We start from the raw sequence: 115,343 nt of genomic DNA on the forward strand, positions 1-115,343 counted from the left end.
TGGCTGGATTCACTGGACTGCCTGAAACGCCACGGGTTAATGGTCAGCTTTGGCAATGCATCCGGGCCAGTTACCGGTGTCGATTTAGGGATTTTAAATCAGAAAGGCTCGCTGTTTGTTACCCGCCCCTCTATCGCTGGCTATATTTCAACTCGCGAAGAGTTAGATGAGGCGAGTAAAGAACTGTTTGATCTGATTGCCAGCGGCAAAATTAATGTGGATGTACCAGAAAATCAGAAGTTCCCGTTAAGTAAGGCGACAAGAGCACACCAGATTCTGGAAAGCCGAGCAACGCAAGGATCAAGTTTACTGATCCCTTAACAGTAAAATGAGCGGGTTATTAACTAAGCCATCAAGCCTAATACCTTAATATGCTGTAATTACCTGTACGAATAACTTTAAGCTAGAGAGTAGCCTTGGCCGAATATATAGGAGATAGAACAGAGCAATACCCCTCTTGGTAGGGGTATCACACCTCAGATATTAAAATAAAAATCAACTTATTAAATCAAACGGAGTTCTATACTACCCTGCATTTTACTTCCATTCGGTAACATGAAAATGTTCTGAATGCTCTACTGATATCTAAAAAAGAGCATCTAAACTTTCATCAGAGTAAGATTTTTTAAATGAAACAGGAAGAAATTGTGGTGGTGTATTACAAATCGTATTGAGATCATTGCCCCAGATAGGTATTTCGCGTACCTCCCCGCCAATCATGCTATCTCCTGAAAGGTTTTCTTTACAATAAATATCACCTTGAGCATCAACCCCAACCATATATATATCGTTTGGTTTCACAGGCTCTAGCTTACCCACTCCATTAATTTCAAAAAATGCTTTAGTAAGAAGTAAAGAACCACTAGCTCCCCATAATTTAGTCGGCTCGTTATTATCCCTTCCAATCCAAGAAAGCACTACTTTTTCTCCGTCAATCCCAGTAAACCAGCTATCGCGCAAGCCACTGGAAGATCCCGTTTTCCCTGCAAGAGCATATTTTTTAAATCCAGCCCCTAATCTTTTTGATGTGCCTGAGCGAACAGACTCCTGCATAGCATAAAGCGTGAGCCAAGCAGCTTCTTCTGGAACGACTTGTGCTAGAGCCTCGGTTCTATGGTAAATTTCTTTCCCATATTTGTCTTGAATTGAAATTAACGTGTAAACACCCGTATGCTTTCCAAGATTAGATATCGTCTGAATCCCTTCAACAAGTTCTACTGGCGCCATATCAAGTGTGCCTAACAGAATAGATGGAACCATTACTATTCTATCAGAAGGAATTCCTATTGATTTTAGTGTTTTTGCGACATTATCAATTCCTACAGACATACCCAAATTTACTGTAGCTACATTAATAGAATGAGCAAGAGCATCTAAAAGCATTACTCGCCCCCTGTACGTTCTTGTAGGGTTTTTTGGCGACCACGAGTTTTTTTCACCAACATCTATACTGAGAGGTTCATCCTCAATCCAAGTATTTAAATTAAAACGGTAAGGAGAAGTTAGTGCAGACAGGTAGACTGCCGGCTTAATCAGTGAACCGACTTGTCTTTTAGTATCTGAAGCTCTGTTGAACCCGTTATAGTCTACATTTCTATCTCCCACAATAGCCAATAGCGCCCCCGATTTTCTATCAACAACTAAAATTACAGATTGCAAATCTTTTAAACCTGTTTTCTTATCTAACATTGGCATGGTTTTTTTTACTGCATTCTCTGCATCTTCTTGTGACACAGGATCAAAAGTGGAAAACACTCTTGCTCCGGACAAATCATTAAGGACAATATTTTTATTATTCCTAATCTCTTTTTTTAACATGCTAATGAAAGAAGGATGTTTAGTGAAAACAGAACCTTTTTCCTGGACATTGAGACCTTCTTTCATTGAAGATAAGTAGTCGTCTTTATTAATAACTCCACTCTCCGATGACAACTTTAAAACGAGATTACGTCTCTCCATAGCTACTGTCGGTTTAGTCCACGGGTTATACAATGAAGCTCCTTTAGCCATCCCTATTAATAATGCTTGCTGCTCTAAAGATATTTCATTGATTGGCCTACCAAAGTAATAAATGCTAGCAAGTGGAAACCCATAAATCCCGAACGAACTGTTCTGTCCCAGATAGATTTCATTCAGATAAAGCTCAAGAATTTTATCCTTGTTAAACTTAAACTCCAAGACCAAAGACATAATAGCCTCAGTCAACTTACGACTCATTGTCCTATCCCGGGACAAGAACATATTTTTCACAACCTGCTGTGTTATCGTACTTCCACCCTGAATTCGCTTTCCAGCTTTAATATTTTTGTACAAGGCTCTGGCTATAGAATAAGGATTAAGACCATGATGATTATAAAACTCTCGATCCTCTGTGGAAATCAACATATTAATCATATCATTAGGGAAGTTTTCCAACGGCATGAATATCCGTTGCTCATCACCGGGTGAATATATAATTTCCACTAACCTCGGTTCAATGAGTATGTTATTAACAGCCAGTCCTAAATCTAAATCCACTATCTTTTTAATTATATTTTTGTCAAACTCAACTTCCACTTTAACTGACTTAGATAAATGGTCTGGATAAGAGAACTCCCGTAAGTAAATAAAAACCTTATCTCTATCTTCATGAAAGTCGCCAGGACTTCTTATCGAGTCAACGTGATGGTATCTGGCGCCATTTAATATCTTTATTACATTTCCTTTGTTTTTATACTCCCCAAGCTTCAACGTATATGTCTTGCCATAAACCTGAGCTGGCATATCCCAGAATCCATTACTTACTCTCTCATTTATCATAGTATCGATTCTTTCTGCCAGATTATATATGTAGAGAAATGCAAAACAGAACACTAAAAATAAAACGGCTAATATAATCTTAAAAAGGAAACTTAATTTTATCTTTTTATTTTTTTTCTTCTTTCTTCTTCCTAAAGGTTCCGTTGCATTAATTTCTTTCATATAAACCAACCCGTAATGTATACTCAAAGGCAACTTCAATGTTACGTCTTAACACTCTTGATTACTGCATATAAATCCACTTGAAGAAATCATTAATCGCTAAAACATAGCTAGAATATTATTTTAAATATAATAACCAATCACACTCTAATAAGATAAAACTCAATATTAAAAATTTTCATAACGCGCAGATTTCAGTATTCAACGATTAAGATGGAACAGGTTACCTAACACAAGCACTATTAATCAATCTTGTTATTAATATAACTAAAATAAATCGTATTTATATCAGAAATCCACACCATCTTGTTATTGATTCGCTACACGTAACTCTCACGATTTATTCGAAGCAAGATAGCCAATTTTATGCCCATAAAAATATTTTCAACAACGAAATGACTATATACCCTATGGATTTCAAGATGTATCGCGACGGCAAGGGAGCGAATCCCCGGGAGCATAGCGAACCATGTGACCGGGGTGAGTGAGTGCAGCCAACAAAGAGGCAATTTGAAAGATAACGAGCCTGTAGCATTCATACCAATGCTCATGACAAAAAACCGGGTGTTTGACATATCTTCACTATAATAGATTTTAATTCATGCAGAACTTTATCATGTCTGCTCCCCACCCGTGTGCCTATTTCGAGTTCATAGGGTGGCATGCTAACGGGGCATGGGAATATTTGTAGCGATGTGTTCTTCTCCATTGCTCGTGCTGCATGTGATGGCACCGTAGTGATTAAATCAGTTTCAATCAGCAAAAATGGCACTGCCGCAAAATGTGTAGTAGAAACCTTGACACTGCGTTTATAGCCAACAGCATTTAATGCTTCATCTACCACACCTACGAACCCACCTGAGGAAACTAATAAATGAGGGCGTTGTGCGTAGTCATCCACCGTTACCGGCACCGAAGTATTTTTGTCGGCTATGCACAAGTAATTCCCCTTTCCTAAACGGTGACTTTTAACTAAGTGAGATGATAAACCACCAGCGGTGATAGCAAGGTCAATTTGATGACGCATCAACATATCCTGAGCCAAGCCACTATGAGTTTGCCGAAAAATGATATGCAAACCAGGGAGATGCTCGTCAACTTTTTTCAGTATCTTTTGCCCTAAAGCAATTTCACTGTCATCTGATAAACCCACAGTCACCGTGCGACCCTTTATTTCTTTTCCAGCAGTGGTTAAAGCTAGTGCCTGTCGGCATTGCGTCAGTGCCTCTTCGACGAGAGGTGCTAACTCATTAGCTCTAACCGTAGGACGTAGCCCGCGCCCCGTCCGTTCGAACAGCGGGTCGGAGTATACGCGTCTTAAACGCCCAAGAGCTGCGCTTACCGCGGGTTGCGTTAATCCAAGCCGAATAGCGGCACGACTCGCCCCACCTTCCTCGATCAAAGCCTCAAACACCCTGAGCAAATTGAGGTCAATATTCTCAATATCAATATAATTCATAACAGATAGTCCTTTTCAAATATTGATTGATATTAGACGTATCTACACTATTACGCATCAGAAACATCTTGAGAAGAAGGAAACACCTATGAGCAAGATATCAGTTGCTGCGCTTCCGATCGGTACATCTCCTGAATGGAAAGTCGCCAAATTACCTCATATCATTGATTTTAAAAATAAAAAAATCAACAACAGAGCACAATTAGTTGCTATGCCCGAGTCTCCGTTAGGCGGGTATCCTAGAGGCAATTTTTTCGGTAATTATATGGGATATAGACAACTAGAGGGGAGGCAAGAGTTTGCTAACTGTTATAATAATGCTGTCGATCTTAAGGGGCCGGAAGTAAAGGCGCTAGCCGCGCTGTCCAGACGAACAAAAGCATCACACGATATCAAAATCCCTATATTTTCTTAAAAAACAAATCATATGGACAAAAACATTATGAAATATATCGTTATTTTATTTATTTTCAGATCATGTCCAGTTAACGCTATGAAGCAGTATACTTTAAACTGTCAAGGCCGTAGTGAAATGACCGTCATGCATACAAATTATAGGATAACGACTTTGAAGTGGGATGATGATTTTATTGTATCACCATCTCCCACTAAACTATTTAATAAGAACGGAAAGAAACTTGTATATCAGTTTATGAATGGAGATATGATGATTGTAAATTCTGAAAATGAAAAACATTATTTTATTTACAATCAAAAGAAAGCGGTTGAATGTCACAAAGGGCCAGATAAAAATGTTTTCCCTGTTATTTTAGGTATAACACATTAGTTTTTATTAAAACGTATAAATAACTTTTCACAATTCTGCTACACATTCCCCCATTCAACCCATTGTTATATATAGAGTTATGAGTGGTATAAGATGTAGCGCTATTTTGGAATCTTATTTATATTCACGGAGGGATATGCTTAAACTATCCGATGCAGGGCAAATACAGTAATGATCTCGAAAATAAGTTATTGGCACTTTATAACGATAACATCATATACTTTAATCTAAATAGCAGTTCAATAAAATAAATCTACTTAGGTAAATAGAATTCATGGGTAGATTCATATCCGGTAGTTTTTGGCTATAAGGAATAAACCAAGAAATGGAATAGACGTGCCGTGTTTGAATTTCCAGAGTTTCAGGACTAAACGTTTTCTAAAGTTCAAATAAAATAGATTGGCTTAATAATTTTATAATAGACATTTGGTTTTTTTATGAAAGATATCACCTTTTTTACATGGAAAGTCCAGTTTGTGGCTACATTTTTACTGTTTCTCAATGCTCCATTAATTCAAGCTGAAGAAGCTCTAGCTACTCCACAAGTGGACTCACAAGCTTGGATCTTAATGGACTACAACAGTGGAAAAGTTCTGGCAGAAGGTAATGCGGATGAAAAGATAGATCCGGCGAGCTTAACTAAACTCATGACCAGTTATGTTGTAGGACAAGCAATTAAGTTAGGTACAATTCATCTGACCGATACTGTAACCATTGATAAAAATGCTTGGGCTACAGGCAATCCCGTTCTACGCGGGTCTTCTGTCATGTTTCTTAAACCTAGGGACAGGGTTTCAGTGGAAGACCTTAACAAAGGAATTGTTATTCAATCCAGTAATGATGCCTGTGTTGCACTAGCTGATTATATAGCTGGCAGTCAGGACGCATTCATAAGTCTTATGAACGGCTATGGACAAAAAATGGGGCTTAACAATACAACGTTTAAAACAGTGCATGGTTTAGATGCTCCTGGGCAATTTAGTACAGCACGAGACATGGCATTGTTAGCTCGCTCCCTCATTCATGATGTCCCGGATGAATATGCAATTCATAAAGAGAAAGAATTCACATTTAATAAGATTCGTCAATACAATCGTAACCGACTGTTATGGAACAGCAACCTCAATATAGATGGCATGAAAACCGGAACTACCTCTGAGGCCGGTTATAACTTAGTTGCATCAGCAACCTTGGGTGATATGCGCTTAATTTCTATTATTCTGGGCGCAAAGACGGATTCTGTTCGTTTCCAGGAATCAGAAAAACTTCTGACATGGGGATTTCGCTTCTTTGAAACAGTGACACCTATTAAATCTGAAGATACTTTTATTACTCAACGTATATGGTTTGGAAATAAAAAAGAAGTCAAACTCAATGTGGGTAAACAAGGTTCTATTACCATACCTCGTGACCAACTTAAAAAATTAAAAACCAGCTATATTCTTAATACCCCTCAGATTACTGCCCCAATAAAGAAAGACCAAGTAGTCGGCACCATAACTTTTAAGATTGGCAGTAAAACCATTGAGGAAAGACCACTTATTGTAATGGAAACGATTGAAGAAGGTGGATTCATTAGCCGTATGTGGGATTTCGTCTTGATGAAAATATACCAATGGTCTGGCATTTGCTTCCCTTGCTCCATAAATAGCTAATGCTTTTTTTGAATTTACATCAATGCATTACGTTTCTTAGCTTAAAATTTTTTCGATGGCTATTTAAGATCATCATTATCTTAAATACCTCAAGCCTGTTATTTAATATTTAATCACATATGTAAGGCCCGGTATGAGATCTAAAGAATATTTTTAAACTTCAGGTCTCAACCATTTTACTTTCCATAATGATACAATGGAAAAAATAATTGGTATCTTAGGTGACATTGGGCCAGGAGCTGTAAGTGCCACGGATAGAATTCTTATAGCAGTAAAACGAGCGGATATTACATCCGCTCAGTCACCATAGCTAACGCCTGTTCCACAACAGAAATATCCGCTCCCGATTTGTGTGCATTCTCACTAAGATGACGACGCCACTGACGCGCCCCCGGAATCCCTTGAAAAATACCTAAAATATGGCGGGTAATATGACCCAGATATGTTCCTTTTGATAGTTCTTGCTCTATATAAGGATAAAGTGCTTTGACCACCGCAACAGTATCAACCACCGGCATTGAAGCATCAAATAATTCATGATCAACCTGTGCCAGAATAGACGGGTTTTGATAAGCCTCACGCCCAATCATAATTCCATCTACATGTTGTAGATGCTGTTTCGCTTCTTCCAACGATTTAACACCGCCATTAATAGCAATCGTCAATTGAGGGAAATCTTTTTTCAATTGATAAACTCGTGGGTAATCCAACGGTGGAATCTCACGGTTTTCTTTTGGACTCAAACCAGAAAGCCACGCTTTACGAGCATGAATGGTAAATATATTGCAACCACTACGTCGCACAACGGTATCAATAAAATCACACAGGAATTGGTAACTGTCTTGTTCATCAATACCGATACGGGTTTTAACTGTCACCGGCACATTAACCACATCCTGCATGGCTTTGACGCAATCAGCGACCAGTTCCGCTTCTCCCATCAAGCAAGCGCCAAAACGACCATTTTGTACCCGGTCAGAAGGGCAACCGACATTTAGGTTAATTTCATCATAACCACGTTCTTGAGCAATCTTCGCACAATGCGCCAACGCTTGCGGATCACTGCCACCCAGTTGTAATGCTATCGGATGTTCTTCTTCGCTATATGCCAGATAATCGCCTTTACCATGAATAATCGCCCCGGTTGTCACCATTTCGGTATATAACAGCGTTTGCTGACTTAATAAACGATGGAAATAACGGCAGTGACGATCTGTCCAGTCCAACATCGGGGCGACGGAGAAACGGTTAAGGCTATATTTAACCGTTTCTTTATCTTTTTCATTGAATTTAAAAGTTTTTTCAATTTCTTTACTTTGGTGCATTGCTATACTTTTTAGATTATTTTGACATTCTCAGTACCCCATAAATAGGGGGCCTAACACAGAGAATAATATTAAATTATGGCCTACTATAGCATAGAGAAACGTCTCCGTACTGATGGCAGTATCAAGTATCGTTGACAATTGACGCAAAGAAGTATCGCAGGTGATTTATACCCTTCATCTTTCAAGCTGCTGCTTTGTTGGCTGCTTTCACTCACCCCAGTCACATCGTTATCTATGCTCCTGGGGATTCGTTCACTTGCCGCCGCGCTGCAACTCGAAATCTATTGGGTATAATGTAGAACCGTACAGTTTGCTATCAGGAATATTTTGGGGAAAGCGCGGAGTACGTTTACTACTTTAGTATAATTATTTCGGCTTTAAGGGATAAACGGGACCAAAGTCCCATGCCTTTTACTGATATTGAACGTTGAAGTTAATAACCGCGCCACACGCTGCTGCATAACGTTCCAAAGTCTTCATACTTGCGCCAAGAGGATTTTTTTCAAGCCTATTGATACCTGATGGTTTGATACCAATTTTCTCTGCCAGCTCAGTCTTTGACATGCCAGAACGTTCACGCATCTCAAATAATATCTGTATCAGTTCCAACTCCTTGTCGGCTTCCTTATACGCAGCGATAGACTCCGCGTCATTCAACATCAACTCCTTCAATTCGTTCAGTGATACTGGTTTCATTTGAACTCCTTAAGCCTCATATGGGCTGTCTTGATGGCTGCTGCCGGGGTTTTCTCAGTCTTCTTCACGAATGCATGTAGTAGATAGATCTTCTGACCTCTCGCAAATGCATACAGTGACCGGGCAATGTCTTTATCTCCTACCCTTAGTTCAAATATACCACCGCCGATAACTCGGCTATGTGGCATCCTGAGAGCATTGCCTTCAATTGCCAGACGTTCTATTAACCTAAACATCCTACCACGTATCTGAGATGGCAATGTGGCAAGTTCAGTAGCAGCGGCTTCATGAGTAAGTATAGTATACATTTATTTTCCTCCATTAAGGAAATTATATTATAAAAGAAATAATATTTAAAAAATAAAAATTACTCTAAAAGAGAAATAAAAGAGTGGGGGCGTATAGACAACAGAATTACTGCCTGTTCCAATAAAACAACAGACTAAAGGAATATAATCATGACCATACAGACAGCAAAAACCAAGCTGATGACTGACACCTGATGTTCAGGACATTTTCGGTTATGCCCTACATGTTGCACAGACTGGGGGAAAACATTCTCAGGCCAAGCCATTGAAAGGATTTGGTGGTGCTGGTGTACTAGAAGTCGTAGAAGACTACATTGGCGACACTTACCGGGAGGTATATACCGTTAAATTTGGAACTGCTATCTATGTTCTACATGTATTTCAGAAAAAATCATCGACAGAGATAGCAACACCTAAGCCAGATATGGATAAAATTCGCGAACGATTGAAAATCGCAGAAGACCATGCCAGAGGAAGATAATATGAACCACAATATCGAAGTCAGTAGCGGTAACATTTATACCGATCTCGGTATGGAGGATGCCGAAGAAATGCAAGTCAAAGCACAACTTGCTACTACTATTATCGGCAATATCATTAAAAGCCGTCGCCTAACACAAGAAAAAGCCGCTCAATTGTTAGGCATGACTCAACCCCGTTTATCTAACATGCTACGTGGGCAATTCCGAGGTATCAGCGAGGCAAAAATGTTAGATTGCCTGAATCGACTAGGGCGTGACGTTCAGATTGTGATCGGGAAACCGCGCCGGACACCCGGTAGCCTTAAAGTCGTTTTTTCTTAATACAACTTTCACAATAGCCCAATCTTCTGGGCTATTTTTTACCTGCTGTAAAAAAACTTAAACCTGACTCTTATCAACAGCTCCAGCTAATGCGGAACTGTGAGACCTTTATTCTAGCCAGTAGATCGGCAAATAATTATTAAGTACTACCTAATCAGTGCCAATATCATCATGCCCTTCTTCAAATTCCCATTGAATATTATATTTGTCTATAAAATAAAAATATCTGATCTTACCTATAATCTCACAAGTTTCTTGTTTTAAAACAGCGTTTTTTTCATCCTCTTCGTTAAAAAAGATAAATTCATCACTGGTGATTTCATCTATTTTGTATGGCTTATATAATGGCGATGAATTTATTAATTTTACATCAGGCGAGTTTTTTATATGCTCGAATACACTATCTATGTTTTGTACTCTAAGACAAATATGACCAATACCACCAATATCATTGCCTTCTTTTATTTCAATCCTTTTTGTTCCAGTTGGATTGTGATATTCCATTAATTCAATAAAAACCCTAGCTCCAGGAATTTCCAGAAATGCTATTGATACATCTACCTGCTCAGGGTTATCGATAAAACCTGCTGATTTTGCAAAACCCTTATTTTTAAAATGAGGAAAGAGTTGCCTAGGTATTGCACCAAATAGATTTCTATAAAAATCTATTGCCGACATCACATCATCTACAACAATATTAATATGACCTAATCCTTTAAAGTTTATCATTATCTTTCTCCATCAATTTATATAGAGTATAATCTCATCCAAAATAATAGAATAATTGTTACATAAAATTATCAATCAAATTTAAATGATTTAATCAATTGAGAAATAATCAACAATTAAGATTTAAGTTTAAATCCTGATATTTCCCCAAAAATCAAACAGATCAATTTTTGGGGTAAATTAAATAAATTGCGTCTATTTATCTCTCTGGTTTTTCAGGCCAATCAATATCTATTGCCTGTGAAACATCTATCCGATTAAGTATTACCCTGTATTCTTTCCATGCCAATAAAGCCATTTTCTCTTCCTCAATCGCAATACCTAAATCAACAGCGTCTTGCAGTGGCGCAATTTGATTTGTTGCCTCAGCGATGAGTTGTTGTTTTTGGAATTCAGCATATTGCCGTAATGCATCTTCCGCTGGCGGGGGAATATCTGCCCACTCCGGCAAACCTTTTTTATTGGCTACACGGTGTTTTCCTTCTGGCGCATGATTAGCAGCATATTCCTGATAAATATCATTACTGACTTCTATAATATCATCCGGCAATGAACCAGCAGTAATATAATTTTGTTTCAATTCTACCGGGTAGAAAGCATTCGTTTTTGCACTGTAATAATACATAATTAATATCCTATCGCTATCCAAAAGAATGGGCTATCCCATTTGGCATTTACCCAAGAATTTAATAAATCGAAAGATGAGTGATCAATTACATTTACATAGCCAACAGATGCCCCCATAAAACCCATTTTACTTTGAATAGAATTAATATTGACGGCATAATGCGTATTGGAAAAACTAATTGGCAATTGAATACGTTCTATACGGCCAGCATCAATGACCTTAGTACGCCCCCATTGATAGATAACGCCGGTATCTCCACATTTCCACCAACCATTAATCGCTTTACTGGCAGAATTTTTATTACCTTTAGCATTAACTTGGTTATCTACTTCTTCTTTTGTGTATACCCCAATATCCACGGCATCCAGATCAATATTCTCAGATAATTCCTTACCATTTACTTGCCGAATATTGGGCACTCTGCCATTAATATTTTCACTCAACGAATTTACTATTCCTTGAGCAAGCTTTTGCGTAACAGCTAACATGTCACTATCACCAAGTACATCTGTAAGTTGAATAACACCTTTTTGTGTTAATGAAGCACTTGGAATTTCTATTAAAGCTTTTTTCTCTAAAGCGGTATTTAATTGGGTAGTGAGCTTATCTATATCGCCATCATCCAAAACATCATCACTACATTGTGTAGAGATAAAATTAGCTACCACCGATGACATAGTTGACGATTGACGCAAGACCTTATTTAATAAATCAATGGAAATAACATTGGGAAGAATCCCTATATTCAGTTCCTGACTTTCTTCATATTCTTCCTGAGAAACAATATTAGCATCCGGGCTAATAGAAAAGGCTTTAAAATCATTCTTATTACTCATGAGTTCTCCTTAAAGAAAAAACTTATGCTTTCATTAAATAAGACTTTGAGTTAATGAAAATTTAAATATCCACCTGTTCATCGCATATAATTTTAGATCGCATTTCAATAATAGCCTTTTTCTGATAAGTAATGATGAAATATTTTTATAACTTAGTAAAATTAACTATTTTTTTATAATTGATGCAGATAATAATTCAATATTTGAAACCAAATTTATAGCCAATTTTCTCATTTATATTCAACATCCAAAGCCTCTCGGTTTGAACTGTTCCCCAAAAACTCAGGTAAGCGAATAAAATAAGCTAACATATCTTAATCTGAATTTTGTGATGTTGCTCTCACAACAAAGAATCTCCAGTTCCAATAGGCTTTGCCAGCTTATAAAAACATTCTTAAGGATTTATTAGCTTGAATTATCCAGAATCGGTCTATTCTTAATATGTGGACAAATTCTATTGTCAATACTTATTAAACCTACTAAGTAAGGGAAAATTATATGCCATCAAGAAGAGACGTCATAGTTGGAGGATTAAGTCTTGCTGCTGCCGGTACGCTATCCGCTGTATCCTCAGCCAACGCCGCAACTGCTAACATAAAGCTGACAGGAGCCTACAAAACAAATAGTGCAGAAAAATCCCTTGATATTATTAATCTTTACGACCTGGAAGAAGAAGCGCGTAAATTGATTCCTGCCCCTCAATTCGGCTATATCAGCGGCGGTTCAGGCGATGAATGGACTTTACGTGAAAACACCAGAGCGTTTGACGATTTTCAAATTATTCCCCGCTATCTCGCAGGAATAAAAGAGCCTGACACAACAACCGAATTGCTCGGCAGTAAAGTGGATATGCCTATTTTCATTCCCCCAATGGCAGCACATGGGCTATCTCATACTACCGCTGAATTGGGAACGGCAAGAGGCGCTGCCGCTGCCGGCACACTGTTTACCGCGCAAACTCTAGCTAATTCACCTCTTGAAGAAATAGCAAAGGTGAGTAATGGCCCCAAATGGTTCCAAATTTATTTTACCAAAGATATGGGCATTAACCGCGAAATGATACGTCGAGCCAAAGCTATGGGGGCAACCGCAATCGTCTTTACCGTCGATTTAGAGTGGAGTGGTAATAGAGAAACCGATAAACGTAATAAATTTGTTTTCCCACATTCATTACCATTTCCTAATATTCCAGGCGTTCCCGCAGGAGCAAGCTTATCAGAGATTACAGCGCTATTTAAACGGGATCTTGATTTTAATGACCTGGAGTTTCTCGCCAAAGAATCAGGTCTTCCAATCATCGTAAAAGGGATTCAATCCGCCGAAAATGCTAAAGAATGTGTTGAACACGGCGCCGCAGCGATTCAAGTTTCTAATCACGGCGGCCGTCAGTTAGATACTGTCCCGGCAGCAATCGCTTCATTACCGCACATTGTTGAAGCGGTTGGATCTAAAATTCCAGTCTATCTGGATGGAGGCATCCGCCGCGGCACCCACGTGTTTAAAGCTCTCGCATTAGGCGCCAAAGCTGTCGCTATCGGTAGGCCCATTTTGTATGCGCTGGCATTGGGTGGGGCGCCAGGCGTCACTTCCGTTTTAAACCTACTTAAGGATGAGTTGAAACTTAGCATGAAACTGGCAGGATGTGCGGCCATTAAAGATATAGAGAGAAAATTTATTAACTTGATTTAACCCATTAACTAATAAAGTAAATATTGGCCCCGTTTCATTTGAAACAGGTGATTTCAGGAAACGGGGTAAATTATGTTACTTTTTAATAAATCCGAATATTGAAAGCAGAAACTTGTGGTAGAGATTTACAAACTCCAATAGACCATCTTCAATGGGGAATGAATTTCGTAGTGACAGACAATATCAGCAAACAAGTCGAACTTTACATTCAAGTTGAAACCACAAAAAAATAATTAAGCCACTATTTTCTATATTAATTACTTATTTCCCCTTGAAATGTTCTTCAAGGGGAAACATTTCATGTAAATATTAATGAAGTACACGAGACGCTGACAGCTCAGTAATATCAAATTCATAACTTTGTTGTTCTTCCATGTTACTACGTACAACATCTTCTACTAATGCAGAAAAACCTGTCATCATCTGCCTTTCCATGATAACGCCTTTTGGTTCAGGCCACGGTAAACTAGCAATTGGCCAGTCACAATGTGACTTATAATAATTAAATTGTTCCAGCCGTTCTTTAGACCGGTTAAAATCATTACTCCAGTAAGCATTTCCTAGCCGGAAATTTGTATAAAACTCATCAAAATTACCGAAGATTTCATAAACATAATCCGCGGTTTTCAACATATCTTTCCATGCCATTTCTTCACTAATATAACCGGCACAAAAACAGTTACGACTTAAAACAATTGCAAGCCACAAATCAAACCCCCACACTAATGCAGGAGGGCGTTCATTAATAGGTTTGGAGCATTTATGAATATAGTCAGGCGTTACTTCAACTAATTTAGCAAGCACTTTAAACATTTTCCCATCACTAAGAGCAACATCAATAGCAAAATGTTTTGAATGTACCCCTTCCCACAAACCCGTTAGCATTTTCATATACCCGTCTTCATCAATAATTCCCCAGTCGCTATATAATTGGGATTGATGTTCCTGAGTCAGAGATAATGGGAGCAGGCAGTAACGATAGTTATCATGGGCAACTCGTGACTGTAAAGGATAATGCTCTAGAGTTTCACTCCAAAAACCTAGCCAATAGTCACTAACAATATTTAACCGTAATGCCTGGCGCTTCTCTTCTGGTAAAAGAGATAAACCTGCTTGTTGATAATAACGCCGTTGCTCCCATTCAGGACGCTTAACAATGCGATAAATAATAACAGAGAGTAACATTACACCCAATAATGCTATACCTCCTACTTGTGCCAGAAGTAAATAGTCGGTATCAGGGACAGATACATTACCTATTATAAATAAAACAATTGCTACAGATAATACAATACCCATACATACCGCAATTACAAATAAAATATTAATCAACGCATATAATGCTCTTAGAAAAGGTAACTTTCTTTTTTCACAGATAATATGCTTCATTACCTGATAGCCTTTGACAGGGAACTGTCTATAATGAGGCTGATTTTGTAAAAGCTCTTTCATCATAAATGCTTCCTTTCCGAAAATTATCTGTCATATACGATAATTCTTGTCTGTATTATCATAAACTTCAAGAAAACATTATTTTTGCTATTGAGTACCAATTTAGCCAAATTAACTCCATCAAGGGACAATCACAATGAACTTTACTGGATAATATTTTCTATTGAAGAAACATGATAACATCACAATATTATTATCGTACTGGTTGTAAGGGGCGCAATGAAATTGATTAATCAAAAAAAGTTACTGGAACAGGCCGAAGTCATTTGCCAGGCTCGTGGAGTCCGTTTTACTCCGCAGCGGCTTGAAGTTTTGCGTCTAATTTCAGCGCAACCCGGAGCAATCAGCGCTTATGATTTACTAGATTTGTTACGGGAAGCAGAACCGCAGGCCAAACCGCCTACCGTATATCGGGCGCTGGAATTTCTGTTGGAACAGGGGTTTATTCATAAAATAGAATCCACCAACAGTTATGTCCTATGTCACCATATTGAACAACCAAGCCACACCTCAGCGATGTTTATTTGCGACCGTTGTGGTTCTGTTACGGAACGAGACGGTGGAACCGTTGAATCCGCCATTCAACAGTTAGCAAAAACAGCCAGGTTCAGTTTACGCCATACCGTCATCGAGGCGCATGGCTTATGCTCACCCTGTGAAGAGATCGAATCCTGTACTAAACGAGGTGAATGCCAGCACGACCACAGCATTGAAGTAAAAAAGAAGTAGATGGTAATAAATGCTTACCTTTGGTATAGAGCCAGACTGAAAATAAACAACCGCAGAATCACGTTTAAGATAATCACAACGATAAATTCAACAACATGATTCTGCCGGAATATTGCAATTCTTTAACAATCTCAAAAACAACAATTTGATATTTTACTATCAAGACCAGTTGCCGTTACGAATCACCCCAACCGCCAATCCTTCAATTGTCAGACTCTGGTCACGCAAATCCACCACAATTGGCTTAAATTCTGGGTTTTCTGCCAACAATTCAACTCTATTTCCAGTCTGTTTAAAACGTTTTACTGTCACTTCATCTTCAATGCGGGCGACAATAATCTGCCCATTATGAACATCTTGGGTTTTATGCACAGCCAACAGATCGCCATCCATAATCCCAACGTCTTTCATAGACATGCCGCTGACCCGCAACAGGAAATCCGCACTTGGCTTAAACAGTGCAGGATCAACCTGATAATGACTTTCAATATGCTCCTGCGCCAACAGTGGTTCACCTGCGGCTACACGGCCAATTAACGGTAAACCAGATTCTTCAAACAACAAACGGATACCTCTAGATGCCCCAGCGACAATCTCTATCACCCCTTTACGAGCCAATGCTTTCAAATGCTCTTCAGCCGCGTTAGGTGAACGAAAGCCAAGACGTGCTGCAATTTCAGCACGCGTTGGCGGCATCCCCGTTTGCGAAATATGGTCACGCACCAAGTCATAAACTTGCTGCTGCCTTGCGGTAAGTGCTTTCATTTCGTCCCCTGTTTGTTTATACAGTCAATATGTGAGTATATACAGCTAAATAACGATTGGGAACCTGCCAGGGTAGAAAATTAGCCAATTATAATATAATACCTAACTATTAAACTAAATCAGGCCATAAAATAGCGCCAAAGGATGGTCCCCCAGACAATTAATGACAACATCATGGTCAGAAAGACAGCCGCCGATCCCATATCTTTCGCGCGACCGGAAAGTTCGTGGAACTCACTGCCAATACGGTCAACCACTGCTTCAATAGCACTATTCAGGATTTCCACAATCAGTACCAGCATCACTGAACCAATCAGTAAAATGCGTTCAATGGCGCCGATATCCAGATAAAATGCAACTATCATAGCCAATATCGCTAAAACTATTTCCTGACGGAAAGCCGCTTCATTTTGCCATGTCGCCTTAATACCTTTCATAGAATATAAAATTGCGTTAATGATACGGGTCAAGCCCTTGGATTGATTAGCCATAAATTATTCACACCAAATATGAGGTTATTTGACACTTTTCCCTTTTATTATTGTCTTAACACAACAGATCTCAACACCCGTTTCTGGTATGCTGGCAACGTGTTGCTAACAAGAGGCTTCAAGATATTTATGTCAAGTTGGCGTAAAATATATTATAAATTATTGAATTTACCACTAAAAATACTGGTAAAGAGCAAACTTATCCCCACAGATCCTATTACTGAATTGCGGCTCGATACAACACGCCCGATTCTGTACGTGCTGCCGTATCATTCCAAAGCAGACTTACTGGCATTACGTCAGCAATGTCTTGAGCAGGATCTGCCGGACCCATTAAATTCACTGGAGATCGGTGACGCTGAACTTCCCAGCTATGTATTTATCGATAATGGTCCACGTGTATTCCGCTATTGTGCGCCAAAGCAGGAATCCGTAAAAATTTTCCATGCTTATCTAGATCTACATCGCAATAATCCAAATTTGGATATTCAAATGCTGCCGGTTTCTGTCATGTTCGGTCGTTCCCCCGGACGCGAAGGGCAGAGCGCTCCACATTTGCGGCTACTCAATGGTATCCAAAAATTCTTCGCCATTCTCTGGCTAGGCCGAGATAGTTTTGTGCGCTTTTCAAACACAGTATCTCTACGCTATATGGCAACTGAGCATGGCACGGACAAGACTATTGCCCATAAACTGGCTCGTGTGGCGCGAATGCACTACTCGCGCCAACGCCTGGCAGCCGTTGGGCCACGCCTACCGGTTCGTCAGGATCTGTTTAACAAGTTACTGGCATCGAAAGCGATAGAAAAGGCGGTCTCTGATGAGGCCCGCACCAAGAAAATCTCACATGAGAAAGCCCGACAGAATGCCATTAACATGATGGAAGAGATTGCGGCGAATTTCTCTTATGAAACGGTACGGCTGTCAGGCCGTGTACTAGGTTGGACCTGGAACCGCCTGTATCAAGGGATCAATGTTCACAATGCTGAACGCATCCGTCGTCTAGCACAGGATGGTCACGAACTGGTTTATGCGCCCTGCCACCGTAGCCACATGGATTATTTGCTGCTCTCCTACGTGCTCTATCATCAAGGCTTGGTACCGCCCCATATCGCCGCTGGCATCAACCTGAATTTTTGGCCGGCAGGGCCAATATTCCGCCGTCTTGGCGCATTTTTCATCCGCCGCACGTTCAAGGGCAATAAACTCTACGCCACGATATTCCGGGAATATCTAGGTGAGTTGTTTGCCCGAGGCTATTCTGTTGAATACTTTATGGAAGGCGGTCGCTCCAGGACAGGTCGTTTACTCGATCCCAAAACGGGTACGCTGTCCATGACATTACAGGCGCTGTTGAGAGGCGAATCACGCCCCATTACCATTATTCCAATTTATATCGGCTACGAACATGTGATGGAAGTTGCCACCTATGCTAAAGAACTGCGTGGCGCAACCAAAGAGAAAGAGGGCTTTTTCCAGATGATACGCGGTTTGCGTAAACTTCGTAATCTGGGCCAAGGCTACGTCAACTTTGGCGAACCCATCCCGTTGATCCAATACCTTAACAACCATGTTCCTAGCTGGCGCGATTCTATTGATCCAATAGAATTCCATCGCCCCGAATGGTTCAATCCGACAGTCAGTCAACTGTCTGAGAAGATTATGGTAAACATCAACAACACCGCGGCGGCTAACGCCATCAACTTGTGTTCAACTGCCCTGCTTTCGTCGCGTCAGAGAGCACTGACTCGTGAACAACTGCTTGAGCAACTGGATTGCTATATACAGCTCATGCACAATGCGCCCTACGCTGCTGATGTCACTGTACCAAAGAAAACTGCGGAGGAGTTGTTAGAGCACGCTCTGCAAATGGATAAGTTCGAGGTAGACAAAGACAGTATGGGTGACATTATCATTCTGCCACGTGAGCGTGCAGTTTTGATGACCTACTACCGCAACAATATTCAACATCTATTAGTATTGCCATCACTGATTGCCTGCATCGTTATTCATCATCGCCGCATCAGCCGCGAAGCGTTGTTAAACCAAGTCGCAATCATTTATCCACTCCTTAAAGCCGAGCTGTTTATGCGTTATAGCAAAACAGAGTTGCCAGAAGTGGTTAATACGCTGATCAACGAACTGACCCGCCAGTGCCTTATCTGCAACAAGGAGCATGGCCTGCTGGTGCTTAATCCAGCACGTATCCGCCCCCTGCAATTGCTGGCAGCCGGCATCCGTGAAACACTGCAACGTTATGCCATCACACTCTCTTTACTCAACGCCAACCCAGTAATCAGCCGGGGAGTGCTGGAAAAAGAGAGTCGAATGTTAGCGCAACGTCTGTCGGTATTGCATGGCATCAACGCACCTGAATTCTTTGATAAGGCGGTATTTACTACATCGGTAAATACGCTGCGCGAAGAGGGTTATATCAGTGACAGTGGTAATGCGATTACAGCAAATACCCAGGAGCTGTATCAGGTATTAGGTGAATTGATGTCACCTGAGATTCGTCTAACTATCGAGAGTGTCAGTTTGCCGCCAGAGCATAACGATACCGAAGAGAGTACCAAGGAAGAATAATCTTCTTAAATATACTGGTGATAATGGTTATTCACATTATCACCAGATATTTCAGACATAGCTGAAAAAGATGCCAAGGAATAGCACCAAACCTACATAGTTATTATTGAGGAATGCCTGGAAACAAAGTGTTCTTTCCCGGTCGGCGATCAATTTTTGCTGATAAATAAATAGCGTGCCCGCAAGTAACAGCGACCAATAGTAGATACCACCGAGATTCATCATATAACCCACCAGCGCCAGCACCAGTAACATAGCAAGTTGCAATAATCCAATAATCAACTTGTCGAAACGACCAAACAGAATAGCGGTGGACTTCACGCCAATTTTTAGATCATCGTTTCGATCGACCATCGCATACTGTGTATCATAAATAACCGACCAGAAGATATTAGCCAGGAATAACAACCAGCACTCTGGTGGTAAGGATTCACTAACCGCAGCAAATCCCATAGGAATAGCCCAACCGTAAGCAGCCCCCAGTACAAACTGAGGAAGATGACTAAACCGTTTAACAAAGGGGTAAAGCCAAGCCAGAGCCAACCCAACGACTGACAACCCGATCGCCATTTTATTCAGGGTTAGAACCAGTCCGAAAGAAATCAGCGCCAATACGACAAACAAGATTTTGCTCTCTTTTCCACTAATAGCGCCGCTCGGCAGGGGACGTGTTTTTGTGCGTTCAACATAACCATCAAATTTTCTGTCAGCAAAATCATTGATTGCACATCCTGCTGCACGCATCAGAAACACACCGGCAGTGAAAATTAATAATATGTGCATATCTGGAATGCCTTTACCGGCCATCCATAAAGCCCAGAAAGTCGGCCACAACAACAATAATGCACCTATAGGTTTATTAATACGCACTAAACGGCAATAGGCCAGCCATTTACTTTGCGCCATACTTCCCGCCACTTCTGTTTCCCCCTTTTAAATCTTATCTTTGTATACAGGTGACTCAGGTAAAAAGACTTCCGTCAATAATAACGGCTTGCCTGATAATCTCAGCAATGATCGTCTCGCCCAACGGTTCCCCTGCTGCCCCACATGAATATAGTCGCGCGTTAATTTATTACCACTAAAAAGATAGCGCCCCAGTGGGACTGTTCCTAAATCAACCAAACTTTCATCAGGGCCGGTCAATGTTGCTTCAGGGATTAACGTCCGCCCCAATAGCCAAGGGATATTGTCACCACACAATACAATCTCACGCAGCCAATATCTTTGGCTAGTTAGCAAACGCTCACTTTCATCAGAAAGCTGTTCCGCGGTAATAAAACATTCTCTGAATGGTATGATACGAACACAATTGCAGTATTGCTCAAAACGGCGGGTCATGGAGCCTAATTCCATCAACCAATCTGAAACCTCATCAGGTAAAGTGGGCGAATCCACCGAAAGCCAATGAATCGGCACCGTTGTTAATATTGAGTCAGCTAACATGTGATTTTCCATTAAGACAAATTTCTTCTATCCGAGGGCACAATTGATAGCCACCGAGAATACCACGTTATAGGTATGAAGAATAAAAAGTTATAACGGATTCTATAAACAACATTTACCAAATATGGGCGAATTATGCTAAATATAATTCGCCCATATCAATTAAATTTCCAATTCAGAATAAATGACTAACGCCATGCTTTAAAACGGTTAATCAGCCCATTTGTCGAGCTATCGTGGCTGACAACCCTATTATCATCCTTAAGTTCCGGCAAAATACGATTAGCCAATTGCTTACCCAATTCAACTCCCCACTGATCAAAAGTAAAGATGTTGAGAACTGCCCCTTGCACAAATATTTTATGTTCATACATGGCAGTCAACGCCCCCAAGCTAAACGGGGTAATTTCACGTAACAGAATAGAATTCGTCGGGCGATTTCCTTCAAACACTTTAAATGGCGCAACATGTTCAACTTCAACCATACTTTTACCACTGGCGACAAATTCAGCATCCACCTGCTCACGAGATTTACCAAAGGCTAATGCTTCTGTCTGAGCAAAAAAGTTAGATAACAATTTGCTGTGATGGTCACTCAATGGATTGTGGCTGATGGCTGGCGCAATAAAATCGCAGGGGATCAGTTTAGTTCCCTGATGAATAAGCTGATAAAACGCGTGCTGACCATTGGTGCCAGGCTCTCCCCAGATGATTGGGCCAGTTTGGTAATCCACTGGATGACCATTACGATCGATATATTTACCATTGGATTCCATATTGCCTTGCTGAAAATAGGCAGCAAAGCGGTGCATGTACTGATCGTATGGCAGAATCGCTTCAGTTTCTGCGCCAAAGAAATTGTTGTACCAAATACCAATTAACGCCAGCAATACAGGAATATTCTGCTCAAATGGGGTACTAGAAAAATGCTGATCCATTGCGTACGCACCACGAAGCAATTGTTCAAAATTTTCAAACCCAACAGAGAGTGCAATAGACAAACCAATCGCTGACCACAACGAATAACGGCCGCCAACCCAATCCCAAAACTCAAACATATTTTTGGTATCAATACCAAATTGCTTAACTTCCTGTTCATTGGTGGAAAGCGCCGCAAAATGCTTCGCAATATATCCTTCATCACCCGCGCTTTTTAGGAACCAATCACGAGCAGAGTGAGCATTAGTCATTGTTTCCTGAGTCGTGAACGTCTTGGAAGCAACGAGAAACAGCGTCGTTTCCGGGTTAAGTGATTTCAAGGTCTCCGCAATATGAGTTCCATCCACATTAGAAACAAAATGCATATTCAAGTGATTCTTATAAGGTTTCAGCGCTTCTGTCACCATATAAGGGCCAAGATCTGAACCACCGATACCGATATTCACAACATCAGTCATCACCTTACCGGTATAACCTTTCCACTCGCCATTAATCACGCGTTCACTGAAATCTTTCATTTTTGCCAACACAGCGTTGACCTGCGGCATAACATCTTCCCCGTCAACCCTAATTGGGGCGTTGCTGCGATTACGTAGAGCAATATGCAGGACAGCGCGATTTTCAGTACAGTTAATTTTCTCACCCGAAAACATACTGCGAATAGCCCCGGCAACATCCGTCTCTTTAGCAAGTGCCTGTAACTTTTCTAATGTCTCAGTTGTAATGCGATTTTTTGAAAAATCCACCAAAATCTGGTCATCGAACGTCGCGGAGAACTTAGCAAAACGATTTGGCTCCTGTCCAAACAACTCACGTAGGTGAATATCCTTTATCTGCGCAAAATGCCGTTCTAACGCTTTCCAAGCTGAGGTTTGACTAGGATTGATATTTTTCATAGCTATGCTCTCTATCAACTGACTGTAATTAATTGGGAGTAAAGAAAGATTGTAACCTGTAATTCTATGATTCGAGCCTCTTTTCCTTTAATCGCTGATATTGGTCAAAACGATTAAATTTTTCTAGTTCTATTTGTTGAGGTGTATAAAAAATAATTGCCTCTCTCTACTATCCTCAGTTTTTTTTATGATTCTCATCGTGTCATGAAAGATATTGATGTAGCTCTTCACTCCGTTGACTCAAAACGGTTAACCCGATATTTCTAAAAAGACTATCCAGTTAACAGAAGGTTATCGCAATGAGTGCTGTTTCATCCCAATGCCCAGAAATTGGCGGGCATGTAGTCGCAAAATTTGGTGGTACCAGTGTGGCAAATTTCGATGCCATGAATAGCAGTGCAGATATCGTACTGGCAAATAAAGCAGTACGTGTGGTTGTACTGTCTGCTTCTGCCGGTATAACCAACTTATTAATTGCATTAGCGGAAGGCTGCGATGCAGATAAGCGGGTTGACTACTTGAAACAGATCCACACCATTCAATACGCAATTATTGATCGCTTGCATAAATCCGATACCATTCGTCAAGAGATTAATCATCTACTGGAAAACATTAAAACCCTTGCTGAAACTGCATCTCTGGCAACCTCTGCGGTTCTGACAGATGAATTAGTCAGCCACGGTGAACTGATGTCCACACGATTGTTTACCGAATTGCTTCGCCAGCGCGGTAAAGATGTCGAATGGTTTGATATACGCAAAGTGATGTATACCGACGATCATTTTGGTCATGCAGAACCAAATCGTGGACAACTTCAATCGTTGGCAACAGAACATCTCTTACCACATCTGAAAAATACTCTGGTTGTCACCCAAGGTTTCATTGGTCGTGAAGAGAAGGGTCGTACTACTACACTGGGGCGTGGCGGCAGCGATTATACTGCGGCGCTCCTGGGAGAAGCCCTTGGCCTAAAGCGCGTTGATATCTGGACAGATGTGCCGGGCATTTACACCACTGACCCACGAGTTGTTCCGGCCGCACAACGAATTGATAAGATTGCCTTTGATGAAGCGGCGGAGATGGCAACATTTGGCGCCAAAATCTTACATCCGGCAACGTTGTTTCCCGCTATTCGCTGTGGCATTCCGGTCTTTGTCGGTTCCAGTAAAAACCCACAGGCCGGCGGTACGTTGGTTTGCGATACTACAGAAGCCGCACCACAGTTTCGCGCTATTACCCTGCGACAGAAACAGACGTTACTGACGCTACACAGCTTGAAAATGCTGCACGCACAGGGATTTCTGGCTGAGATATTTACCATTCTGTCACGTCATAATATCTCAGTGGATTTGATCACCACCTCTGAAGTCAATGTGGCATTAACACTCGACACCACAGGCTCCACTAGCACAAATGGCAGCCTGCTGACCAATGCGCTTATGACGGAGCTTTCGACGCTATGCCGGGTTGAAGTGGAAGAAGATCTGGCGCTGGTGGCAATTATTGGTAATCAGCTTTCTCAAACCAGTGGATTAGGAAAAAAAGTTTTTAGTGTGCTGGAAAGATTCAATCTCCGTATGATCAGTCATGGCGCCAGTAACCATAACCTGTGCTTGCTTGTTCAAGGCAAAGATGCAGAACAAATTGTTCAAACGCTTCATCAGCGTTTGTTTGAATAAGTATAGTTTTCCAAGTATTTAATATCCCGCCCAGTCTTTTGACTGAGCGGGATATGACAATAAATCCATCATTTCACTCCCAAATAATTTATTGTGTAGGAATCTCAGTACTGACTTCCATGTTAAAAGAGCAATTAACATCTTCTCAAGTAAATAGAAACACCCTATCTCCAAATAGATCTTCATAATAGTGACATTCCCTCTTTCTTCACTCTCTTTAGTATGAAAATTCATATTCATCGGCAAGATGATGAAAAACTTATTTTAATTTTTCTATTTATTTTTAAATAGCTTTCCGTTACAAATTCAAATGTGAATTAGTTAGCATTTTCATTTACACATTTAATTATATTGAGGGATAGCAAATCATAGGATATTTTAAAAAAAATATTATTTTCTCATTTATTAGAAAATTGTGCGTAAAACAATCATATTATCTTGATCAAAAAAGGACTATCAATTAGTATGCATCACGATTAAAACTGAGGTATTGATATCCCATATTGTTTAATAACATATGTAAAATCAATCAAATAAACTGAAGGAATAACAGTTATATTAGCAAGCAAATATACTTTAGCTTGTGCGGTAGCTATTATAAATATCGATAAATCATACAAATACAATCTTGGTATAAAAGGATAATATATGGAACTTGAACAGCAAGTATTATCGATAGTCAGCAAAATTGCCAAAAAAAATGTTGAATTAGGTGATGAACTTTTGAAGAAAAACTTAATAGATTCAATCACTACAGTCGATCTCATCCTGGAATTACAAGAGGAATTCGATTGCTACATATCAGCAACTGATGCTGAATCCATTATCGAAACCCCTAAGTCAATTATCAACTATTTAAACAACTTAAAATGATGTTAAAAAAGATATCTATTAATATTACAGCATTATTATTCGCAGTAATTATTTTTTCATCTATTATAGCACCTATTAATAGTTTCCACTCGAAAATAGTAGAATACAAATATATTGAAGACGATAGTAAATCGACCAACTATATACCTACCATTACAGATCAACACAATGCCATTGATTTCTCAAAAGAAAAGTCGCTTGAATATGGATTTAAAAATAATCATGTCATTTTATTCGGATCTTCTGAATTAACAAACAGAACACATAAGTTCATCCCATATGATTTTTTAACAAAAAATTTAAATATTCCTACAATAGGTATTGGTAAAGCGCATTTTGAATTATTAGCAATTTATGGTTATTTATCAGCTTATCGAGAATATTTAAATAAAGATAGTAGAATTGTCATTATTCTATCTCCGGGATGGTTTGAAAAGACAGACCTGCTGCCACAAGCATACAATTCTCATTTTCCATCATATATCGCAAATAAACTCGCAAATGATGAGAATGCAAAAAATATATTTTCCAACTATCTCAATGAAAACAAAGATAACTTTGAAAATTTAAATTCTACCCAATTAAAGTTGATTCATAAAGATAATATAATAGTATCGTCAGTTGCAAATGTTTTAAATTATATAGCAGATGCAAGAATAAACATCAAAAATATAATAACCGACAATCATGAAATTAAAGTTAAAAATATTTATGTCCCTCATAAAGATCCTTTAATTAAAAAACAATTTAAAATTGCCAATACCGAGGTTCAATGGCTAACTCTTGCTAATGACGCTAAAAGTATTGAACTTAACAATATGAGCAAGGAGACACAATGGGTAAATAAAGAATACTATGAGAAATATGTAAAGGATAAAAAAAGTAAAAAATCATTCCCTAATGGAATCAATTACAGCAAAGAAATGCACGCCCTTGACAATATATTAAGTTTATTGGCGAAATATAATGTCGATGCTCTATTTATTATGCAGCCATTAAATCCTTATGTATACACAGATACAGATGATTTTAAGCCCGTTGAAAATATTATATCAGAGAAAATAAAATTTCATGGCATGGGATATTTAAATCTTATTGAAGAGCAATATCAGCCAGGAGTATTAACTGATATTATGCATATGGGGGAATATGGTTGGTTATTAACTGATAAAGCTATTGTGGAACATTTTGCAAAATGAAATATTTTATAAAGGCTTTTTTATTATATCTTTTTCTAATGCTTACCTTATTTTATCATTCTGATTCTATCGTCAATGGTAGCAGTGAAGTTAAAGTAAAATATGAATATCAGCAATTTTAGAATAAAAAAGGCATAAAAAGACATGTTTGCAAATTTTAACTTTTTCATTTATCTATTTTCAGCCTCAATTGTTTCTTCTTTATTTTTTCTATTTTTTAATAAAAAAATAAATTCTAAAGTTGTACTAAGTATATTTTCTATTATTTGCTGGTGTATTATTTTTAGATATAAGATTTATATCCCCATAGCGCTATCTATTTACTTCTATTTAATAACTTTAATTTTCAAGAAGAATATAATTAATAAATTAATATCTTCTCTGCTAATAATCTCCCCTTTATTTTTAGTTAAACTAAATTTAGAATTTAGTCATCTACTCAGCGTTATCGGTTTATCCTTTTTTACATTCAGGGCTATTGATGTCATTTTATTCTCTAGCAAGCAACAGAAAATAATAACTTATGAATATTTTGCCTATTTATTCTTACCATTAGTTTGGCTGGCTGGCCCTATGTATAGATGGAACAGCTTCAAACGTGATTTACTTGAATTACAAATGCCAGTCTCTTTAGAAAAATGGTTTGCCGGCGCCGGGCAAATATTATATGGAATAGTTCAGAAATTTTTATTCGCAGCCCTTATCTATAACGTATTTTTATCTGACTATATTAATAAAGACACTATTGAATCATACTTAGTAGTTGCTATAAGTTATAGTTTCTACTTATATTTTGATTTCGCAGGTTATACAAATATGGCTTGTGGCGCAGGTAAGCTATTTGGAATAAACTTACCTATTAATTTCAATTATCCAATTTTAGCCAAAAACCCACAGGACTTTTGGCGTAGATTTCACATTAGCTTATCTGAATGGCTAAGAGACGTCATCTTTATGCCATTATATAAGACACTAATGGAGAAAAATTTTTTCAAAAATCACAGATTCTTTGCCCAAAATATCAGTATCTTTATCACATTATTTTGCATGGGAATTTGGAATGGCCTAGAGCTTAATTATATTATAAGTGGTGCTTTATTTGGTTTTTATTCAGTAATGCATAACTGTTTGATTCATTATACTAGAGATAAAGAGAATATCGCTAATATCCTAAATACAAAACTCATCTCTTTCTTTGGCAGATTGACAACTTTAACTCTAATTTGTTTTTCTTTATATATATTTAGTGGATACAGTTTTATAAAATGAAATATCTTAACGAATATAGCGAATCAAATTTTGATTTATTAATCAACGATAAAATAATAGCCCCTTCTCATCCAGACAATCCCGTCATAGTGGGTTCAGATCAAGTCATATATTGGCGTGACTTATATCATGAGATTAAAAAGTGGCATTCCAAATATTTAGAATTAAATTTAAATCGCAACACGCCTTTGATTTTATACGGACACAAAGAAGCTAATTTCTTAGTTTCAATTTATGCATGTATAACCTATAAGATCCCATTTATTCCAATCGATATAATTTATCCAATACAACGCTTATTAGAAATTGCATCACTATCCAACACTCCTTATTACTACGATGTGATTAACAATCAATTCAAAACAACAAACGTTGATTATATTGAGTTTGATGAAGATAATGTTGCCTATATCATGTTCACATCCGGTAGCACAGGAAAACCTAAAGGCGTAGTCATTGGACGTGAAAGCGTTTATGATCTTATGCGATGGATGTACAATGATTTCAAGCTTGGTGAAAAACCTGTTTTCATGAATCAAGCGCTATTTAATTTTGATTTATCCATGTATGAAACATTCGGCACATTGGTATACGGTGGTACATGTATTTGCATTCCTCAAGAAACAACGACTGATTCTGAAAAATTCTATCAAATTTTAAATCATTATCAGCCAACGGTGTGGGTTTCAACCCCCTCTTTTTCCTATAAGCAATTACTATCGCAGAATTTTAATTATTCCTTCTTAAAAAATTTAAAACATTTTCTATTTTGTGGGGAAATTCTAAGTAAAAATCTCGTTAAACATTTAAGGAAAAGATTTCCATCTTCAATTATCTATAATACTTATGGTCCCACGGAAGCTACCGTAGCAACAACATTAATTGAAATTAATGATCAATATCTCCATTCTGATATGGAATTATTGCCAATTGGAGAGTCAAGATCAGGTTCTATTCTAACATTAGAAAATGACGAAATTGTCATCTCTGGCTCTCATGTTATGAGAAAATATATTGGAGCCAAAACGGAAGATAATAATAGATTGACCATTGACCAACATGGAACGAGAAGTTTCCGAACTGGAGATATCGGCAAATTAATTGACAATATCTGGTATTGCTTTGGTAGGAAAGATAACCAAATAAAACTAAATGGATATCGCATTGAGCTACATGAAATTGAAGAAAGGCTGATGAATCTTCCTATTGTTGATAGTGCTGTTGTTTTGCCATTAAAAAAAGAAGATGGTTCTATTGTTCGCCTGATTGCTTTCTGTAAATTCAAAACTATTATTGATAAGGAAAATTTAGTGAGCCATCTTAAAAAGAATTTGCCTGCCTATATGATACCCAGTGAATTCATCAGTATTGATAATTTTCCAATCACCAATAACAGTAAAGTTGATACAAAATCTTTACTGTCAATATATAACAATAATGAATGTGAAGTAGTAAAATAATTAACATTAAGCCGAAAGCAAAAAGGAAAATAAGATAACAATAACCTGTGAAGAAAAAATAATTTCAAATATATAGGTACAGTGAAAATAGGCTCACAATATAAAATATACCCTATGGATTTCAAGATGCATCGCGACGGCAAGGGAGCGAATCCCCGAGAGCATAGATAACTATGTGACCGGGGTGAGCGAGTGCAGCCAACAAAGAGGCAACTTGAAAGATGACGGGTATATATCAATAAGCAAGCAATTATTAACTATGACAGGTGATCATTCAGCACGTTGCGCGCCATTCTGATCACCTGTAACCTAATATTAAAAAAAGCTTTTTATAACTTAAATACTATTAGTCGTTCGCAATGTTGACCATAATGCTTTCATCGCCTTTCCTTTGGGGAAAGCAATATATTCCGGTTCAATTAACGACGGCCGCCAACTCATTTTATATTGACGTTGCGAAGCAGCAGGATAAACAATTCCGCCTTTTGATGACAACCATTTGGCAACTTTATAAAAGATTGCCGAGTCATTAATATATCCCTCCTCGCCGAACTCCACCAAAGGGGTGAAGCCCAAATGAAGGTAGGAAACTACGCCCTCTTTCAGGAAGTCATTAATCGCAGTTTCATTAATAAACTGCATAGTGCCGTCGGGTATATCCGGTTTTTTTCGGGATAGATTATGAAACCATCCCGATGTCTCCCCCCAAGTGTAGCTATAAACAATATATGCCTGAATTTGTTCTCCCTGAGTTGCAATATAGACTCTGTGCTGGCCTGAATTCACTTCCACGGTATTGAAATCAATCACCAATTTTTTCAGGGCCTTCGCATGTTTTTCTTTCAACCAAAGCTGATTAATATATTCTAGTTGTGGTTTAAATCGATAATATTCCTCTTGCGAGCAGATCTCTCGAACGGAAATCCCCGCTCTTCTGGATTTACTGATTTTATTTCTAAGCTGCTGAAACCGTTTGCCTTTCATGTCATATCCATCAAGGCTCAATGAATAACTCGCTCCAAGCTGGTTCACAGAAAAGCCATTATTTTTCAACAATACAAAATCGCTCTCATCACCGTGCAGAAAAACCGGGAAAGCCCGCTTTTCCCTAGTGAAGTTGAGAAAAGAGCACAAAAGTGCAGCTCGTTCTTCGTCAGGAGCCAAAATACCACCTACACTCATATGCAGATTTTTGTCCTGAAAGAAACCAATAGCCCCCTTTTGGTTAGTAAACCAATATGTTTCACTATTGAACAACAGGCTACTCAACGGGTGCTTTGCATAACAAAGCACTTTTCTAAGATGACTGTTGCCAAGAACATCCTGAGCGTTCCCGGTGGCAATAATCTGGGGAGCATCAAGCAACATGCTCATAACGCTCACCTTGATTATTTCGGGAATATTGGACAGGGATAAACCCATGCTTTCTCGCAATATCCCGAATGGCTAATGCATCATTGTAATCAATGGCTCTACCGATGCTTTGATGAACATTCACCCCTTCAAGCGCCACAGCAATAGTTTCTGACAAACAAGCAAGATTTACCCCCTCAGGTATATCGATCAAGTTGCAATCACTATAGGTCACTTTCTCAGGCTGATAGACCAATCCCCCCTCGTAAATGTGATGATTGCCATCCCGAATGAAATCGAATGGTCTGGCCGCATCAAAAACGATGGCGGAATCTTTCAAGTAATGGGTATTCAAGAAAGGTTTACCTTCACTCGTTGCCGAGACGATAAAATCAGCCTGATTCAAAGAGTGTTCATAACTCTCTATCGCTTCCAAACCAAAGGTACCAACGACTTCAAGCACTTGCTGATGTAATACTTGTGCATCAGTTACACCCGGATTTTGTTTAACAAGCCATTTTCTCATCTTATCCATGACCGAATCCGGCTGAATGACATCATGAGTTCTTAATACTGAGGAAAGAAGTGCCTTAGTCAGTTCAGAGAGTAATATGCGCGCTTTATTAGGGCGGCTCACCAAGATAATCCGGCCAAAGTTATGCGCCAAGCCAATGACTGAAAGCCTGCCTACGGAGCCTCTGGCGCCCACTACCGCCAATGTTTGCCGGGATGCGCTTTCCGTCAACATTGAGCGTATTCCTTCAACCACCGCCACCGCTGTCAGAGAGTTACCATTAGTTATTATCCGGCCTTGCCGATTATTCACCAGGCTAGTACCGCCGTTAGTAATAACCGAGGTATAAGCGCCTAAACCGACAATTTCAGCGCCATTTTTCTCTGCCATATCAAGATATTCCTTCATCAATACCGCCCGTTCTTTTGCCGACAATGCCATCATATCTTCAGGATTGATAGGTGAGAAAAGGAGCATACCATTAGCATATGCCGTTGAACTTTCGACACCAAACTCAACAGCGATATCAGGATTAAAATCAATCGAGGCAACCTGCATGATCCAATTACCAAGCCGTTTCTGCTGTTCCTGGGTGTAATTCTCCTTTATCGACAGACAATAAGAGTGAGAAAATTCACCAACCGAAGTGGTATGAATTAAGAAAGCGAATTTCTTACCCTCAATCAATCCAGGAATAGGCGCTTTAATCTGAGCAATGTTTTTGTTTCTCGATATTGGATAACTCACCGAAGCAGGCGGGAGATCTGCAACAGGTATGTCTATCAAGTGTGAAAAAAGAATGTCATATCGTCCATTCTCAACCAGTTGACATACTTCATCAAAAGCCGTGAAAAACGTTTTAATATCCTCTTTGGAAACGTTAAGCGGCGGCTCAAAACGTACAGAACAAGGACGAGACATTAACGGCATGGTGAAAATACCATAATGCTTCAACAAGAAACTACAAATGATATAAGCCAGACCACCACTTTTTTGACTGAAATTGATAAATATGTTGTCAAACGCTTTGCTGTCCTGTATTTCAAGACCACGCATCAACCCAGCCCCTTGCCAGTAAAAATGCTCCGGGTATTTAGCAGATAATTGCTCAAGGCATTCATCAACATAACGGCTGACTTCTTGAACATGGGTTAACGCTTTACCGTCATCCTTAGTCAGATGCTCAATAACAGCAATCCCCATCGTTGCGGCCAAGACGTTATTAGCAAAAGTAGAACTATGCTTCCTGTCGAACTCGGATAAATAAAGCTCCTCTGAATACAACATCGCGCCAATCGGCGAGATACCTGCCCCTAACGCCTTGGAAAACAGGATCACATCCGGCTTTAAAACGTAGAGCGTAGCTGCACAGAATGCCCCAAGCCTACCGATACCCGTCTGGACTTCATCAAATACTGACAATGTGCCATTTTCTTTACACATCACCAAAATACTGGACAATGTATCTGGTGGAATGACTTTCATTCCACCTTCTCCTTGCACCGGTTCAATAATAAATGCGGCAAATTCCCGGCTCTCCAGCTTTCTTTTTATTTCATCCAAATCTTCACTATCAACCTGCTCATATAACTTATCATCATAAATGAAATCGGCTTTAAACCGATTTGATCCTGTAGCGGATAATGCCGAATAGGTTTTACCGTGAAAACTACGATGCAAACTCAGAATACGCTTTCTGCCAGTAAACAGACGAGTAAATTTAATCGCAGCTTCTACCGTTTCAGCGCCACTGTTAGTAAACGTACAGTGGGTATATTTTTCCTTATCTATTTGCTCTGCAAGCATTTCAGCTAATAGCCGTACCTTTTTGTGAATATTAGGTTGAAAGAAGATAGGTTCTTTATTTTCAATGAATCTATTAATTTCAGCGATAGCGAAATCAGGATTATGCCCAAATGGCAATGCGCCATATTGAGCCAAAAAATCCTTAACAACCCGGCCGTCCGATAATGTAAGCCGGTTATCTTGAGCAGACTTAATATCCAGTTCAAGACCCACAGAGTTTAATAAATTCTCACGATATTGATTAACAAACATAGTTTTCTCTCTTTTTTTAGGTGCACACAGTCATGCTGTAAACAGCATGGAAAAATCCTTGAGTTATAAATAGGTGATTCTAAAAGTAATTAAGCTTGTTGTATGATCTGGTTAATCATTTGGAATTCTCCTATCGGATGAAATTTAAATAACTGTACTGCCAAATAGAAATTCATTATTTCTGGTGTTGTCATTACCTTAATCCCACCGCAACATCGGAATATGAAACTGGCAGTTTCCTCAAGGATCTTTTCCAAGGTATAACGTAACGCGAGAATCTTATGGACGGCATTTTCATCCTGGCTAGCATAAAAGGCAATAATCAACATCTGACCAAGAATAACATTAATCTTATAATCAGCTTGAGTCAGGGTATATTTAATTGGCTGCTGTTCTACTACCTTCTCGGGAATAAAACGAGTAAGCCCATCAAGAATTCCAGAATAAGTATTTGCAGCAAAATAATTAAATAGTGCTAAACCACAGGAAAGCACCATCTGTTGTTCAATCCCTTTATAATGAGAAAGTCGTTTAGGTGATACTTCAGCATCCAAGAATTTGATTTCTTGATTATCACTTTCAGTCAAAATTCCCAATTTCCAGAAAGGAATAACCTTAAGATTCTGCGCCGATTTAGAAATCAACACGACTCTCATCTCATTGTCATGATCGGTATCGCAGACTGATAACACATAATAGTCAGCAATCGAAGAGAGAGAACAAGGCTTCTTCGAACCATTAACAAGCAACTTTCCCTCTTTTGAATGCATTTTAAGTGATGGTGTAAAAATATTCGTTCCAGGCAATCCCTCTGCAAAAGCAGAAGCAACCAACGCTTTTGATGCCATAACTTCATTCAATAATACGTTGCTGTCTTCAAATATGTCAGAGAATTTACTGCAAGCCAATACAATATGATTATGCATTGTTAAGGCAATACCAACCGCGGGAAGCCACGCCGAAGCTTCACGGATAGTATTACCCACTTGATGAAGCCCCTCTATACTGGATTGCGCCGCCAAACGCAGGCATTGTGAAGCAGCCTCAGAACCCAACAATAATCTCTTCAATCTATCCGGTGTCAAATGTTGATATTTCTCACTATTCTTCCTGAGTTCTTCAACAATATTTGTCATTTTTAATTCTCCTTAGCCTATTCAAACAACCAACTGAATAAAGCTAATATCTACACTAAACCCATGTACTTAAGGCGTGATTGCTGCATCTGTTCAACCAAGGAATGAGATAGCTCAAGACGAGACTCCACCGTAGAATCGGACAACAACATTCCAGGCGCTAATTCATAACCTTCAATCAAGCGCAAGTGGTGCTGCATACCCCGTTGATAGAACATTTCACGCTCCACAAACAAGTCATCAACGGATACCTGATTCCATAACGCCAATCCTTCTTCTATACACTCAAGAGCTGACTGCTTTAGAGAGCTATCATTTTCGAGCGCCATCTTGACGATATTTGCGCATACTGTCAGATGTCTTAATTCATCCGCATTGGCTCTGGCCTGTGTCTCGGCGGCGACAACATCAAAAGGACGCCATTTGATTTCGCTGAGTTCTGACGTTGGCGCAAGCACACCTTCCAGAACGACAGTAATGATAAGCACGCCGGCAATATAGTCATTTTTCAATATTATCCATTTGTCGAAATAAGTTCTTAATGTCTCCAACATATTGGTCATTTTGCCTCGTAAGAGGCTTTCCATTTTTCCAGCCACATTGTCGATACCCGCAAAGCCTATTCTGACCAGATGTTCTCTGAATAATTTGGCATGCCTACCTTCATCAAATATCTGAGTCAACATATAATCGAAATTGATATTGTCAGGCGCCTTATCTGCAAGTAGCAATAACGCTTTCGTTGCTTCATATTCAGAAATCGATTTAAAAGAAAGTTCCCTAATCAGAGATTCCCGTAAATCACCCGGCAAATAGGTTAATTTAGGATCATTGGCATAATGGGTTATTTTTCTTTGCTCAACATTTATCTGTTCAGAAAACCATTCATCCAAGCCCCAATCCTTTGCCTGCATTTCTATTTCCGATGCCTGTTTAATTAGATCCATAGTATTCATTCCTCGTTAAATATAAATTATCTCTCAATCATGACTCACTTCAATGAACTGTAGGCTGCTTAAATATATTGATAGATAACTTAGGAAAATTACCCAGTACACCTCGATCCAGACAAATATGGACAAATAATGCAATAACGCTGTAGTTGTCCTTAAAGAACCAGATCCAGAGCAAACTAATCACACTAAGTGTGAATAAATTATGGCAAATATTATAAAAGGTATAAAAAGCAGCCGGAGGAATTTCTTTTTTATTCAGCAAACTCCAAATCCGTCCTGGGTAGTAGCCAATAATATCAATCAGAAAAAATAACAAAATAAATTGCCACCAATTTATATAACTTTCAAGCTGCCAGGTCAGAAATAAACTGATAAAGAACAATCCTAGAAATTCCCAACGCAGAATTTTCAATGTATTAATCATCGCTATTCTCCATTATTTCTCTTTTCATGATTGCAATAATATCCCCTGGCTGTTTAATCCAGGCGCTATGAGGATTACCTTTTAAAGGTAAGATTATTTCCCTAACTTCTGCATTAGGTATAAGACTTGCTAATACTTGAGTGGACTTCAACGGAGCCCAATTATCTCCTTTAAAACAGATATAAACAGCCTTGGATAAGTTTTTATTCTCCTTATTCTTATAAGCACGTACATGATAATAATTTCCCGTGCAAGCAGTTTTGGACCAGTCTCGCATTAACCCCTTAGCTTCTCTTATGCCAAAACCAATCTTTTTTCCAGGGAGATAACCGTATAACGCAGTCAGGATGTTAAAAATAATAGCTGCTGTTATTATCTGCACTCTCCCCATTCCCTGCCAATTCTTATACCATACGTTCCCGGTTGCCACACAAAATAGCGAAAATGGCCGATCAGTCGAGCAGGCAAAGAGCGTTGCAATATGCCCCCCAAGACTGTGACCAAAAACAATAGGAATTTTATTGTTATTTAATTCAACAGCCTTGTCTAACATTGCCGGCAGATAATCCCGCAACAGATCGGAATAGTTATAGTCATTTTCCCGACTTGGTTTAGGTTGGCTGTCTCCATAACCTGGCATATCCGCAGTGACAACCTGAAACCCCTCTTTTACCAATTGTTGTATTAAAGTTTCATATTTCCTGATTTCCACCCCAATAGCAGGTAGCAATATAATAACTCTGCCATGACTATCTCCCTGATAAACTTTATAATTACAGAGAAAATTCCCAGCCACTTTAAAATAATTACCGTTAATATTATTTTTCATATCTATATACTCTCAACAACTATATCACGCTCAAGTGACCGGCATTGACGATAAATCCGCCAAAAAAATTTGTTTTAAATGCGACAGATGTCAAATAGTTGTCCATCTCGCCGAGCTATTGGTCATTTTCTGATTTGTTATTAACCAATAAAAAAGCCCCTTATACTTTCTTAGTAACAGGCTATAGATAAATCAAGAAACATATATTATTTTATAAATTATTTGCTGGAAAAATTATTTTACACATTAGAGAAATTTAATTTAAATTGTAAATCATATCATTTAAATATTAACAAAGAAGTTATAAATCAATAATAAAAATATCAATTTCAAATGTATTGAATTTATATGAAACAATATTGAAAGAAAGCTGTAACCATATAAAACAACAAACAGTTAATAGCAAGAAAAGATAATCTTAGTTTAAAGAATACATAAGAAAAATGAAATTTATTCATGAATCAATTCAAAAATACATACAACAAACCATTTCATCACGTTATTTTTATAAATTCATTTATATTATTTTAACCTATGTTACACAGCAACATTATTAATATTCATGAATTATATTATTGCCACTATTTAATTCATGAAATTAACCAGCCATTCTACTCTCTTACTCTATGACTTGGTTTGATACCCTATGGATATAGATAGGAAACCATTCCTATCTGAATAATCTTGTACATTTATAGTGAATTAACTGCCATAAACTTTGAAAAACAGCAATCAACAGGAGAATATTGACCATTCACGATCTGTTTCTCCATTCCTGTACACCCGACTCATATTTACCAAAAGTCCCAAGCCAGCGTTATCTATCATAACGATTCTAAGCAAAATCTTAGGATTCCTTTAAATCTCAATGATAGGTAGCATTTTCCACACATCGGATGAGTGTTTTTCAGGTTTATCGTCCATAATGAGAAATGAAAATGAATTCCATCTTATTATTCAGAGGGTATTTCGATGAGCACTGCCGTTACCAGTAAAAAAACAAAAAAAACTAAGATTACGGCGAATAATGCTGTTGCTAACGGGCAAGTACAGTCATTAAGCCGTGGCCTGACACTTTTGGAATATATTTCCGAGTCACCCGGCGGTATCGCCCTGACTGATTTAGCCCAACAAGCTGGGTTACCAAATTCTACCACTCACCGCCTTCTCACCACTTTGCAACAACATGGCTTCGTCCGTCAGATTGGCGATTTAGGGTTGTGGGTTATCGGTTCGCACACCTTTATTGTCGGCAGCAGTTTTTTACAGAGCCGAAATTTATTGGCGCTCATTCATCCGATCCTCCGCCGCTTGATGGAAGATTCCGGTGAAACCGTTAATTTAGCGATTCTTGATCATAGCGAATATGAAGCGGTTATTGTCGATCAGGTACAGTGTAATGCATTGATGAGAATGTCCGCCCCTATCGGGGGTAAGTTGCCTATGCACGCTTCCGGGGCGGGTAAAGCATTCCTTTCAACATTATCAGATAACCAACTGGTTCAATTACTGCATAAGAAAGGGCTTCATTCTTACACACAATATACCAAAACAACCCCTTCGGGTTTAAAAGAAAATTTGGAGCAAACACGCAAACAAGGGTATTCATTCGATGATGAAGAGCATGCTTTAGGTCTGCGCTGTATTGCTGACTGTATTTATGATGAACATCACCAAGCCTTTGCGGCTATTTCCATTTCCGGCCCAGTCTCACGGATCACTGATGATCGAATCACTGAACTTGGTGCTTTGGTAATTCGTGCCGCAAAAGAGATCAGTAAAGAATATGGCGGGATTCGTTAATTCTTTTTCATAATAATCATAGTTTTCACAGGGCATCGGTTTTACCATGCCCTGTCTTAATTATATAAAGAATCCGGAAACAATTATATTCCCGGATTCTTACATATATAGGAGAATTAGTTAATGGAACACTAATCGATGAGTATCATCCTGATTAAATCGCTTTTGATAAGTTCCAAGTGCCTGTTCCGTTACCTCGATTAGAAAGACGTGAAGTATATACATTATATAATGCACCAGCAGCAGTAGCATTGAAACAAGTATCAAGAAATCCTCCACGTACGCTATTATAACCATTCAGAAAACGGATAACATCACTTTCACGAACTTTACCATCATATCCATTGGTTGTATCTGAAAAAATGTACCATGTCAGGGTCTCAACCGGACGTGCTGCTTTATCCGATGTATAAATATTATAGAGTTCAGGTGATGGCGCATAACCATTAGTACCAAGATATCCCCCATTATTCTGGTAAAGATTGAAAAGAAACACGATATCACCACTGTAAATCTCTTCCCCTACGCCTTTTCCGCTCGCAGACAAAATTTGCCATGTACCCGTACCGGTACCCGGAGCACGAGTCGGCGAAGTAGCCGTGTATACGTTATATTTTGCGCCTTGCGCGGTTGCATAACCATTAGTGTCCAGATAGCCACCATTTCCAAGATAGTTGTTTTTAATATGGATTTTATCACCGTATAAAATTACACTAGCCATTGTTATATCCTTAAATACTTTCACGAAGTTATATGTATGTTATATGAGAATTTTCATGCTTTTAATTAAGAGTCAAAAATATCAATTCTTTTTCCAGCCATTAGCTGTAGTTAAAAATCTTTGACTTCCAAATTCTATGAAATTATAGAATTCCCACAAATAAATAGATCTATTTTTATTTCTCAAAACAATCATTAAATATATGCTTTTAACTTATGCTCCAATTATGCCTTCTTAATAATAAATATATCTTATATTGAAAAAATTCATTTTTATTGTAAATATTCGCATCCCGCGCAAGAAAAATAAATCGGCATTAATTTATATTTAATTTAGAGAAATAATTTAATGAGGATAATAATATTGACTACTAATAAAAACGGCGGTTGCCAACAGCAAACGCCAGTTCCTGATCAAAATCAAGCTAAAGTTTTGGAGATAGAATAGGTTCCTATCTCAGCACGTTGGCTAAATCGCTGTTTGCGACGATACGCAAACACATCTTCCACATGACCGTTTTTAATCCGTTCTTGCAACGCCCGCCAGTAGTCTGCTTTAAATAAATCACTATGCATCTCTTCAAAATAACAGCGAATACGACTGTCAGTGCAAAGAAAATGTCGGAATTCCTCAGGAAAAACATCATTTGGCGCCACGCTATACCACGGTTCACTGGCAAGTTCATCTTCTGGGTAACGCGGCGGCGGGATATCTCGGAAGTTAACTTCTGTCATATAACAGATTTCATCATAATCGTAGAACACAACCCGGCCATGTCGTGTCACACCAAAATTCTTAAACAACATATCTCCCGGGAAAATATTCGCAGCCGCAAGCTGTTTAATCGCATTGCCATACTCCTCGATAGCATCTTTCAGCTTCTGTTCATCTACCTGTTCCATATAGATATTCAGCGGTGTCATTCGCCGTTCCATATATAGATGTTTAATCAGGATCTTATCACCCAAATCTTCCAGCTTTTCTGGCACTTCTTTCTGCAACTCTTCCATCAATTCAGAACTAATGCGGGCTTTATCAATAACGAAATTCTCAAATTCCTGCGTGTCGGCCATCCTCCCCACACGATCATGCTCTTTGACCAAACGGTAACACTCCTGTACCCGCTCCTGAGTCACCTCTTTCTGCGGCGCAAATCTATCCTTAATCACCTTAAAAACGCGATCAAATGAAGGGGAAGTGAACACCAACATCACCATCCCTTTAACACCGGGAGCAATCATAAGTTGTTCTTTGGAGAAGGTAATAAACGCCAGATATTCCCGGTAATATTCTGTTTTCCCATGCTTCTGGCAGCCGATTGCCATATAAAGTTCAGATGTTGATTTGGCGGGCAAAATTTCTCTTAACCATTCCACCAAAGCCGCTGGCAAAGGCGCATAAACCATAAAATAGGAACGGGCGAAACCAAATACAATGCTGGCATCAGCATAATCAGTCAGGCAAGTATCGATAAAAATCCCGCCGAATTCGTTATGATGGATCGGCAACAAGAAAGGATAAACCTGACCTCCCACGCGGATCTTACCTACTAACCAAGCCGCTTTGTTGCGATAAAACAGTTCATTAGCTATCTGAAAAGTTGCCTGTAATAATTCTGCGACTGGAAATGTCTGTTGTAGATAGTCTGTAATATAATGAATATCTCTTTCCAGATTTTCCCAAGGTAAACGCAGCGGCAAATCATTAAGAATTGTCCGTAACATTAAAGCAAGATTATCATTAGGGAAAAAGTCACGCGATAACGGGCGAGGAATATCCCGAAATCTACGCGCAGGCTGCGAGGTAAAAATAAATAATTTATCCGGTGTCAGATTGCGATGTTCAAACAGACGGCAATAAACAGAATTGAAAAAACTCTCGGCAATTTCAAACCGGGGATAATCCGGTAATAAACTGGTATAAACAACCTTTACTTTGGCAATGTACTCTTCATCATATCCGAAAGCGCTATGTATACATTTAAGCTGCTCAACCACCAGCCCAACATGATGATCATAAAGATTAATGCGCTTTTTCATCGCTTGCTGAACAGCATGCCAGTCAGCCTGTTCAAAGCGTTGTTGCGCACCTGAAGTCACTTCCAAAAAGCGGCCATATTGTGCATCGAATCCCTGTAAAATAGTTTGTGCTATCAAATGTGCTGAATCTATCCCCATCGCAACTCCTCAATATATTCAGCCTGCTATAAGCAGGCTGAATAGCATCAGAAATACAATAATCAGAACTGCTGCTCTTCCGTGGAACCAGTCAATGCGGTTACTGACGATGTTCCCCCTTGAATAATCGTCGTAACTTTATCGAAATAACCTGTACCAACCTCCTGCTGGTGAGAAGAGAAGGTATAACCTCGATTAATGGATTCAAACTCTCTTTCCTGTACTTTCTCCACATAATGTTTCATACCTTCACCCTGCGCGTAAGCATGCGCCAGGTCGAACATGTTGAACCACATACTGTGGATACCCGCCAGAGTAATAAATTGGAATTTATAACCCATTTCCGACAGTTCATCCTGGAAACGCGCGATAGTCTTATCGTCCAGATTCTTTTTCCAATTGAACGATGGAGAACAGTTGTAAGCTAACAATTTACCAGGATATTTGGCATGAATCGCCTCAGCAAAACGACGAGCCATTTCAATATCAGGTGTTGATGTTTCACACCATATCAAGTCAGCATACGGCGCATAAGCCAAACCACGACTAATCGCTTGATCGATACCCGCTTTGGTACGGAAAAATCCTTCAAAAGTCCGCTCGCCAGTAATAAATTCACTGTCATATGTGTCACTGTCGGAGGTTAATAGATCGGCTGCATCAGCATCGGTACGAGCAATCAGCAGTGTCGGTACACCAGAAACATCTGCCGCCAGACGCGCAGCAACCAATTTTTGAATCGCCTCTTGTGTCGGAACCAGAACTTTACCGCCCATATGACCACATTTTTTCACCGCAGCAAGTTGATCTTCAAAGTGAACAGCCGCAGCACCCGCCTCAATCATGGCTTTCATCAATTCAAAAGCATTCAAAACACCACCAAATCCTGCTTCCGCATCCGCCACAATTGGCAGAAAATAATCGATATATTCCTGATTATCAGCATCAATACCATTTGCCCACTGAATTTGATCCGCCCGACGGAAACTGTTGTTAATACGTTTTACCACCGCCGGGACTGAATCCACCGGATACAGGGATTGATCAGGATACATACTGGATGCGGTATTAGCATCAGCCGCAACCTGCCAACCAGAAAGATAAATCGCCTCAATACCCGCTTTTGCCTGCTGTAATGCCTGCCCACCCGTCAATGCGCCCAATGAGTTCACATAACCTTTCTTCGCTTTGCCATGTAGCAGTTCCCACAGTTTTTTAGCGCCAAGCTGTGCCAATGTATGTTCGGGATTAACTGAACCCCGCAATTTAACAACATCTTCCGCACTGTACGGACGGATAATTCCATTCCAACGGTCACTTTTCCATTCTTGTTCCAGTTGAGCGATTTGTTGAGTTCTGGAGATTGTCATAACTTCTACTTCCTATCTTTATTAAATTAATCGGATATGGTGTTTTGTTATTATTCGTTGCTTAAACTTCTCTCAGTAGCCCCAATAGGCGGGCTCTAATCAAGTAATTGATATCCCGGCAACGTCAGGAAATCTATCAGCTCGTCCTGAGTTGTAATGCGCTCCATCAACTTGGCTGCATCGCTAAATCGCCCTTGACTGAAACGTGTTTCTCCAACTTCTTGCTTAATAACCTCCATTTCTTCTGCCAACATCTGCCTGAACAAACTTTTTGTCACTTTTTTACCGTTGGACAGTGATTTTTCGTGGTGAATCCATTGCCAAATGGATGTCCGGGAAATTTCGGCTGTCGCAGCATCTTCCATCAAACCATAGATAGGAACGCATCCATTTCCTGAAATCCACGCTTCAATGTATTGAACCGCTACACGGATATTGGCCCGCATACCTTCTTCAGTACGATCACCTGGGCAAGGTTCCAATAATTGAGCCGCGGTAATCGGCGCATCTTCTTCACGGAAGATATCTAACTGGTTTTGCCGTTCTGCCAAGACTTTATCGAAAACTTCCATTACCGTGTCGGCAAGACCTGGGTGGGCAATCCATGTACCATCGTGACCATTACGCGCTTCCAGCTCTTTATCCGCCCTGACCTTATCTAATACCCAATTGTTGCGTTCAATATCTTTACTGGGGATAAAAGCAGCCATTCCCCCCATCGCAAATGCTCCGCGCTTATGGCAGGTTTTGATCAGTAAACGGGAATAAGCACTGAGGAAAGGTTGATCCATTGTGACAGACTGACGATCAGGCAGAACCCGATCACTATGATTTTTCAGTGTCTTAATGTAGCTGAAAATATAATCCCAACGGCCGCAATTAAGGCCAACGATATGGTGCCGAAGATGATAAAGAATCTCATCCATCTGAAATACAGCCGGCAGAGTTTCAATCAATACCGTTGCTTTGATTGTTCCTCTCGGTAACTCGAAACGATCTTCCGCAAAACTGAATACATCACTCCACCACAGAGCTTCGCGGTAAGACTGAATTTTTGGTAAGTAGAAATAGGGGCCGCTCCCCTTTGCCAGCAATTGTTTATAGTTGTGGTAAAAATAGAGGGCAAAATCAAACAATCCGCCAGCAATTGGCTCATTCTGATAGAGAACATGTTTTTCCGGTAAATGAAGCCCTCTTACCCGTGCGATCAGAACAGCAGGATCTGATTGCAACTGATATTGTTTACCCTGCTCATTAACGTAAGAAATTGTGCCATTAACAGCATCACGTAAGTTGATCTGCCCTTCAATCACCTTATCCCAAGCTGGTGCTAAGGAATCTTCGAAATCAGCCATGAAAACTTTTACATTAGCATTCAAGGCGTTGATAACCATTTTCCGTTCTACTGGTCCAGTGATTTCTACTCTGCGATCACGGAGATCCGCCGGAATATTTTGAATTCCCCACTCACTTTCACGAATGGAACTGGTTTCCGAAATAAAATCAGGCAATTCACCATCATCAATTTTCTTCTGCCAAATATCCCGATCGACTAATAATTTTTTCCGTGTATCAGTAAACCGAACAACCAGATCTTTCAGAAAATCTACCGCTTCAGGTATCAAAATCTCCTGCTCTGCTGCGCCAAGTCGTTTAATAAACGATAATTCAGTCGCTAAAGTTTGCTGCGTCATTCATCTATCCTCATTTTAAAGCACACCTGAATAAGAGTAATAGATATTTAAAATAAATCAAAAACGATTTCCATTTTTTTATAATTTTATTTTTAATCAATAAAAAACAATTAGTTATATGGAAAATTACCTATTTCAAATTAGAGAAATTGATTCCATAAATCACAAGATTATTTTGTTAAGTTTTTGTTATATAAGACAAACTACAAAAAGTGCGGTATTTTGACGGGTGTTAATAACAGGGGAGCAGAAAAAATCAGGCGGGTTAAATGGCTGAATTTCAGCCATTTATGAAGATATTAATCCAATGTTGGATTCATGTAGGTAAGATCATATGGTGTAATCTGGTACACATAATAATTCAGCCAGTTAGAAAACAATAAATGACCGTGACTACGCCATGATGCCAGTGGTTTTCTTTCTGGATTATTATCCGGAAAATAATTTATTGGGATCTTTGGATCTAAACCTGCTGCTAAATCACGTAAATATTCACTAGCCAACGTTCCTGTATCATATTCAGGATGACCGGTAACAAACACCATGCGTTTATCTTTGCTCGCCAGTAAATAGGCCCCCGCCTCTTCAGAACTGGAAAGAATATCCAGATCAGTATGCTCACGAACAACTTGTTCAGGGAAATCTGCATAGCGAGAATGGGGAGCAAAAAAAGATTCATCAAAGCCACGAGTTAATAATGCTAAAGGGTCCAGAGTAGAGTGATAATAAACACCTGATAGTTTTACTTCTCTGGTAAACTTTGGTAAGCCGTACAAAATATTCAAAGCGGCCTGTACAGCCCAACAAATAAATAAGGTAGAAGTGACGTGCTCCTTTGCCCAACTAATTATTCTTTCAATCTGTCTCCAATATGCCACATCTTCGAATTCAACTAATCCCAATGGCGCACCAGTAACAATTAAACCATCAAAATTTTGATGTTTTATCTGCTCGAAATCACAATAAAAATTATTCAAATGTTCAGCAGGCGTATTCCTGCATTTCCGATTGTCTACTCTCAGTAGCTGGATATCTACCTGTAAAGGCGTGTTGGATAGTAATCTTAGAAATTGATTTTCAGTCTCAATTTTCTTTGGCATCAGGTTAAGCAGCAACACCTTTAGTGGACGTATATTTTGAATATTCGCGCGTGTAGATGTCATCACGAACACATTCTCGTTTCGTAAAAAATTCACTGCGGGTAATTCATCCGGTATACAAATTGGCATGCTATGACCTCAACTTTTATCCATTTACACGTTTAGACTTCCAGACAGCTAAATCTAACTAAGTATTAACAGAATGTCGAGGCTTTACAAGTAAGCTGAAATTATTTCATTTCTGTTTTTACAACAATGTTCAACATGATAATAGTTAATAAATTTTTAATATTTATAACATAAAACAATTTGAGTTACATTTGTTATATGAAAAAACAATAAAGCAAATTTCACTTAATAACGAGATGAAATACATTAAAAATCAATGATATTTTCGGTAAAAATCAGGAAGTTCAAGACAAAAAGACAAGATTAGAAGAAGTCAAATTACACGCTATAAATATTAAAAGCAATACACCCTAAGAAAGCAACAAGATTAAATAATAAAATATTCTTATTGTTAATATTGAGTTATAAAATTTATCTTCAATACTGAAATATGCGATTTTCTTATAACAACAAGCTAATTTGAATCAAATGCTAATAATAAGTATGGCGATAGGGAAAACAGACAATTACACAACTTAAATTACAGTCTCATTACAGGTTATAAGAGCGGACAAAACCCTGATCCAAAATTTTCCTAAAAAACAAATATAAAAAAGAATTGAAAATTTTTGGTTATTCTAACTCATCAGTTCAAAAAGCTATTTAAATTATATACCTGCTATCATTACAATATATTTTAATTATTTAAGACTGATAAACCAGTTATCTGTTTCTTAAAGGGAATAAGTAAATAAATAATACCTACCCTAAAAACGCAAAAACCCCCAGCTCTCGCTGAGGGTTCCTACTGTATTTAAAGCCTGGCAGTTCCCTACTCTCACATGGGGAGACCCCACACTACCATCGGCGCTACGGCGTTTCACTGCTGAGTTCGGCATGGGGTCAGGTGGGACCGCCGCGCTATCGCCGCCAGGCATATTCCGTTTTATCCCGGCCGTTGCTTCTCCACAACCGCCCGAATCAATCTCTGAACAAGCTGAAATTCATCTCTCTTCCGTCTTCTGACCGCTGTCCGCTGTCCGCTGTCTTCTGACACCAAAACACCTTCGGCGTTGTAAGGTTAAGCCTCTCGGTTCATTAGTACTGGTCAGCTCAATGCATCGCTGCACTTACACACCCAGCCTATCCACGTCTTCGTCTTAAACGTTCCTTCCGTGACCTCAAGTCAAGGGAAGACTCATCTCAAGGCAAGTTTCCCGCTTAGATGCTTTCAGCGGTTATCTCTCCCGCACTTAGCTACCGGGCTATGCCATTGGCATGACAACCCGTACACCAGCGGTGCGTCCACTCCGGTCCTCTCGTACTAGGAGCAGCCCCTTTCAATCTTCCTGCGCCCACGGCAGATAGGGACCGAACTGTCTCACGACGTTCTAAACCCAGCTCGCGTACCACTTTAAATGGCGAACAGCCATACCCTTGGGACCTACTTCAGCCCCAGGATGTGATGAGCCGACATCGAGGTGCCAAACACCGCCGTCGATATGAACTCTTGGGCGGTATCAGCCTGTTATCCCCGGAGTACCTTTTATCCGTTGAGCGATGGCCCTTCCATGCAGAACCACCGGATCACTAAGACCTACTTTCGTACCTGCTCGAGCCGTCACTCTCGCAGTTAAGCTGGCTTATGCCTTTGCACTAACCTCACGATGTCCGACCGTGATTAGCCAACCTTCGTGCTCCTCCGTTACGCTTTGGGAGGAGACCGCCCCAGTCAAACTACCCGCCAGACACTGTCCTCAGCCCGGATGACGGGCCTAAGTGAGAACATCGAGCATTCAAGGGTGGTATTTCAAGGATGGCTCCATGCAGACTGGCGTCCGCACTTCCAAGCCTCCCACCTATCCTACACATCAAGGCTCCATGTTCAGTGTCAAGCTATAGTAAAGGTTCACGGGGTCTTTCCGTCTTGCCGCGGGTACACTGCATCTTCACAGCGAGTTCAATTTCACTGAGTCTCGGGTGGAGACAGCCTGGCCATCATTACGCCATTCGTGCAGGTCGGAACTTACCCGACAAGGAATTTCGCTACCTTAGGACCGTTATAGTTACGGCCGCCGTTTACTGGGGCTTCGATCAAGAGCGTCGCCTTAACGGCTAACCCCATCAATTAACCTTCCAGCACCGGGCAGGCGTCACACCGTATACGTCCACTTACGTGTTGGCACAGTGCTGTGTTTTTAATAAACAGTTGCAGCCAGCTGGTCTCTGCGACTGGCTTCGGCTCCGGGGGCAAACCCCTTCACCTAACGCCAGCGTGCCTTCTCCCGAAGTTACGGCACCATTTTGCCTAGTTCCTTCACCCGAGTTCTCTCAAGCGCCTGAGTATTCTCTACCTGACCACCTGTGTCGGTTTGGGGTACGATTCAATGTCACCTGATGCTTAGAGGCTTTTCCTGGAAGCCGGGCATCAACCACTTCACCGCCGTAGCGGCTCGTCATCACGCCTCAGTGTTAAAAGAAGAGCGGATTTGCCTGCTCCTCCCACCTACACGCTTAAACCGGGACGACCGTCGCCCGGATGGCCTAGCCTTCTCCGTCCCCCCTTCGCAGTCACATTCAGTACAGGAATATTAACCTGTTTCCCATCAGCTACGCCGTTCGGCCTCGCCTTAGGGGTCGACTCACCCTGCCCCGATTAACGTTGGACAGGAACCCTTGGTCTTCCGGCGAGCGGGTTTTTCACCCGCTTTATCGTTACTTATGTCAGCATTCGCACTTCTGATACCTCCAGCAGGCCTCACGGCGCCGCCTTCAACGGCTTACAGAACGCTCCCCTACCCATTCAGAGAACAGACGTCAGAATACAGCTTACAGACGCCGCCCCAGTCCAGTCAGCATTTTCGCTATCTCTTCATAGCCATCGCGCCATTCCTGCCACTGAACCCGATTGATATAGCCCAAATCCAGACAATATCTTAACCATACACGCATCTCATCGGCACTGCCTAAGGCTATACTAATGAAACGCCTGAACTCGGGTTTGGAATAATGCTGCTTACCAAAGCCCTCGGCAAGGTTGGCGCAAATGCCCTTACTTGCCCGCCCGACCTGGTCCGCTAATCCATATTGTTCGTACTGAGGAAATGTCAAACTCACCTGATGAATTTCTAACGAAATTCGATAAGCTTTCTTAAACACGTCCAATTGCTCGAATCCATATGACATCATTCCGTCCTCTGTCTTCTGAAATCTGTCCTCTGAATGCCGCAGCTTCGGCGCATGGTTTAGCCCCGTTACATCTTCCGCGCAGGCCGACTCGACCAGTGAGCTATTACGCTTTCTTTCAATGATGGCTGCTTCTAAGCCAACATCCTGGCTGTCTGGGCCTTCCCACATCGTTTCCCACTTAACCATGACTTCGGGACCTTAGCTGGCGGTCTGGGTTGTTTCCCTCTTCACGACGGACGTTAGCACCCGCCGTGTGTCTCCCGTGATGACATTCTTCGGTATTCGCAGTTTGCATCGGGTTGGTAAGCCGGGATGGCCCCCTAGCCGAAACAGTGCTCTACCCCCGAAGATGAACTCACGAGGCGCTACCTAAATAGCTTTCGGGGAGAACCAGCTATCTCCCGGTTTGATTGGCCTTTCACCCCCAGCCACAAGTCATCCGCTAATTTTTCAACATTAGTCGGTTCGGTCCTCCAGTTAGTGTTACCCAACCTTCAACCTGCCCATGGCTAGCTCACCGGGTTTCGGGTCTATACCCTGCAACTCATTTCGCCCAGTTAAGACTCGGTTTCCCTGCGGCTCCCCTATTCGGTTAACCTTGCTACAGAATATAAGTCGCTGACCCATTATACAAAAGGTACGCAGTCACCCCACCCCAAAACGCTCCACTGCTTGATGATTGTGTTGGGCGTCGCTGTCGCTCCGCCAACCGCGCATCAGTGATGTCGTTACGCATTTTTTGCGCCACGCAAAGCGAAACGCTTTGGTGGTGGGGCTCCCACTGCTTGTACGTACACGGTTTCAGGTTCTCTTTCACTCCCCTCGCCGGGGTTCTTTTCGCCTTTCCCTCACGGTACTGGTTCACTATCGGTCAGTCAGGAGTATTTAGCCTTGGAGGATGGTCCCCCCTTCTTCAGACAGGATTTCTCGTGTCCCGCCTTACTCGTCGAACTCACAACCACGCCATCTTCGAGTACGGGGCTGTCACCCTCTCTCGCCGGCCTTTCCAGACCGTTCCTCTGATGCTGTGGCTGATGCAGGTTCTGGGCTCCTCCCCGTTCGCTCGCCGCTACTGGGGGAATCTCGGTTGATTTCTTTTCCTCGGGGTACTGAGATGTTTCAGTTCCCCCGGTTCGCCTCATTAACCTATGGATTCAGTTAATGATAGTGCAACGTATTGCACTGGGTTTCCCCATTCGGACATCGCCGGCTATAACGCTTCATATCAGCTCACCGACGCTTTTCGCAGATTAGCGCGTCCTTCATCGCCTCTGACTGCCTAGGCATCCACCGTGTACGCTTAATTGCTTAACCTCACAACCCGAAACTGTCTCGGATTGCTCAGCTTGAGAGACTCGTCAATAATACCTCGGCGATATTATCGACTGTTTCAATTTTTCAGCTTGTTCCAGATTGTTAAAGAGCAAAATCATTCGCAGCATACTGTCGCCAATATACTCTGAATGACTTTTAGTATGGTGGAGCTAAGCGGGATCGAACCGCTGACCTCCTGCGTGCAAGGCAGGCGCTCTCCCAGCTGAGCTATAGCCCCATACAGAATCTTCCGCTATCACACGGTGTTACCCAAACCTTTTCATCACCGCCAGTTTCAACGCGAATCACGCAGTGTGCGCAAGCACATGAGTAATGCAGCGTTTAAAATGGCAAAGAGGAAAAGCGTTTGGTAGGCCTGAGTGGACTTGAACCACCGACCTCACCCTTATCAGGGGTGCGCTCTAACCACCTGAGCTACAAGCCTATCGCGATAACGTCATTCTCTTCTTTCATCAGACAATCTGTGTGAGCACTTCACTTCTCGTATCTCAGGTAAGGAGGTGATCCAACCGCAGGTTCCCCTACGGTTACCTTGTTACGACTTCACCCCAGTCATGAGCCACAAAGTGGTCAGCGCCCTCCTTGCGGTTAAGCTACCGACTTCTTTTGCAACCCACTCCCATGGTGTGACGGGCGGTGTGTACAAGGCCCGGGAACGTATTCACCGTAGCATGCTGATCTACGATTACTAGCGATTCCGACTTCATGGAGTCGAGTTGCAGACTCCAATCCGGACTACGACAGACTTTGTGTGTTCCGCTTGCTCTCGCGAGGTCGCTTCACTTTGTATCCGCCATTGTAGCACGTGTGTAGCCCTACTCGTCAGGGCCATGATGACTTGACGTCATCCCCACCTTCCTCCGGTTTATCACCGGCAGTCTCCTTTGAGTTCCCGCCATTACGCGCTGGCAACAAAGGATAAGGGTTGCGCTCGTTGCGGGACTTAACCCAACATTTCACAACACGAGCTGACGACAGCCATGCAGCACCTGTCTCAGAGCTCCCGAAGGCACAACCTCATCTCTGAGGTCTTCTCTGGATGTCAAGAGTAGGTAAGGTTCTTCGCGTTGCATCGAATTAAACCACATGCTCCACCGCTTGTGCGGGCCCCCGTCAATTCATTTGAGTTTTAACCTTGCGGCCGTACTCCCCAGGCGGTCGATTTAACGCGTTAGCTTCGGAAGCCACAGCTCAAGGCCACAACCTCCAAATCGACATCGTTTACAGCGTGGACTACCAGGGTATCTAATCCTGTTTGCTCCCCACGCTTTCGCACCTGAGCGTCAGTCTTCGTCCAGGGGGCCGCCTTCGCCACCGGTATTCCTCCACATCTCTACGCATTTCACCGCTACACGTGGAATTCTACCCCCCTCTACGAGACTCCAGCCAACCAGTCTTAGATGCCATTCCCAGGTTGAGCCCGGGGATTTCACATCTAACTTAATTGACCGCCTGCGTGCGCTTTACGCCCAGTCATTCCGATTAACGCTTGCACCCTCCGTATTACCGCGGCTGCTGGCACGGAGTTAGCCGGTGCTTCTTCTGCGGGTAACGTCAAAATTCAACTCTGTTCAAGCTGAACCCTTCCTCCCCGCTGAAAGTACTTTACAACCCGAAGGCCTTCTTCATACACGCGGCATGGCTGCATCAGGCTTGCGCCCATTGTGCAATATTCCCCACTGCTGCCTCCCGTAGGAGTCTGGGCCGTGTCTCAGTCCCAGTGTGGCTGGTCATCCTCTCAGACCAGCTAGGGATCGTCGCCTAGGTAGGCCTTTACCCTACCTACTAGCTAATCCCATCTGGGTTCATCCGACGGCGTGAGGCCCTTTCAGGTCCCCCACTTTGGTCTCGCGACATTATGCGGTATTAGCCACCGTTTCCAGTGGTTATCCCCCGCCATCGGGCAGATCCCCAGACATTACTCACCCGTCCGCCGCTCGTCAGCCAAAGCGCAAGCGCTTTCCTGTTACCGCTCGACTTGCATGTGTTAGGCCTGCCGCCAGCGTTCAATCTGAGCCATGATCAAACTCTTCAATTGAAAGCTTGATGCTCAAAGAAACTGACTGTTAGTTCGTAATGAATTAACTGTTGTTCACTCTTCAAGACTTTAAAACATATTTTTTGTGATACGGTCTTGTGAGTGCCCACACAGATTGTCTGATTAATTGTTAAAGAGCAGGCCGAATCAAAAATTAACATTCTCGTTCAGCCGGGCTGCGTATATTACGCTGTTCGCCCGCAGAGTCAAGTATCTATTGGCTTTTCTCTGCCCGACCTGACAACGTTTATCAGCGTTGTGTCGGTCAGTGGTGGCGCATTATAGGGAATTCTTTGACGCTGGCAAGCGTTTAATTACAAAAAGAATCCATCCGAACACCAATTAAGCAAAAACAGTGTTAAATTGCGATTTAATGCGCAAAATGATAAAAAAAGAGGCAGTTTCCTGCCCCTTATCTCTCATTAGCTTTACTATCTCTCATTAAATATAAAGTTATTGTTTCGCTACGATATGGCTATTTTCCACATCCAGAGTAACTCGTTTTCCTGGCAATAGTTGGCCGGAAAGTATCTTTTGAGCTAATGGATTTTCGATTTCCTGCTGGATAGCTCGCTTCAATGGCCGTGCGCCATAAACAGGATCGAACCCGGCTTCTGCCAACATTTCCAACGCTTGCTGAGTCATCGTCACCTGATAACCACGCTCCTCCAGACGTTTGTACAAACGTTGCAATTGGATATCTGCAATCGCTGATAAATGCCGACGCCCTAATGGATGGAACACAACAGTTTCATCAATACGGTTAATAAATTCAGGTCTGAAATGATGGTTAACAATTCCCATCACCATATCTTTCATTTCACCATAATTCAGGCTACCAAAACGCTCCTGGATCATGTCCGACCCAAGATTAGAGGTCATGATTACAACCGTGTTGCGGAAATCGACAGTACGACCTTGCCCATCAGTCAATCGACCATCATCCAGTACCTGCAATAAGATATTGAATACATCTGAGTGCGCTTTTTCTACTTCATCAAGCAAAATCACGGAATAAGGCCGACGACGAACAGCTTCTGTTAGATAACCACCTTCTTCATAGCCAACATACCCCGGCGGAGCTCCTACCAATCGTGATACGGCATGTTTTTCCATAAATTCAGACATATCGATACGCACCATTGCATCATCGCTGTCAAACAGGAAGTTCGCTAATGCTTTGCACAACTCAGTTTTACCAACGCCAGTCGGACCAAGGAATAGGAATGAGCCAATCGGACGATTTGGATCAGCTAATCCCGCACGGCTACGGCGAATCGCATTGGATACTGCATCGACTGCTTCATCCTGACCAATAACACGTTTGTGCAGCTCTTGCTCCATGCGCAACAGTTTATCTTTTTCACTCTCAAGCATTCTGGCAACAGGAATCCCTGTCCAACGCGCAAGAATTTCTGCAATTTCCGCATCGGTAACTTTGTTACGAAGCAGTTTCATATGCTTACCTTCAGCTTGTGTGGCTGCGGCAAGCTGTTTTTCCAATCCAGGTATTTTCCCATATTGAATTTCAGACATCTTCGCTAAATCACCACTGCGGCGTGCCTGTTCTAGACTGATACGGGCATTTTCCAATTCTGCTTTTATGTGCTGAGTCCCCGTCAATGCTGCTTTTTCAGCTTTCCATTCCTCTTCCAATTCAGAATATTCGCGTTCCTTTACGATCAGCTCTTCATTAAGCATTTCAAGCCGTTTTTTACTGGCATCATCAGACTCTTTTTTCAGCGCCTGCTGTTCCAACTTCAATTGGATAATCCGACGTTCCAGACGGTCCAGCGCTTCCGGTTTTGAATCCATTTGCATACGTAAACTAGCGCCCGCTTCATCGATCAAATCGATAGCTTTATCCGGCAACATACGGTCTGAGATATAACGATGAGATAATGTTGCTGCCGCGACAATTGCAGGGTCGGTAATTTGTACATGATGATGTAACTCATAACGTTCTTTCAGACCGCGTAAAATAGCGATAGTGTCCTCTACGGAAGGTTCTGCGACATAGACTTTTTGGAAACGGCGTTCCAAGGCTGCGTCTTTTTCAATGTATTGACGATATTCATCCAGTGTTGTCGCACCAACACAGTGAAGTTCACCACGGGCCAGGGCTGGTTTTAACATGTTGCCCGCATCCATTGCCCCATCAGCCTTACCCGCACCAACCATAGTATGCAATTCGTCAATAAACAGAATGACATTGCCTTCCTGTTTAGAAAGGTCGTTCAGCATACCTTTCAAACGTTCTTCGAATTCACCACGATATTTAGCCCCTGCTAACAGCGCTCCCATGTCCAGAGAAAGGACTCGCTTATTTTTAAGCCCCTCAGGAACTTCACCATTAATGATCCGTTGAGCAAGCCCTTCAACAATGGCTGTTTTACCAACCCCGGGTTCACCAATTAAGACTGGGTTATTTTTGGTACGACGTTGTAATACCTGAATAGTGCGGCGAATTTCTTCATCACGGCCAATCACCGGATCAAGTTTGCCTTGTTCGGCACGTTCAGTCAGATCAATAGTATATTTTTTCAGGGCTTGGCGTTGATCTTCCGCTCCCTGATCATCAACTTTTTCACCACCACGCATTTGTTCTATTGCCTTAGTGATTTTTTCTTTTGTTGCGCCAACAGCTTTCAATATGTCGCTTAATGTGCCGCGTTCTTCCAATGCTGCCAGAACAAATAATTCAGAGGAGATAAAATTATCCCCGGCTTTTTGCGCTAGTTTGTCGCACAGATTTAAATGACGAACTAAGTCATTGGATGGTTGTACATCACCACCAATACCTTGTACCCGCGGCAAACGTTCTAAAGCCAGCTCAAGCTGATTGCTGACACGGCTCGTATCGATTCCAATTGACATTAATAATGGGCGAATAGAGCCACCCTCTTGTTTTAACAGTGAACTCATTAAGTGAATTGGTTCGATGAACTGATTATCATGCCCAAGTGCAAAGGACTGGGCGTCAGCGAGAGCAAGCTGGAATTTATTAGTAAGACGATCCAGACGCATAACACCTCCAATACTGTTCAGAAATTTTGCTACTGGAGATTAAATGAGGCCATTCCTCAAATATTCAAGGTTATTCTGAAAAGCAATGTGAGACATTCTTTTATGCGCCAACGGATCGCCCTACGGGATAGGTTATATCAGCCAGATTAAAGTTGCCATACGTCCGGTGATACCATCACGACGATAAGAGAAAAATTTCTCTTTATTACTGACAGTACATTCATTCCCGCCAAAAATCGCTTTCACACCGACAGATTGCAATTTTAACTTTGCTAACAAATAGATATCTGCCAAATACTTTTCGCCGACAGGTATAAAAGCTTGACTCAAATCAGCATGCTGGAGAGTAAACGCTTGCAAAACTTCATTGCCAACTTCAAATTTTTTCGCGCCAATCGCCGGCCCTAGCCAAGCTTGGATCTGATTAGGTTTAGCTTTAAATTGAGCGATAGTATTTTCCAGTACGCCAGCGCATAAGCCTCGCCACCCTGCATGGGCAGCGGCAACCTCATCACCAACAGAACTGCAAAATAGTACAGGCAGGCAATCTGCTGTCATCACAGCACAAACCTGCCCAGGAATATTGGTATAAACAGCATCAGCTTTATTATCTTCCAGTGGCTGACCATCGAGTCTCACAACACGCGTACCATGAACTTGTTCTAACCAAATTGGCGGCTGGGGCAGTTCTGCCATTTTCGCCAAAATATGCCTGTTTTGTTCAACAACATCAGGTTTATCACCAACATGCTTACCCAGATTCAAGCTATCATAAGGCGACAAGCTCATTCCCCCTAAACGGGTAGAACTACAAGCTTTTACTGCCGTCGGTTGTGGCCAGTTTGGAAAAATAAGCGCGGTCATTTACCAATCCATTTCGTCTTTAAAGGCTTCTGCATCTGCTTTTAATGCCTTAATCAGCATCACCATATCTTCCGGTAATTCAGCATGCCATTCCATTTCAATGCCGGTTATCGGATGATAAAGACGCAGCATCGTGGCGTGCAATGCTTGACGATCAAAGTTACGCATTACCTCGCGGAACTCATCAGAGGCCCCTTTCAAAGGACGAGGACGACCACCATACAAAGGATCGCCCACCAATGGACGACTAATATGAGCCATGTGAACACGTATCTGGTGTGTTCTGCCGGTTTCCAGTCTCAGGCGTAGACGAGTATGTGCCCGAAAATGTTCCATTACCCGATAATGGGTAATCGCCGGTTTGCCCATTGGATGCACTGCCATATGTGTTCGTTTCGTTGGATGACGAGAAATGGGCTCTTCAACAATGCCACCCGCCGTCATACGACCTGTCGCCACCGCTTCATATTCACGGGTAATTTCCCGTAGTTGGAGTGATTCGACTAAACGCGTTTGAGCGGGAACTGTTTTAGCAATGACCATCAGCCCTGTCGTATCTTTATCAAGACGGTGAACAATACCCGCTCGAGGAACATCGGCAATTTCAGGATAACGATATAACAACGCATTCAATACCGTACCATCTGGATTTCCTGCCCCCGGATGAACGACCAAATCACGCGATTTATTTATTACTAAAATGTCATCGTCTTCATAGACAATATTTAACGCAATATCCTGAGGTTCCCAACGCGCATCTTCTTCAATGATGGCATCAATTGCAATTTCTTCACCTCCCAGCACTTTTTCTTTTGGCTTATTGATTAATTTGCCATTAACCTGAACTCTGTCATCCAAGATCCAATCTTTTATGCGTGATCTTGAATAATCAGGGAACAATTCAGCCAAAGCCTGATCTAAACGTTGACCGAGCTGAGATTCGGCGACTGTTGTATTAAGTCGTATTTGTTGTGCCATATATTGTTTCTACACTTACGTTGAGTTTTGACGGCAGAGCCGTTTAATTTAATATAGTGTGCTATTGTAACTCGATCTTTTGCCGGGAGCTTCATGGATAGTCTCCCAGAAAACACTCAGAGGATAATCAACACGTGATGATACGCACGAAATATCTGGTGGCTGCCGCCACATTGAGCCTGGTACTTTCCGGGTGCGCTGGTGATAAAAACGTTGTCCCCGACAATCCACCTGCGGAAATTTACTCTAAGGGTCAGGAAAAGCTGCGAAACGGTAGCTATGGAGATGCGATCAAACAATTGGAAACCCTCGATAATCGCTATCCATTTGGCCCCTATTCGCAGCAAGTACAACTTGATCTGATTTATGCTTATTATAAATCCTCTGACTTGCCAATGGCTCTCGCTTCCATTGACCGTTTCATACGCCTAAATCCAACTCATCCCAACATCGATTATGTTCTGTATATGCGTGGATTAACTTCACAAGCCTTGGATAACAGTCTATTACAAAGTTTCTTCGGCATTGACCGCTCGGATCGAGATCCTGAACATACCAGGGTAGCATTCAAGGATTTTAGCCAATTAGTACGCTATCATCCTAACAGCCTGTATACTGCCGATGCTATTAAGCGTTTAATGTTTATCAAAGAGCGCCTGGCAAAGTATGAGCTTTCGGTTGTGGAATATTATAACAAACGTGGCGCCTATGTCGCGGTGGTAAATCGGGTTGAACAGATGTTACGTGATTACCCTGATACACAATCAACTTTGGAAGCACTGCCTTATATGAAAAAAGCTTATACACGTTTGGGTTTAACCGCTCAGGCAGATAAAGTAGCAAAACTCATTGCTGCTAATCCTGTATAAAGAAGTAGACAATAAAACAGCGGCCGGCGCCGCTGTTTTATTTTATTAACATCTAAAAAAGACTACTTATCAGCAGAGTTGAAAAGATTCAACTGGTCAATAGTGTCTCATTAGCGCCAATCCTGCAATAGATATTCTTCATATTTTTACCACTAATCACAATTACTTCAGCTAGTTGCCTCATGTTTGGTTAAACGGTGATTTAGATCACCTTTTTCATGAAAAAGAAATGTATGCTGAAATTATTGAAGGTGGATAATCAATAATGAGAGGTAACTATATGATAGTAAATATTACCAGCAAACAAATGGAGATTACCCCGGCAATTCGCAACCACGTAGAAAAACGTCTAAGCAAACTAAATAAATGGCAAGTAAATCTGATAAATCCTCATATTATTCTATCAAAAGGGCCGCAAATTTTTAGGGCTGATGCAACCATAAGTATACCAAATGGTATGTTAGTTGCCGGGGCAAAACATGAAGATATGTATATTGCTATCAATGAATTATTAACAAAACTGGAGCGCCAATTGAATAAAGTACAGCATAAGGGAGAGGCACGCCGGACTTGCAACAGTGTTAAAGAATCAAACCTTAACTTAGAAACACAGCTAGAAACAGAACCAGAACCAGAAATATCACAATAAAATAACAATGACTTGCCTCTAACGCGTCCAGTTTGGACGCGTTTTTTGTTGACAGAAACAACAACATAAGGTTAATTAACAAAAACTACTGTAAACCTTTGTCCAGTGCGGACGACTGCCGATGAAATGGGAAGCTTCTCCCAATTGAGCAAAGAGTAGTCACACAAACTATAAATATGAGAATATGATGAATATAAGCCTGTTTTTCTTTTCATTCTTTTTTACCTTCCCTTGAGGGAGGCTTTCGTCGTTGGAAAAAGAACGAAAAGACGAACAGCAAGCCTCCCCATCGGGAGGCTTTTTTCTGTCCATTTCAAACCTATTATTATCAGAATGTGAATAACCCATTAGGAACCCATTTATGGATCAAAATAATTTGCTGAAAATACGGAAAAAAGTCAGCGAACTTGATTTAAAGTTACTGATTTTACTAGCGGAGCGTCGCCAATTAGCTTTTGATATTGCACAAACTAAGTTGCAGGATAATCGCCCTATCAGAGATAAGGATCGCGAACGCGAACTACTAGATGTACTAATCAGAAAAGGAAAAAAATACGGGCTTGATGGCTTTTATATTTCGCGTCTCTTTCAGATGATCATTGAAGATTCCGTACTCACTCAACAAGCATTATTGCAGCAACACCTAAATCAAACACCTCAAGATTCAGCGCGTATTGCATTCCTCGGTCCTAGAGGTTCCTATTCTCATATCGCCGCCCGCCAATATGCGGCACGTCATTTCAATCAATTAATTGAATGTAGCTGCCATAAGTTCCAGGATATCTTCTCCTTGGTTGAAACAGGCCAGGCGGATTACGGAATGTTACCCATTGAAAATACCAGCTCTGGTTCCATCAATGATGTTTATGACTTGTTGCAACACACCAATTTGTCAATTGTAGGCGAAATAACCATTCCTATTGACCATTGCCTACTCGTTGCAACAGAGACAGCACTATCAGAGATAAAAACGGTTTACAGTCACCCTCAACCATTTCAACAATGTAGCCAATATATTAATCAATTCCCACATTGGAAAATTGAATATTGCGAAAGTACTGCCGCAGCAATGCAAAAAGTCGCTGAACAGAATTCACCAGAAATTGCCGCCTTAGGTAGTGAAGCAGGCGGAGCGCTTTATCAATTACAAGTTCTGGAACAGAATCTAGCAAACCAATCACATAATATTACTCGTTTCATTATTGTTGCTCGTCAGCCTATTGAAGTTGCAGAACAGGTACCCGCCAAAACGACATTTATTATGGCAACCGGACAGCAGGCCGGAGCGCTGGTAGATGCGCTAATGGCGCTGAAAAAACATAATATTATTATGAGTAAACTGGAATCTCGCCCGATTAACGGAAATCCTTGGGAAGAGATGTTTTATATTGATGTCCAAGCTAATATTCGTTCAATCAATATGCAACACGTTCTGAAAGCATTGGCGAAAATCACTCATTCATTAAAGGTTTTGGGATGCTACCCAACAGAAAGTGTGATACCGGTTAACCCTTCCTGATTAAAAGAACCGGGTATTAAAATATCCGGTTCAGATTATTGGCTTTTAATATTTTGATTATCAATGAGAAAAGTTTTACCGCCTTTAATCTTCGGTTTAAAGGCTTTTTATTTATACCCGTTATCTTTCAAGCCGCCTCTTTGTTGGCTGCACTCACTCACCCCGGTCACATAGTTCTCTATGCTCCCGGGGATTCGCTCCCTTGCCGTCGCGATGCAACTTGAAATCCATAGGGTATATTTTATAAATCCCAACCTCTCAGCTTAAATAATATGGATTATTGTTTTCCATGCTATCTGAAAACAAGAGAGTAAAAAATTTCCACTTATTCGCATAGGATTAAATACGTTTTATCTGAATGTGATAAAACCGGTGTTAATAGAAACTACGTTTTATCTGTCACCTCGGTTTTAAAATCTGGGAAAAAACCGCACGCATATCATGAAAAAGAAGGCAAAAACTTTAATCATTAAAGGTAAAACAGAAATGATTAAAGCTTTTTTAAAGCAAGTAAAAAATTCGGTGTTATACTGACTTTAGAAGAGAAAACATCAGAAAAGACAAGTTTTAAATTTATTAACAAGGTGACAAAATGACAGAAATAACTATAGAACAAGAATATGAGATTGTATCAAAACATTTATCCAGAATGTCCACATTAAGAAGATTTGCTCAAACAAAAGATGTTGAATGGTTAGAAGATGTTTACAAAGCATTAGAGGTAGTAGTTCAAGACAGCAAAGAAACCTTCAGATTAATGAGTTTAGAAGCGGAACAAAAAGAACAAAAACGTTTAGACATATTAAGAATGATTGAAGAAATCGGCCTTGATCTTAAGACCATTAACATACCTATTACCCTTTCTGATTTTAAACCTAAAAAATCAAAGACAGGAAAAGGAAAAACGAGAAAACCTAAGTATCAGTTTAATGAAAATGGAGAAATTAAATACTGGTCAGGAAACGGTAAAAAACCATCAGGTTTACAAAAACTACTCGATGAAGGTCATTCATTAAATGAATTTTTAATTAAAAAATAAAAAACCTCGGAATGAGAATAGCCTCACAAGTTTTAATATTATTTACTTTATTTTTTTGCTTGCATTCGCTTTTGTGGCGATCGCAAGCGCTTTTTTATCGGTGATTAACTCGGTTATTAACTAAAAAAGTGTAAAAAAACAGGCTCCCATTAATGCCAAATTTTTAAAAGGTAAAGAGTATTTAAAAACAGACTACTCCCCACTTATTCATCATCGATGCTATATCCCAATTATTTTACGAAATAGATTATAAAAATAACGCAATAAAGAAGAGGGAAAACGGTTAATCTGTCAGGATTTAAGCCCAGAATAAAGAGTTATCTAAAAGAATATCTTTATACCCGTCATCTTTCAAGTTGCCTCTTTGTTGGCTGCACTCGCTCACCCCGGTCACATAGTTATCTATGCTCCCGGGGATTCTCTCCCTTGCCGTCGCGATGCATCTTGAAATCCATAGGGTATACATCGTTAGGCCATTTACTGACTGATTTAAGAAAAATTAAAGGGTAATAACTGATAAAAACCTCTCATGATTGTCAGTAAAAGCGGAGTCAATAAAGATAAAGCAAATTCGTTAAATATAAAACACGATATCCCATGATGATTAAACCTAATAAAAAACAGGTGTGAAAAAAGGGAAAACATGGTTAAAGCCGCATGCCATTAAATCCAGAAATTAAAACCATGATTTTTAATAACAACTTAAAACTGCCCATCGTAAAACCATCAGTGAAAAATAAGAAATAAAAATCGGGTTTGTTAATGCTTAAAACGAATATGATTAATATTCATTACACGTAAAATACCGACATACCATGATGGTTAAACTTAATAAAACAGGGCATTAAATGAGGGAAAAACAACTGTTAAAATCTATATTATCTCAGCGCTAATAATTACCGGTTATTTATACAGGTGTCTATCAGATTAGATCCGATTCAGCTTTTTTCCCCAGATTCATTTACCATCTAAAAAGCATACGTTAAAAGAAGTAAAAACACGATTAAAACCATATGCCATTAAATCCAGAAATTAAAACCATGATTTTTAATAATAACTTAAAAACTGCCCATCGTGAAATAATCAGTGAAAAATAAGAAATAAAAATCGGGTTTGTTAATGCTTAAAACGAATATGATTAATATTCATTACACGTAAAATACCGACATACCATGATAGTTAAACTTAATAAAAACAGGTGTAAAAAAGGGTAGAACACGATTAAAACCTTATACCGATTAACCTCAGAAGCTAAAATCATAACTCTTAATAACAACTAAAAAACTGCCCATTATAAAACTATCAGTAAAAAATAAGAAATAAAATTGGTTTTGTTAATGCTTACGCATCCCGAAAAAAAGACAAATGAGAATATGAATAGGTTTATCCGTTTACCAGAAACTACACCTCCCAAAAAATCCATCTTTAATAACGTTTTCAACCGGGGGAATAAACTTCTTTTAAAATCAGTCAAATAATCGATGATAAAATTCAGCATAAAAAAATCCGCAAATGAATAATTTAACCAAATAAAAATTCAGTCACTTGCAGCATTATTATGTGGCATATTCACTATTACTATGCAAAGCTGCGGCACCTTAAATATGCAAATTTAAACCTGTTTCACACGAATTTAATCCGACCAATAGCATTGCTTTTACATAGTTTGATTTAAACTACTCCTCTATTTGATACCTTTAATATGATTTAATCGGCAAAACCTTTCACCCTCATTGATAAAATTAAATTTATTAGCAATTCGAACCGGATATTGTCATAACCGGTTCTTTTTAGCTATTGACGACTATCATTCGCTTGTTGAAGCAATACTCTGCTCTCTCTCATAAAATGAGATGCATAATCACCAAACCATTCACTAACATCTTCAAAACTGCTGACAAAAGCCCGTTTGTCCTGGCTTTCCAATATCTCTAACGCTTGCCCAAAATTTTGGTGATAACGGCGTATAAGATCAATATTCTCTGGTGATGACATAATAATATCCGCGTAGAGCTGAGGATCTTGCGCAAATAACCGCCCAACCATAATCAGTTCCAAACGGTAAATGGGTGAAGATATCAATAACAGTTGTTGTAAATCAGCGCCCTCCTGTGCAAGATGTTGCCCATAAGCAAATGTCGTGAAATGGCGCAACGCCTGAATAAAGCTCATGTTTTTATCATGCTGTTCAGGACTCATCTGATGCAAACAAGCTCCCCAAATCAACAACTGCTCTAAAAACCATTGATAAGCTTCCTCTTGACGTCCGTCACAGTAAACAACAACTTGTTTTACCAAACTACCGACATCCGGCCCAAACATAGGATGTAATCCCAATACTGGACCTTTATGCACATCAAGCATAGCTTGTAATGGCTGCTGTTTAACAGATGCTAAATCCACCAAAATGCAATGGTCAGGTAATGGCGGTAAACGGCGAATAACCTCTTCAGTCAAATGAATAGGTACACTGATAATCACCATACCCACTCCCGCCAGAATCTGCTCTGCGTTGGGCCAATCTTGTGGCTCCAGATTTCTGACTTCATAACCAGACAAAGTTAACAAACGGCCAAACAGTTTCCCCATTTTGCCCAAGCCGCCAACAATGACTATCGGCCCCAATTGAGGACAAAGCGTTTTAAATCCTTTGTTATTTTCACTGGTGTAGGATTCCCTCATAATGCGGCGCAGAATATCTTCAATTAAATCCGGTGGAACACCAAACTCTTCAGCCTCTTGCCGACGTGAAGCAAGCATCGCCATTTCTCTGTCAGGCGCATAAATTGGCAACCCATTCTGACTTTTTACCTCACCAATCTCTGAAACTAATTCCAGACGCTTTGCCAACAAGCCCAGCAAAGCTTTATCCACTTCATCAATCTTATCCCTCAATTGAGATAATTCAGCCGCCATATTTATTATCCCGCTTTTTTCAGCACTGTCATTCTTTGCGACAATTGCATGCTAATTTGCTGATGTAATTTTCTTAGAATTGCTTCTGTCGTCTGCCAACTAATACACGCGTCAGTAACTGATACACCATATTTCATTTCACTACGCGGTTGTTCAGAAGATTGGTTACCCTCATTAATGTTGCTTTCCAACATAATGCCAGTAATAGATCGATTCCCTGAAATGATCTGCTCCACAACAGAATCCACAACCAAACTTTGGCGACGAAAATCCTTATTAGAGTTACCATGACTACAATCAATCATCAAGGACGGTAATAATCCAGACTGCATCATTTGCCGTTCACATTCCATTACATGTTGGACGCTGTAATTAGGGGTTTTACCACCACGCAAGATAATATGCCCATTGGGATTTCCTTGCGTTTGTAATAAACACACCTGCCCCGACTGATTTATTCCCACAAAGCGGTGCGGCATAGCGGCTGCGCACATCGCATTAATTGCAGTGTTCAAGCTACCATCAGTCCCATTTTTAAAACCAACAGGCATAGATAAACCTGAAGCCATTTCCCGGTGTGTCTGAGATTCTGTGGTTCTCGCGCCAATTGCAGACCAACTGAATAAATCCCCCAAATATTGTGGGCTATTTGGATCTAAAGCTTCTGTTGCAAGAGGTAATCCCATTTTAACCAAATTAAGTAGTAAGCGACGAGCAATATGCAGGCCAGATTCCACATCAAATGAACCATCCATGAATGGATCATTAATAAGACCTTTCCAACCCACTGTTGTACGAGGCTTTTCAAAATAGACACGCATAACGATGTACAAATTATCACTCAATTCAGCAGAAAGAGCGGCCAAACGGCGAGCATAATCCAGAGCCGCATCCACGTCATGAATAGAGCAAGGACCACACACTACCAGTAAACGGGGATCACGGAGCTGAACAATATCAGCAATTGTTTTACGTGCATTTGCAATAGTATGCAGATCACCATCACTCAGTGGGTATTGTTGCTTTAATTCTTTTGGAGTGATAAGAATTTGCTCACCACTGATGTGAACGTTATTAAGTGCATCTCTTTGCATGAACATTTTGATTTTCTCCTCAAGTTATCATTATGTACTCATTTGTTTTTATGCATTTGGCTAATAACATATCACGCATCGTAAAGAATACAATCCAAAAGTGTAAACAAGACTAAAACACTGTAAATTTTTATTTACAAAAAATGAAAAAGGAGTCAATTCAATGATAAATCTATTCTAGAACCAATTAATAAGGTTAAAATTATTTCATATAGAAAAATATTAGAAATAATTATGTTAAAACAATATTAATATCAAAACACAAGAAGCAATATTTGAGTCAATATTTTATGATCATTCATTCTTTATTTTTATATTTAAAATAATCAGGTAAAAAATATATTTATTTCATTTTTATTATTAAAAATAGACAATATCAATAATCGCAGTTATTGGATTCACAGAATAATTGGATGCGTATTGTTTAGCACTTGTCATGAAAAGAGTCCGTTCCATCAGATCCTATTACGTAGGTTATATTGTGTAGGTTATATTGTGATGAAGAAATTTATACCCTATGGATTTCAAGATGCATCGCGACGGCAAGGGAGCGAATCCCCGGGAGCATAGATAACTATGTGACCGGGGTGAGTGAGTGCAGCCAACAAAGAGGCAACTTGAAAGATGACGGGTATATATCTCCCTTTTAAACTCAATACACTAGAGGCCGGAAAATTCGGCCTCTTTATTAAAATATCTGTTACAAAGCTTGCTGTAAAAAAGCAATTAATTCCTGATTAACTTTATAGGGTTGCTCCAATGTGGAAATATGCCCTGCACCCTGGATAATAATATGATCACAGTGCAATATTTCAGCCATCAAATAACCCTCCAGAGGCGGGCGAGGCATATCTTGATCACCAGTAATAACAATCGAGGGAATATCTAATTTTTCCAACAAATGAATTCTATCTTCACGCCCAAATATTATTCTACCTAGCGGAACAATACTATTACGTAATATTTCCGCAGGAATGGCTACCAAACGCTGAATTAATTCATCAACCAAATGCTGAGCAGGTTGCTGGCTAAAGAAGGCTGGCACTATCAACTGTTGCAAAATAGATTGAGGAATTGCACCAGCCTGCTCTATCGCATCCAACATCGCAAAGTATTTTGTATGAGTCACTTCAGGTTCTAATCCGACAAAGGTATCCATCAAGACCAGTGCCTTAACTCTGTCCGGGACCATATCTACCAACTCAATTCCCCACATACCACCGGCAGATAAGCCAATGATAGCGAATTCTTTAATGCCAAGCTGATCCATCAACGCCAAGTAATCCCGAGCTAAATCAGCCAAAGTGCTATGCTGTTCTGGTAGCTCTCCCGAGCTTCCATGTCCCCAGAGATCAGGAGCAATCACCCGGTATTTTTTACTTAAGGCCTCGATCTGAGGCTCCCACATAGCAGAATCAAACAAATAGCTATGCCCCAGTAATAACGGGAAACCTTCACCTTCATCTCGGTAAGCCATTGTTTTGTTATGTATTTGAAAAGTTTTCAAAGCAAATCCTTATAGTCAGTTAATAACGTCTGAAATTATTCTAAAACTTTCAAAATAATTGTCTTTAAGATTATTACGATCTGATAATAATGTATTGCCGAATAATTTATCGATGAGTAAGAATCCCCCTTCATAGAAGGAGGCTTTGATTTCGCTCCTGAGGAGCGTAATAAAAAATCCGCTAAAAACCCGCCCGTATTCAGCCTGATTCTTCATTACAATAATTAAAAATACAGCAGAGCCAAAACCAAATTGATGACCACGCCCACAAAACGCAGTTTTAAATTGAGAATAAAAAAAGAGGCCAGCAATTGCTGACCTCTTTAATGATAACTTTCGGATGTAACGAAAGCGTATTATTTACTGTTCAGACGCTCTTTAATACGAGCAGCTTTACCAGAACGCTCACGCAGATAGTACAATTTAGCTCTACGAACAGCACCACGACGTTTAACGTTAATGCTGTCTACGACTGGGGAGTGAGTTTGGAATACACGCTCAACACCTTCGCCGTTAGAAACTTTGCGAACAGTGAATGCAGAGTGCAGACCGCGGTTACGAATAGCGATAACCACGCCCTCGAATGCCTGCAGACGTTTCTTAGCACCTTCTACGACCCATACCTTAACTTCCACGGTGTCACCCGGACGGAATGAAGGTACGTCTTGCTTCATCTGCTCTTGTTCAAGTTGTTTAATAATGTTGCTCATAATAATTCTCTTACCCTAGGTAAACTGATATATCAGAGACATTCCCTTCGGGGATATGTCTGGATTAATTAGTTGCTTCAGTTAGATGTTCCCGTTGGAACTCTGTTAGCAATATCCTTTGCTCGTCAGTCAGAGCTAGGTTTTCCAGAAGTTCAGGTCTTCTAAGCCAGGTCCGGCCAAGCGATTGTTTCATTCGCCAGCGATTAATTTCAGCATGATTTCCAGACAGCAGCACTGGTGGAACTTCCATACCATCTAATACCTCCGGGCGAGTATAGTGCGGACAATCCAGCAATCCATCAGCAAAAGAGTCTTCCTCCGCTGATGCTTGACGCCCCAGAACACCCGGAATGAACCGAGAAACTGAGTCAATCATCGTCATTGCCGGGATTTCACCACCACTGAGCACGTAATCACCGATAGACCATTCTTCGTCAATCTCAGTTTGGATCACCCGCTCATCTATCCCTTCATAGCGGCCGCAAATCAAAATCAGTTTTTCATTTGCTGCCAGCTCACAAACCCCTTGTTGGTTGAGTTTGCGCCCCTGAGGTGAAAGATAAATCACTTTTGCGCCTTCGCCCGCCGCAGTTTTTGCTGCATGAATGGCTTCCCGTAAAGGTTGAACCATCATCAACATGCCTGGACCACCGCCATAAGGCCGATCGTCAACGGTACGATGCCGGTCATAGGTAAAATCCCGTGGATTCCAGCATTCAATACTTAACAGGCCATTTTTCACTGCCCGGCCAGTTACCCCATAATCGGTTATTGCGCGGAACATTTCAGGAAACAGGCTAATAACCCCAATCCACATTATTGCGTCCCACTCATTTCAACCGCTTATAACCGGAGTTTAAAAACCAGGATCCCAATCTACTTCAATAGTTTTAGTAGCGAGATCGACTTTCTTGATAACCTGCCCATCAAGAAACGGAATTAGCCGTTCCTTGATACCGAATGCATCTTTCAGGTTTGCTTTAATTACCATTACGTCGTTAGAACCGGTTTCCATCATGTCATTGACAGTACCCAAGTCATAACCTGCGGTGCTAATTACCTGGCAGCCTATTAAGTCTTTCCAGTAGTAATCACCCGCATCCAGCTCTGGCAGTTGTTCTGAATCTACAATAATTTCGCAATTAGTCAGTAAATTCGCAGCATCCAGATCATCAATACCTTTAATTTTGATGATCATATCCTGATTGTGGTGTTTCCAGGCTTCCAGTTCGATGTGTTGCCACCGACCTGCCCGTTGAATAAACCACGGTTGATACTTAAAAATGTCTTCGGCATGTTCGGTGGAAGAAAAAACTCTGAGCCAACCACGAATACCATAAGTTGAACCCAGTTTTCCCAATACAATTGAGTTTACAGGCGGTTCAAAACAGGTTTGCTTGCTCATAGTTACCACCGCGACAGATTAAGCTGCTTTTTTAGCGTCTTTGATCAGTGTAGAAACACGATCAGACACAGTTGCACCCAGACCAATCCAATGTTCAATACGGTCCAGATCTAAACGCAGTGTTTCTGCTTTCCCTGTTGCAATAGGGTTGAAGAAGCCAACACGCTCGATAAAGCGACCATCACGCGGGCTGCGGCTATCGGTCACGACTACTTGGTAAAACGGACGCTTTTTGGCGCCGCCACGAGCTAAACGAATTGTTACCATAACATCCTCATTAGTTAACAAAACAACCAGACTTCATCGAGGAACGAAGTCCGGTTGTCAGATAAAAAGCCCGAAAAGTTTACTCACTTTGGCGCAAAAAGCAATCCAAAGTGGATATTCTTCGAGACTTTATCAATTAACGGCCCATAAATCCGGGTGGCATCATGCCTTTCATACCACGCATCATTTTTGCCAGGCCGCCTTTTTTCATCTTTTTCATCATGCGCTGCATTTCGTCGAATTGTTTAAGCAAGCGGTTAACATCTTGAACTTGAGTGCCAGAACCATTGGCAATACGACGTTTACGAGAACCTTTAATTATTTCCGGTTTTTGCCGCTCTTTACGCGTCATGGAATTGATAATAGCTTCCATTTTCACCAGAATTTTATCATCCATCTGGGATTTCACCGCATCCGGCACTTGAGACATTCCCGGCATTTTGCTTAACATGCTGGCCATTCCCCCCATGTTACGCATCTGCTTTAGCTGATCTAGGAAGTCATTTAAATCGAAACCGTCACCTTTCTTTAATTTAGAAGCCAGCTTTTCAGCCTGGGTGCGATCAACTTTACTTTCAATCTCTTCAATCAACGAGAGAACATCGCCCATTCCAAGGATTCGAGAGGCAATCCGATCCGGATGGAATGGCTCCAACGCATCCGTTTTTTCACCAACACCCAGGAATTTAATCGGCTTACCGGTAATATGACGAATAGATAGCGCAGCACCGCCGCGGGCATCGCCATCGACTTTAGTTAACACTACCCCCGTCAGCGGCAATGCTTCATTGAAAGCTTTCGCAGTATTAGCCGCATCCTGCCCCGTCATCGCATCAACAACAAACAGGGTTTCCACGGGATTAATGGCTTTATGAACCTGCTTGATTTCATCCATCATCGCTTCGTCAACATGCAGACGGCCCGCAGTATCCACCAAAAGCACATCATAGAATTTCAATTTGGCGTGCTGTACCGCTTGAGTCACGATATCAACGGGTTTTTCCTGAGCATCAGAAGGGTAGAAATCAATGCCAACTGCCTGCGCCAAGGTTTCAAGCTGTTTGATAGCGGCTGGACGATAGACGTCAGCAGATACCACCAAAACTTTTTTCTTCTGTTTTCCTTTCAAGAAGCTACCGAGCTTGGCGACGCTGGTCGTTTTACCTGCGCCTTGCAGACCAGCCATTAATACGACGGCAGGCGGCTGAGTAGAAAGATTTAGCTCACTGTTAACTTCCCCCATCGCCTTAACAAGTTCATTCTGAACAATTTTGACAAACTCTTGGCCGGGGGTAAGGCTTTTATTAACCTCGTGGCCTACCGCGCTCTCTTTAACGCACGAAATAAAATCACGCACTACAGGCAATGCAACGTCAGCTTCAAGTAAAGCCATGCGAACTTCACGCAGCGTTTCTTTAATATTATCTTCGGTCAGTCGCCCACGGCCACTGATATTGCGCAATGTGCGCGATAGTCTGTCGGTTAGATTATCAAACATTGTCTCTGCTCAATTTTTTTAAATGGGCTACCTGTAAGGCGTATTCCACAAATTATAACACGATGGCAGGGGATCTCTGCACAGAGATTCGCACCGATGATTAACAATGGTTGGAGGCTATCCTTGCTGGCGGTATACTTAGCTTTAATTCAACCAAAGACTATCGTTAAAACGACTAAATGCTATGCCAGTATTTTCTATAATTTCTTCATTCGCTTATTTACTCAGCCTGGCCCTGATTATTCCCGGCTTACTGCGGAAATCGAAAGGATACCGCAGGCTGGCATTACTTTCTGCGATTGTCGCCTTAATTTGTCATGCTATTGCGCTTAAATACCAGATCTTCCACGTTAGCAGCGGGCAAAACCTCACTCTCCTAAATCTAGGTTCTATTGTCAGTTTGCTGACTTGTATCATAATGACAATTGTCGCTTCTCACGGCCGTGCTTGGTTCCTGCTACCCATTGTTTACAGTTTTGCCATGATAAATTTGGTCTTAGCGAGTCTTATGCCAGGTGAATTCATTACTCACCTAGAGGCCAGCTTTGGATTATCTATTCACATTGGATTAGCGCTTCTTGGTTACGCGACTTTACTTATCGCTGCATTATATGCATTACAGCTTAGGTGGTTGGATCATCAACTTAAAAATAAAAAACTCACTTTTACGCCAGATATGCCCCCACTCATGTTCATTGAACGCAAAATGTTTCATATCACTCAGGTTGGCGTAATATTGCTAACACTGACGCTCTGTACCGGCATCCTCTATATAGATAATATTTTCAGTAGCGAAAACATCCATAAAGCAATTCTGTCTATCATCGCGTGGTTTGTTTACATTGTTTTATTATGGGGCCACTACCATGATGGATGGCGCGGTAAACGCGTTATCTGGTTTAACCTGATCGGCGCATTTACCCTGACACTCGCCTATTTCGGCAATCGATTATTACAGGAAATCATGATTTACTAGAAGTATGACATCTAATCAATACTTGGAAGGAATTTTGTTTTGGAGCATGTCTCAACAAGCACATTACTGATTATTTTAATCATCATGGTCATTGTCTCAGCTTATTTCTCCGCCTCCGAGACAGGTATGATGACAATGAATCGCTACCGCTTACGTCATCTGGCAAAGCAAGGGAACCGCTCTGCCCGCAGAGTTGAAGCATTACTTCGCCATCCTGAGCAGCTCATCAGTCTGATTCTTATCGGCAATAATCTGGTTAATATTCTTGCTTCAGCGCTCGCTACTATCATTGGTATGCGTCTTTATGGTGATGCCGGAGTCGCTATTGCAACCGGTATTCTGACGTTTATCGTGCTGATATTTTCTGAAGTCATGCCAAAGACGATAGCAGCCCTCTATCCTGAAAGAGTCGCTTTTCCAAGCAGTTTTCTGCTCCGTCCGTTACAGAAAATCATGCTGCCGTTAGTTTGGGTGCTAAATAAAATTACCTTATTATTAATGCGTTGCCTTGGTATCAAACACCCTACTGGCTCTAATCACGCCATTAGTAAAGATGAACTTCGCACTATTGTGAATGAATCAAATGCCAAGCTATCACAGCAAAATCAGGATATGCTGATTTCAATTTTAGACCTGGAAAAAGTCACAATCGGCGATATTATGGTTCCCCGTAATGAAATTGTCGGCATTGATATTAATGATGACTGGAAATCCATCATACGGCAATTAACTCATTCACCTCATGGCCGGATCGTGCTTTATCGTGATTCACTTGATGATGCTATTGGCATGCTGCGTGTACGTGAAGCTTACCGACTGATGACAGAAAAAAAAGAGTTCACCAAAAAAAATCTGATTAAAGCCGCAGATAAAATCTATTATGTCCCAGTCAGCACACCACTTAATATCCAGTTAGTGAATTTCCAACGTAATAAGGAAAAAGCCGGGCTCATCGTTGATGAATACGGTGATATTCAAGGATTGGTCACTGTTGAAGATATCCTCGAAGAGATTGTCGGTGATTTTACAACATCTATGTCTCCTTCTCTGGCTGAGGAAGTTTCACCACAAAGCGATGGGACTATTTTGATTGATGGGACAGCCAATATCCGCGAATTAAATAAAGCCTTTAATTGGACATTGCCTGTTGATGGGCCGCGAACGGTTAATGGTATGGTGCTTGAAGAGTTAGGAGAAATACCCGCACTTAATGTACAAGTGCAAATCGGTAAATATAATTTTGAAGTACTTTCAGTGAACGATAATGTCATTAAACAAGTTCGAGTCACCCCCATTAGCCAATTTCCTGCGCAAGAAGCACAAGCCATTTAAATCGCTGCGGAAAATTAATACCGTTGGAGGCGCACCACCAACCTCCAACGACAAATTCCTGTTAATACATCCATCAGGAACCCAAAATATCATTACTGCTATGGAACTACACTTTCAATTCGGTCAGTTTTTCTTCTGGCAATGCCAACTCATCATTCTTATTAACGAGGACGTCTGAACCAAGAATATGACGTGCAATATCCTGAGCTTCTGTCAGTGAATGCATGTGATAAGTACCGCATTGATAAATATTTAACTCCGGGATTTGGCTCTGATCTTTCACTTTCAAGACATCAGCCATCGCCGCTTTCCACGCGTCTGCAACGCGTATTTCCGCCGGTGCGCCAATCAAGCTCATATAAAAACCTGTTCGACATCCCATTGGCGATATATCAATAATTTCAACACCTTCGCCATTGAGGTGATTGCGCATAAAACCAGCAAACAAATGTTCAAGTGTATGAATACCCTTTTCAGGCATAACCTGTTTATTGGGTATGCAGAAACGTAAGTCAAAAACTGTGATGGTGTCGCCATGAGGCGTTTTCATAGTCTTAGCAACTCTTACGGCTGGCGCATTCATACGAGTATGGTCAACAGTAAAACTATCCAGTAAAGGCATTTCTTCATCTCCACAAAAAATTCAGATTTTTCTTCAAGCAAATGAAACCTTTTCATCTGCCACCGGTCATAAAGAATGAAAGACGCGTAATTATTATCCCTATTCTCTAGAAAATCCTATTTGGTCACTTTCACTTGTGACCATTTTCTTTTCTAGCATCCTGCCTGTTGTTTCAGATACTCATCAAAACTAATCGTATCCTCACGCTCCAACGCGTCTTGTCGCTCTACGGAGGCCCTGCGTTCTATAGCGAACTGTTCATCGCTAATAACCTCATATTTCTCATTGATCAGTTGCTGATGGTATTCATCCGCCAGTTCCAGCCCAAAGCCGCCAATGCCCTGGCTCTTCATTCTTTCCAGCACGCGAGCCGATAAAGTCAGTGATGAATCATCAAACATAGCAATTAATTCTTCGCAAACCTTTTGATACTGTGTGCCAGAACAACTATCCAATATTGCGGCAACCCGTTTCAAGTCACTAAATAACTTTTTGCCAACTTTTGCTAACGGCTCTTCTACACTTCCACAACCAAGACCAATCATTTGCCCTAGTTTACGCCCCTCAAGGATCACTCTGTTCCAGTTCTTACGGCAACAATCTAATTCATCACTGCTCATTTCTGGCGCTTCGGCAAGCACGCACCATATTAAGAATAGGTCAAGAAAACGAATTTGTGTTTCATTGACACCAACCGCTGCAAATGGGTTAATATCCAATGAACGAACTTCGATATATTCCACTCCCCCACGCAGCAACGCATCAGAAGGCGATTCATTCCCTTTTGTGACACGCTTAGGTCGGATTGGCGCATACAACTCATTTTCAATTTGTAAGACGTTGGTATTGAGCTGAATATGTTTATCACCTTGCTTAATACCCAATTTAGCAAACTCATCAGATGGCTTATGAATCGCTTTTTTTAACTCGTCAATATAGGTGTGTAGGTTATTAAACGTAATATTCAGATCGCTTTGTGATTTATTGGTGTATCCCAAGTTACTCATTCTTAGTGAAGTCGCATAAGGCAGATAACAAGTTCCATCTTCTGTTCGATCAAAAAGAAAAGCAGTCTCTCTTCCACGTAAGAACGAGGAACAAATTGCCGGAGAAGCGCCAAACAAGTATGGGATCACCCATCCAAAGCGATAATAGTTACGGATCAAGCGGAAATAGCCATTAGAGATCTGCTCTTTCCCACTCTCTGCATCTTCAATACCAGCCCAGGCGCGCCAGAACTCAATTGGCAATGAAAAATTATAATGAACCCCGGATATGGTCTGCATTAACGCGCCATAACGATTTTTCAACCCTTCACGGTATAAAGTTTTATAGCGACCAACATTCGATGTACCATATTGAGCCAAAGTAATGTTCTCTTCCGCATCAATAAAGCATGGCATACTCAATGGCCACATTTTTTCTTTATCCAGTGAACGCGCCGTGTGACGATGAATATCTCTAAGAAAAGAAACCGTATATTTTATATCGTCATTAACTGGTGTTATGAACTCCAACAGTGACTCGGCAAAGTCAGTAGTAATCCATTTATGCGTAAGCGCTGCACCAAGTGCTTTAGGATGCTCCGTTATGGCTAAACTACCATCTGAAGTAATACGTAATGTTTCACGTTCAACACCGCGACGAATTCCCTTTAAAATTGTCGGATGCGCCTCTAGCCATGATAGAGCCTTTGATACGTCCGGGATCAATTCGACCTCCCGTAGTGTTTTAGAAGAATTTTTATAAGGGTTTACTTTATCTTAAACAAGCCAAATTGTCGCTGATTAGATATATCAGCAAAAACATTTCAGCGTCATACAGAAAGCGGGTTGGTTATGGCAGCACAAAGTAGAAAGGAAAAAGCCCTACTGTTCAAGTAGGGCTTGATATGGCGCATCCAGAAGGATTCGAACCTCCGACCGCTCGGTTCGTAGCCGAGTACTCTATCCAGCTGAGCTATGGATGCGTATTCAGTTTTTCACTCTTGGTAAAGGCCAGCGATTGCTTCGATTACCTGAATGGCGCCTCGGATGATCTCATCTCAAGGTTAAATATGGCGCATCCAGAAGGATTCGAACCTCCGACCGCTCGGTTCGTAGCCGAGTACTCTATCCAGCTGAGCTATGGATGCGTGTTTAATTTTTCACTCTTGGTAAAAGACAGTGATTGCTTCGATTACCTGAATGGCGCCTCGGATGATTTCATCTCAAGGTTGAATATGGCGCATCCAGAAGGATTCGAACCTCCGACCGCTCGGTTCGTAGCCGAGTACTCTATCCAGCTGAGCTATGGATGCGTGTTCAATTTTTCACTCTTGGTAAAAGACAGTGATTGCTTCGATTACCTGAATGGCGCCTCGGATGATTTCATCTCAAGGTTAAATATGGCGCATCCAGAAGGATTCGAACCTCCGACCGCTCGGTTCGTAGCCGAGTACTCTATCCAGCTGAGCTATGGATGCGTGGTTTAAATGGCGGTGAGAGAGGGATTCGAACCCTCGATGCAGCTTTTAACCGCATACTCCCTTAGCAGGGGAGCGCCTTCAGCCTCTCGGCCATCTCACCGTACGCTTTCTTTCGAATCGCGACTCAGAACTTTTGTTTAAGCTCCTCGTCACTGCGTGGCGCACATATTACTTTCCCAGACTTATAAGTCAAACAATTTTTCTAAACCTGTGTTTGTTTGAACACTTCACACACAAGATGTTTGGTTTGACGCCAAAAAGTACGTTTTGTCAGCAGTAAATTATCACAACCTCAATTGAAGTGCATGCAAATCATTATTCACCGCAATAGCATGATAGGAACACGCTGTTCTTACGATAGAAAAACAAAAAAGATGGGAAAATAAACAAGAGTTTAAGAAATTAGCAAGACAAAAAAATATCAGCAGAGGTGAGATCCCTCAAAAATGGCGCCCGGTTCTGACAGAGATAGGACGCCAACTTAGAGTCAGTAAGTTGTTGGCTGAGACTTTTCGGCCTGAATCCGCTGATAAATTTCTTCACGGTGAACAGAAACTTCTTTAGGAGCATTTACACCAATACGAACTTGGTTACCTTTAACCCCCAGTACTGTAACTGTTACCTCATCGCCTATCATGAGCGTTTCACCAACTCGACGAGTCAGAATAAGCATTCTTTGCTCCTTGAAAATTTAAAAGAGTCGGGTCTTTCGGTTTCCCCGCTATTATCCATCAAACACCGTGAAAACGTAAAACAATGGTATATGCTTAAAGTATAAGCAATTTTAAGCGCATTTCCTACCTATATAGTTTAGCCAAAATAAATAAATATGCGCTTAACCTTTTAACAATTTCACAACAAGATTTCAAGGCACCATAAAAACAACGCTATGATGCCCTTTAAACTCAGGTAATATCGCTTATAGCCGCGATGCTACCCACTCTTCCACGCTATCCAAAGCAGAAGGCAACGCTTCAACATCAGAACCACCTGCCTGGGCCATATCAGGGCGACCACCGCCTTTACCACCGATTTGCTGAGCTACAGAAGAAATTAACTCACCTGCTTTTATTTTAGCAGTCAGATCCTTTGTGACACCAACAATTAAGCTGACTTTATCATCACTTATAGTGGAAAGCACAATAATCGCTGAATCTAGTTGATTTTTTAGATCATCAACCATCGTTCTCAACATCTTCGGTTCTGTATTGCTTAGCTGACTGACCAGCAACTTCACGCCCTTCACTTCTTTCGCTTTACTTGCTAAAGAAGAGCTCTCTTGTGCAGCCTGTTGATCTTTAAGCTGTTGAAGCTCTTTTTCCAACGCTTTGGTTCTATCCAACGTCACCCGTACTTTTTCACTCAGGCTATGAATATCACTTTTCACTAATTGAGCAATATCCTGAATTAAATCAACCTGTTGATGTACAGACTCCAACGCTTTTTTACCTGTAATCGCTTCGATCCTACGGATACCCGCAGCCGTTCCAGATTCAGCAATAATACGGAACAAGCCAATATCACCGGTACGATTTGTATGAGTCCCTCCACATAATTCAGTGGAAAAACTCCCCATTGACAGTACACGGACTTGTTCTTCGTATTTTTCACCAAACAGTGCCATCGCACCTTTAGTTTTTGCTGCTTCCAGATCCATCAATTCAGTAACAACAGGTGAATTTTGACGAACTTCGGCATTAACCAAATCCTCAACCTGACGGATCTGTTCTGGTTTCATCGCTTCAAAGTGAGAAAAATCAAAGCGAAGGTATTTATCGTTAACCAGAGAGCCTTTCTGTGATACGTGCTCACCCAAAATTTGACGTAACGCAGCATGTAACAGATGGGTTGCTGAGTGATTCAAACGAATTGCATCACGACGTTCAATATCAATAACCGCATTGATGTTATGGTTTACACTCAAGGTACCTTTTTCAAGCTTACCAATATGACCGATAGCCTGACCATATTTTTGTGTATCAATAACACAAAAAGCACAATCGGTATTACTCAGAATACCCGAGTCGCCAACTTGTCCACCGGACTCAGCATAAAAAGCAGTCTTATCCAGTATAACAATCGCTTCTTCGCCCGCTTGAATTTGATTGACTGATTCACCATTACGGAAAATAGCAGTTACTATTGCCTGCTGTTCGTTATGATCGTAACCAGAGAAATCACTGCGTTCATCAACTTTGATCAATTCATTATAATCGGTACCGAAACCACTTGATTCGCGAGCACGACGACGCTGATTTTCCATTGCCGCTGCAAATCCCGCTTCATCAACGCTAATATTACGCTCACGGCAAACATCAGCAGTTAAATCCACAGGGAAACCATAGGTATCATACAGACGGAAAGCCGTTTCACCATCCAGAATATCGCCGGATAGTTTTGCCAGTTCATCGTCTAACAACTGAAGACCACGTTCCAGAGTACGAGCAAACTGCTCTTCTTCTGTTTTCAAAATCTGCTCAACAATTGTTTGCTGGCGTTTAAGCTCTTCTCCCGCAGCGCCCATCACGTCTATCAATGGGGCAACCAGTTTGTAGAAGAAGGTATCTTTAGCCCCCAACATGTTTCCGTGACGAATAGCTCGGCGGATAATACGACGCAGAACATAACCACGGTTTTCATTAGAAGGAACAACACCATCACAAATCAAAAATGCACATGAACGAATGTGATCAGCAATCACCCGCAGAGATTTATTACTCAGATCATCTGTATCACCAGTGACATTAGCAACAACTGTAATCAAATCACGGAACAGATCGGTCTCATAGTTAGAATTGACGTGCTGCAATACAGCGGCGATCCGCTCCAGCCCCATACCCGTATCTACTGATGGTTTTGGCAACGGCTCCATCGTGCCATCAGCATGACGGTTGAACTGCATAAAGACGATATTCCAGATTTCAATATATCTGTCGCCATCTTCCTCTGGGCTTCCTGGCGGTCCACCCCAGATATGTTCGCCATGATCATAAAAAATTTCAGTGCAAGGACCGCAAGGACCGGTATCACCCATTTGCCAGAAGTTATCTGATGCATAAGGCGCACCTTTGTTATCACCAATGCGGATAATTCTTTCTGCTGGTATTCCGATTTCATTCTTCCAAATATCATAGGCTTCATCATCTGTCTGATAGACAGTCACCCATAATTTTTCTTTAGACAAATTGAACCAATCTTTGCCAGTCAGAAGTTCCCAAGCATAACTAATAGCATCATGTTTGAAATAGTCACCAAAACTGAAATTACCGAGCATCTCAAAAAAAGTATGATGGCGTGCGGTGTAACCTACATTTTCTAAATCGTTATGTTTACCACCGGCACGAACACAACGCTGAGCAGTTGTTGCTCGGGAATAAGATCTCTTGTCCTGTCCAAGAAAGACATCCTTAAACTGGTTCATCCCTGCGTTGGTAAACAGCAGTGTTGGGTCATTATTTGGCGCCAAAGAACTACTTGGTACGATTTGATGCCCTTTAGTATGAAAAAAGTCGAGAAACGCTTGACGGATCTCAGCGGTGCTTTTGCTCATAATTGTCCCGAAATCAAGCTGGAAAAACAGATTTATGAATTGGTTAGGCGGGATATTCCATCACCTATTTTCAACTCACGAATAAACAAAGTGGGGATAAGATAAAAGTTCTTCTATTAGAAGTAAAATCCCAGATACATCCATTCGCTGGCAGCATTGTAAATCGTCTGGGTATTTTCTGAAAGCATGATCGCATAATATGGATAATACTCGCTTTCTGAGAGAAGAAACCGCGTCATTATTAACGCGGTATAAGTTTGATGACAAAACTTTTACAGCTTTAATACGAGAATACAAACTACCGATATAATTAGTTAGATTAGAATTCTTCGTTATTCATCTCTTCGTTTTCATCACCTTCGTAATCAGAAGCAGCACTACTGAATTCACCGGCATTATTCAACAGCATTTCACGTAATTTTTTATCCAGTTCAGTAGAAATTTCAGGGTGCTCTTTCAGGTAGATGGTAGCATTCGCTTTGCCTTGACCAATTTTATCGCCATTATAGCTGTACCATGCTCCTGCTTTTTCCACCAGTTTATGCTTCACACCTAAATCGATTAATTCACCATAAGTGTTAATGCCTTCGCCATACATAATCTGGAATTCTGCTTGCTTAAATGGCGCTGCCACTTTGTTTTTTACTACCTTAACACGGGTCTCGCTACCAACAACCTCTTCGCCATTTTTCACAGAACCAATGCGGCGAATATCCAGACGAACAGAAGCATAGAATTTCAGCGCGTTACCACCGGTTGTTGTTTCAGGGTTACCGAACATGACGCCAATTTTCATGCGAATCTGATTGATAAAGATCAACAACGTATTGGAACTTTTCAAGTTGCCGGCCAGTTTGCGCATTGCCTGACTCATCATTCGAGCTGCCAGCCCCATATGAGAATCGCCAATTTCCCCTTCTATTTCGGCTTTCGGCGTTAAAGCAGCAACGGAGTCTACGATAATCACATCAACAGCGCCGGAACGTGTCAACGCATCACAGATCTCAAGAGCCTGTTCCCCCGTATCGGGTTGAGAACACAACAGATTATCAATATCAACACCCAACTTCTTAGCATAGATAGGATCAAGAGCGTGTTCAGCATCAATAAACGCACAGGTTTTACCTTCACGTTGTGCTGCGGCAATAACCTGTAATGTCAGCGTTGTCTTACCAGAAGATTCCGGGCCATAGATTTCAACAATACGCCCCATCGGCAGGCCGCCAGCGCCTAATGCAATATCCAGCGACAATGAACCCGTGGAGATAGTTTCAACGTCCATTGAACGATCTTCGCCCAAACGCATGATGGAACCTTTGCCAAACTGCTTTTCAATTTGGCCTAGCGCCGCTGCTAGTGCTTTTTGTTTATTTTCATCAATAGCCATTTTTACTCCCTCGTAAGCAATGAAAGGGCTCTCTCACTGCCGATGAATAATTTCTGATACTAAAACATTGTTTGCAATTATACTGTATAATCATACAGCATCAAGTTAATTTTTTATACCCGTTATCTTTCAAACTGCCTCTTTGTTGGCTGCACTCGCTCACCCTAGTCACATAGTCAGCTATGCTCTCAAGGATTCGCTCCCTTGCCGTCGCGATGCATCTTGAAATCCATAGGGTATATAATCTCTGATAACAATGTTTTCAGAGAATAAATGACAGCTTGAAGGCGTACTTCATCTCGGTCACCGTTAAAACAACAATGGCGGGACACAACTTCTACCCCATTTACCGTTAGATATGCAAATCCGAACCACACGGTGCCAACAGGTTTTTCTTCGCTGCCGCCATCAGGCCCGGCAATGCCGCTGACCGAAACCGCCAGATCTGCCTGCGCGGCTTTCAGCGCTCCTGCGGCCATTTCTCTCACAACCTGTTCACTAACAGCCCCATATTGCTGTAAAACGGCTTCTGACACGCCAAGCATCTGATGCTTAGCTTTATTACTGTATGTCACAAAGCTTCGATCAAAATAAGCAGAGCTGCCAGCAATATCTGAAATGGTCTTCGCCAACCAGCCACCGGTGCAAGATTCGGCACAAGTCACCCACAGTTTGTGCTGTCTCAGTTTCTCTCCCAGTTCAATACTAAGCTGAGTCGAAATTTTTTCACTCATAACACACTCTTTATCCGGTAAAAGATCAATTTCTTTGAAACCGGTTCCAAATCCACAAACTCGTGATTGTCAACGCCAACAGAGTACCAAAGCCTATCCCTGTTGTAACAACCGGGATGCCTATTTTAATAACCAATGAGTACAAGCCAAGCATCAATAACATGGCGATATTCTCACCCAAATTCTGCACTGCGATTGCATAACCGACCCCAATCGTTTGTCTGCCGCTTTCCTGCAATAATGCATTCAGTGGAACAATAAACAAACCGCCAAAAATACCGAGAATGATTAATAAGATGTGGGAAACCCAAATATTTTGCTGAACAGCAAAGATGACCACCATCACGCCGATTAAGACACCAGCAAGCATACAACGGTGGACTGTTTTAAGGGTGATGAAACGGGCAGCAACACCGGCGCCAATAATAATGCCGACAGCAACCATCACATTAAGTATTGTCGGCGTGCTATTGTCAGAAATTCCCAGAACAACAGGTACCCATAAGACCAATAAGAATCTCATTGTTATACCCGCTCCCCAGAACAAACTGGTGCCAATTAAAGAAAATCGAGCTCCTTTGTTATGCCAAAGAATACAACAAGATGAAGCAAAGTCTGTCAGCATCTTTTTCAGATTCCAGCCCTTATCCTGACGTACAGCCGAGAATCGGGGGATAAAGAAATTAGCGACAACAGCGATACCATACATCAGCGCACAAACAAGCAATGCGACAGCCAGGTTCCAATCAGACAAAAAACCGCCAGCAACAGAGCCCGTAAGAATAGCAATTATCGTTGAAGCCTCCATCAAACCATTAGCTTTTACTAAGCGGTCACCATCGGTCAGTTCAACCAAGATTCCGTATTTAGCCGGTGAATATGATGCAGCCCCCACTCCCACCAAGGTATAACCCAGAAATGGATCGTATCCCAGGCAGATAATAAACGCGCCCAACAACTTGAGGCTATTAGCAAATAACATCACACGATCTTTCGGGAAACGATCGGCAATTTGCCCCACAAAAGGCGCCAATAGGATATATGCCAAAACAAACACTATCTGTAATATCGGCTGGCTCCAGTCAGGATAAAACTGGGCTTTCAATTGCGCCAGGATCGCAAACAACAGCGCATTATCGGCAAAAGCTGAAAAAAACTGCGACACCAATACGGCTTTCATGCCACGGGTTAATAGCGGTTGAACAACGGAAGATGTATTCACGATGATTATTCCTGTTCAGCTTCGGCTATTTTACACAAAGTGACAAAATCGGGTTTACCACTGTCAAGCGCCGGCAATGATTTCACATAACGAATATCACAGGGGATTGCTAACTCTGGGATACCCATTTCCTGAGCAGCTTGACACATTGATGAATATTTCAGTTGCGAATCGGTGGTGAACAACACCAATATTTCCCCTTCGCTATGGCCGTTCTTAACGGTAGCAACATGTATGGCATCAGGAGAGACTTTCAATGCAAGTCGCTCCATACTTTCCAATGACACAATTTCTTCCTGTTTAGCAAAACATTTCCCCCGACCAAGAATAGTACAGAATCCCTGTTCATCAATTGAAACAATGTCTCCAGTATCGAACCAATCAAACTGAATATTCCCATGCTCATCTTTTGCCGCGGGTGGTTCTAAATGATTTGGATTTTCAACGCTCAGATACCCTTTCATCATATTCGGGCCACGTAGCTGCAAACGCCCCCCCTTCTTAATTCCTGCTATCGGAATCAAACGGGATTCCATTGCCGGCAAAATCCGCCCAACAGTACCGACCTTAGCCATCATCGGCACATTCAATGCGATAACAGGCGCACATTCTGTCATGCTGTATCCTTCTAAAATGCGAATACCGAATTTATCTTGCCAAATCTGTTTCGTATTTTCAGCGAGCTTTTCAACACCAGCTATAACACAACGAAGACGCGCAAAATCATACGGATGAGCAAAATAGGCATAATTCTCCAGGAAAGTGGATGTCCCCAATAATACGGTACAGTTACATTCATATACCATTTCTGGCACTATCCGATAATGCAATGGGTTTGGGTAGAGGAATATCCGGCTACCAGACAATAGCGGAGTGAATAAACCAACAGTCAACCCAAATGCATGAAATAGCGGTAAAGAAGACATAAAACGGTCAAGTGGATTGAAATCAGTAATGGTTTTTATCTGTTCCACATTGGCTAACAAACTCGCGTGACTATGAACTACACCTTTTGATACAGCTTCTGAACTGGACGTAAATAGTACCAAAGCATCATCATCTGGTTTTTGCGCCGCCATCGCTTGCTTCGGAAAAAAGAGGTGCCACAAGACCCATAATTTATCCTGAAAAGTCACTGTACCTTCCAAATCCTCAAGATAAACCCAGTTAACCTCCGTAACCTGCTCGGATAAATGTGTTAATCGCTCCTTTTCCAGAAATTGCCGGGAAGTCACAATAGTTTTAATACTGGCAATCGCTACCGCATTTTTCAATCCATGACTGTCGGCTGTATAGTTTAATAAAGCTGGTATTCTTCCTCTCAAAGATGCCCCGAATATCGCAGCTACCATAATAGTGGCATTAGGTAAAAGAAAACCTATCCGTTCCCCCTGGCAGGTAAAACGCTGCAAAATACGGCTGGCAGTCAGTGCTTTTTTAAGCAGACTGTTATAACTCTCTTCTTTAAGAGAAACATCTTCAATACAGGGTTTAAAACGACCAAATTGTTTGCGTGCGGCCAGTAAAGATTCAAATATTGTTTCTTGCGGGCGGGTCGCCATTCGTGCATTCATCATTATTTCATGCAAACGCTCACCGGCTAAACGACGTCGTTGCTCCGAACCAGGCACATCCGGCATCGGCAATTGTACCGCAGGCAAGATTTTCATAGTCACCTTCGGAAAAAGGTGAAGTTTGAAAATACCTTTTAATCGGCTGAATACGGTTCTTTCCAGCCCTTCAATGCGAACAGGAACCACAGTAGCTTCTGACATCGCGGCAATAAAAGCCGCTCCATCATAGATTTTCATCAAAGAACCGGTAACCGTGATTCTTCCTTCAGGAAAAATAACTATTGGTCGCCCTTTTTCTATTTCCTTAACCAGAACCCTGATAGCCATTGGATTTATTGGGTCCAAAGGAGCTATTTCAACATAGCGCCTTACCAGTTTCATAAAACCACGATTTGCAATATTGGAATAGACAGCAAATACTGGTTTGACCGGTAAGAAAAGTGTCAGCAAAACACCATCAAGAAAAGAGACATGATTAGGCGTGATAAGACATTTGGGGTGGTTAAATTGTTTAATATCTCCTTCTACTGTTAAACGAAACATTAAACGAAAAACAAGCCTTAGAAATTTAAACAACATATTCGTATCTCAACCCATTTGAAAAAATAAATAGAAGATACTATTTATCATTCGACTCTGTAATATTCCTATCTCTTTAATAAAGAATACTAAAATAGTGTCAGGAGATTATTCCAGAAAGAATCATTTCTTTCACATAAGCTGTAATTTTTTCCGGTGAAAGTTGCGCATTAATAATATGATTTGCACACTCACAGTAGAGATTCTCTCTGGCGGCAAGCACTTCCTCCATCTCTTCAACAATAGATTTTCCCGTTAAACTAGGACGCTGGGTATTTTCTGGTTGCTGCATTAATCGCTCAGCCAAAATGCTCGCTGAAGCTTGAAGATAAATCACCGTGCCATTTTGTCGCATATATTGGCGATTTTCAGCGGAAAGAATAATCCCTCCACCGGTAGAAATAACGCGATTGCTTTGACTAACTTGTTGTAAAGCTTGGCTTTCTAATTGCCGAAATTGTTGCCATCCTTGCTGGCTAACAATATCTGCAATAGTCATGTTACTGGTTTGTTGGATATGGTGATCAGTGTCAATAAATGTGTACGATAATTCATTGGCTAATAATTTTCCAACCGTCGTTTTTCCTGCCCCACGTGCACCTACAATAAACAATATTTGGTTCACTGCCTGATATCCTTGATAAGTTTCATCGTTAAAAATATATTACCGCCTATAGTAACCAGAACTTTACATCAACGTAAAATTAAAAGTTAACATATACGGTAAAAGCTACCCCAAAAGCATGATCTTTCCGAAACTTCAATATCATCAGACACGCTTCCAGGGTAACAATAAACAAATTACTTACGGATTAAATCATCTCCATAACCAATCCATTTATACGTAGTCAGCGCATCTAATCCCATTGGACCACGGGAATGCAGTTTTTGCGTGCTAACGGCAACTTCCGCTCCCAAGCCAAACTGACCGCCATCAGTAAAGCGAGTGCTAGCATTCACATAAACCGCGGCAGAATCAACCTGACGAACAAAATAGTCAGCATTGTATAAAGATTGAGTCAAAATAGCATCAGAATGAGACGTACCATATGTACGAATATGATCAATTGCCTGCCCCATATCACTGACAATTTCCACATTCATATCCAGAGATAACCACTCATCACGGTAATCTGCTTCTGTAACATCCACGACCTTAGCAGGCCCATCTTTCAAAAACGCCATTGCTGATTTACTCGCATGCAGAGTAACCCCCTGCGCTTCCATACTCTTGCTCAATACCGGCAGAAAATCAGCCGCAATCTTCTGATGTACCAGCAAAGTTTCCAAAGCATTACAGGCGCTTGGGCGTTGTACCTTAGCATTAGTGATTACAGTTAATGCCTTATCAAAATCAGCACTTTCATCGACAAAGGTATGACAAACGCCAATTCCACCCGTAATAACTGGAATGGTCGATTGCTCACGGCACAACTTATGCAACCCTGCGCCACCACGTGGAATCAACATATCCACATAGCGATCCATTTTCAGTAGCTGAATGACTAACTCACGGTCCGGTTTATCTATCGCCTGCACGGCTGCGGTAGGCAATCCACTCTGTTCAAGCGCCTGCTGAATGACTTTCACTGTCGCTTGATTGGTGTTATGAGTCTCTTTACCACCACGCAAAATAACCGCATTACCGGTTTTCAAACACAGAGATGCAACATCGATAGTGACATTAGGGCGGGCTTCATAAATCACCCCGACCACACCTAGCGGTACACGGCGGCGCTCCAATTTCAAGCCACTGTCAAGCAAACTGCCATCAATGACTTCCCCTACCGGGTCAGATAAACGACATACCCGACGAACATCATGAGCTATCGCGGTCAAACGTTCCGGCGTCAATAACAGACGATCCAACAATGCTTCACTCATGCCCTGTTCACGGGCCTGAGCCATATCAAGCTGATTAGCTTCAAGAATGATTGCACTTTCCTGCTCTAGCAAGTCTGCAATGCGGATTAATGCCTGATTTTTCTGTTTTGTACTTAGCTGTGCCAGTTGCCATGCAGCTTCCCTGGCAGCCTTTCCCATTTGTTCTAACATTATGAATCCTTAACTCACGATCATGTCATCACGATGAACCGCAACAGCACCATATTCATAACCGAGAATTTGGCTTATCTGTTGTGAATGGCGGCCTGCAATTAAACGTAGAGCATCACTGTTATAACGGCAAACACCATGTGCCAAATCCTTACCAGACAGACTACGAATGCAGATAACCTCTCCACGGGAGAAATCACCTTTAATATTTTTAATCCCTTTCGGTAATAAAGAGCTGCCTTTTTCGCAGATTGCTGTTTCAGCGCCATGATCTACAATAATTTCACCCGCTGGAGGGGCGCCAAAAATCCAACGCTTACGATTTTCCATCGGGCTTTCCAACCCATGAAAGCGAGTACCTACCGGATTACCTTCAATGACATCAGAGATAACATCAGGTTTATTACCCGCGGCAATAATGACATCAATACCAGCGCGACCTGCAATTCCCGCAGCTTGAAGTTTAGTTGCCATTCCTCCCGTCCCTAAACCCGAAATGCTATCACCGGCAACCATACGTAATTCATCGCTGATGTCATAAATTTCCGGGATAAGTTTTGCGTCTGGATTGTTACGCGGATCAGCGGTATACAGCCCTTCAATATCCGTCAGCAATAATAGTTTATCTGCTCCACCCAGAATTGCTGCTAATGCAGATAAATTATCATTATCGCCAACTTTAATTTCCGCCGTCGCAACTGCATCATTCTCATTAATTACAGGCACAATACGATTATCGAGTAAAGCCTGTAAGGTATCTCTGGCATTTAAAAAACGTTCGCGATCTTCTAAATCCGCCCGAGTCAATAACATTTGCCCAACATGGATACCATAAATAGAAAAGAGCTGCTCCCACAACTGAATCAACCGGCTTTGACCGACCGCCGCCAGCAATTGCTTGGATGCAATTGTTGCAGGTAGATCCGGATAGCCCAAATGCTCCCTCCCTGCCGCAATAGCACCGGAAGTCACAATAATAATGCGATGACCTTTTTCATGTTGCTGAGCGCATTGCCTTACCAGTTCTACAATATGAGCTCGATTCAGGCGACGAGAGCCGCCTGTAAGTACACTTGTCCCCAGTTTCACAACCAATGTTTGGCTGCTATTCATCATATTTTTGCCATTAGATTTAAATTGAAAAAAACAGTGCTCAGTTTTAACAGGAGAGAAGCATTATGCCAACAGACATAATGCTAAATCGAAAAAATAGGGTTTAGAACAAACTTATATTGTTCACTTCGCCCAAAAGCGCATGAAATCTTTATAAAATAAAGCAGTTAATAATCAACAAGTAACGGAAATTTCATTAACAGACTTTATTTTTCAACCATTGACTAATCTCCCGTAACGCCTTATTGAAACTGTTATAAACAGGCGTTGTCGGAATAGCCAGTAATTTACTATCTACTGATGACATTGCTATCAGCTTAGATTCTTCTTTCGGGCTGAAAATATCATTCTGCCAATAACCCGCTAACATAGGAACGGAACAACGCCGGCCTAACAAACCTTGTTTTTTAAGGGAGTAACAACCGAGTTCGAGGCGAAATGCATTTTCATCCACATTATAAATACCCAATCTGCTCGCAAACATATCAAGGTACATCGAAGGTGAATTTTGTTGGCGTTCAACACTATTGAGCCACTCATGAACGATAGCGCCAAGAGTTGCAACGCCCTTGATACGTTTAGATTCCAAATAGGCCAACCGGACAGCAACATTGGCGCCAAAGCGAAAGCCAAAGAGGCCAATCCTGGTGTGGTCGATCCAAGGAATTTCATCCAGTTGATGGATTATTTGTTGATGGAGAATACAGGTATCCTGTGTCAGCCTCAAACGTGAAGAGTAACCAATCGAGGGCATATCCACAGTTAACATCGCAAATCCAAGCGGCGCCAGATAATCACGGAATAGCCGATAATAATCGCTTTGCAAATTATCCAAACTGCCACAAACCAAAATCGTTGGAGAAGGTCTTTGCAATTGCTGAGGCAGATGAAGGAAACCGGTCACATAACCCCCTTCCTTGAGTTTGAACTCTATTTTCCTCAACTGATAGCCAGAGCAACGAGCCGCATTTTCATAAGCTTTATTGGCTAAAATAACGGCCTGCTGAGACAACTCATCCCCCTTAAGATGGGGATAACCGGCAATACTATACAAGTTAGCCGCTTTCAACCAGAAATCGCCGGCTTCTGGACTCTGCTCTGCCCGCAACGCTTTCTGTCGCCACAACATCGCCTGATGTGACCACTCAAAAACCCAGTTACCTTTACGATACCCAATCACAGTATCCAGTAAATTATCATCACTACGCTGCGCGTTTGTCATGGCAATCCGGCACAACACTTCTTCTATCTCAAACGGATCAATTCCTCGCCAAATCCACATCAGCCGGTTAATCATGCGATACCAGCTACCATGACTGTTGCCATCCAACGTACTGTAATTACCCGCAATTAATCGGGGATGGCGGTGTTTTACCAGCGTGGAAGTTTCCTGATGTTTTTGCCTTGGCTTAAAAAGTGATTCTGAAAGGTTCTGGTTTGCCATAACAAATGCTGATTTTATTTACCTTCACAATTTACCTTCACAAATTGGCGGAACGAATACGACACCCATATCCCAGGGTTGCTCGATCCAAGTATCTTGAGGAATATCAACAATATAATCATCAACCAGAGGGCGACCTGCCGGTTTTGCAAAGATAGTCACAAAATGGGCTTTGGGATACATTTCACGGATGGCTTGAGCGGTTCCGCCAGTATCAACCAAATCATCCACAACGATGAAACCTTCACCATCACCTTCTGCTTTTTTCAGAATTTGTAGTTCACGTTGATTGTTATGGTCATAGCTGGAAATACAAACTGTATCGACATGACGAACACCCAATTCACGCGCTAAAAGCGCGCCAGGTACAAGACCACCGCGACTAACGGCAATGATGCCTTTCCACTGTTCGACAGGGAGTAAACGTTGCGCCAATTTACGGGCATGTATTTGCAACATATCCCAGGTTACGACATATTTTTCGCTCATAGAAATTGATCCCGACAACTTAAGAATACCTTAGAAAAGCATCTAGCAAAAAAAGTTGCGCGAATTATAGTGACTTAGGTCTGTAAAAACTAGCGGAAACAGGGAATCAATGAATCGTATTATTCTTAACAAAAGTAAAGTGGTATTCTGAGCCCAATAACATCATGGCGTTAAGCGCTCATCATATATACCCTATGGATTTCAAGATGCATCGCGACGGCAAGAGAGCGAATCCCCGGGAGCATAGATAACTATGTGACCGGGGTGAGTGAGCGCAGCCAACAAAGAGGCAACTTGAAAGATAACGGGTATAGAAACTTAATTGAGATGCAGTCATAGGAGATTCGTCGTGTCAGAACTATCACAATTATCCCCTCAACCTCTATGGGACATCTTTGCCAAAATCTGCTCTATTCCTCACCCTTCTCATCATGAAGAAGCGCTGGCGACTCACATTGTGCAATGGGCGCAAGAGAAAGGATTGCATGTTGAACGTGATCAGGTTGGCAATATTCTGATCAGAAAGCCAGCCAGTAAAGGCTTGGAAAATCGTAAAGCAGTTGTTCTGCAAGCACATCTTGATATGGTGCCGCAGAAAAACAACGATACGGTGCATGACTTCACCAAAGATCCTATCCGTCCTTATATTGATGGTGAATGGGTTACTGCCCAAGGTACAACACTGGGGGCCGATAATGGTATTGGCCTGGCGTCAGCGTTGGCTGTACTGGCTGATGACAATGTAAAACATGGCCCGCTAGAAGTTTTATTGACCATGACGGAAGAAACCGGCATGGATGGCGCTTTTGGCCTGCAACCGGGTTGGCTGCAAGCTGATATCTTAATCAATACCGATTCAGAAGAAGAAGGCGAAATCTACATGGGGTGTGCTGGCGGTATTGATTTCACCACCACTTTAGCACTGACTCGTGAAGCGGTTCCGGCTAACTACAAAACAGTAAAACTGACAATCAAAGGTCTAAAAGGCGGTCATTCCGGTTGTGATATTCATTTAGGACTGGGTAATGCCAACAAACTACTGGCACGCTTCCTGGCTGCCCATACTCAGGAATTGGCGCTAAAACTACTCGACTTCCAAGGCGGTACACTGCGTAATGCTATTCCGCGCGAAGGTCATGTTATTGTTGCTATCCCTGCCGATAAAGCAGAACAACTTACCCAATTGAAAGACAAATACTTAGGCATACTGAAAAATGAATATGCCATCGTTGAGAAAAACCTGACTGTCTTGCTGGAAGAGGTTGAAACCAATATTCAGGCATTAACTGATGACTGCCAAAACCGTTTTATCTCTCTGCTAAACAGCGCACCTAATGGTGTTATCCGCATGAGTGACGTCATCAAAGGTGTAGTAGAAACCTCACTAAACGTGGGTGTTGTGGCAATGGAACAAGATAAAGTCAATATTATTTGCTTAATCCGTTCGCTTATCGACAGCGGCAAGTCCTATGTCATAGGTATGCTCTCTTCGCTGGCTAAACTATCAAAGGCTGAGATTTCCGCTAAAGGCGACTATCCCGGCTGGCAGCCAGATGCAAATTCTCCAGTAATGCATTTGGTACAGGAAACTTATCAACAACTGTTCGATAAAACACCCAACATTATGGTGATCCACGCAGGATTGGAATGTGGCCTGTTTAAAAAACCTTATCCTGATATGGATATGGTATCTATCGGGCCAACTATCACCGGCGCTCACTCCCCTGACGAACAAGTTCACATTAAGAGTGTTGGGCAATACTGGCAACTGCTGACCGCAGTCTTGAAAGCCATTCCTGAAAAGGCTTAATCAGTTCTCCCCTGCCTCGATGTGATGGCAGGGGAATTACCATTCAAGCAAGTTACCATTCAAGTAAGAGTTGCCGCTCAATTTCTGGGTCCTGCAAAGTCACGTGCAAACCAACCAAACGAACGCCGCGCCCTTCCCGGCGAGATGTCCATGTTTTCTGGGCCAATTGCAGTAAATCCTGCTTATCCAATAGTGGATGAACATGCTCCTGAGTTGTTAATTGAAAATCATCAAATTTCAATTTAACCCCTTGATGGGCAATCCGCAGATCAGGTTTAACGTTACTCAATCGTTTTTCCAATTCCAGATATAAACTCTCTATCAGTTCAGTGCACTGTTCCCATTGATGAATATCTCTCGTAAGTGTCCGCTCCACACCAATTGATTTTCGCAGACGATCTGGATTCACCAATCGTTCATCAACCCCGTGACAACGATTCCAAAGTACCTGACCAAATTTCCCCAACTGTTTTATCAAAACAATGACGTCATATTTTTGTACATCAGAACAGGTTTCCAGCCCCATATTAGTCAGCCGTTGCACCATGACTTTGCCAACCCCAGGAATTTTTCCCAAAGGCAAAATCTTAACAAAATCAGCCACTCGATCAGGCGGAATGACATATTGCCCATTTGGTTTATTAATATCAGAAGCGATTTTTGCCAAAAATTTCACCGGTGCAATACCGGCTGATGCCGTCAATTGTAATTCATCAAAAATGGATTTACGGATTTCCTGTGCGATAAGCGTGGCAGATCCATAACAATGATGGCTATCAGTAACATCCAGATAAGCTTCATCTAACGACAGAGGCTCTATCCACTCAGTATAACGAGAAAATATCTGACGAATATGCTGGGAAACTTCCCTATACAGCGCCATACGCCCCGGAAGAACTTTAAGCTGAGGACAGAGTTTCAGCGCCATTGCAGTAGACATTGCACTACGCACCCCAAAACGACGGGCAGGATAATTAGCTGTACTAATAACGCCCCGCTTGTCTGCACTGCCGCCCACCGCAATGGGAATATGACGAAGTGACGGATCATCACGCATTTCAATAGCTGCGTAGAAACAATCCATATCAATATGAATAATCTTGCGCATTCTGCTTTAGCCTATCAACAATAACTGTATAAACATACATAAAAATAGACTCAAGAGCAATCTAGTAACAACATCAAGAGTTACTGCTAAAAGACACTTCTCGCTCAGATTTGAAAATATCTGATCAACAAAATAATTAATTAATACCGTTATTAACTTTTTACTGCCCGATTCCTTGTGTTAAGTGACCTATCCTGTAAGTGCAACTTTTCTATTTAACGATATTTCAGGATGCTTATAACAATGAAAAATAGCGGGAAACCACAGAAAACCTCAGCTACAGCGACTACACAGCCAATTAATCGCACCCTTCATTATGCTTTATCAAGCATAATTATGCTGAGTACTGGCCTGCCAGGTTATCTGGCCGCACAGGAAAATGGCGATCAAAAAGTGAGAGAAAAACCGGAAAAATCAGAGAAAGTCATCACACTTTCTACACTTTCTGTTATTGGCGGATTGAATAACAGCGTCAGTGCGGGAAGCTCAGTATTGAAAAAAGAGGATATTGAACGTACCCAGGCAGATAATATTGCCGAGCTGCTCGATCAACTCCCTGGCGTTTCTATGTCAGGATCGCCTCGTCCAGGCGGCCAAACTTTGAATATCTGGGGAATGGGCGATACCGAAGACGTTAAAGTCACCCTAGATGATGCACCAAAAGGTTTCGAGAAATATCGCCAAGGCTCTATCTTCATTGAGCCTGAATTAATTAAACGAGTCGATGTCGATAAAGGCCCACATAATCTACTGGATGGTAATGGCGGATTTGGCGGAACAGTTAAAGTTGTCACCAAAGATGCCGGTGATTTATTACGGCCGGGAGAAGATTTTGGTGGATTGCTGAAATACAGTTATCACACTAATGATCGCCAAAATATTTATAGCAGCGCAGTCTATGGCCGGACAATAGAAGGTTTCGCTGACGGCCTGTTATATATGAGCAAACGAGATGGCGGCAATATTAAACGACCAGATGGCACCCGTTTTGCATTCTCTAAAAGTGATCAGGCATCCTATTTATTGAAAACGAATTTTTACCTGAACGATGCTAATACATTGACACTTTCCGCTATGCGTTCTGATTCTGATGGCTGGCAACCGTGGGCAGCAAAACGCGATAAAATAAATATACCTTCCGAATATGATGTTAATAAATATGGTTGGGAGGAAGCTTGGCGTCGTAAGCTGGTTTATCGTGATCAAACAGATCAAAACTACACCGCTAAATGGAACCTTGCACCGGAAGATAATCCATTACTTAATCTGACAGCAACTTATGCTTATTCCAAAACAGAGCAGCATGACAAACGCCCAAAGGATTTAATAAATTCATATTTTGCCTCTCTGGGAAATGAAAGCTGGATTAACTACGTGGATAATCTGGCGGATATAAATAATGAGAGTGTCTTTAACACTGGGGCAGTAGAACATTCATTACTCGTTGGAGCTCGTTGGCATAAAAACCAACGCAACACCCTTATGAACGACAAAACCAAAAATAAGGAACCTGATTATAATTATGGTTATTTCCAACCAAACTATATGCCATCAGGAGAACAAACAACCCACAGTTTTTATTTACAAGACGCAATGACTATTGGCAGCGTAACCGTAACACCGGGTATTCGTTATGACCATATCAAAAATACCGGTAAGAAAAATATTGCATCTATTTATAATAATCAATCTCCAGAAGTAGGCCACGATTACAGCCGTGTTACCTATACTGGCTGGTCTCCTCATTTAGGTGTCATATGGAAAGCAACACAAAATCTGTCACTATTTTCTGATTTCAGCCGTACATGGCGTGCTCCAGTGGTAGATGAACAATATGAATTACAACGAGCAGGTACAACCATTTCTGCCACCAGCCGTAATCTGGATGTAGAAAGAATAACCGGCTTAAGATTCGGTGCAATTCTGGATTTCAACAACTTGTTGACCGATCAGGATAATTTACAAATCCGAACAACGCTATTCCGTAACCGAGGAAAGAATGAAATATTTGTTCGTCATGGTAGTGTACTGTGCGAAGCACAAGCTAATGGCGCTCCTATATCAGCTTGTAAGAAACCGATATCCGTTTATGGTAATTTTCCTGGATATACCATCCAAGGGCTAGAAATCGAAACCTTCTATAATAGTAGCTACTTATTTGGCAAACTCTCTTTCTCGACAATGCGTGGGCAAAGAGACGCATCTCCAGTTAATCCGTGGTGGGGAAGTAAAACTTGGATTGCTGAAGTTCCACCAACTTCCGCTCACGCCATGTTAGGTGTAAAAATCCCTCAATGGCAAATGGCGATGGGATGGACTGGTGATTTTATCCGTAAACAAGACCGCTCACCCACAGATAGCGATCCAAGAGCAGGTTACTGGGCATTACCAAAAAGCAAAGGTTATGCACTACACGGCTTATTCGCCAGTTGGCAACCCAATTTCTGGCAAGGTCTTGAAGCTCGTGTCACGGTAAATAACCTGTTTAATCATGATTATCGCCCATACCTCGGTGAATCGGTTTCCGGGATTGGACGTAATATTAAATTCAGTATCTCCCAGAAGTTCTGATTTCTCACCTGATAGTTCCCTCGGCTTGAGGGAACTCAGACTGCTAACCAACCCATTTAAAATTTCACGTCATCGGAAACTTTAAATAGTATGTCATCGGCTGATTAGTTTTCTCTAATGCTTTAATACATCAACGATGGTAAAAGTCTGGCAGATTAATCAGCCAGAAAGGTTATAACGGTTAAACGAGTATTTAAACATTTAAATAAAACCGTAGAAAAACAACGTTATTGGAATGATTAAATCAATGTAAAACAAATTTAAACCCGTGTATTTAAGGTGTTGATTTTGCATAATTTAATCGGTTTGTAAAAAAATTTATCCCCCTATTAAAAACGTTATTAAAGTCGGTTCCTTTGGGATAATAAATTTCCTGATTAACCTATTAATATTCTTATTTAATTTTCTTCGGGATATATAAGCATTAACAAAACCAATTTTTTCTTATTTTTCACTTATAGCTTTATGATAGGTAGGTTTTAAACTGTTATTAAAAGTCATTATTTTAACCGTTGTTTTTACCACCTTTAATGGCTGATTTTTATTAATTTTAATCATCATGGTATACCGTGTTTTACATTTCACAAACGTTAATCATACCCGCGTTTTATCTTTACTGATTCTACTTTACCAGCAATCCTGAATAGTTTTTACCTGATGGTATAAAGATACTCTTTTATGTTTTTTCGGATAATATTCTTTTTCTCGCTGATTTCTTTTCAATTTTCTGTTAATGGTTAATGGATTTCAATTAAATTTGATTAACGTATTTTTAAAAAACTGCACTTATAGTTAAATCTGTCTTTTATATAAAATCTTTAATATTTCTGTTTTTGTTCTTCCAAATGGTTATGACCAGTTAGGTAAAAATAAGCGGAGGATAGCATTGCCGATAAATAAATTAAATATGGATGTGAACAGGTCGTTAAAGGGAAATGCAGGTAAAAAGATAAAATGAATACTTTTAAATTACAGTCTCAAAGGGTAATTTCGAGTAAAACGATTTTTATTCCGACAGTTTTCTTATTTTTTAATTAAAAATTCATTTAATGAATGGTTTTCATTGAACTATTTTTGTAAATATAATCGTCTTTACATTTCCTACCTTGTATTTAAATTTTCCTATTTTCATTAAATTGATACTCGGATTTTTTCCTTTATTTGATTTTTAGGCTTAAAACCAAAGAGGGTAATAGATATATTACTGATATGAAAATCAAAGTCCATTTCTTTAATCATTTTTAATACTGCTAAACGCTATTGTTATTTTTTCGCTATGCGGTTAACTCTGTTAAATGTTTTAATATAATCTCATTCAGTTGACTCACATTGAAGCGCTAGTTTTTGCCCAACTGGACGGAAATACTCGCCTGTATCGTGAATAACGAGGAAGCATACCAGATCAAATCTGCGATCTCTAAGCTCCAGTCCGCGCTGGCTTATCGTGGCTATGCGCCACGGTAGATCATGAATAAAATCGGAAGGATCTGGGAAGATCTTTCCGGTTATTTATGAAGTCTAATTTACACTATTGAATAGCTTATATTCTTGCATTTTATATTTATTATTGCGTCTGTAAATATAATTTCATGCATTAAGAAATTATCACTTGATAATAATATTTCATCAATTAGCCAATCTCCATGAGAATAATCATCATCAGGCCACTCACATTTTTTCTTTTCAATAGAATAAGTAAATACATTAGAATAAAATAATTCTATAGTATTTTCATAGGCACCTAATAACGAGATATGAATATTGTTTACTCTAAAGTCCCCCAAACTCTCTTCTAAAATGGATAAATTTTTTATTCTAGAATCGTGAGGGCATCTCTTATCACTATGATCATAATGCCAACTTGCTCTCATAAATTGCAATGCTTCGTCAGGAATAAACTCACTCACACTATTCACATAATCAGGATAATCTGAACTATCCATTGTATATCCATCTTTATTCTCAATGAGTTTTATTATTTCCATAGTATCATTAACATCCCGCACGTCGGTTATTTCTGATTTTTTCAGAATATTCTTTAATAGACCTCCTGCTACCAGGAGTACCTTTCTGAGGAAGCTTTCCTATTTTTCTCAATTCATCAACAGAAATACCGTTTAATGTATCAGAAACATTTTTAGGAACTTTAACCTCATTCGCGATAGTTCCATGCTTATTAAAGAAGCCATCAGGCCCATATATACCAACCTCTTTTCCGCTTGGAGCATATACATGAATTTCAAATGAAGTTCCACTACCAACATTAAATCTATCTATTCGTCCTTTGTAGCCGTCAGGCAAAGATAATGGTGCTTTAGGGGCCAACCCCCAAGGGTCGATCCACATCATCGGATTGGGCGCATACTGATATAAGTTCAGCCCGCCCCTCAGTCCGATCGGATCAGGCGTTATAAACCGGCCAATTTCCGGCGCATAATACCTGAACGTATTAAAATGCAGCCCGGTCTCTTTGTCAAAATATTGACCAGCATAACGCAGGTTTTGCCTGAAATTATAGCTTGTCGATGACAGGGCCGGATCGGTGAAGTAAGCCAGCGGCGGGCCATCCAGTTCACCAAAAATGTGATATTTTCCCGCCCACGCAATTTTCCCGTCCTCGTCCGTGACTTCCAGCGGCGCGCCGTTGATATCGGTGTGGTACCAGAAGTAATTGTGCCTGGCTCCCCGTGTGACGATGCTGGCCAGCGGGGTGTAGCTGTCATGAGATTCATAGCAGTAGGTCTGTGTTTCGCCACTTTTCGTGTCACGCTCCTGCAACAGCCGCAGACCATGCCAGACAAAATCAGTTTGTTCATAACGCGCCAGTCCATCAATCCCGATTTTTACCCCCTTGCGGATACGCCGCCCAAGGGCATCATAGTGATAACGTGCCGTTGTGTTGCCGATTTTCGCCACCGTCAGGCGGTTGTCGCCATCATAGCAGTAATCCTGGGTTCCCCGGCGGGTAATATTGCCGTGCGGGTCGTGCTCATAGCGCCATTCCCGCCAGTAGCTCAGACGGTCGCCCTGCGGCGTCACCGCTTTAGGGACCCCCTGCTCTTCCGCCTCCTGTTCCAATATCGACTGCGGTTGATCCAGCAGGTTATCCGCCCGGTCATACCACAACATATCCTCATAAGCGCAGCCCTGACGCGTCACTTTTTTCAGGCGACTTTCAGAGTCATAAAGATAGTCAACTATGCCCCGGTAATGATCTTCCATCATCTGCAATTCGTCCTGAGGGCCGTAGACCCACGCCCGCCACGGCTTGCCCTCACTGAGATAGGGCAGGGGCTCGGCATCGGCCTGTTTCAGCGGCAGGCTGTACTGGTGGATACAGCGCCCCAGCGGATCATAATCGCGCAGCTGGAACAGTTTGCCCTGCGTGCGGCGGGTTTCACGATGCAGCCGGTCGCGCTCAAATTCAGTAAGGAGTGTCTGTTCATGCCGGATCGCACTCAGGTGACCGGAGCCGTAGTAGAGCCAGCTTAAGGTGCCGCCCTGCGGCAGCGTGAGGGCGGTCAGGTTATCCAGTTCGTCATAGCTGAACTGGAGGACGTCGTCGCCGTTCTGCTCGCGAATAACCCGCCCCAATGCGTCATAGTCAAAACGCACGGTGTTGGGCTCTATTCCCAGTAGTTTGCCGTTGTCGTTCGGTTCACGGCTAGCCTCCAGCAGCCTGCCCATGCTGTCCCACCGGTACTGGTAAGTGTCTGTGTAAGTTTCCCGCCGGATCAGCCGACCGGCAGCATCATAATGCTGGTGTACCTGCCGTTCCGGGTACTGGAACACGCGGTCGCCCATGCGCCGTTCGGTGCTTAATAAGCCCGCCGCGTTGTATTCGTACCGGATGAGGGTGTCGTCAGGACGGATTTCTTCGATTAAGCGCCCTTCGGCATCACGGTTCAGCCGATAGCGGTCATCGTTGGCGTTGTCGAGCTGTATCAGATGGCCCTCGGGACTGTACTGATAGCGAATTTGGCGTTGTAAACGGTCCGTCGCACAGACCACCTGACCTAATGCATTGTATTCCCAGGCGCGGGGCGCATTCTCATTGCGCTGGTGATGGGTTAGCTGACCCGCGCTGTCCCAGGCCAGGTGTTCTGTGGAATCGTCAGGATAGGTGATGAGGATTAACCGGCCGCTATCGTTATAGTCATAACGGGTCGTTTCCATCAGCGCGTTGGTAAAGCGGCTCAGTCGGTTCTCATCGTCGTAGCGCCATGTGCTGCTTTGCCCGGAACAGTCGGTGTGGCGCGTCAACTGCCCCTGACCATTCCACGTAAAATGGCTTTCCCCGCCTTTGGCATCAGTCACTTTGTAAGGACGCGCCGTATTATCAAAGACGTAGTGATAACGGGTAGTTTGCTTCAGCGGCGAGGTTTCACTGATCAGCCGCCCAAATTCATCGTAAGCCAGCGCCGTCTCGGTACCATCCGGCCAGAAGATAACAGTGAGCCGGTCGGTATCATTCTGGTACTGCCAGCCGGTCTGGTTGCCGTTGGCATCGGTGAAGCTCAGCTGACGGCCGTGCTTGTCCCATTCACTCAGACGGGTGTGCCCGTCCGCATCTTTGTAGCCGTTCGGCAGGCCAAATTCATCCCACAGGATATGGTGCTCCGTGCCGTTGCGGTCGAGGCAGTGGATGATGTGGCGCGCGTCGTTGAGATGCCAAACCGTGCGGGTGCCGTCGTGCCAGTGCGCCGTGCGGGTGAGGTTTTCATCGTCGTATTCCAGCCGGTAGCCCGCACCCTCGCTGGTTTGCCGGGCAATGACCCGCCACATCCCTTCGGCTGTCTGTGCCCACTGGTAATCACAGCGCAACCCCCGTCTGTCCTGATGCCATGCCATCACGCCCTGTTTCGTCCAGCCGAACTGACGCTGGAGAAGGTCATTGCGATGGCTGACCCCCGTCAGTTGGGCGTGCTCATTATAATGGTAACGGCAAAGCTGAATACGATGGCCGTCGTGCAGTTCGCGCCAGACGGCGGTAAGGCGGGAGACAGGTTGGTTATCGTTTTCCATCATGACGTAATCGCAGTGCAGGTTCAAACCGCCATGACCCGTGATGCTGACCATCCGGTTCTGCTCATTATAATGAAAACGCTGTTCGTTACCGACATTATTGCGGATGTGGCTCAGGCGGCTGAGGCCGTCATTATCAAAAGCCGTATAGTGATAAACTAATTCGCCTGCATCACGAATTTCCCATTTGCCCTCTTCCGTGTGTATCAGGTCGCTTTGAGCATCAGGGCAAAAACAGCGATGACCTGCCGGCACGTCAGGAAAGGGCACGGTATCCCCGGCAGGGGAGCGCCAGAGCAAGCCGCCTTCCACGCGCGTGAGATGGCTTTCCCAGAACAGGCTCCAGCCCCGCCCCAGTACGCTGTCATACTGATAACGGCTCAGGTAACTACGCTGCCAGTAGAGCGGTAATTCAGCATCAAAAACGAAGTCCAGCTCATCCTCATCGTTCAGGAATTTCTGACCGGCCATGACTTCCACCGGATTCGTCAGAATACCCGCGACAGGCGCAGCCACGGCAAGCGCCCCCAGCCGGCAGGCGATTTTGCGGATTTTAGCCGCGCCCGGTATCTTGTTAAACAGCGTCCGCAACGCGCCGGGGCCTTTGGCTGCCGCGCCGCCGAAACTGATTAACCCGGCTGCAAACATGGTTAAATCGGAAACGGTATACGCCCATTGGGGGATTTCCGGCACAATCTTTGCTGTCTGCGCCGTCCCGCCGCCGATGAAGACATTCGACGAACCGGTCATGACCGCTGCGTCACAGACCGTTTTGTCTCCGACCCGCACCGCAGGATAGCCATTGATGAAAACGGAAGCAGAGCCTTCCGCCATCTGGCGCAGGCCATTCTCTTTACTGCACTCTACTTGACTGCGGGTCGCGATAGCAGCGGGTTGGTTGTTGATAAAAACATTGGGGGAGCCTCGCGTGATTTCCCCGCAGGGACTTCGCGACGAGGCCCCTTTAGAGACGCAGGCGTCACGCGCCATGTCGCCTAAATATCCCGCCGCCATGCCCACCGCAATAGCGGCGCCAATCAGCAAAACGCCTACCCCGAGACAGGATGTAGCTAATCCGGCGATAAAGAGAGCCCCCGACAGCATTCCCCCGGCAGCGGAAATTAATGAACCGATGACGGCGCCCGCAACCAATCCCGTCATGGCGCTGGAATGGCCTATCGTGTCCCCAACTCGCGCGGCTTCTGGCATAACGTCTCCTCCCTAGAATTGGAAACTGTTCAGGCAGTCATCCAGCCACTGCCGTTGAGCATCGGTGAACGCCTGCTGGGATGACAGAGTGAAAATCAGCGCTTTTTTCTCATTCAGCAGAAATACCGCCTGATATTGATAAACTTGCTGCCCCTTTTTGGGCCGATAACGGGAAAGCAGCGCCATGCCTTGCAGCCGGTTATCGCCCAGCGTTGCGGGTTTTTCTTCCAATAATTGCCAGTTGCGCAGACCATTTTTCAGCAGATCTTTTTGGCGGGTGAGGTAACTGGGGAGATCTTCGCCTTCAACCAGCTTATCACGCGCGATATTTAGCGCGGGCGCATCGGGCGCGATGAGGATGTTTACCGTCTGTTCCTGATAGCCTGCGGGTAACAGAATGCTGCCTTCAGTGAACCGACAACGTGCTTGATTATCCATCTTTCTTTTGTCTTATATAGGAATGCCGAACATAACAACAACATTGATAATCCTGATTAAACAGATTCTGGGGGGTACTCCCTGCTCAGTCATCAATAAATTTATACAATCAATAATACTGTCCGTTTAATATTCAGACAAAAAAATATAACAAAAAATCGGTTATGTCTTGATTGTTAGGTGAATTAACACCCAATGATTTTAATTAAATGTGATATTAATCACAAAAAAATACCAATAATCGTGCTGAAAATCCGTCTTAATAAACTAAATCACTACAATTTTATTCAATAAATTTACCTTGCCCGGTTTATAGACCTTACATTAATCACCAGAGAAGTTTAACTCTGTATTTTTTATGATATTGGAAAAAAATAGCTGATCAACTTCAGGTTTCTTCCAGTTCAGTAAAACAGTATTTGCAACGAGCACATAACAAATGTAAAAAAATTCAAATTTTCACTTAAAACTCAAAAAACCGTGTTACATTCAGAATTGATTTCATTGAGAAATCATTAATAAAGTTAATTATTTTTAATTCAACTATAATTGGATTTTATGGAGAAAACGATGCGACACGGAATTACCGCTGCAATCCTACTTTGCTGCTCTGCCAGCACTTTCGCAACAACACCACAAATTATCGCTCATCGTGCTGGTACCGGTGATGCGCCTGAAAATACCGAGTACGCGATTTCTAAGTCTTTGGAGAATAAAGCAGATGCTATTTGGATCACTGTTCAGCTTTCAAAGGATGGTATTCCAGTACTTTATCGTCCATCAGACCTAAATAGCTTGACCAATGAAAGTGGACTCGTTTCTGGTTATAAAGCAAGTCAGTTAGCTAAATTTGATGCCGGTTACAAATTTGGCTCTGACGGTCATCATCCATTCCGTCATAAAGGGTTAAGTATTCCAACATTAGAACAAGTCTTAAAAAAATACCCAGATACTTTCTTCTATATTGATCTGAAATCACCGGATGCAGATCCCGCACAACAAGCCAAAGCACTAGAAAAAGTACTGACCAAACAAAAAGCGCTTGCCCGTACCCGTTTCTATTCCACTAACGAAACTTACCTTAGCGCATTACCAGCAACAGTTCAGCGTTTTGAAAGTCGTGACAAAACCCGCACCATGCTGGCAAATATTACAATGGCTCACCAATGTGATATCCCTGCAAATACCGATACCGCTCGCTGGTATGGTTTGGAAATGCGTCGTAATGTAGAAGTTGTTGAGAAATATACTCTTGGTGAAGCACGTTCCAAATCAGTACTCACTTGGGATAAAGAAGCAATGAAATGTTTCCGTGCTAAGGGCGGCGCGAATATCATTTTATTTGGCATTAAAACTGAGGAAGATTTCAAACAAGCTAAAGAGCTTGGCGCCGATGGTGTGCTGGTGGATTCTCCTAAACTGTTCAGTACCCTTAAAACAAAATAAGAATTAGGGGTTCTCAGAAAGAAACTTCTCCAGTCACTATTTTGTAGGAACACTTCTTCCTATCAGATAAAACCCTATATAACCAGAACCCGCAATTTTTTGCGGGTTTTTGCTGCCGAGATCTCTTTGCCAAACTCAAGGTAAAATTTTTAATAATCAATTTCCAATTTCTTTAAGCGTGAGATCAATGTCGTTGGGTTTATTCCCAACAATTTTGCGGCGCCGTCATCACCAAAAATTTTCCTTTTGCATTGTTTAACGGCAAGAGAAAAATTTTTAATTTCCAAGTCCTTAAGTTGTTGCATGGTCAGCACGTCTTCAATCTGTTGAAGTTTATTGTGAATACTCTGATGCGTAGTTTCATTTTGCGGTTGATCTTGCTCTAACAAATATTTAAAAGAAATAGTACCTTGTTTTGCTATAATTAGTGCTCGTTCAATAACATTTTGCAATTCACGAATATTACCAGGCCAGTCATATTGCTGTAATTCTAAAATATGCTTTTGTGAAAATGGTAGATAATTAATTTTACGCTTGTCACAAATCAACTTAGTAAAATGGGTAACCAAAAGCGGAATATCTTCTTTACGGTCACGTAAAGCCGGTGAATAAATCGGGAATACATTTAAACGGAAATACAGGTCTTCACGAAAGCGCTTGTGTTTAACTTCTTCTTTTAAATTACGGTTAGTAGCAGCAATAATCCGTACATCCACATATCGCGTTTTTTCTTCTCCAACCCGCTCAAAGGTTCCTTCCTGCAATACACGCAGCAGTTTACTTTGTAGCTCGATAGGAATTTCGCCAATTTCATCTAAAAACAGTGTACCTTGGTCTGCCAATTCAAAACGTCCAGCACGGTCACGCACAGCTCCGGTAAATGCGCCTTTGACATGCCCGAAAAATTCACTTTCAAACAGCTCCGAAGGAATGGCGGCGCAGTTGACCCGAATAAGTGGTTGCTGTTTACGGTGACTGAATTGGTGAATAGCACGGGCAATCAGTTCTTTACCTGTACCTGATTCACCATAAATCATCACGTTAGCATCGGTTGAGGCGACCACCTTGATTTTTTCAATAATCTGCAAAATGGATGCACTACTGCCAATAATTTCATGGTATTGATTTTCCTGTAAAATTTCCTCTTGCAGATATTCATTTTGCTGTTCGAGTCGGCTTTTTAAATCTCGCAATTCTTCAAGGGCATGGGTCAGTTGTCTTTCGGTATTCAGCCGATCGGTAATATCACGGAACACCACTACCGCGCCAATAATTTCACCGTCACAAATCACTGGGGTACTGGTAAATTCTACTGGAAAGCAACTGCCGTCACGGCGCCAAAAAGTTTCCTGAATACCTTCATGTACAATACCATCATGTACCGCTGCATAAATCGGGCACTCTTCTTCAGGATAGGGTTCGCCATTTTCATGGGTATGGTGATGAATCCTATGGATATTGTCACTCAATACATCTTCTGGTCGCAGCCCCAACATTTTAGCCCCGACAGGGTTAATAAAGGTACACAAACCTTGTTTGTTGATACTGTAAATGCCGTCACCGACTGAACTCAACAATAAATGCTTGCCTGTGTCAGAATCAATAAATAACTCTTGTAAGGCTTGCGATTCTTTTAATTCTCTGAGGATAACTTCATCGGCATTTTTATTGAATTGGCGTAGTTCTAACTCTTTAACATCTACTAGCGACCATATCAGCAAAGTTTTATTTTTATAGGGCAATGAAATGGAAGTAATATCCAACTGGATTTTTTCACCATTTTTATCAAAAACATACAGCTTATTGTTCCAGGCCCAATCTTTTGCCAAAGCTTCTTCGGTAAATGCCATCAGGTATGGCAGTTGTTTGCAATGACCAAAAACAGAAGTCACCGTTTTTTGAATAATTTCATGACGTTCATATCGTAATAGTTGAGCGGCACTGATATTCACATCAATAAACTGGTTTTGGTGTGGGTCCAACACAATTAATGCCTGTGACGTGTGTTCAAACACTAATGGGCGAATCGAGTCTTCAGAAACTACCCAGTCAGAAATAAAGTCAGTCGTATTCATACTATGAAGTTTCATAATTTAAGCTATGAAATTTCATAATACTACGAAAAATCCTAATTCCCTAGTAGTTCAATTTCTCTCCATGAAAAATGTTTTTATAAAAATTAAATGATATTTTTCAGTGTGATAAGAATTAACTTCCGCTCCAAAATATAACTTGGCACAGATCTCGCAATAATTTCTCGCAATAGTACAGACAGACTACATGTTGGTTCATTCCCAAATAACATTGAACTAGGAGTTGGTTATGCCAAAGATTGATATTGAACAATATAAAGACGGCGATTTTCTCGTTGATTACGAAGAAAAAGTATTTGAGGACGTCAAAGCCCTGCCAGGTGAAAAGGCATTAGTGACTTTCCATACCGTTGCATTTGAAGGATCAATTGGCTTAGTCAATGTGTTACAGGCAAAGCGTCTGTTGCGCAAAGGCTTTGAAACCAAAATTCTGCTTTACGGCCCAGGCGTACAGTTGGGTGTACAACGTGGTTTTCCAACTTTAGGAGCGGAAGCTTTTCCAGGTCATTTAGCCGTCAACAATCAGTTGAAAGCTTTTATGGCAGAAGGCGGCGAAGTCTATGCCTGCCGTTTTGCGTTACAAGCATTTTATGGTCAAACCGAGAAAGCGCTTATTCCGGGAATTCGCCCCATTAATCCATTGGATGTGATGGATTTAAAGCTGCTGATGCGTCGTGACAATGCCTTAATCATTGACACCTGGACCGTCTAAAAAAACATAAACTATGAGGGGGATAAGGCATGAACCTAATCGTCAAAGCTGCCGCAGTGCAATGTAGCCCAGTGCTTTATAGTCAAGCCGCAACGGTAAAAAAAATCTGTGACATTATTTTAGAGCTTGGAAAACAAGGAGTGCAATTTGCAGTCTTTCCTGAAACCGTCGTGCCTTATTACCCTTATTTTTCCTTTGTACAACCGCCATTTGCTATGGGTAAAGAGCATTTAAAGCTGTTGAATGAATCAGTAGTTGTACCTTCCGAAGCAACTTTAGCGATTGGTCAGGCCTGTCTTGAAGCCAACATGGTGGTATCGATTGGCATTAATGAACGTGCGGGCAGTACGATTTATAACGCGCAACTGTTATTTAATGCCGACGGTTCAATCATTCAGCATCGCCGCAAAATTACCCCAACTTACCACGAACGAATGGTGTGGGGACAAGGTGATGGCAGTGGTTTACGTGCCATTAATTCTGCTGTGGGGCGTATTGGTTCGCTGGCATGTTGGGAACATTACAACCCGTTGGCACGTTTTGCCTTAATGGCAGATGGTGAGCAAATTCATGCTGCCATGTTTCCCGGTTCGTTAGTAGGACAAATCTTTGCCGATCAAATCCGCGCAACCATTCAACACCATGCTTTAGAGTCTGGCTGCTTTGTGATCAACGCCACCGCATGGCTGCATCCCGAACAGCAACAGCAAATTATGCAGGATACTGGCTGTGATATCGGTCCAATTTCAGGGGGATGTTTTGCCGCTATCGTTTCTCCCGAAGGCAAACTTCTGGCTGAACCCATCACACAAGGTGAAGGTTATTGCATTGCTGATCTGGACTTCAACCTGATTGATAAACGCAAACGCATGATGGATTCGATTGGACACTACAGCCGACCAGAATTACTTAGCTTAATGATTGATCGTCGTCCAACACAGGTCTTACACGAACTGAAAGTTGAAACATCAGCTCAAAGTCATCTCGAAAAGCTCTCGAAATTTAATGAAGAACATACCGAAACCATATTGATGTAAACCTAATCGATAGGGGGTTAAAGATGTCTGCAATACAACCATTAACCAGTTTGCAACTATTAACCGATTTGCAATGTAATGGTCTGAACTGGGAAGGCAATTTTGGCTTGTCCCGTAAAGGCGGCGCAGGACCAAGCGATCATAAAGCGCTGAGCCTTGACGGGCAGACCATGATGATTCCTGTGCTGAACCTTGCAGCACAAGATTCTCCCTATACCGCAAAGCCTGAACCGCACTCTGACAAGGTGATTGTCTTTAAAAACCGGATTCCCGTGGCAACCTTAACTGCACCTGCACGACCACGTTTTTACGATTTAAAAACCGCAGAAGGCATTGCCTACGAACAAATTGCGACCTTACATAGCCGTGATGTGCTGGCGACAACGGTGTTACAGCATTGCATTCGTATGAAAGATAAGGCAACTGCCTGCCAATTTTGCTCGATTGATCAGTCTCTAACAGAGGGTCGAACCCTGATCCGCAAACGCCCGGAACAATTGGCTGAGGTCGCGAAAGCAGCCGTTGAGCTGGATGGCGTCAAGCAAATGGTGATCACCACAGGTACGCCAAACACGGGAGATCGTGGCGCCAAAATTTTATATGACTCCGTTAAAGCGATTAAAGCGCAAGTAGATTTACCGATACAGGTACAGTGCGAACCGCCCGACGATTTTGCATGGTTTCAACGTTTAAAAGATGCAGGAGCGGTATCGATTGGCATGCATCTTGAAGCGGTAAGCGAGCGTGTACGGCAGAAAATTATGCCGGGCAAAGCCGAAGTATCGTTGGAAAAATACTTTGCGGCATTTGAGGCAGCCGTTGTGGTGTTCGGTCGAGGACAAGTCAGTACCTACATTTTGGCAGGTTTGGGCGACACCGAACTGGAAATCGTGGAGATGACCGCCAAATTGACTGAAATTGGGGTATATCCATTTGTAGTACCGTTTGTACCGATTCGAGGCACCCCATTAGAGCATCACCCTAAACCTGATCAAGCTTTTATGCAGTCGCTCTATCCGAAAATTGGACAGCAACTCAAACAACATGGTTTGAACTCGGAAAACACTCAAGCAGGCTGTGCCAAATGTGGCGCTTGTTCTTCGCTGAAAGCGTATGAATAAGGAGAATGTAATATGGAACTTTCTCACTATTCCTGGCTGCTTGAGCCACATAAAGGTCTGAAACCATTTGTTAGCGATGACATTGCCATCAAAATTGTGTCGGAAGATTGGGAACGTCGCCAATATTATCGTCTGCGCGAAATGACCTTTCGCGATGAACAGAAAATCTTGCAACAAGATCGTGACGAATACGATGCTAAAGCATTAGGCATTATTGCCATTGGGAAAATGTGTGGTGAGCATGACCGCGTGATTGGCGCAGTGCGGATTTTCCCTGATAGTGAACAAACTTGGTATGGCGGGCGTTTATGCGTAGAACCTTTATATCGACGTCGTCATACCATTGGTAAAGCATTAATCAACACAGCGGTATCGACCGCCAAGAAATTGGGATGCCGTACTTTTTTAGCTACCGTGCAAAGCCAAAATGAACACTATTTCCAGAGATTGTGTTGGGATAGTTTGCATCAGTTGACCGTTGCCAACATTTCACATGTGCTAATGCAGGCACAGCTTGAAAACTATCCATTACTCTATGTCCCGATGCAAACCTATATGCAAAAGGAGACGCAATGATGGAACTCAATCAATTACTCGCAAGGTTAAAACATACACCTGCTATGCAATCTAAACAGGCGATTGCTCGCAACGTTTCAATCAACAACACAACTTGCCATGCGGATTCATTGGATAGCTTATATGCCTATCCGGGAGATGACACGGCGGCAATGCCGCTAAATGGTCAATATATATTGCACGCCTGTGAAGGCATGTTACCAAGCTTTGTTGCCAATCATCCTTATTTTGCCGGATGGTCAGCGGTCATGGCGAATATTAGTGATATTGCCGCAATGGGTGGTCGGGCATTGTCAGTAGTGAACAGTTTTTGGCATACCCGTAGCGAACACGCCCAGTTGTTAATGCAAGGTATGCAAGATGCTTGTCGTGCTTATGGCGTGCTACTGGTCGGTGGACATACCAATCTTGGCGTGATTTATCAGCCCACTTTATCAGTTGCGATTCAAGGCATAGCGCAAAAACTGCTCTCGGTGTTGCATGTCAAACCACAACAAAAAATTCTGATCGCTTTAAATCTGAAAGGACAATTCCACCCCAATACCACTTATTGGAAATGCTTTGAACGAGTGTCTGACCGCATTTTACAGTCACAAATTGCCTTGTTGCCGCAATTGGCGGAAGCAAATCTGGCTCATGCCGCCCGTGATATTAGCAATGCCGGTATCTTAGGCAGTTTATTAATGCTGCTCGAAGCCACGGCATCGGGGGCAGATATCAACTTAGATGCCATTCCTAAACCTGAGAATGTGGATTGGTTTAAATGGCTCCAAATCTTCCCCAGTTTTGGTTTTTTACTGACGGCCAATACAAGTGAATGTGAAGGAATTATCGAGCTGTTTCACCGTCAGGGCATTGCCTGCGCGGTGATTGGTGAAACCAATGCCAGTGGTGTAGTTGCCGTGCAGCAACAGCAGCAATACGGCATATTTTGGGATTTTAACCGCCAAGTATTCACCGGTTTTTGTTATGCCGATGCTTTAAAAAAGTTACAGGCTCAACCCGTACAGATGAAACCTAAAAATCAGCAGGAGTCGATGTTATGCCCAGTGTGAATTTTACTGTGAAATGGCCTAATGGGGAGCTGATTCAATATTACTCCCCCTCAACGGTGATTTATGAATATTTGTCCATCGGTCAGCGTTACCCAAGTATGCAATTCTTGCATCAGGTTGAAAATGGCCTGCACGCCGCCTCGGAAAGGGTACGGGCCCGTTATGGCTTTTTCTGTAGTTCGGCCGTGGACAATCTGGCGATAATCAAACGCCAAGCCAAACTCTTCGGGTTAAACCCGGAAGATCAAATTGAAATTATTGAAATGAAGAATGAATGAGAGGGATATTCCATGTTAAGTATCCAAAATCAAATGTTACAGCCAAATTATGACGTGGTGATTATTGGTGGTGGTCAGGCTGGTTTATGCATCAGTCACTATTTGCAAAAAGCAGGCATTGACCATGTGATATTAGAAAAAGAATCCGAGTTAACCCATAGCTGGCGCCATAAACGTTGGGATAATTTTACCTTGGTGACACCGAACTGGCAGTGCCTATTGCCTGAACATCCTTATCAGGGGAACGACCCTGACGGCTTTATGAAAAAGCATGAAATTGTGGCATATCTTGACGAATTCATTGAAAAAATTAATCCTCCTGCCATTTTAAACACTCAGGTAGAACATGTGAAAAAAGTGGCAGCACATGAGTTTGTCATTGAAACCAATCACGGTACAACCACAGCCAAACAGCTTGTCATTGCCGCAGGCGGGTATCACACCCCGATTTATCCAAAATTAAGCGATACCTTGCCTAAGCATGTGAAAGTGATGCATTCGGAAGAATATTTAAATGTCGATCAACTGCCTAAAGGTGCAGTGTTGGTGGTCGGATCAGGACAATCCGGCGCACAGATTGCCGAAGATTTACATCTGGCAGGCAAAAAAGTCTATTTATCGACAGGCAATGCGCCACGTTGTGCTCGCTTCTATCGCGGCAAAGATGTAGTGAAATGGCTGTTTGATATGGGTTATTACGAAACGACGGTCAAAAATCATCGTTATAGTGAAGAAGTACGCAACAGTACCAACCACTATGTCACAGGACGTGACGGCGGGCGTGATATTGACCTGCGTAAATTTGCCTTAGAAGGTATGCAACTGTTCGGACATTTTGATGACTTTCAAGAGGGTCAATTCTGGTTTAAACCCAATTTATCAGAAAACCTGGACTATGCTGATGCCACTTATAATCGCATTAATTCCTCAATTGATGAGTATTTAGAGAAAAACAATATTGCAACCGATGAACCCGCCTCGGTGTATCAACCTGTTTGGCAGCCTGAGCAGGAAATCACACACATTGATTTAGCAAAAGAAAATATCACCTCAATAATTTGGTGTATTGGTTTTAGACCAGATTATTCATGGATTGATTTAGATATTTTTCAAGCCAATGGTTATCCAAAACATGGCCGTGGTATTACCATTGATCCGAATGTCACATTTATTGGTTTGCCGTGGTTATACACATGGGGTTCTGGACGTTTTCTGGGGATCGATCAGGATGCCGCCTATGTGGTGCAACATATTGAACAACAAATAAGTCAGCAAAATATACGTATTCCACCTACTTTAATTAAAGGCACTAAATCTGAAATCAAAGATAAAAGAATATCTCAAATGTGAAATTCCTAACTTCGCCCGACGGAATATTTTTAAACTCTTATTTTTTCAATAAGAGCCTCATAAGGCATTTTACTTTTCAAACCACCATGTGGTCTGTAGTTGTTGTAAAATGCCTCCCACTCAACCAATTTAAATAGTGAATTTTAAACCGATAATATTTATAAGAGAGTTTTTTAGATATTCTTGAAATAGATGTTATTAAAAATATTTTATGGGAAATGGCGGATTTTAATTTTCCTTTCAGCGAATTTTATGTTTCATAAAATACAATTTCATTCTTAGCGATGAAATAAGGGAAAAATTAAATGCCAAATAAACAACCACCTACTAAAGTAGGTGAGTTAGTGATTAACGAACTGAAAATCCGGATACGCGTCGGCTAAACGACACGTTAATTATCCATCCTGAAATTATCATTCGGATTTGGTTCAAAATGATGCTCTAAATAGCTCTTGAACATTTCTTCCGTTAACTATCTCACGATTGCACAAAAACAGCCTCGCCCAAAAAACAAACAGAATTCAGGTGAATTATGCTATAACATTTTTAATATTCTGAACGGTCTTGGTTTCTACTTTCGAAACTTCCTTAATGACATTCATGAGAGTCTGGATACCGGCATCCAAATCCTTGCGTTCAATAGTCAGTGGAGGAAGAAGTTTGAGCACCTGATCCTCACTCCCACATCGCTCGACTATCAGATTGTTTTCAAAGCTTATCCGGGCAACCTTACGAGCAACTCCAGGATCAAAAAACTCTAGTCCATACATCATGCCTCTCCCTTTTATGCTCTTTATCAAATACGGGAAAGCTTTCTGAATTTGTCCTAAGTGGGTTGCTATATATACTTCATCATCCATAATTTTTTCACTTAGTCTGCTATCAGACCAGAAATTATGGATGGCTGCAGTCGCAGTTACCATCGCTAAGGTATTTCCTCTAAAAGTTCCATTATCTTCACCTAGAGACCAAATATCCAAGTGACTTTCCATCAACAACAAAGATAAAGGATAACCATATCCACTCAACGACTTAGATAAACAAACCATATCCGGTTGGATATCCGCATATTCAAAGCTAAAGAAATACCCAGTACGACCACAACCTGCCTGTACATCGTCAATGATCAGCAATATCTCTTTTTCAAGTGTCAGTGCCCGCAACTTACATAACCATTCTTTGGAAGCAACATTGATACCTCCTTCGCCCTGCACAGTCTCAACAATAACTGCCGCAGGAAGCTCATAACCCGAACTTCTGTCCTCCAACAACGTACGAAACAGTTCCAACGAATCCAATCCAGAGAAATACAGATCAAATGGCAAACGCTCCACATAAGTATCCATCACTGGCTGACGATTATTCTTATTACCTGTCAAACTTAATGAGGTTCCTGTCATACCGTGAAAACCATTGGTAAAAGCAACGATTCGGGAACGTTGGGTTACTTTACGTGCAAGCTTAATAGCTGATTCAACAAAACTGGTACCAGTCGGTGAAGTAAACTGTAGTTTATAGGTTAATCCTCTGGGCGCCAGAATGTTTTCTTGAAAAGCAGTGATAAAGTCTTTTTTCGCTTTAGTGTGCAAATCCAATGCACCTTGAATCCCATCTTCATTGATGTACTGAAATACAGCCAGTTTTAGTGCGTGATGGTTATGTCCATAATTCAACGCCCCTGCACAACTGAGAAAATCAAGATATGGCGAGCCATTTTGGTCGTATAAATAGGAGCCGGAGGCTCTATGGAATACTTTATGAAAATTTCGGCAATAGGAACGCACTTCTGATTCGTACTGCTCAAAAACCTGATAGTCATCCTGTTGTGTTATTAATTCTTCCATCTGTTTAAGTTCTCCTCTAAACGTTTTCTGAATGAGGCTAATGTAAGTCAGCCTCGTAAATTAGATTTCTGCGTTTACAGCAACTAAAAACTGTGGAGTCAAGTACCAGAAATTAACTATCCGACGATAATTAAATAATCTGTTCGGATACAAATGCTATGTCTTCTATCTTTTCACGAAGCCGTTCAGCCAACGCTAAAGCGAATCCCGTGCCATAGCGTTTTTCATCTGCTGTCACATTTATTAAAATACCCTCTCCTTTCAAATCATTTATCAACTCAATCCTAATCGGTAAGCTGGTATGGTCACGTACATCTTCATCAATATTTACCAACCCTTGCTCTAATAACTCATTGCGAGAATGAAAATGAACGTAGCTAAATGCAGCCTCGAAGGGTGGCCCTCCTAACATGGTTTGTATTTCTGAATATGGAAAGCGCCTAAAGGGCAATATTTCTTTTTCAGCATCGAAAGCCTGTCTTGCCAGCACTTGCCAGTTATTGGCAGAATCAAGATTCAACTTTATCGGAATATGATTAAGGAACAGCCCAAGAGTCAAATCCGCGCCTTCCATCTCAGGTCTACCGTTAACAGACATCCCTGCGACAAAGTCAATATCTTGTAACTGATGGGCTGTTGTCAGATAGAAACCAGCAAAAAACATACTTTTTAACGAAATGCACTTATGTAATCACCTCTCAACATTAATGATCATCTTTAGTCATGAAAATTAAATTAACAAATTGATTTTAAATTGAAATTTATTTTTTCTCGGCTTGTCTTAGTCAGTGATAATCATAAATATTCATCTCGTGTCATGGAAAATATGTACATGTCGGTGTACATAAACTACATTAAGAGCTGTATTATTTTTGAGGCAATTAATATGGCAATTACTGATTCATGGCTGCGTTCAATTAACGGCAAACCACAAGAAAAGATGATCACTAAGTCCGATAGAGATGGTCTCTCTGTTCGTGTTACCCCCAGGGGGAAAGTTATATTTCAGTTTAGATACCGATGGGACGGTAAAGGAGATCGAATTGATATCGGCACGTATCCAGCAACGAGCTTAAAAGATGCTCGTGACTCAGTGATTTCTTATCGCGGGGAACTGGAGCAACATCGAAATCCCAAGACAGTTAAACGCGTTCGAAAAGAATCTGCATTGAGTGCGGTCACTGTGGAAAAGCTTATCCGGGAGTGGTGGAAAACGACAATGCAAGGTTCGAAAATTAACGCTGACCAGATATTGCGTTCTTTCGAAATTCATGTTTTCCCCAAAATTGGTAAATTGCCTCATGACGAGGTGACGC

The 115,343-nt window shown here is 41.6% G+C and carries 89 protein-coding genes, 7 tRNA genes, 3 rRNA genes, 1 pseudogene and 1 other annotated feature (2 of these 101 only partly in view); of the genes and pseudogenes, 33 read left to right on the plus strand and 67 right to left on the minus strand.

Translation table 11 applies throughout. From position 1 onward, the window contains the following. A protein-coding gene (locus TI10_RS08930; protein WP_049582967.1) for a quinone oxidoreductase crosses the window boundary here: on the plus strand, positions 1–321 show its end. The gene continues 663 nt to the left of window position 1, outside the view; 321 of the gene's 984 nt are visible here — the last part of the coding sequence; its start codon lies beyond the left edge, outside the window; it ends in the stop codon at positions 319–321. A 264-nt stretch (positions 322–585) separates the two neighbouring features. Here TI10_RS08930 and mrcB read toward each other — a convergent pair whose 3' ends face one another. Further along, complete coding sequence (mrcB, locus tag TI10_RS08935) at positions 586–2,961, minus strand: penicillin-binding protein 1B (protein ID WP_049582969.1); 2,376 nt, start codon at positions 2,959–2,961, stop codon at positions 586–588. A 547-nt stretch (positions 2,962–3,508) separates the two neighbouring features. Beyond that, positions 3,509–4,420 (minus strand): LysR family transcriptional regulator, encoded by a 912-nt coding sequence (locus TI10_RS08940; RefSeq protein WP_049582970.1) that lies wholly within the window; start codon positions 4,418–4,420, stop codon positions 3,509–3,511. An 88-nt stretch (positions 4,421–4,508) separates the two neighbouring features. On the opposite strand from TI10_RS08940, the gene TI10_RS08945 reads away from it, so the two are divergent. The 3 genes from TI10_RS08945 to TI10_RS08955 all read left to right on the plus strand — a co-directional run bounded on the left by TI10_RS08945 (position 4,509) and on the right by TI10_RS08955 (position 6,862). Further along, positions 4,509–4,835: a hypothetical protein gene (locus tag TI10_RS08945; protein WP_049582971.1), complete on the plus strand. Its 327-nt coding sequence runs from the start codon at positions 4,509–4,511 to the stop codon at positions 4,833–4,835. 27 nt (positions 4,836–4,862) lie between these two features. Then, on the plus strand, positions 4,863–5,207 hold the full coding sequence (locus tag TI10_RS08950) for a hypothetical protein (protein ID WP_049582972.1): 345 nt from the start codon (positions 4,863–4,865) through the stop codon (positions 5,205–5,207). Positions 5,208–5,644: 437 nt separating this feature from the next. Next, the gene (locus TI10_RS08955) at positions 5,645–6,862 is read left to right on the plus strand and encodes a serine hydrolase (protein WP_049582973.1); all 1,218 of its coding nucleotides are present in this window, start codon (positions 5,645–5,647) and stop codon (positions 6,860–6,862) included. A 287-nt stretch (positions 6,863–7,149) separates the two neighbouring features. Here the strand turns inward: TI10_RS08955 and dusA are convergent, their stop codons facing one another. The 3 genes from dusA to TI10_RS08970 all read right to left on the minus strand — a co-directional run bounded on the left by dusA (position 7,150) and on the right by TI10_RS08970 (position 9,194). Then, entirely contained in the window at positions 7,150–8,187 is a 1,038-nt protein-coding gene (gene dusA / locus TI10_RS08960; protein WP_049582974.1) for a tRNA dihydrouridine(20/20a) synthase DusA, read from the minus strand. A gap of 414 nt (positions 8,188–8,601) precedes the next feature. Continuing rightward, on the minus strand, positions 8,602–8,886 hold the full coding sequence (locus TI10_RS08965; protein WP_049582975.1) for a helix-turn-helix domain-containing protein: 285 nt from the start codon (positions 8,884–8,886) through the stop codon (positions 8,602–8,604). Beyond that, entirely contained in the window at positions 8,883–9,194 is a 312-nt protein-coding gene (locus TI10_RS08970; RefSeq protein ID WP_049582976.1) for a type II toxin-antitoxin system RelE/ParE family toxin, read from the minus strand. The genes TI10_RS08965 and TI10_RS08970 overlap by 4 nt, the downstream gene beginning before the upstream one ends. Positions 9,195–9,378: 184 nt before the next feature. Here TI10_RS08970 and TI10_RS08975 point away from each other — a divergent pair, with 184 nt between their 5' ends. Together TI10_RS08975 and TI10_RS08980 are read left to right on the plus strand one after the other, a co-directional pair. Beyond that, positions 9,379–9,675: a type II toxin-antitoxin system RelE/ParE family toxin gene (locus tag TI10_RS08975; protein ID WP_049582977.1), complete on the plus strand. Its 297-nt coding sequence runs from the start codon at positions 9,379–9,381 to the stop codon at positions 9,673–9,675. Position 9,676: 1 nt separating this feature from the next. Further along, positions 9,677–9,997, plus strand: coding sequence for a helix-turn-helix domain-containing protein (locus TI10_RS08980; protein WP_049582978.1), 321 nt, complete (start codon positions 9,677–9,679; stop codon positions 9,995–9,997). Positions 9,998–10,147: 150 nt separating this feature from the next. Here TI10_RS08980 and TI10_RS08985 read toward each other — a convergent pair whose 3' ends face one another. The 3 genes from TI10_RS08985 to TI10_RS08995 form a co-directional block, all read right to left on the minus strand. After that, positions 10,148–10,726, minus strand: coding sequence for a VOC family protein (locus tag TI10_RS08985; protein WP_049582980.1), 579 nt, complete (start codon positions 10,724–10,726; stop codon positions 10,148–10,150). Between the two features lie 199 nt (positions 10,727–10,925). Beyond that, positions 10,926–11,351, minus strand: a complete 426-nt coding sequence (locus TI10_RS08990; protein ID WP_049582981.1) for a tail fiber assembly protein — start codon at positions 11,349–11,351, stop codon at positions 10,926–10,928. Between the two features lie 2 nt (positions 11,352–11,353). Next, on the minus strand, positions 11,354–12,190 hold the full coding sequence (locus TI10_RS08995) for a gp53-like domain-containing protein (RefSeq protein ID WP_049582982.1): 837 nt from the start codon (positions 12,188–12,190) through the stop codon (positions 11,354–11,356). Between the two features lie 498 nt (positions 12,191–12,688). Here TI10_RS08995 and TI10_RS09000 point away from each other — a divergent pair, with 498 nt between their 5' ends. Further along, entirely contained in the window at positions 12,689–13,879 is a 1,191-nt protein-coding gene (locus tag TI10_RS09000) for a lactate oxidase (protein ID WP_244161554.1), read from the plus strand. A 309-nt stretch (positions 13,880–14,188) separates the two neighbouring features. Here TI10_RS09000 and TI10_RS09005 read toward each other — a convergent pair whose 3' ends face one another. After that, positions 14,189–15,334: a DUF1266 domain-containing protein gene (locus tag TI10_RS09005; RefSeq protein WP_244161555.1), complete on the minus strand. Its 1,146-nt coding sequence runs from the start codon at positions 15,332–15,334 to the stop codon at positions 14,189–14,191. Between the two features lie 216 nt (positions 15,335–15,550). On the opposite strand from TI10_RS09005, the gene zur reads away from it, so the two are divergent. Beyond that, positions 15,551–16,060 carry a zinc uptake transcriptional repressor Zur gene (zur, locus tag TI10_RS09010; protein WP_049582983.1) on the plus strand — a complete coding sequence of 170 codons (510 nt, stop codon included), beginning with the start codon at positions 15,551–15,553 and terminating at the stop codon, positions 16,058–16,060. Between the two features lie 159 nt (positions 16,061–16,219). Here the strand turns inward: zur and lexA are convergent, their stop codons facing one another. Then, a complete protein-coding gene (gene lexA, locus TI10_RS09015) occupies positions 16,220–16,825 on the minus strand; it encodes a transcriptional repressor LexA (RefSeq protein ID WP_049582985.1) in 606 nt (201 codons plus the stop codon). A 119-nt stretch (positions 16,826–16,944) separates the two neighbouring features. Further along, positions 16,945–17,316: a diacylglycerol kinase gene (locus TI10_RS09020; protein ID WP_049582986.1), complete on the minus strand. Its 372-nt coding sequence runs from the start codon at positions 17,314–17,316 to the stop codon at positions 16,945–16,947. A 129-nt stretch (positions 17,317–17,445) separates the two neighbouring features. Between TI10_RS09020 and plsB the strand changes: the two genes are divergently transcribed. Further along, complete coding sequence (gene plsB / locus TI10_RS09025; RefSeq protein WP_049582987.1) at positions 17,446–19,902, plus strand: glycerol-3-phosphate 1-O-acyltransferase PlsB; 2,457 nt, start codon at positions 17,446–17,448, stop codon at positions 19,900–19,902. Between the two features lie 51 nt (positions 19,903–19,953). Here plsB and ubiA read toward each other — a convergent pair whose 3' ends face one another. From ubiA to pgi, 3 genes are all read right to left on the minus strand, one after another. Continuing rightward, the gene (gene ubiA / locus TI10_RS09030) at positions 19,954–20,808 is read right to left on the minus strand and encodes a 4-hydroxybenzoate octaprenyltransferase (RefSeq protein WP_175445356.1); all 855 of its coding nucleotides are present in this window, start codon (positions 20,806–20,808) and stop codon (positions 19,954–19,956) included. A 27-nt stretch (positions 20,809–20,835) separates the two neighbouring features. Continuing rightward, positions 20,836–21,348: a chorismate lyase gene (ubiC, locus tag TI10_RS09035; RefSeq protein WP_049582989.1), complete on the minus strand. Its 513-nt coding sequence runs from the start codon at positions 21,346–21,348 to the stop codon at positions 20,836–20,838. Positions 21,349–21,536: 188 nt separating this feature from the next. Further along, positions 21,537–23,183: a glucose-6-phosphate isomerase gene (gene pgi / locus TI10_RS09040; protein ID WP_049582990.1), complete on the minus strand. Its 1,647-nt coding sequence runs from the start codon at positions 23,181–23,183 to the stop codon at positions 21,537–21,539. A 299-nt stretch (positions 23,184–23,482) separates the two neighbouring features. On the opposite strand from pgi, the gene lysC reads away from it, so the two are divergent. From lysC to TI10_RS09070, 5 genes are all read left to right on the plus strand, one after another. Beyond that, a complete protein-coding gene (gene lysC, locus TI10_RS09045; RefSeq protein ID WP_049582991.1) occupies positions 23,483–24,862 on the plus strand; it encodes a lysine-sensitive aspartokinase 3 in 1,380 nt (459 codons plus the stop codon). Positions 24,863–25,510: 648 nt separating this feature from the next. Continuing rightward, entirely contained in the window at positions 25,511–25,735 is a 225-nt protein-coding gene (locus TI10_RS09055) for an acyl carrier protein (RefSeq protein WP_049582993.1), read from the plus strand. Further along, positions 25,732–26,934 carry a D-alanyl-lipoteichoic acid biosynthesis protein DltD gene (locus tag TI10_RS09060; protein ID WP_049582994.1) on the plus strand — a complete coding sequence of 401 codons (1,203 nt, stop codon included), beginning with the start codon at positions 25,732–25,734 and terminating at the stop codon, positions 26,932–26,934. The genes TI10_RS09055 and TI10_RS09060 overlap by 4 nt, the downstream gene beginning before the upstream one ends. Before the next feature lie 144 nt (positions 26,935–27,078). After that, on the plus strand, positions 27,079–28,203 hold the full coding sequence (locus TI10_RS09065; RefSeq protein WP_053093434.1) for an MBOAT family O-acyltransferase: 1,125 nt from the start codon (positions 27,079–27,081) through the stop codon (positions 28,201–28,203). Continuing rightward, a complete protein-coding gene (locus TI10_RS09070; RefSeq protein ID WP_049582995.1) occupies positions 28,200–29,663 on the plus strand; it encodes an AMP-binding protein in 1,464 nt (487 codons plus the stop codon). The genes TI10_RS09065 and TI10_RS09070 overlap by 4 nt, the downstream gene beginning before the upstream one ends. Positions 29,664–29,999: 336 nt before the next feature. On the opposite strand, the gene TI10_RS09075 is transcribed toward TI10_RS09070, so the two are convergent. The 6 genes from TI10_RS09075 to TI10_RS09100 form a co-directional block, all read right to left on the minus strand. After that, positions 30,000–31,037, minus strand: coding sequence for a DUF2156 domain-containing protein (locus TI10_RS09075; RefSeq protein ID WP_049582996.1), 1,038 nt, complete (start codon positions 31,035–31,037; stop codon positions 30,000–30,002). After that, the gene (locus TI10_RS09080; RefSeq protein WP_049582997.1) at positions 31,021–33,588 is read right to left on the minus strand and encodes an aminotransferase class III-fold pyridoxal phosphate-dependent enzyme; all 2,568 of its coding nucleotides are present in this window, start codon (positions 33,586–33,588) and stop codon (positions 31,021–31,023) included. The genes TI10_RS09075 and TI10_RS09080 overlap by 17 nt, the downstream gene beginning before the upstream one ends. A gap of 89 nt (positions 33,589–33,677) precedes the next feature. Beyond that, on the minus strand, positions 33,678–34,724 hold the full coding sequence (locus TI10_RS09085) for an acyl-CoA dehydrogenase middle domain-containing protein (RefSeq protein ID WP_049582998.1): 1,047 nt from the start codon (positions 34,722–34,724) through the stop codon (positions 33,678–33,680). Positions 34,725–34,774: 50 nt separating this feature from the next. Beyond that, entirely contained in the window at positions 34,775–35,671 is an 897-nt protein-coding gene (locus TI10_RS09090; protein WP_049583000.1) for a hypothetical protein, read from the minus strand. A gap of 49 nt (positions 35,672–35,720) precedes the next feature. Further along, entirely contained in the window at positions 35,721–36,104 is a 384-nt protein-coding gene (locus tag TI10_RS09095) for a hypothetical protein (RefSeq protein WP_049583001.1), read from the minus strand. Next, positions 36,097–36,933, minus strand: coding sequence for an alpha/beta fold hydrolase (locus tag TI10_RS09100; protein ID WP_049583002.1), 837 nt, complete (start codon positions 36,931–36,933; stop codon positions 36,097–36,099). The genes TI10_RS09095 and TI10_RS09100 overlap by 8 nt, the downstream gene beginning before the upstream one ends. A 972-nt stretch (positions 36,934–37,905) precedes the next feature. On the opposite strand from TI10_RS09100, the gene iclR reads away from it, so the two are divergent. Then, on the plus strand, positions 37,906–38,736 hold the full coding sequence (iclR, locus tag TI10_RS09105; RefSeq protein ID WP_049583004.1) for a glyoxylate bypass operon transcriptional repressor IclR: 831 nt from the start codon (positions 37,906–37,908) through the stop codon (positions 38,734–38,736). Between the two features lie 154 nt (positions 38,737–38,890). On the opposite strand, the gene TI10_RS09110 is transcribed toward iclR, so the two are convergent. From TI10_RS09110 to rluD, 13 genes are all read right to left on the minus strand, one after another. Then, positions 38,891–39,457, minus strand: a complete 567-nt coding sequence (locus tag TI10_RS09110) for a hypothetical protein (RefSeq protein ID WP_049583005.1) — start codon at positions 39,455–39,457, stop codon at positions 38,891–38,893. Between the two features lie 419 nt (positions 39,458–39,876). After that, positions 39,877–41,634: a bifunctional isocitrate dehydrogenase kinase/phosphatase gene (aceK, locus tag TI10_RS09115; RefSeq protein WP_049583006.1), complete on the minus strand. Its 1,758-nt coding sequence runs from the start codon at positions 41,632–41,634 to the stop codon at positions 39,877–39,879. Positions 41,635–41,696: 62 nt separating this feature from the next. Beyond that, positions 41,697–43,004: an isocitrate lyase gene (gene aceA / locus TI10_RS09120; protein WP_049583007.1), complete on the minus strand. Its 1,308-nt coding sequence runs from the start codon at positions 43,002–43,004 to the stop codon at positions 41,697–41,699. 95 nt (positions 43,005–43,099) lie between these two features. Beyond that, a complete protein-coding gene (gene aceB, locus TI10_RS09125) occupies positions 43,100–44,698 on the minus strand; it encodes a malate synthase A (RefSeq protein WP_049583008.1) in 1,599 nt (532 codons plus the stop codon). A gap of 299 nt (positions 44,699–44,997) precedes the next feature. Further along, positions 44,998–45,927: a homoserine O-acetyltransferase MetA gene (metA, locus tag TI10_RS09130; protein ID WP_049583009.1), complete on the minus strand. Its 930-nt coding sequence runs from the start codon at positions 45,925–45,927 to the stop codon at positions 44,998–45,000. Between the two features lie 798 nt (positions 45,928–46,725). Then, positions 46,726–46,841 (minus strand): 5S ribosomal RNA (gene rrf / locus TI10_RS09135). A gap of 142 nt (positions 46,842–46,983) precedes the next feature. Beyond that, positions 46,984–50,409: ribosomal RNA gene (locus TI10_RS09140) — 23S ribosomal RNA — on the minus strand. A 162-nt stretch (positions 50,410–50,571) separates the two neighbouring features. Then, positions 50,572–50,647, minus strand: a tRNA-Ala gene (locus TI10_RS09145). A 130-nt stretch (positions 50,648–50,777) separates the two neighbouring features. After that, a tRNA-Ile gene (locus TI10_RS09150) sits at positions 50,778–50,854 on the minus strand. A gap of 69 nt (positions 50,855–50,923) precedes the next feature. Next, positions 50,924–52,468 (minus strand): 16S ribosomal RNA (locus TI10_RS09155). Together the 16S, 23S and 5S rRNA genes with 2 tRNA genes alongside form the textbook arrangement of a ribosomal RNA operon. A gap of 453 nt (positions 52,469–52,921) precedes the next feature. After that, positions 52,922–55,495, minus strand: coding sequence for an ATP-dependent chaperone ClpB (clpB, locus tag TI10_RS09160; RefSeq protein ID WP_049583010.1), 2,574 nt, complete (start codon positions 55,493–55,495; stop codon positions 52,922–52,924). Between the two features lie 132 nt (positions 55,496–55,627). Then, entirely contained in the window at positions 55,628–56,359 is a 732-nt protein-coding gene (gene yfiH, locus TI10_RS09165) for a purine nucleoside phosphorylase YfiH (RefSeq protein ID WP_049583011.1), read from the minus strand. Next, positions 56,360–57,337 (minus strand): 23S rRNA pseudouridine(1911/1915/1917) synthase RluD, encoded by a 978-nt coding sequence (gene rluD / locus TI10_RS09170; protein WP_049583012.1) that lies wholly within the window; start codon positions 57,335–57,337, stop codon positions 56,360–56,362. Positions 57,338–57,474: 137 nt separating this feature from the next. Between rluD and bamD the strand changes: the two genes are divergently transcribed. The 4 genes from bamD (at position 57,475) to TI10_RS09190 (ending at position 61,413) form a co-directional block, all read left to right on the plus strand. Further along, the gene (bamD, locus tag TI10_RS09175) at positions 57,475–58,206 is read left to right on the plus strand and encodes an outer membrane protein assembly factor BamD (RefSeq protein WP_049583014.1); all 732 of its coding nucleotides are present in this window, start codon (positions 57,475–57,477) and stop codon (positions 58,204–58,206) included. Between the two features lie 280 nt (positions 58,207–58,486). After that, on the plus strand, positions 58,487–58,855 hold the full coding sequence (raiA, locus tag TI10_RS09180) for a ribosome-associated translation inhibitor RaiA (RefSeq protein ID WP_049583360.1): 369 nt from the start codon (positions 58,487–58,489) through the stop codon (positions 58,853–58,855). Positions 58,856–59,041: 186 nt separating this feature from the next. Then, positions 59,042–59,161: a sequence feature (Phe leader region), on the plus strand. Between the two features lie 55 nt (positions 59,162–59,216). After that, on the plus strand, positions 59,217–60,374 hold the full coding sequence (pheA, locus tag TI10_RS09185; protein ID WP_049583015.1) for a bifunctional chorismate mutase/prephenate dehydratase: 1,158 nt from the start codon (positions 59,217–59,219) through the stop codon (positions 60,372–60,374). Positions 60,375–60,966: 592 nt separating this feature from the next. Next, positions 60,967–61,413: an H-NS histone family protein gene (locus TI10_RS09190; RefSeq protein WP_049583016.1), complete on the plus strand. Its 447-nt coding sequence runs from the start codon at positions 60,967–60,969 to the stop codon at positions 61,411–61,413. 1,794 nt (positions 61,414–63,207) lie between these two features. On the opposite strand, the gene tyrA is transcribed toward TI10_RS09190, so the two are convergent. From tyrA to ffh, 8 genes are all read right to left on the minus strand, one after another. Beyond that, complete coding sequence (tyrA, locus tag TI10_RS09195; RefSeq protein WP_049583017.1) at positions 63,208–64,329, minus strand: bifunctional chorismate mutase/prephenate dehydrogenase; 1,122 nt, start codon at positions 64,327–64,329, stop codon at positions 63,208–63,210. Positions 64,330–64,334: 5 nt separating this feature from the next. Continuing rightward, complete coding sequence (locus TI10_RS09200) at positions 64,335–65,429, minus strand: 3-deoxy-7-phosphoheptulonate synthase (RefSeq protein WP_049583018.1); 1,095 nt, start codon at positions 65,427–65,429, stop codon at positions 64,335–64,337. Between the two features lie 694 nt (positions 65,430–66,123). Continuing rightward, positions 66,124–66,930 (minus strand): alpha/beta fold hydrolase, encoded by an 807-nt coding sequence (locus TI10_RS09205; RefSeq protein WP_049583019.1) that lies wholly within the window; start codon positions 66,928–66,930, stop codon positions 66,124–66,126. 356 nt (positions 66,931–67,286) lie between these two features. Then, the gene (rplS, locus tag TI10_RS09210; RefSeq protein WP_036814090.1) at positions 67,287–67,640 is read right to left on the minus strand and encodes a 50S ribosomal protein L19; all 354 of its coding nucleotides are present in this window, start codon (positions 67,638–67,640) and stop codon (positions 67,287–67,289) included. 64 nt (positions 67,641–67,704) lie between these two features. Beyond that, positions 67,705–68,457, minus strand: a complete 753-nt coding sequence (gene trmD, locus TI10_RS09215; RefSeq protein WP_049583021.1) for a tRNA (guanosine(37)-N1)-methyltransferase TrmD — start codon at positions 68,455–68,457, stop codon at positions 67,705–67,707. Between the two features lie 39 nt (positions 68,458–68,496). Then, the gene (gene rimM / locus TI10_RS09220) at positions 68,497–69,045 is read right to left on the minus strand and encodes a ribosome maturation factor RimM (protein ID WP_049583022.1); all 549 of its coding nucleotides are present in this window, start codon (positions 69,043–69,045) and stop codon (positions 68,497–68,499) included. A gap of 18 nt (positions 69,046–69,063) precedes the next feature. Then, positions 69,064–69,312: a 30S ribosomal protein S16 gene (rpsP, locus tag TI10_RS09225; RefSeq protein WP_049583023.1), complete on the minus strand. Its 249-nt coding sequence runs from the start codon at positions 69,310–69,312 to the stop codon at positions 69,064–69,066. 136 nt (positions 69,313–69,448) lie between these two features. Beyond that, positions 69,449–70,810, minus strand: a complete 1,362-nt coding sequence (ffh, locus tag TI10_RS09230; RefSeq protein ID WP_049583027.1) for a signal recognition particle protein — start codon at positions 70,808–70,810, stop codon at positions 69,449–69,451. 184 nt (positions 70,811–70,994) lie between these two features. Here ffh and TI10_RS09235 point away from each other — a divergent pair, with 184 nt between their 5' ends. Together TI10_RS09235 and TI10_RS09240 are read left to right on the plus strand one after the other, a co-directional pair. After that, complete coding sequence (locus TI10_RS09235; protein WP_049583028.1) at positions 70,995–71,786, plus strand: cytochrome C assembly family protein; 792 nt, start codon at positions 70,995–70,997, stop codon at positions 71,784–71,786. Positions 71,787–71,825: 39 nt separating this feature from the next. Beyond that, positions 71,826–73,118 (plus strand): HlyC/CorC family transporter, encoded by a 1,293-nt coding sequence (locus TI10_RS09240; protein WP_049583029.1) that lies wholly within the window; start codon positions 71,826–71,828, stop codon positions 73,116–73,118. Positions 73,119–73,224: 106 nt separating this feature from the next. Here TI10_RS09240 and luxS read toward each other — a convergent pair whose 3' ends face one another. The 18 genes from luxS to gpt all read right to left on the minus strand — a co-directional run bounded on the left by luxS (position 73,225) and on the right by gpt (position 90,354). Beyond that, positions 73,225–73,740 carry an S-ribosylhomocysteine lyase gene (gene luxS, locus TI10_RS09245; protein ID WP_049583030.1) on the minus strand — a complete coding sequence of 172 codons (516 nt, stop codon included), beginning with the start codon at positions 73,738–73,740 and terminating at the stop codon, positions 73,225–73,227. Between the two features lie 152 nt (positions 73,741–73,892). Then, the gene (gene gshA / locus TI10_RS09250) at positions 73,893–75,452 is read right to left on the minus strand and encodes a glutamate--cysteine ligase (protein WP_049583031.1); all 1,560 of its coding nucleotides are present in this window, start codon (positions 75,450–75,452) and stop codon (positions 73,893–73,895) included. Between the two features lie 180 nt (positions 75,453–75,632). Then, positions 75,633–75,709, minus strand: a tRNA-Arg gene (locus TI10_RS09255). An 88-nt stretch (positions 75,710–75,797) separates the two neighbouring features. Then, positions 75,798–75,874: transfer RNA gene (locus tag TI10_RS09260), tRNA-Arg, on the minus strand. 88 nt (positions 75,875–75,962) lie between these two features. Further along, a tRNA-Arg gene (locus TI10_RS09265) sits at positions 75,963–76,039 on the minus strand. A gap of 88 nt (positions 76,040–76,127) precedes the next feature. After that, positions 76,128–76,204: transfer RNA gene (locus TI10_RS09270), tRNA-Arg, on the minus strand. Positions 76,205–76,214: 10 nt separating this feature from the next. After that, positions 76,215–76,307 (minus strand) — tRNA-Ser (locus tag TI10_RS09275). Positions 76,308–76,694: 387 nt separating this feature from the next. After that, positions 76,695–76,880 (minus strand): carbon storage regulator CsrA, encoded by a 186-nt coding sequence (gene csrA / locus TI10_RS09280; protein WP_002209449.1) that lies wholly within the window; start codon positions 76,878–76,880, stop codon positions 76,695–76,697. Between the two features lie 246 nt (positions 76,881–77,126). Beyond that, complete coding sequence (gene alaS / locus TI10_RS09285; RefSeq protein WP_049583032.1) at positions 77,127–79,757, minus strand: alanine--tRNA ligase; 2,631 nt, start codon at positions 79,755–79,757, stop codon at positions 77,127–77,129. Positions 79,758–80,076: 319 nt separating this feature from the next. Further along, a complete protein-coding gene (gene recA / locus TI10_RS09290) occupies positions 80,077–81,144 on the minus strand; it encodes a recombinase RecA (RefSeq protein WP_049583033.1) in 1,068 nt (355 codons plus the stop codon). A gap of 188 nt (positions 81,145–81,332) precedes the next feature. Next, complete coding sequence (gene pncC / locus TI10_RS09295; protein ID WP_049583034.1) at positions 81,333–81,878, minus strand: nicotinamide-nucleotide amidase; 546 nt, start codon at positions 81,876–81,878, stop codon at positions 81,333–81,335. Between the two features lie 25 nt (positions 81,879–81,903). Further along, positions 81,904–83,058, minus strand: a complete 1,155-nt coding sequence (lplT, locus tag TI10_RS09300) for a lysophospholipid transporter LplT (protein ID WP_139180589.1) — start codon at positions 83,056–83,058, stop codon at positions 81,904–81,906. Between the two features lie 47 nt (positions 83,059–83,105). Then, complete coding sequence (gene aas / locus TI10_RS09305; protein ID WP_049583036.1) at positions 83,106–85,253, minus strand: bifunctional acyl-ACP--phospholipid O-acyltransferase/long-chain-fatty-acid--ACP ligase; 2,148 nt, start codon at positions 85,251–85,253, stop codon at positions 83,106–83,108. 100 nt (positions 85,254–85,353) lie between these two features. Continuing rightward, positions 85,354–85,878 (minus strand): shikimate kinase AroL, encoded by a 525-nt coding sequence (gene aroL / locus TI10_RS09310; RefSeq protein WP_049583037.1) that lies wholly within the window; start codon positions 85,876–85,878, stop codon positions 85,354–85,356. Positions 85,879–86,054: 176 nt separating this feature from the next. Further along, a complete protein-coding gene (proA, locus tag TI10_RS09315; RefSeq protein WP_049583038.1) occupies positions 86,055–87,308 on the minus strand; it encodes a glutamate-5-semialdehyde dehydrogenase in 1,254 nt (417 codons plus the stop codon). Between the two features lie 9 nt (positions 87,309–87,317). Next, positions 87,318–88,421, minus strand: coding sequence for a glutamate 5-kinase (gene proB, locus TI10_RS09320; RefSeq protein ID WP_049583361.1), 1,104 nt, complete (start codon positions 88,419–88,421; stop codon positions 87,318–87,320). Between the two features lie 196 nt (positions 88,422–88,617). Further along, positions 88,618–89,865 carry an esterase FrsA gene (gene frsA, locus TI10_RS09325; protein ID WP_049583039.1) on the minus strand — a complete coding sequence of 416 codons (1,248 nt, stop codon included), beginning with the start codon at positions 89,863–89,865 and terminating at the stop codon, positions 88,618–88,620. A gap of 24 nt (positions 89,866–89,889) precedes the next feature. Then, the gene (gene gpt / locus TI10_RS09330) at positions 89,890–90,354 is read right to left on the minus strand and encodes a xanthine phosphoribosyltransferase (protein ID WP_049583040.1); all 465 of its coding nucleotides are present in this window, start codon (positions 90,352–90,354) and stop codon (positions 89,890–89,892) included. A gap of 349 nt (positions 90,355–90,703) precedes the next feature. Here gpt and pepD point away from each other — a divergent pair, with 349 nt between their 5' ends. Continuing rightward, a complete protein-coding gene (gene pepD / locus TI10_RS09335; protein ID WP_049583041.1) occupies positions 90,704–92,164 on the plus strand; it encodes a beta-Ala-His dipeptidase in 1,461 nt (486 codons plus the stop codon). Positions 92,165–92,216: 52 nt separating this feature from the next. Here pepD and dinB read toward each other — a convergent pair whose 3' ends face one another. Beyond that, on the minus strand, positions 92,217–93,272 hold the full coding sequence (dinB, locus tag TI10_RS09340; protein WP_049583042.1) for a DNA polymerase IV: 1,056 nt from the start codon (positions 93,270–93,272) through the stop codon (positions 92,217–92,219). Between the two features lie 243 nt (positions 93,273–93,515). On the opposite strand from dinB, the gene TI10_RS09345 reads away from it, so the two are divergent. Continuing rightward, positions 93,516–95,843 (plus strand): TonB-dependent hemoglobin/transferrin/lactoferrin family receptor, encoded by a 2,328-nt coding sequence (locus TI10_RS09345; protein WP_139180588.1) that lies wholly within the window; start codon positions 93,516–93,518, stop codon positions 95,841–95,843. Positions 95,844–97,220: 1,377 nt separating this feature from the next. Continuing rightward, positions 97,221–97,307: a DUF7706 family protein gene (locus tag TI10_RS26795; protein WP_422615686.1), complete on the plus strand. Its 87-nt coding sequence runs from the start codon at positions 97,221–97,223 to the stop codon at positions 97,305–97,307. Between the two features lie 59 nt (positions 97,308–97,366). Here TI10_RS26795 and TI10_RS09350 read toward each other — a convergent pair whose 3' ends face one another. Genes TI10_RS09350 through TI10_RS09360 form a run of 3 tightly spaced genes read right to left on the minus strand, consistent with a single transcriptional unit; the run spans position 97,367 to position 102,515 of the window. Next, positions 97,367–97,849, minus strand: coding sequence for a hypothetical protein (locus TI10_RS09350; protein ID WP_208599773.1), 483 nt, complete (start codon positions 97,847–97,849; stop codon positions 97,367–97,369). Continuing rightward, positions 97,836–102,077 carry an RHS repeat-associated core domain-containing protein gene (locus TI10_RS09355; protein WP_244161556.1) on the minus strand — a complete coding sequence of 1,414 codons (4,242 nt, stop codon included), beginning with the start codon at positions 102,075–102,077 and terminating at the stop codon, positions 97,836–97,838. Before TI10_RS09355 ends, TI10_RS09350 begins: the two co-directional genes overlap by 14 nt. Positions 102,078–102,089: 12 nt before the next feature. Next, positions 102,090–102,515 carry a DcrB-related protein gene (locus TI10_RS09360; RefSeq protein WP_049583043.1) on the minus strand — a complete coding sequence of 142 codons (426 nt, stop codon included), beginning with the start codon at positions 102,513–102,515 and terminating at the stop codon, positions 102,090–102,092. A gap of 570 nt (positions 102,516–103,085) precedes the next feature. On the opposite strand from TI10_RS09360, the gene TI10_RS09365 reads away from it, so the two are divergent. Further along, positions 103,086–103,961 (plus strand): glycerophosphodiester phosphodiesterase family protein, encoded by an 876-nt coding sequence (locus TI10_RS09365; protein WP_049583044.1) that lies wholly within the window; start codon positions 103,086–103,088, stop codon positions 103,959–103,961. 149 nt (positions 103,962–104,110) lie between these two features. On the opposite strand, the gene TI10_RS09370 is transcribed toward TI10_RS09365, so the two are convergent. Then, complete coding sequence (locus TI10_RS09370; protein ID WP_208599774.1) at positions 104,111–106,036, minus strand: sigma 54-interacting transcriptional regulator; 1,926 nt, start codon at positions 106,034–106,036, stop codon at positions 104,111–104,113. Between the two features lie 247 nt (positions 106,037–106,283). Here TI10_RS09370 and TI10_RS09375 point away from each other — a divergent pair, with 247 nt between their 5' ends. Genes TI10_RS09375 through TI10_RS09405 form a run of 7 tightly spaced genes read left to right on the plus strand, consistent with a single transcriptional unit; the run spans position 106,284 to position 112,183 of the window. Then, on the plus strand, positions 106,284–106,766 hold the full coding sequence (locus TI10_RS09375; protein WP_049583046.1) for an MSMEG_0572/Sll0783 family nitrogen starvation response protein: 483 nt from the start codon (positions 106,284–106,286) through the stop codon (positions 106,764–106,766). Positions 106,767–106,795: 29 nt separating this feature from the next. Then, positions 106,796–107,803, plus strand: a complete 1,008-nt coding sequence (locus TI10_RS09380) for a Nit6803 family nitrilase (RefSeq protein ID WP_049583047.1) — start codon at positions 106,796–106,798, stop codon at positions 107,801–107,803. Positions 107,804–107,826: 23 nt separating this feature from the next. Further along, positions 107,827–108,924 (plus strand): MSMEG_0568 family radical SAM protein, encoded by a 1,098-nt coding sequence (locus tag TI10_RS09385; RefSeq protein WP_049583048.1) that lies wholly within the window; start codon positions 107,827–107,829, stop codon positions 108,922–108,924. Positions 108,925–108,936: 12 nt separating this feature from the next. Beyond that, positions 108,937–109,500: an MSMEG_0567/Sll0786 family nitrogen starvation N-acetyltransferase gene (locus TI10_RS09390; RefSeq protein ID WP_049583049.1), complete on the plus strand. Its 564-nt coding sequence runs from the start codon at positions 108,937–108,939 to the stop codon at positions 109,498–109,500. Further along, a complete protein-coding gene (locus TI10_RS09395; RefSeq protein ID WP_049583051.1) occupies positions 109,497–110,555 on the plus strand; it encodes a sll0787 family AIR synthase-like protein in 1,059 nt (352 codons plus the stop codon). Before TI10_RS09390 ends, TI10_RS09395 begins: the two co-directional genes overlap by 4 nt. After that, positions 110,543–110,833: an MSMEG_0570 family nitrogen starvation response protein gene (locus tag TI10_RS09400; RefSeq protein ID WP_049583052.1), complete on the plus strand. Its 291-nt coding sequence runs from the start codon at positions 110,543–110,545 to the stop codon at positions 110,831–110,833. The genes TI10_RS09395 and TI10_RS09400 overlap by 13 nt, the downstream gene beginning before the upstream one ends. A gap of 12 nt (positions 110,834–110,845) precedes the next feature. Continuing rightward, on the plus strand, positions 110,846–112,183 hold the full coding sequence (locus tag TI10_RS09405) for an MSMEG_0569 family flavin-dependent oxidoreductase (protein ID WP_049583053.1): 1,338 nt from the start codon (positions 110,846–110,848) through the stop codon (positions 112,181–112,183). 391 nt (positions 112,184–112,574) lie between these two features. Here the strand turns inward: TI10_RS09405 and TI10_RS23630 are convergent. The 3 genes and pseudogenes from TI10_RS23630 to TI10_RS09415 form a co-directional block, all read right to left on the minus strand. Beyond that, positions 112,575–112,694, minus strand: a pseudogene (locus TI10_RS23630) (IS200/IS605 family transposase); the annotation flags it as partial. Between the two features lie 19 nt (positions 112,695–112,713). After that, positions 112,714–114,027, minus strand: coding sequence for a diaminobutyrate--2-oxoglutarate transaminase (gene ectB / locus TI10_RS09410; protein ID WP_049583055.1), 1,314 nt, complete (start codon positions 114,025–114,027; stop codon positions 112,714–112,716). Between the two features lie 130 nt (positions 114,028–114,157). Continuing rightward, positions 114,158–114,691, minus strand: a complete 534-nt coding sequence (locus tag TI10_RS09415) for a condensation domain-containing protein (RefSeq protein WP_049583056.1) — start codon at positions 114,689–114,691, stop codon at positions 114,158–114,160. A 222-nt stretch (positions 114,692–114,913) separates the two neighbouring features. On the opposite strand from TI10_RS09415, the gene TI10_RS09420 reads away from it, so the two are divergent. After that, on the plus strand, positions 114,914–115,343 hold the start of the coding sequence (locus tag TI10_RS09420) for a tyrosine-type recombinase/integrase (RefSeq protein ID WP_049583365.1). It continues 836 nt past the right edge of the window; 430 of the gene's 1,266 nt are visible here — the first part of the coding sequence; the start codon lies at positions 114,914–114,916; its stop codon lies off the right edge, out of view.

Origin of the sequence: Photorhabdus luminescens subsp. luminescens (genome assembly GCF_001083805.1) — a bacterium.
GTDB lineage: Bacteria > Pseudomonadota > Gammaproteobacteria > Enterobacterales > Enterobacteriaceae > Photorhabdus > Photorhabdus luminescens.

What these genes read in the sequence shown, in the direction of transcription:
- rplS (WP_036814090.1), bottom strand. Translation starts at nt 67,640, where the DNA reads ATGAGCAACATTATTAAACAACTTGAACAAGAGCAGATGAAGCAAGAC.
- rpsP (WP_049583023.1), bottom strand. Translation starts at nt 69,312, where the DNA reads ATGGTAACAATTCGTTTAGCTCGTGGCGGCGCCAAAAAGCGTCCGTTT.
- aas (WP_049583036.1), bottom strand. Translation starts at nt 85,253, where the DNA reads ATGTTGTTTAAATTTCTAAGGCTTGTTTTTCGTTTAATGTTTCGTTTA.
- pncC (WP_049583034.1), bottom strand. Translation starts at nt 81,878, where the DNA reads ATGAGTGAAAAAATTTCGACTCAGCTTAGTATTGAACTGGGAGAGAAA.
- TI10_RS09385 (WP_049583048.1), top strand. Translation starts at nt 107,827, where the DNA reads ATGTCTGCAATACAACCATTAACCAGTTTGCAACTATTAACCGATTTG.
- TI10_RS09190 (WP_049583016.1), top strand. Translation starts at nt 60,967, where the DNA reads ATGACAGAAATAACTATAGAACAAGAATATGAGATTGTATCAAAACAT.
- TI10_RS09085 (WP_049582998.1), bottom strand. Translation starts at nt 34,724, where the DNA reads ATGACAAATATTGTTGAAGAACTCAGGAAGAATAGTGAGAAATATCAA.
- lexA (WP_049582985.1), bottom strand. Translation starts at nt 16,825, where the DNA reads ATGAAAGCACTTACCGCAAGGCAGCAGCAAGTTTATGACTTGGTGCGT.
- TI10_RS09370 (WP_208599774.1), bottom strand. Translation starts at nt 106,036, where the DNA reads ATGAATACGACTGACTTTATTTCTGACTGGGTAGTTTCTGAAGACTCG.
- TI10_RS09235 (WP_049583028.1), top strand. Translation starts at nt 70,995, where the DNA reads ATGCCAGTATTTTCTATAATTTCTTCATTCGCTTATTTACTCAGCCTG.
- TI10_RS09110 (WP_049583005.1), bottom strand. Translation starts at nt 39,457, where the DNA reads ATGGCTAGTGTAATTTTATACGGTGATAAAATCCATATTAAAAACAAC.
- rluD (WP_049583012.1), bottom strand. Translation starts at nt 57,337, where the DNA reads ATGGCACAACAAATACGACTTAATACAACAGTCGCCGAATCTCAGCTC.
- aceA (WP_049583007.1), bottom strand. Translation starts at nt 43,004, where the DNA reads ATGACAATCTCCAGAACTCAACAAATCGCTCAACTGGAACAAGAATGG.
- TI10_RS08940 (WP_049582970.1), bottom strand. Translation starts at nt 4,420, where the DNA reads ATGAATTATATTGATATTGAGAATATTGACCTCAATTTGCTCAGGGTG.
- TI10_RS09200 (WP_049583018.1), bottom strand. Translation starts at nt 65,429, where the DNA reads ATGTTCATGCAAAGAGATGCACTTAATAACGTTCACATCAGTGGTGAG.
- TI10_RS08945 (WP_049582971.1), top strand. Translation starts at nt 4,509, where the DNA reads ATGAGCAAGATATCAGTTGCTGCGCTTCCGATCGGTACATCTCCTGAA.
- TI10_RS08965 (WP_049582975.1), bottom strand. Translation starts at nt 8,886, where the DNA reads ATGAAACCAGTATCACTGAACGAATTGAAGGAGTTGATGTTGAATGAC.
- clpB (WP_049583010.1), bottom strand. Translation starts at nt 55,495, where the DNA reads ATGCGTCTGGATCGTCTTACTAATAAATTCCAGCTTGCTCTCGCTGAC.
- TI10_RS09365 (WP_049583044.1), top strand. Translation starts at nt 103,086, where the DNA reads ATGCGACACGGAATTACCGCTGCAATCCTACTTTGCTGCTCTGCCAGC.
- TI10_RS09360 (WP_049583043.1), bottom strand. Translation starts at nt 102,515, where the DNA reads ATGGATAATCAAGCACGTTGTCGGTTCACTGAAGGCAGCATTCTGTTA.
- TI10_RS09380 (WP_049583047.1), top strand. Translation starts at nt 106,796, where the DNA reads ATGAACCTAATCGTCAAAGCTGCCGCAGTGCAATGTAGCCCAGTGCTT.
- TI10_RS09400 (WP_049583052.1), top strand. Translation starts at nt 110,543, where the DNA reads ATGCCCAGTGTGAATTTTACTGTGAAATGGCCTAATGGGGAGCTGATT.
- dusA (WP_049582974.1), bottom strand. Translation starts at nt 8,187, where the DNA reads ATGCACCAAAGTAAAGAAATTGAAAAAACTTTTAAATTCAATGAAAAA.
- TI10_RS09005 (WP_244161555.1), bottom strand. Translation starts at nt 15,334, where the DNA reads ATGATGAAAGAGCTTTTACAAAATCAGCCTCATTATAGACAGTTCCCT.
- TI10_RS09395 (WP_049583051.1), top strand. Translation starts at nt 109,497, where the DNA reads ATGATGGAACTCAATCAATTACTCGCAAGGTTAAAACATACACCTGCT.
- csrA (WP_002209449.1), bottom strand. Translation starts at nt 76,880, where the DNA reads ATGCTTATTCTGACTCGTCGAGTTGGTGAAACGCTCATGATAGGCGAT.
- TI10_RS09345 (WP_139180588.1), top strand. Translation starts at nt 93,516, where the DNA reads ATGAAAAATAGCGGGAAACCACAGAAAACCTCAGCTACAGCGACTACA.
- lplT (WP_139180589.1), bottom strand. Translation starts at nt 83,058, where the DNA reads ATGAAAGCCGTATTGGTGTCGCAGTTTTTTTCAGCTTTTGCCGATAAT.
- zur (WP_049582983.1), top strand. Translation starts at nt 15,551, where the DNA reads ATGAAATTGATTAATCAAAAAAAGTTACTGGAACAGGCCGAAGTCATT.
- TI10_RS09415 (WP_049583056.1), bottom strand. Translation starts at nt 114,691, where the DNA reads ATGTTTTTTGCTGGTTTCTATCTGACAACAGCCCATCAGTTACAAGAT.
- mrcB (WP_049582969.1), bottom strand. Translation starts at nt 2,961, where the DNA reads ATGAAAGAAATTAATGCAACGGAACCTTTAGGAAGAAGAAAGAAGAAA.
- iclR (WP_049583004.1), top strand. Translation starts at nt 37,906, where the DNA reads ATGAGCACTGCCGTTACCAGTAAAAAAACAAAAAAAACTAAGATTACG.
- TI10_RS09065 (WP_053093434.1), top strand. Translation starts at nt 27,079, where the DNA reads ATGTTTGCAAATTTTAACTTTTTCATTTATCTATTTTCAGCCTCAATT.
- recA (WP_049583033.1), bottom strand. Translation starts at nt 81,144, where the DNA reads ATGGCTATTGATGAAAATAAACAAAAAGCACTAGCAGCGGCGCTAGGC.
- TI10_RS08990 (WP_049582981.1), bottom strand. Translation starts at nt 11,351, where the DNA reads ATGTATTATTACAGTGCAAAAACGAATGCTTTCTACCCGGTAGAATTG.
- tyrA (WP_049583017.1), bottom strand. Translation starts at nt 64,329, where the DNA reads ATGGCGGCTGAATTATCTCAATTGAGGGATAAGATTGATGAAGTGGAT.
- TI10_RS08995 (WP_049582982.1), bottom strand. Translation starts at nt 12,190, where the DNA reads ATGAGTAATAAGAATGATTTTAAAGCCTTTTCTATTAGCCCGGATGCT.
- TI10_RS09375 (WP_049583046.1), top strand. Translation starts at nt 106,284, where the DNA reads ATGCCAAAGATTGATATTGAACAATATAAAGACGGCGATTTTCTCGTT.
- TI10_RS09100 (WP_049583002.1), bottom strand. Translation starts at nt 36,933, where the DNA reads ATGAAAAATAATATTAACGGTAATTATTTTAAAGTGGCTGGGAATTTT.
- TI10_RS09095 (WP_049583001.1), bottom strand. Translation starts at nt 36,104, where the DNA reads ATGATTAATACATTGAAAATTCTGCGTTGGGAATTTCTAGGATTGTTC.
- luxS (WP_049583030.1), bottom strand. Translation starts at nt 73,740, where the DNA reads ATGCCTTTACTGGATAGTTTTACTGTTGACCATACTCGTATGAATGCG.
- TI10_RS09060 (WP_049582994.1), top strand. Translation starts at nt 25,732, where the DNA reads ATGATGTTAAAAAAGATATCTATTAATATTACAGCATTATTATTCGCA.
- TI10_RS08970 (WP_049582976.1), bottom strand. Translation starts at nt 9,194, where the DNA reads ATGTATACTATACTTACTCATGAAGCCGCTGCTACTGAACTTGCCACA.
- gpt (WP_049583040.1), bottom strand. Translation starts at nt 90,354, where the DNA reads ATGAGCGAAAAATATGTCGTAACCTGGGATATGTTGCAAATACATGCC.
- ectB (WP_049583055.1), bottom strand. Translation starts at nt 114,027, where the DNA reads ATGGAAGAATTAATAACACAACAGGATGACTATCAGGTTTTTGAGCAG.
- ubiC (WP_049582989.1), bottom strand. Translation starts at nt 21,348, where the DNA reads ATGTTAGCTGACTCAATATTAACAACGGTGCCGATTCATTGGCTTTCG.
- proA (WP_049583038.1), bottom strand. Translation starts at nt 87,308, where the DNA reads ATGTTAGAACAAATGGGAAAGGCTGCCAGGGAAGCTGCATGGCAACTG.
- lysC (WP_049582991.1), top strand. Translation starts at nt 23,483, where the DNA reads ATGAGTGCTGTTTCATCCCAATGCCCAGAAATTGGCGGGCATGTAGTC.
- alaS (WP_049583032.1), bottom strand. Translation starts at nt 79,757, where the DNA reads ATGAGCAAAAGCACCGCTGAGATCCGTCAAGCGTTTCTCGACTTTTTT.
- TI10_RS09075 (WP_049582996.1), bottom strand. Translation starts at nt 31,037, where the DNA reads ATGAGCATGTTGCTTGATGCTCCCCAGATTATTGCCACCGGGAACGCT.
- pgi (WP_049582990.1), bottom strand. Translation starts at nt 23,183, where the DNA reads ATGAAAAATATCAATCCTAGTCAAACCTCAGCTTGGAAAGCGTTAGAA.
- metA (WP_049583009.1), bottom strand. Translation starts at nt 45,927, where the DNA reads ATGCCAATTTGTATACCGGATGAATTACCCGCAGTGAATTTTTTACGA.
- TI10_RS08955 (WP_049582973.1), top strand. Translation starts at nt 5,645, where the DNA reads ATGAAAGATATCACCTTTTTTACATGGAAAGTCCAGTTTGTGGCTACA.
- bamD (WP_049583014.1), top strand. Translation starts at nt 57,475, where the DNA reads ATGATACGCACGAAATATCTGGTGGCTGCCGCCACATTGAGCCTGGTA.
- TI10_RS08985 (WP_049582980.1), bottom strand. Translation starts at nt 10,726, where the DNA reads ATGATAAACTTTAAAGGATTAGGTCATATTAATATTGTTGTAGATGAT.
- proB (WP_049583361.1), bottom strand. Translation starts at nt 88,421, where the DNA reads ATGAATAGCAGCCAAACATTGGTTGTGAAACTGGGGACAAGTGTACTT.
- TI10_RS09055 (WP_049582993.1), top strand. Translation starts at nt 25,511, where the DNA reads ATGGAACTTGAACAGCAAGTATTATCGATAGTCAGCAAAATTGCCAAA.
- TI10_RS09390 (WP_049583049.1), top strand. Translation starts at nt 108,937, where the DNA reads ATGGAACTTTCTCACTATTCCTGGCTGCTTGAGCCACATAAAGGTCTG.
- TI10_RS09070 (WP_049582995.1), top strand. Translation starts at nt 28,200, where the DNA reads ATGAAATATCTTAACGAATATAGCGAATCAAATTTTGATTTATTAATC.
- dinB (WP_049583042.1), bottom strand. Translation starts at nt 93,272, where the DNA reads ATGCGCAAGATTATTCATATTGATATGGATTGTTTCTACGCAGCTATT.
- TI10_RS09090 (WP_049583000.1), bottom strand. Translation starts at nt 35,671, where the DNA reads ATGGATCTAATTAAACAGGCATCGGAAATAGAAATGCAGGCAAAGGAT.
- TI10_RS09355 (WP_244161556.1), bottom strand. Translation starts at nt 102,077, where the DNA reads ATGCCAGAAGCCGCGCGAGTTGGGGACACGATAGGCCATTCCAGCGCC.
- TI10_RS09020 (WP_049582986.1), bottom strand. Translation starts at nt 17,316, where the DNA reads ATGGCTAATCAATCCAAGGGCTTGACCCGTATCATTAACGCAATTTTA.
- raiA (WP_049583360.1), top strand. Translation starts at nt 58,487, where the DNA reads ATGATAGTAAATATTACCAGCAAACAAATGGAGATTACCCCGGCAATT.
- TI10_RS09080 (WP_049582997.1), bottom strand. Translation starts at nt 33,588, where the DNA reads ATGTTTGTTAATCAATATCGTGAGAATTTATTAAACTCTGTGGGTCTT.
- ffh (WP_049583027.1), bottom strand. Translation starts at nt 70,810, where the DNA reads ATGTTTGATAATCTAACCGACAGACTATCGCGCACATTGCGCAATATC.
- rimM (WP_049583022.1), bottom strand. Translation starts at nt 69,045, where the DNA reads ATGAGCAAGCAAACCTGTTTTGAACCGCCTGTAAACTCAATTGTATTG.
- yfiH (WP_049583011.1), bottom strand. Translation starts at nt 56,359, where the DNA reads ATGACCGCGCTTATTTTTCCAAACTGGCCACAACCGACGGCAGTAAAA.
- TI10_RS08950 (WP_049582972.1), top strand. Translation starts at nt 4,863, where the DNA reads ATGAAATATATCGTTATTTTATTTATTTTCAGATCATGTCCAGTTAAC.
- trmD (WP_049583021.1), bottom strand. Translation starts at nt 68,457, where the DNA reads ATGTGGATTGGGGTTATTAGCCTGTTTCCTGAAATGTTCCGCGCAATA.
- pheA (WP_049583015.1), top strand. Translation starts at nt 59,217, where the DNA reads ATGGATCAAAATAATTTGCTGAAAATACGGAAAAAAGTCAGCGAACTT.
- aceK (WP_049583006.1), bottom strand. Translation starts at nt 41,634, where the DNA reads ATGGGGATAGATTCAGCACATTTGATAGCACAAACTATTTTACAGGGA.
- frsA (WP_049583039.1), bottom strand. Translation starts at nt 89,865, where the DNA reads ATGGCAAACCAGAACCTTTCAGAATCACTTTTTAAGCCAAGGCAAAAA.
- TI10_RS09000 (WP_244161554.1), top strand. Translation starts at nt 12,689, where the DNA reads ATGCCATCAAGAAGAGACGTCATAGTTGGAGGATTAAGTCTTGCTGCT.
- plsB (WP_049582987.1), top strand. Translation starts at nt 17,446, where the DNA reads ATGTCAAGTTGGCGTAAAATATATTATAAATTATTGAATTTACCACTA.
- ubiA (WP_175445356.1), bottom strand. Translation starts at nt 20,808, where the DNA reads ATGGCGCAAAGTAAATGGCTGGCCTATTGCCGTTTAGTGCGTATTAAT.
- TI10_RS09405 (WP_049583053.1), top strand. Translation starts at nt 110,846, where the DNA reads ATGTTAAGTATCCAAAATCAAATGTTACAGCCAAATTATGACGTGGTG.
- TI10_RS08980 (WP_049582978.1), top strand. Translation starts at nt 9,677, where the DNA reads ATGAACCACAATATCGAAGTCAGTAGCGGTAACATTTATACCGATCTC.
- aceB (WP_049583008.1), bottom strand. Translation starts at nt 44,698, where the DNA reads ATGACGCAGCAAACTTTAGCGACTGAATTATCGTTTATTAAACGACTT.